Below are 112,780 nucleotides of genomic sequence, written 5' to 3' on the forward strand. Positions count from 1 at the left end.
GGCCTGGTGAACATGGTGCGCAGCCTGGGCACCGCGCTCGGCACCGCCCTGCCGGTGCTCGCCGTCCACCTCGCCGGAGCGGCGTCCGGCGGCCGGGCGGTCCTGCTGCTGCTCGCCGCGGTCGCGGTGCTGGCGGCCCGGCTGTCCGCCCGCTGAGGAACCGCCGGGCGGTGTCGGCGGTCCGGCTCTGTGCCCGCCGAAGCGCCGCCGGTACGGCACCGGTACGACAGCAGGGGCGCGCCGCCCGGGTGGTCCCGGACGGCGCCCCTGGTGCTCGGAGGGTCAGGGCGTCGGCTTCGCGCCGCGCTCCGTCAGCATGCTGCTGATCAGGTCGATCTCCGCCTGCTGCCCGTTGACCATGGTCTGCGCGAGCCGCTTCTCGACGTCGTTCTTCGCCGCGTCCACGTACGCCTGGGCCATGTCCATCCCGCCCCGGTGGTGGGCGAGCATCAGCTGCAGGTAGAACACCTCGGCGTCCCGGCCGCTGAGCGTGCGGAGCCGGTCCAGGTCGGCGTTGGTCGCCATCCCGGGCATCAGCGAACCGTCGTGCGCCTCGTACGTGTGTCCCATCCAGGCCATCGGCTTGGCCGCGCTGGCCTGGGTCAGGCCCCACTGATCGAGGAAGCCCATCAGCATGCCGCGCTGGTTCGCCTGCGTGTTGATGATGTCGAACGCCAGGGTGCGGACCGCCTGGTCCTGGGTGCGGTCGCGGACGATGAACGACATGTCGATCGCCTGCTGGTGGTGGGTGGCCATGTCGCGGGCGAACCCGGCCTCCGCCGAGTCGGTGCTCGGCGCGGACGAGGAACTCCCGGACGCCGGGGTGCCGCTGGAGACCAGCGCGGGCACCCCGAGGCCGAGCGCGACCACCGCCGCCAGCGCGGCCGGCCACCACAGCTTCCGGCGGCTGCGGCCGCCGGACCGGGCCTGCTCCGCCGTCGACTCCTGGTCGCCGGTCACATCGCGCCCGAGCTGCAGGAGGCGCCCGGCTCCTGGGTCTGCGGGCCCTGCACGTACTTCGTGAAGAACTTCTCGATCCGCGGGTCCTGCGCGGAGTCGACGATCAGCTGGGTGCCCCAGGCGCTCAGCGTGATGGTGCCCTGCTCGTCCGGGTACGGGCTCATCAGGCTGTACGGGGTGGCCTTGACCTTCTCGCTCAGCGCCTTGATGTCGTCCGCGCCGGCCTTGCTGTTGTAGGTGACCCAGACCGCGCCGTGCTCCAGCGAGTGCACCGCGTTCTCGTTCTTCACCGGCTGGTCGTACACGGTGCCCATGCAGGTCGCCCAGACCGGGTTGTGGTCGCCGCCGACCGGCGGGGTCTGGTCGTACTTGACCTCGGTCTGGACGTGGTTGCGGGACAGCTTGTCCCAGGTCTTGACGCCGTCGATCGGCGCCTTCGCGGCCGCGGCGTCCGCGTCCTTCTTGTGCTTGGCGTCCAGCGCCAGCCAGGAGCCGCCGCCGATCATGGCGAGCACCAGGGCGGCGGAGATGCCGATGGTGAGGAACTTGTTGCGGCGCTCACGGCGCTGCTCGACGGCGCGCAGCTCGGCGATCCGGGCCCGGCGGTCGGCCTGCTGGGCGGACTTGCTGCCCGGCTTGGGCTGCTTGCCGGTCGGCTGGGACGACTGCTTGGAGGCGGAACCCATGAATGATGTCCTTGTCCCCGCCGTGCGGCGCACGGCGGTCTGCGGTGAGGTTGGGGCAGCGGAGCCGCCGACCGCCCGGGAACCGGGGAACGGGTCGGCGGTGGGTTCCGCTCAGGACCGGTGAACCTGGAGTGCGTGCAGGTCGGGCGCATGGTGCGGCGCCGGTCGGACGTCGGCCGCCGGGACGGCGGGCGACGCGGGAGGGGCCACCAACTGCGGCAGGACGACCGCGCCGGGCTGAGGGGGCGCGTTCGGGAGCTGCGACTCCGGGCCGCAGAAGGAGTGGCTGGAACAGCCGTGACCGGGCAGCCGGTTCGGGCCGTCCGCAGTGCAGAGGATGAGCACGCCGGAGCTCTCCGGCGCCAGCGCGTGCTGGTGGCCGGCGGGAGTGCCGGCCCGGTCCGGGACGGCGATCGCGGCCGGGACGACGGTCGACACCGCCCGCACGGACGTGACGGCCCCGGCCGGCGGGGAGCCCGCGGATCGGGCGTTCGCCGTGCACGGCAGCAGCGCCAGCAGCGCGGCCAGCAGGACCGCCCACAGCATCGCCACCGGGCGGAGCACCGCGTACGCGGTCCCTCCTCCGGGACGAGTGCGAAGTCCTGGCGCGGTCATGCGCACATATTAATCAGCCGATCGGGTGAAGCGATGCCCCCCTTGGGCTCCGAATTTCCGTCCCGGAGCCATTGCCGTGGCTCATTCGAGCCCGTCAGTGGACCGCCGGTGGCCGGAACCTCCCCCGTGCGTCGGTGCGATGTTCCGATTCCCGGACAGCGCCGTTGTGCTTCGGAAGAATGACGTCACGTCCGGCATTCCCACGGATCGATCAGGAGCCGTCAGTTGAACGAGCAGGGCGCACCCGGGCCGACCCGATCCGACGACGCCTGGTGGCACACCGTCTACACGGGCCCCGCCGGCACCCTCCCCGACACTCCCGACGCCGTTGCCGACACCACCTCCGTGGACGACTGGTTCACCGCCGCCGCCGGCCTCTTCGACCCCCGGCACCGGCCCGCCGAGGACACCCCGCCCCCGACCGGCACCGACCCGGACACGGACACGGCGCACGCGGTACCGCCGCAGCGCAGCTGGGCCGAGGCCGCCTGGCCCGAACTCCGGCCCACCGAGGACGCGCCCGACGGGGGCGCGCGCGACGAGCAGCCGCATTCGGTCGAACCGCCGGTCGTCCAACCGCCGGTCGTAGAACCGCCGGTCGTAGAACCGCCCGTCCTGGCGAAGCCGCCGCGGGCGGAGGCGCCGCGGGCGGAGGCGGCGCCGGAGCCCGAGGTCCCGTCGGCGCCGCCGTCGGAGCGCGGTGCGCCGTGGCGGGAACCGGAGACGCCGACCGTGCCGCACGTCGGGGAGCGGCCGCCGACGTACGCCGCCGAGCCGACCGCGCTGCCGGTCAGCGACCCGGACGCCCTGGGCGCGATCGTGCCGGACACGGCCGTCGACGGCGCCCGGTTCGCGACGACCACCCTGCGGGCCGTGTCGATCCGCGGGGACTCCGCCCGCTACCGGGGCGAACCGCGACGCGACGCGCTGCTCACCGTCCGGTTCGGGGACGCCGAGGACGGGCTGGTGCTGACCGTCCTCGCGGGCCCCGCCCGACCGGCCGACGCCGGATGGGGCTCCGCCGCGGCGACGGACGCGGCCAGGCAACTGGCGGCAGCGATCGGGCGCAGCCGCGCCGAACTCGCCGCCGACCTGCGGGCCGGCGCCCGTGACCGGCTGCGGTACGGCCTCCAGCGGATCGCCCTCCAAGCGGCGGCCCGGCTGCGCGGCGAGACCGGGAGCGTAGAGGACGTTCCGCCGGCGGAGGCGCTGCCGCCCGAGGAGACCGCGTCGCTGCACTGCCTGCTGATGTCCACCGACCCGGCGGCCACCCACCGGGCCGCGTTCGGCACCGGCCCCGGCGGGCTCTACCTCCTGCGCTCGGGCCACTGGATCGACGCCTACGCGGCCCGTCTGCTCCACCACCCGGACGGCCAGCCGCCGTTGCCCCCGGCGGCCCGTCCCGCCCTCCGCCCCTTCCGGTTCCGCCTCGTCCCCGCCACCGCCGGCGACATCCTGCTCCTGTGCACCCCCGGCCTCGCCGACCCGATCGCCGAGGAACCCGCCGTCGCCCACTTCCTCTCCAGCCACTGGGCCCACCCCCACCCCCCGGGCACCGTCGACTTCCTCCGCCAGATCCAGGTCCGCGCCAAGGGCTACGCCGACGACCGCACCGCGGCGGCGGTCTGGACGGACTGACGCCCACGAGCCGAAGCGGCGTCCGGCCGAGGGGGCACGCCGCAGGCGCCGGCTACTTCGGCGGGGCGCCGAGGAGGGCGTGGGCCGCGGAGGTGGCCTGGGCGGTGGCCTGGTCGCGGGTGGTGGCGGGGAGGCCGATGGCGAGCGGGACGGCGAGGCCGTCGAGCAGGGCGCGGAGCTGGGTGGCGCGGTCGGCGGCGGGGGCGGTGGGGGTGAGGACGCCGGTGGTGCGGCCCTCGGTGATGAGCGCGGTGAGGTCGGTCTGCCAGGGGGTTTCGATGTCGAGTTGGCCCTGGCGGAGGTCCGCGGTCTCGGGGGAGCGGCTCCACACCTCGATCCACAGGATCCACCGGGGGTCACCGGGGCCCTCGGGGAGGTAGAGGTCGATGTAGCGGGCGAGCCGTTCGAGCACGGGCAGGTCGTGGCGGGCGAGTTCGCGGGTGCGGCGTTCGCCCAGCTGGGTCTCGCTCCAGCGGAGGGTCTCCAGCAGGAGCTGGTCCTTGCTGCCGAAGTAGTAGAGGAGGTGTCCGGCGCTCATGCCGAGCTGCTGGCCGAGGCCGGCCATGGTGAGGCGGGCGAGGCCGTGTTCGGCGATGGCGGCGCGGGCGGCCGCGTACACCTCTTCCCGCGGGCGGGCCGGGCGGCGGGTGCGTGGCGGGGCCATCCGCCCTCCTCGTTGCTGGCTGTCCGGGGTCCAGTCTCCCGTACGGGAAGGGCGGGAGGTGCGGGCGGGGTCACCAGCCGCCGTGTTCGAGCCCCTCGACGTGTTCCTGCCGGCCGTGGTCGAGGCCGGCCCGGTAGGCCTTGCGGAGGACGGCGGCGGCCTGTTCGCGGTCGAGCGCGGGAGCGAGGCGGAGCAGTTCGTCGGTGAGTTCGTCGAGCGAGGGGGAGGTCATGGGTCCATGACATCGCGTCGCGGCCGGGCCCGCCCCTCCGAGGACGCAGGGGCGGGCCGGACGGCAGGTCAGCCGAGGGTGGCGGCGTAGGAGGTCTCCGCGCCGAAGCCCCAGGCGGGGGTGGCGTCCCACGGGTTGTCGAGGACGTCGTCGGTGGCGTACGCGTACCCGGCGCCGCGGGTGAACGCGGTGCTGAGGGCGGTCTTCATGGCGGTGGCGTTCGGGACGGCGTGGATCAGGTGCCAGTAGGAGGTGCCGTTGGGGTCGAACCCGGCGCCGGGGTAGTAGCCGACGGTCAGGTTGAAGACGTTTCCACCGAGGTAGCTGTTGGTGTAGGCGTCGTAGGTGCCTTCGAAGGTGACGAAGGTGTCGGCGGTGCGCTTGCCAGGCTCCAGGAAGCAGTCCTGGACGGCGGTGCCGGGGTTGTCCACCACCAGCTCCTGCGCGGCCGGGTCGATGGAGTGGATGATCCCCTGGACCTGCTGGCGCAGGTCGAGGTAGAAGTCCCGCTCGACGTTGTTGACACCGCAGTTGCGGCTGCTGGTGTCGAAGAAGATGCCGTCGACGTGCAGCTTGCCGTCGGCGGTGACCAGGTAGTTGCGGACGTCCTTGAGGACGGCGGCCCGATCGCGCTTGGTGGCTTCGGTGTGCACGTAGCCGAGCACCTTGGTGTGCTCGCCGGTGGCGGTGGTGCGGGCGCGCAGCGCGTCGGCGCGGGCCTGCCAGCCGGCGTCGAACGGGTCCTCGCCGTTGTTCGGGTTGAGGACGACGACGGACGGCGCGGGCTGGGCGGCCTGGACGTCCAGCATCATCGGGTAGTTCGGGAAGGTGTAGGCCGGGACGCCGATCTCCAGACCGCGGGTGGCGGTGGTCGCGGTGGCCGGGGTGGTGCTGGCACCGGCCTGCGGTGCGGCGGTGGCGCCGACGGCGAGCAGAGAGCCGAGGAGCAGGGCGGTCAGCCCCTTCGCGCGGATGCGCATGCGTGGTTCCCCCAATGCTGGGCGGGCGTCCCCCTGACGCCGCACGGGCATGCTAACTGCCGACAGGCGCACCAAGGTCGAATACCGGAGATCGTTCTCAGGAGTTCACCGGGGACCGGACGACCGGTCGGTGACGGGGCGTCCGCCGGACGGATGGATCGACTGGGCCAATCGGGTGAATACCTGTCATTTCAGGTCGCGTCACCGCCACTTGTGATCATGATGCCCGATCAACTGCCCGGTATGCGTACTCCCCTTCGGGCCGGGCGGATCGGCTCCGTGCTGGCACTCCTGGCCGGATCGCTGTTCGGCAGCGGTGTCCTGGCCGCACCCGCGCACGCCGCGATCTCCTTCGTCAAGAACGTCGACAAGTTCACCGCCGCGCCGGGGGAGAACGTCACCTTCACCCTGCAGTACACCTGCTCGGTCACCGAATGCGTCAACGGGCGGATCACCGACACGCTGCCCGCGTCCGTGGAGTTCGTCGGCTGGACGCCCGACCCCACCACCGTGGACGTGGCCGGCTCCACCGTGCCCGCCGCCGGAACCATGGGCGGCACGCTCGACATCAGGCTGCTCAACCTCAGCCCGGGCACCACGGCCGCCGTCAGCGTGGTGGTGCGTTTCCCCAACTGGACGACCGCGGACGGCACTTCGGCGCTCAACTCGGCGCAGCTGACGGTCGACGGGGAGACCCCGCAGAACGGCTCCGCCTCCGTCACGGCGCACGTCGAGCCCGCCTACCAGGTCACCAAGGGCGTGCAGACCGCCAGCGCCGACGGACGGACCGTCACCTACCAGTTCAGCGCCTGCTCCACGTCCGGCCCCAACGTCGACCTGGACGCGAGCCGCCTGCTGGACACGCTGCCGCCCGGCGCGGTGGTCGACACCGCGCGCTCGCCCGGCTGGAGCCAGGTAGCGCCCGGGCCGAACACCTGGGGCTACGACATCGGCGAGTTCCGGGCCGCCAACGGCCAGGCCGGCTGCCGGATCCCCGGCGTGCTGGTGGTGAACTACCCGGACCCGACGTTCCCGTCCGGCACCACCTCCACCAACGACGTCGAACTGCTCGGCGACCCGCTCGGCGCCGCCCCCGAGCAGAGCCTGTCCACCGCCGAAGCCACCACCGGCGCCTTCCAGGAGCCCGCCACCGGCGTGCAGGTCAGCGCCGCCAAGTCCTGGGGCGAGCGGAGCGTCTCCGGCGACCTGAACAGTTTCAGCCTGTTCGCCACCAACACCTCGGCGCCCGCCACCGAGCTCACCATGACCGACCCGGGCGCCGGCACCACCGACAGCCTCTACAACTGGCTGTTCCCGCAGACCGTTCAGCTCGACGCGTGGAACCCGCCGGGCATCCGACTCACCTTCCAGTACCGGTTGAACGGCGACCCGACCTGGCTGACCTTCACCCCGGGCACCCCGTTCGACGGCTCCACCACCCGCCGCATCACCTTCGTCGAGGGCGCCGGCGACCCCGCCGCGGACGAGCTCGGCCTGCCCGCCGGCCGCTGGCTGGACGGGCTGCGCCTGACCTGGAACGGCCCGCTGCCCACCGGCTGGGCCCCGGGCAGCGGCGTCCAGGTCGTCACCCAGGTCGTCACCCCCGGCCACGACGGCCGCCCCGCACCCGAACTGCTCACCAACTGCGTCGACAACACCGCCACCGACGGCGCCACCACCGCCCGGGCCACCGGCTGCGCCGAGACCACCGTCGTCGCCGCCACCAACCTCGGCGCGGCCAAGAGCACCGTCGCGGGCGCCGTCACCAACGCCGGTGGCCGCGCCACCTTCGAGGTGATCCCGTACAACCGCAGCGGGCGCGCGCTGGACCGGCGGCTGGTGCTGTACGACGTGCTGCCCGCCGGGCTGGTCTACCTGGACGGCTCGCTGCGCACCGACCCCAGCTACCCGGACGCCAAGCTCCCCGAGTCCGTGCAGGTCACGCCCGGTGCGGACGGCCGGCAGATCATCAAGATGACCTGGCCGGCCGGTGCGCCCGACATGACGTACCTGAACGACGCGCTGGCCTACCGGGTGCTGTTCGACGTCCAGGTCGCCGACAGCGTCCGGGCCGGTGCCCTCACCAACCAGGTGTTCGTCACCGCCGACCACCCGACCGAGCCCGTCACCTGCTACTTCAGCGGCGTCAGCCACGGCGTCCCCGACACGCTCGACCTGAACGGCAACGGCGACCTGACCGAGACCATGTGCCACGCCACGTCGCAGGTCGAGGTGCAGGTGCCGAGCGTGCTGCGCTCCTACAAGGAGGTCCGGGGCGACCTGGACTCCGGGTACGGCCCGATGGGCGCCACCACGCCGGGCGGCGCGCTGTCCTACCGGATGACCGTCCGCAACGACTCGGCGGACCCGGTCACCGAGTTCGTCGCCTACGACAAGCTGCCCACCCCCGGCGACGGTTACGTGCTGACCCCGGACGCGGCCCGCGGCAGCGCCTGGGCGCCGTCGCTGAGCAGCCCCATCACCAGCTCCGACCCCAGCGTGACCGTCGAGTACACCACCGACAAGCACCCCTGCGTGCCCGCGCTGGTGCCGCCCGCCGCCGACCCGGGCTGCAACCCGAACGCGGTGTGGACGGCGACCTTCCCGGGCCCGGGCACCGCCACCTGGTTCCGGATCGAGCGCCCCGGCACCCTCGCCCCCGGCGACTCCTTCACCCTGGGCTGGCCGATGGTCGCCCCGTTCGACGCCCCCGAAGGGGCGTACGCCTGGAACTCGTTCGCCTACACCGCCATCGACGCGACGGGCCGTCAGCTGCTGCCCGCCGAACCCGCCAAGGTCGGCGTGGCCGTCGAGCAGACCCGCCCGTCCGACAACGCGCTCGGCGACTTCGTCTGGGACGACCTCAACCACGACGGCATCCAGCAGCCCGGCGAGCCCGGCGTCCCCGGCGTGCACGTGGACCTGCTGGACGGCAGCGGCCAGCCCGTCCGCGACCTGCACGGCAACCCGCTCACCACCGTCAGCGACAGCGGCGGCCACTACCTCTTCGACCACCTGCCGGACGGCGTCTACCAGATCCGCTTCGAGCTCTCCACGATCCCCGCGGGCGCCACCGTCACCCGCCGGTACGCCGGCACCGACCCGGCACTCGACTCCGACGCCGACCCCGCCACCGGCCTCACCCAGACCGTCGACCTGGCGGGCGGCCGGCGCTACCTCGACCTGGACCTCGGCCTGGTGCTGCCCCGCACCAGCCCGAGCCCCAGCCCGTCGCCCTCGACCTCGCCCTCGACCGGCCCGGAGCCGTCGCCGTCGGCCGGGAAGCCCAGCGAGGAGGCGAAGGGCGAGCACGGGATGCTGCCGCACACCGGCAGCGACCTGCCCGGCAGCCTGCTGGCCGCGGTCGCCGGACTGCTCACCGTCGGCGGTGCGGCGCTCTGCGCGGTGACCTGCCGCCGTCCCCGGCGCCGCCACTGACCGACCGTCGGACACCCGAACGGCCGCGGGCCGGAACCTCGTTGCGAGGTTCCGGCCCGCGGCCGTCGAGGCGTCAGGCCTTCGGCTGCTGCTGGGTGATGCAGTGGATGCCGCCGCCGTTGGCGAAGATCTCGCGGGCGTCGACCAGTTCGACGGTGCGGCCCGGGTAGGCCTTCTCCAGGACGGCCTTGGCCTGCTCGTCGCGCGGGTCGTCGAAGGCGCACAGCACGACGACGCCGTTGGCCACGTAGTGGTTGATGTAGGAGTAGTCGACGGGCTCGCCGTCCTCGTCGAACAGGACGGTGGGGGCCGGGAGTTCGATGACCTCCAGCTGCCGTCCCCGGGCGTCGGTGGCAGCGCGGAGGATCTCGGCGAGCTCCTGGCAGACCGCGTGGTCGGGGTGCGCCGGGTCGGGCTGGGAGTGCACGACGACGGTGCCGGGGCGGACGAACGAGGCGACGATGTCGATGTGGCCGCGGGTGCCGAACTCGTCGTAGTCGCGGGTCAGTCCGCGCGGCAGCCAGATCGCCTTGGTGGTGCCGAGGTGCGCGTGCAGCTCGGCCTCGACCTGCTCGCGGGTCCAGTCGGCGTTGCGGCCCTCGCCGAGCTGGACGGTGTCGGTGACCAGGACGGTGCCCTCGCCGTCGACGTGGATGCCGCCGCCCTCGTTGATCAGCCGGGAGGCGAACCGCCGGACGCCGGCCAGTTCGGTGACGTGCTCGGCGATGTGCCGGTCGTTGTCCCAGCGGGCCCACGACTGGGCGCCCCAGCCGTTGAACACCCAGTCGGCGGCGGCCAGTTCGCCCTTGTCGTCGATCAGGAAGGACGGGCCGATGTCGCGCATCCAGGCGTCGTCCAGCGGGCGCTCGACGATCTCCACCTCGGGCGAGAGGTAGGGCCGGGCCTGCTCGGTCTCGCCGGTGTTGACCACCAGGGTGAGCGGCTCGTGGCGGACGATCGTGTTGGCGACCTCGGCCCAGGCGCGGCGGGCCGCGTCCAGCTGCTCCGCGCCGTCGAAGGTCGGGTTCGCGGTCGGGAACGCCATCCAGGTGCGCTCGTGCGGGTGCCATTCGGCGGGCATCCGGAAGCCGAGCTCGGCGGGGGTGGGGGTGGTCATGGGGATCAAGTCCTAGCGGGGTGAGGGGAGTTCAGAGGAAGTAGAGGCGGCTGAGGGAGACCGAATCGGCGGGCGCGGAGCGCAGTGGCTCGCCGTCCAGCGAGACCAGGCCGGTCGCCGAGACGTCGACCTTCCCCAGGCGGCCGTTGCGCAGCATCGAGCTCGGGCCGATGCCCCGGGTGCCGCGCACTCCCACCCGCCGCCTGCGGGTGGGCAGTTGGTCGCCCGCCACGTCCAAGTAGGCGGAGTCCGCGGCGGCCTGGGCGACGAACGCCACCGAGATGTCTGCGGCGGTGGCCCCGTGCGCGCCGAACTGCGGCCCCAGCACCAGGGGTTCGCACCGGTCGGTGGAGGCGTTCGGGTCGCCGACCACGCCGTACGCGGGGAAGCCGGCCTTCAGCACCAGCTGCGGCTTGGCGCCGAAGTGGTCCGGCCGCCACAGCACGATGTCGGCCAGCTTGTCGACCTCGATCGAGCCGACCTCGTGGACAAGCCCGTGCGCGATGGCCGGGTTGATGGTCAGTTTGGCGATGTAGCGGAGCACTCGCTCGTTGTCGTCGCCGCCCTCGGCGGTGCCGTAGGAGCCGGCGCCGTCGAGCGGGCCGAGTTCGGCCTTCATCTTGCCGGCCATCGCGAAGGTGCGGCGCACCGTCTCGCCGGCCCGGCCCATGCCCTGGGCGTCGGAGGAGGTGATGCCGATGACCCCGAGGTCGTGCAGCACGTCCTCGGCGCCCATGGTGCCGGCCCGGATCCGGTCGCGGGCCATCGCGGCGTCGCCCGGCAGGTCGGGCTTGAGGTCGTGCGCGGAGACGATCATGTCGTAGTGCTCGCCCAGCGCGTCCCGGCCGAACGGCAGGGTCGGGTTGGTGGAGGAGCCGATCACGTTCGGCACGCCGGCCATCTTCAGCACGTTCGGCACGTGGCCGCCGCCGCAGCCCTCGATGTGGAAGGCGTGGATGGTGCGCCCCTCCAGCACCGCGAGGGTGTCCTCCACCGACAGGCACTCGTTCAACCCGTCGGTGTGCAGGGCCACTTGGACGTCGTACTCCTCGGCGACCCGCAGTGCGGTGTCCAGCGCCCGGGTGTGCGCGCCCATGTCCTCGTGCACCTTGAACCCGGACGCGCCGCCCTCGGCGAGCGCCTCCACCAGCGGTGCGGCGTCGGAGGACGAACCGCGGCCCAGGAAGCCGATGTTGACCGGCCAGGCGTCGAAGGCGTTGAACGCGTGCCGCAGCGCCCACGGCGAGTTGACGCCGACGCCCCACACTGGGCCGAACTCCTGGCCGATGATGGTGGTCACGCCGGAGGCCAGCGAGGCCTCCATGATCCGCGGCGACAGCAGGTGGACGTGGGTGTCGATGGCGCCCGCGGTGGCGATCAGGCCCTCGCCGGAGACGATCGTGGTGCCGGTGCCGACCACCACCTCGACGCCGTCCAGGGTGTCCGGGTTGCCGGCCCGGCCGATCGAGGCGATCCGGCCCGCCCGGATGCCGATCGAGGTCTTCCGGATGCCCTGGACCGCGTCGATCACCAGCACGTTGGAGATCACCACGTCGCAGGTCTCGCGGACCGCGGCGGGCTTCAGGTGCAGCCCGTCGCGGGCGGTCTTGCCGAACCCGGCGAGGAACTCGTCGCCGGGGGCCTGCGAGTCCGACTCGACCCGGACGATCAGCCCCGAGTCGCCGAGCCGGACCCGGTCGCCGGCGCGCGGGCCGTGCACCGAGATGTAGTCGTGCGGGGAGATGGCGCTCATGCGCAGGTGTCCTTCCTGGTGCGGCGGGGGTTGGCGGTCACTGGGCGGGCTCCGCGTCGTCGAACGTGTCGTCGAACTCGGTCAGGTAGCCGGTCGCGCGGGCCTTGGCCAGCGCCGCGTCCTTCGCGCCCGGCGCGTCCAGCGGCCCGTCCACCAGGCCGGCGAAGCCGATCGCCACCCGCTCGCCGCCGATCGGCACCAGGCCGACCTCGACGGTGGCGCCCGGGTCGAAGCGCACCGAGGAGCCGGCCGGCACGGCCAGGTGCATCCCGTACGCGGCGGCGCGGTCGAAGGCCAGGCGCGGGTTGGACTCGAAGAAGTGGAAGTGCGAGGTCACCGAGATCGGCACCGAGGCGGTGTTGTGCACCGGCAGCAGCAGCGACTCCTCCACCGGGTCGTAGCCCGCGCCGGAGCCCGGCAGCGCCGCGCCGGGCGCCCCGTCGCCCAGCGAACCCGCGCCGCGGAACGGGTCGCTGACCACGGCCAGCCGCGTCCCGTCCTCGAACACCGCCTCGACCTGGACCACTGTCACCACGTCCGGCACGCCCGGCAGCACGTCCTCGGCGCTCAGCACGGTGCGGCCGGCCTCGATCGCCTCGGCCAGGCGGCGGCCGTCGCGGGCCGCCTCGCAGACGGTGTCGGCGATCAGCGCCGTTGCCTCCGGCACGTTCAATCGCACGCCGCGCGCCCGTCGGGCGCGGGCCAACTCGGCCGCGGTGAAGATCAGCAGCCGGTCCCGTTCGGTGGGAGTCAGTCGCACGGTGCCTCGCTCGTCGGGGGTGGGCGGAGGGTGGTCGGTGAAGAGTTTAGAACGACGTTCAAACGCGTGGGCCCCATTGAACCCGCGGCCGCCCGTCATGTCCAGCGTCCGGCCGCAGGCCCGGGACGCCCGGCAGGCGCACGGAAGGGGTGCGGAAGGAGCGGGGAGAAGATGTGAGGGAGTGGTCGGCGGGGACGATCATCGGACCGGGCGGGGGTTTCGGCCACCGGGTCGCCGCCGTCGCTGCCTGCCTGGAGAAAGCTTTTGCCGGAGCCCCCGACCAGGGCGGGCGCCCCGGCTCACCCGCGTGCCCGCGCACGCCCTTGCGCACCGTTCACCACGGGCGTAGGGCCGGATCACTGTTGCAAACGCCGCCGAGTGGGCATGAGGATGACCAGAAGTGGCCGCCGAACCGGTGGGGGACCGGAGCGGCCGTCCGGAACGAGGGCGGGGGCTGACGAAGTTGATGGACGGTCAGGCAAGGTTCCCGCGGCAGCGCTCGGCCTCGCGCCGGGAGCAGCTCGACCAGGGGCCCGCACCCATGCAGTCGAAGCCGCAGCCACAGCCGCAGAGCGCGGCCCCGGCGCGCCAACCGGAGTGCGCCCTGCACCGCCGGCTGCACGCCTCCCTGGAAGCGGCGGACCTGCCCGCCGTCGGCACCGTCCGACGCCGCCTGCGGGCCGCGCTCGACCACTGGGGTGTGCCGGAACTTGCCGACACCGCCGAACTGCTGACGTCCGAACTGGTCACCAACGCGCTCGTGCACACCGGCAAGGGCGCCGAGTTCGACGCCCAGCTCACCGCCGAACAGCGCCTGCGGATCGAGGTGCACGACCGCACCAGCCGGCTCCCCGGCCGCCGCCACCCGGACGAGGACGCCACCTCCGGGCGCGGCCTGCTGCTGGTCGAGGCGCTCGCCGACGACTGGGGAGTGCAACTGCACGGGGACGGAAAAGTCACCTGGTTCGAGCTGTCCGCGCTCTGAGCGGGCCCGCCCGAACCGGTGGGGCGAATTCCGGACCGGCCACCCGAGCGGGCCGTTCGAGTGAATGTCCCGGGCGGGATCGTGTGCGATCAGTACCGTCCGGGTCACCGGCATTGCCGCCTTGCCGAACATACGAGAGGGTAGTGAGAATGTGTGCCAGCAGGCACACGCAACCATCGCGGTCCGGCCGGCCCAGCAGGGGACACGGATATCCAGCGGCCGCCAGGCAAGGCACCGGCAGGAGAAGCATGGCCACCGAGCCCGAGGCGCCTGGGCCCGCCCGCCGCACCCCGCCCGCCCAGGCCACCCAGGCCACCCGGAACAGCACCCCCGCGAAGCCGCTGCGCACCGCCGCCGGCCGCGCCGTGCCGTCCACCGCCCGCGGCCTGCCCACCCGCACCGGCGACTCCACCCCCGAGTGGCTCGAACCGGCGATGGCCGCCAACGGCATCGGCTCCTTCGACTGGGACATCCGCCGCGACACCCTGGTCGGCGACCGGCGCGCCTGCACCATCCTCGGCCTGGCCGGCCAGAGCTTCGACCGCACCTCCGGCTCCTTCCTCGCCCTGCTGCACCCCGAGGACGCCCCCGTGGTGCGCCGCCGGGTCGAACGCGCCGTCGCCGAACTCGGCCAGTGCGGCGCCTACTACCGCACCGTCTTCCCCAACGGCGAACTGCACGCCGTGCGCTTCCGCGGCCGCGTCCTCGCCGACGCCTTCGGCCGCCCCTCCCGGATGGTCGGCTTCGTCTGGGACGCCACCGTCGAACTCCACAAGCGCGAACGCGCCGACGAGCTCGCCGTGCTGCGCGAGGAACGCTCCCGGTTCATCAAGGAAGCCGCCCGCGCCCTCTCCGAAGCCGTCACCGTCCGCGACGTCGCCCGGGTCTTCACCGAACTCCCGCTGCCCGGCCTCGGCCCCGACGGCCTCGCCCTCGCCTCGCTCGAAGGCGGCCGGATCGCCCTGCTCGGCTCCAGCGGCTACCGCAGCACGCTCAGCGACCAGTTCGACCGGATCCCGCTCGCCCCCACCCACCCCGCCGCCGAGGCGGTCCGCCAGCGCGCACCGATCTTCGTCTCCAGCCGCGAGGAGTACCGCGAGCGCTACCCCGACGCCTGGGACTGGGCCGAGAACAGCGGACGCTCCTCCTGGGCGTTCCTCCCGCTGGTCGCCAGTGGCCGCCCCACCGGCGTCTGCGTGGTCTCCTTCGACGACGACCGCGAACTCGACGCCGACGAACGCACCCTGCTCTCCACCCTCGGCGGACTCGTCGCCCAGTCCCTCGCCCGGGCCCGCCTGCACGACGCCGAGCACGAACTCGCCGCCGGCCTGCAGCGCGTCATGCTGCCCCGCACCGTCCCCGCCGTGCCCGGAGTCACCACCGCCGTCCGCTACCTCGCCGCCGGCTCCGGCCTGCAGATCGGCGGCGACTGGTACGACGTCGTCCCGCTGCCCGGCGGCCACGTCGGCCTGGTCATCGGCGACGTCCAGGGCCACGACGTGCACGCCGCCGGCATCATGGGCCAACTCCGCATCGCGCTGCGCGCCTACGCCGCGGAGGGCCACCCGCCCGCCGCCGTGATGGCCCGCGCCTCCCGGTTCCTCGCCGACCTCGACACCGACCACTTCGCGACCTGCACCTACGCCGAGGTCAACGTCGACTACGGCGTGGTCTACGCCGTCCGGGCCGGCCACCTCGACCCGGTGGTCCGCCGCGCCGACGGCACCGCGCATCCCGTTCCGGTGGCGGGCGGACTGCCGCTCGGCGTCGCGCCCGACGAGGAGTACCGGGTGACGCGGTTCAGCCTCGACCCCGGCGAGACCGTGCTGCTGTTCACCGACGGCCTGGTCGAGGCCCGCGACATGGACCTCGACACCGGCTTCGGCCGCCTCTGCGAAACCGTCTCCGAACACCTCGCCGCGGTCGGCGAATCCCCCCGCGAACCACTGGAGGAACTCGCCGACCGGATCGCCTCGCAGGCCGCCGACACCAGCGAACGCGAGGACGACATCGCGCTCCTGCTGCTGCGCTGGGACGGGCCCGCGGGCGGGCGCGCCGCGCAGCAGCTGCGCCGCCGGATCGGACAGGCGGACCTGGCCCGGATCTCCGAGCTCCGGGCCGAGCTCCGGGACGCGCTGCGCCGTTGGGGAGTGCCCGAACTCATCGACACCGCCGAGCTGTTGTCCTCCGAACTCGTCACCAACGCGATCCGGCACACCGACCGGGACGCGATGTTCACGGCCCGGCTCTACCAGGAGAGCGGGCGGGCCCGCCTCCGCGTCGAGGTCGAGGACGAGAGCGACCTCTGGCCGACCCGCCGCACCCCGGGCGAACAGGCCTCCTCCGGCCGGGGGTTGATGCTCGTCGAGGGGCTCGCGGACGCCTGGGGCGTGGAACCCCGCGGCTCGGGCAAGCGGATGTGGTTCGAGCTCAGCAGCTAGTGTCCTGCGCCGGTAGTCCGTCGTTAGTTGTTGCATGACCTCTTCTGCGCGCATGCCTGCTCCTCGTCGGGGACCGAAGCTGGAGCCCCTGCTGCTGACCGATGAGGAGCGGGCGGCGCTGGAGAGGTGGAGCCGTCGGGCCAAGTCCGCGCAGGCACTCGCCCTCCGAGCAAGAATCGTGCTCGCGTGTTCAGGGCCGGACGTGCCGTCGATCGTCGGCGTCGCAAGGGAGTTGGGGATCGTTGCGGACACAGTCCGGAAGTGGCGGCGACGGTTCCTGGCAGATCGGTTGGACGGCCTGATCGACGAGCCCCGACCGGGCCGGCCGCCGACGATCTCGGTGGAGGAGGTCGAGGCCGTCGTCGTGGCGACACTGGAGGAGATCCCGAAGAACGCCACGCACTGGTCTCGCCGGTCGATGGCCGACCACAGCGGCCTGTCCAGGTCCACCGTCGGCCGGATCTGGCGGAAGTTCCAGCTCAAGCCGCATCTGGCCAGCACGTTCAAGCTGTCGACGGACCCGCTGTTCGTGGAGAAGGTCTACGACGTGGTGGGCCTGTACTTCAACCCGCCCGAGGGCGCGGTCGTGCTCTCGGTGGACGAGAAGTCCCAGATCCAGGCCCTGGACCGGTCCCAGCCCGTCCTGCCGATGATGCCCGGCATGCCCGAGCGCCGCACCCACGACTACGTGCGCAACGGCCTGACCACGCTCTTCGCTGCGTTCGACGTCGGCAACGGCAAGGTCATCAGCTCCCTGCACCGGCGCCACCGGGCCCAGGAGTTCAAGAAGTTCCTCGTCAAGATCGACCGCGAGGTCCCGCAGAGCCTGGACATCCACCTGATCTGTGACAACTACGGCACCCACAAGACCCCGGCGATCCGCGCCTGGCTGGAGCGACACCCGCGCTTCCACCTGCACTTCACCCCGACCGGCTCATCGTGGATCAACCAGGTCGAGCGGTGGTTCGGCTTCCTGAGCGACCAGCTGATCCGACGCGGAGCCCACAAGAACGTTCAGGCCCTCGAAGCCGACATCCGCACCTGGATCAAGAACTGGAACGAGGATCCCAGGCCCTTCACCTGGACCAAGTCCGCCGAAGAAATCCTGGAATCCCTCGCTCGTTTCTGCCAACGGATCTCAGGCGCAGGACACTAGCGCAGGTGGGCGCGAAACCAGGGGCTCCGGGGTGCGAATTCAGGGGCCCGGGGAACGGCGGGGTCGTGTCTGCGGAAGGTCAGCAGGGCGCTTTGCGTTCCGCCGTTTCGGGTCCCTGTTCCGAGGCCCGCCGCAGCCATGGCCAACCGCTGTCTCCGGCCGCCGGCAACAGGACCTCGCCGTTCCCCGAGCCCCTGAATATTCACCCGAACTGCTGCTCCAGGTCCTTGAGCTTCTGTTCGAGCGAAGCGAGTCGCGGCATGGTGGTGGTGTCCTCGTCCGGGGTGAGGTCGATGCTGCGGTGGGCCGGGGTGGCGGGGAGGCCGGCGGGGGCTATGGCGGGCTCCGTGGAGGTGGTGGGGGTGGGGGCGGGTTCGAGTTGGCGGGTGTGGCGGGTGCGCCAACTGCTGCCGGGCTGGCGGCCGATGGCGCGGATCTCGGCGCGTTCCCGGCGGGAGGCCATCCTGCGGCGCTCCCGGTTCTCCGCCGCGGTGCGCTTGTCGTCGCGGACCTCCTCGACGGCCTCGTCCAGGGTGCGGACGCCTTCGAGGAGCATCAGCGACCACGCGGCGTACGTCTCGCGCGGGGCGCGCAGCCAGCGGACCACGCGGATCTGCGGCAGCGGTCGCGGGACGAGTCCCTGCTCGCGCAGGGCGGCGACCCGGGTCTGCTTCAGGGCGCGGTCGAACAGGACCGCGGCCGAGAGCGACATGCCGGCGAAGAACTGCGGCGCACCGTCGTGGCCGAAGCCGCGGGGGGCGTGCACCCAGTTGAACCACGCCGAGGCCGCGGCGAACAGCCACACCAGCAGGCGGGAGCCGAGTGCCGCGTCGCCGTGGCTGGCCTCCCGGACGGCGAGGACGGAGCAGAACATCGCGGCGCCGTCGAGGCCGAACGGGACCAGGTACTCCCAGCCGCCGGAGAGGCCGAGGTTCTGGACGCCGAAGCCGACCAGTCCGTGGAAGGAGAGCGCGGCGGCGACCGCGGCGCAGCAGAACAGCAGGAGGTAGGAGGCGCCGCCGTAGAGGCTCTCGGTGCGGCGGCGGCGTTCCTCGGCGCGTTCCCAGGAATCCGAAGCGCCGTTGTTGGTGGCTGCGGCCGAGCGGCTGCGGGCGAAGGCCAGCAGGGCGACGGCGGCCACCAGGGCGGCCGTGCCGGCGACGACCCAGCCCAGCGGTATGTCCGACAGTCTCATGACCTGATCAAGCCTCGCTCTTCGCGTTTGATGGGGGGACCATCATGGCGGAGAAATGCGGCGAAACATGGCCGGATCGCGAGCAATACACTATTAGGGGGGAATTTCGGAATTACATCAACGGATTGTCGGATCTATTTGCTGCGGGGGCAGCTGAAGCACGGTTCGGCCGGCCGGACCGTGTAGAACAGGCAGCAGCTGACCCTGGTCCTGGTCCGGTGCCCGCCCTCCTCGCGGAAGCCCGGCGCGCCCACGAACGGGGCCGACGAGGCGTCGCCCGGCAGGAGTGCGGTCAGTTCGGCGACCGCCCGGGGCTCCTCGTCGAGCAGGGTGGAGAGGTACCAGAGGCCGTCCACCACGTCGTCGGTGACGAGTGCCCAGAGGGTGCGCGGGCCGCGTCGCACGCGGGGGCGGAAGGCGTCGAGCACCGGCGCGAGATGGTCGGCGAGCGCGGCGCGCAGTGCGGTGTCGAGCGCCGGGCGGTCCGGGGCGACCAGGGCGTCCGGGTGGGAGGCCGCCGGGTCGTCCGGCAGGCAGTGGAAGGCGAGCGGACGGGCGGTCAGTTCGCCGTTGGCGCGGTTGATGGAGATCTGCTCGACCGGGAGGACCGGGACCCGGCGCTCCAGGAACCACGGCAGGGTGAAGGCGAGGGCGACCGGCCAGGCGTAGCGGTGCAGGCTGAAGCCGGCGGTGACGTCCGGGCGGGTGGGGGCGCCGTAGAGCTTCAGGCCGAGGCGTTCGTCGAAGGCGATGGTCGCGTCGAGCGCGGCCGGATCGGTGGCGAGGGCTGCGGCGGTGGTCCAGTCGGGGTCGGTGCGCTGGGCGGCGGAATGGATCCGAAGATCCGGGAAGAGCTCGGTCAGCCGCCGCCAACTCCCTTGAAGGGGAAGGGAGTCGGTGGCGGCGGGCGGGGGGCACTGGCCGACCTGGTGCACGGTCACGCGGGCTCCCTGGGTGGTACCCCGGGAGCGGGGCCCGGGCACGGCGCGGTGGGCCTGTCCGGGCCACTGCTCGCCCCGGACAGGTAAGGCTCACCTTAGCTGATGCCGTGCCGCGGGTCGTGCACGGTGCCGCCGTCCGGTGCGGGCGATTGCGTCGGGAGCATCCCCAGCCGCCGGGCCAGCCAGACCGGGACCCCGCCGAGCGCCTGCACCAGCCGGGACGCCTCGGCGCGCAGCCGCTCCGCCTCGGCCGGCTCCGACACCTCCGCCAACGAGGCCAGCGCCGGCGCCACCCCCACCGTGAAGCCGAGCTGTTCGCGCAGTTTCAGCGCGGTTCCGAAACCCTGCCGGGCCCGCTCCTGGTCGCCCGCCGCCAGCGCCAGCCCCGCCAGGTGGCACCAGGTCGAGGAGCGCAGCAGGTCGTCACCGCGCTCCCGGGCGCCCTCGTGCGCCCGGGTGTACGCACTGTGCGCCGCCGCCGGGTCGTGCAGCAGGTTCTCCGCGACCAGTCCGCGCCGGAAGTCCAGCAGCGGCCGGCCCGGCGCCTTCGGCGGCAGCAGCGCCGAGGTGCGGCCCAACGCGGCCTGGGCCTCGTCCAGCCGGTCCCGGCGGCCCAGCACGCTGGCCACGTAGGCCAGGTAGCCGCGGGCGCAGGAGGCCGCCGCACGATGCTCGTTGCCCGCGACCGAGGCTTCCGCCAGGCGCAGGGCGTCCTCCGCGCGCTCCCAGTGGTCCGCGGTGAACAGGCACTGCTCGATCAGCAGTTCGGCCCGCTGCAACGCTGCCGTCGGATCCCGGCCGGCCTGTGGGCGGAGCAGGTCCGCGGCCTCCTGCCAGCAGCCCCGCGACCGTAGTCGCCAGACGACGTCCGCCATGCCCCCCGGGGCAGTCCCGTGCACCGACAACGCCACCTCCTTGTGCGCGCCATGCAGTGACCGGCGGACCCTCCCCAATCCCCATGGGCCCGCGTCGTGGCGGCAATTCAACACGCGTGGGAGCTTGTGCACCAGATCACGAGCGTGAGGAAATCCGGAATCAACGCTTCCGGGTGACGATGGATTGACGGCGTGTCAGGACGTCCAACCGGTCTCCATCAGGGCCTCGGCGGCGCCGTTCGAGGGCTGCGGGATGCCTGCCGCGTCCAGCGTGAACAGGGCGACCAGCAGCTGCTCGCCGCGCACGGTGGCCTGCCGGGAGAAACCGGAGACGGTGAACATCGCCGCCGCGACCTGCTCGCTGTGCAGCGTCTCCAGCCACAGGCACTCCACCGCCTTGACGTCGGCGGGTTCCGTCCAGGTGTCCACCCGGGCCACCAACTGCCCGCCCAGCAGTGTGGTCGAGTCGCGCTCCTGGCCGGGCGTCAACTCCAGGTCCTCGAAGCCCAGCCACTGCAGGTAGCGGGCCGCCGTCAGCACCGCGTCCTGCGGGGTGCGCACCGGCTGCGGGCGGAACGGCGGACGCAGCACCCGGGCCGGGCCCGAGCCCGTCGCCGGCGGGTCCGGCGGGGCGACCGGCGGCACCGCCGTGGTGTACGGGCGGGCCGCCTCGGCCGGGCGGGTCGCCCGTGGGCCCGCGCTCTGCAGCTTCGGCGCCCGGTCCACCGGCAGTCGGACCGTCGCCCCGCAGTCGCAGGTGAACTCCGGCTGCGGCCACTGGTCGCTGCGGCCGCAGTGCGGACATCGCATGCTCACCCAGGAGTCCTCCCAGGAGCGGAACCGCACCTGCACCGGAACCCCGCCGCGCAGCAGCGGCACCCGCAACTGCGCGCCGCACGGGCACGGCAGGCTCGGCGGCTCGTAGCGGTGCTCGCGTCGGCAGGCCGGGCAGCGCAGTTCGCTGGCCCCCGACGGCGAACCGGGGGAGAACCGGGCCGGGTCTGCGGCGTCCTCGGGCAGCGGCATGGCTGGTCACCGTCCGTTCCGGTCGGGCTGGCAACGATCCGTTCCATCCTCGCCGATCGGGATCCTGGCCGGTGCGGAATGAGGTAATCCTGCACCGCAGTTGAGGTGGCGGAAAGGTGCGGCACGAGCCGTGCGCCGGGCTGACGGGACGTCAGTCGATGCCCCAGCGGGCCAAGTCCGCCGGGGTGTCCAGGTCGTCGGGGACGGCCACGTGGGTGCAGTCCACCAACGTGACCGAGTGCCTGGCCAGCAGCGCGCGGGCGCCCGCGTCGCCGGTCGAGGTGGCCAGCAGCTCCGGGAAGTGCGCGGCGCCGATCAGGACCGGGTGCGCCCGGCGGCCGGCATAGGCGCACGCTGCCAGATCCGTGCGCCCGGCGTGCGCCGCCAGCAGTCGGCGCACCGCCTCCGCCGTCACGCCGGGGGTGTCCACCAGCAGCACCAGGACCGCGCTCGCCCCCGTCGGCAGGGCGGCCAGGCCCGCCCGCAGCGAAGAGGACAGCCCCGTGCGCCAGTCGGGGTTGTCGACCAGCAGGCAGTCGCCGGTGCCGGCGCGCTCCCGGACCTCCGCCGCGGCGGCCCCCAGTACCGCCACCACTCCGTCGCACCCGCCGTCGCGGGCCACCGCCAGCGTGTGTTCCAGCAGCGGGCGACCTCGGTACGGCAGCAGCGCCTTCGGGCGCCCGCCCAGTCGGGACCCGCCGCCCGCCGCCAGCACCAGGGCCGGCACCCGCAACTCCGTCATGCCGTCAGTCTGCCCGGGTCGGCGCGGTCCCGGGGGCGTCCCGGCGCGGCCGGCGGAACGGTTCGCACCGGTCGGAGTTTTGCCCGGATTGTGAGGTGCGTCATGCTGCGGCGTGGCCGCCTTGACCCGCCCTTGACCGGCTGGTCTTCTGGTGGGCCGTCAGAGTCGCCCACCCACAGAGGAATACCGTGCGATCCCGCCGTACCGCCGTAGTCGCCGCCCTGTTGCTCGGATCGCTCGCCCTCGCCGGGTGCAACGGAGCGGACAAGTCGTCGAGCGACAGCGCCAAGTCCAAGCCCCAGTCGGCCTCCAAGGGCACCAACCCGCTGCAGAACCCGGACGGCACCAAGCCCGGCCTGGCGCCCGTCACCGACGACGCGGACCGCAAGGCCGGCCGGGACCTGATCGCCAAGGTGAAGACCGCCGACCCCGGCCCGAAGACCGGCTACGACCGCGACCAGTTCGGCCCCGCCTGGACGGACAACGTGGACGGCATACCGATGGGCCACAACAGCTGCAGCACCCGTGACGACATGCTGGCCCGGGACGGCCAGAAGGTGGAGCACAAGGACGGCTCCCAGTGCGTCGTCACCGGAATGACCATCTGGGACCCGTACACCGGCAAGAACGTGGACTGGAGCAAGCAGCAGGCGTCGAAGATACAGATCGACCACGTGATGCCGCTGTCCTACGACTGGCAGCAGGGCGCCTCCCAGTGGGACAAGCTCAAGCGGGTGCAGATCGCCAACGACCCGCTGAACCTGATCCCGGCGGACGGCTCGCAGAACGCCTCCAAGGGCGACTCCGGCCCGGCGAGTTGGCTGCCCGCCAACACCGAGGTGCACTGCTCGTACGCGATCCGCTGGGCGCAGGTCTCGCTGAAGTACCAGCTGCCGGTGACGCCCGCCGACAAGAAGACCATGCTGTCGCTGTGCGGCGGCTGACGAAGCGTTGACCGGCTGACCGGCTGACCGGCTGACCGGCTGAACGACTGTTGACGGCGCGTCGGCCCGCGGCGCGTCGGTCCGCGACCGTGGAAGGACCCGCGACCGTGGAAGGACCCGAGGCCGTTCGAGCTCCTCTGGGGGAGGGGGAGTCGAACGGCCTCGGGCGTCGTGGGAGCGGGGTGGGTCAGCCCGCGCTCTTCGGTGCGGCCGTCAGGTCGTACATGGTGGTGCTGCCGACCGTCTTCGCGGTGTAGGTGGACTCCACCCAGGAGGCGATCTCCGAGGAGTAGTCGGAGCCGCCCATGCTGCGGCCCATGCCGCCACCGCCGATGAACCAGTGCACCTTGCCCTCCGCGACCAGCTGCTTGAAGCCGTCCAGCGAGAGCGAGGGATCGCTGCCGTTGAAGCCGCCCAGCGCCATCACCGGCTCGCCGGTGGCGAGTTGATAGCTGGCCTGGTTCTGCGAGCCGACCGCGGCGGCCACCCAGGTGTACTTGCCGGCGTCCTGCTTCAGCAGGTCCGCGACCTCGGACGGGACCTTCGCGCCCTCCAGCAGGCCGCCCATCCCGCCGCCGAAACCGCCGCGGCCGGTGCGGCCGTCCTCGGTGCCGGTGCCGGGGAAGCCCTGGGAGCCGGGGAGGTTCGGGAACGCGCCGTTCTGGCCGCCGTTCTGACTTCCGGTCTGGCCGCCCGGGAAGGCGCCGCCGGGGAAGCCGTTGCCGTTCTGGCTGTTCTGGCCGTTCTGGCCGCCGGGGATGCCGCCGCCCGGGAAGTTGCCGTTCCCGCCGCCGTTCGTTCCGTTCTGCCCGCCCGGGAAGTTCGGGAAGGTGCCGTGCGCCTTGCCGCGACCGCCGCCGGGGCCGAAGCCCTCGCCCTTGACGCGCGGTCCGGCGGTGACGATGGAGCCGGTGTGGCCGGTGGAGACGGTGTCGAGGGCGTACGCGGCCGGCCCGGCCAGGCCCGCCGCCAGTGCGGTGAGTCCGGCGGTGGCGGCGATCCGGCCGCCGATCGGTCCGGCGATCCGGCCCGCGGCGAGCAGTGCGACGGCGGCGAGCAGGCCGCCGATCAGCACGGCCCAGCGCAGCCACGGCACGAACTCGGCGCTGCGGCCCAGGAGTTGGTGCGACCACCAGGCGGTGACGGCGAGCGTCACGGCCAGCACGGCCGCGTATGGCAAGCGGTGGCGGGCCCGCCACAGGCCGTCCGTGCCCATGCCGACCAGTGCGGCGATCGCCGGGGCGAGGGCCACCGTGTAGTACTGGTGGAAGATCCCGGACATGAAGCTGAACGTGAGCCCGGTGCACAGCAGCCAGCCGCCCCAGACCAGGAAGGCGATCCGGGCCGAGTCGGTGCGGGCGTGGCGACGGGTCGCCCACAGGCCGAACACCAGCAGGATCAGCGCGGCGGGCATCAGCCAGGCGATCTGCCCACCGATGTCGCCGTCGAACAGGCGGGTCGGGCCGGTGGAGCCCCACATGCCGCCACCGGGCATGCCGCCCCCGCCGCCGCCCATCCGGTTTCCGCCGCCGACGCTGCCGGTCTCGTTGCCGGTGATCCGGCCGAAGCCGTTGTAGCCGAAGGTGAGGGAGAGGAAGGAGTTGTCCTGCGAGCCGCCGATGTACGGGCGGGCGGAGGCCGGCATCAGCTCGACGATCGCCACCCACCAGCCGCCCGCGACCACCATCGCCACCTTGCCGTACAGCAGTTGGAGCCATCGGCGGCCCCAGCCGGTGGGCGCGGTGAACAGGTACACCAGGGCGAACGCGGGCAGCACCAGGAACGCCTGCAGGGTCTTGGTGAGGAACGCCAGCCCGAGCATCACGCCGACGAACACCAGCCAGCGGGTGGACGCCGTCTCGGTGGCCCGGACGGTGCCGTACGCGGCCAGCGTCAGCAGCAGCACCAGCAGCGCGTCCGGGTTGTTGAAGCGGAACATCAGCGCTGCCACCGGGGTCAGCGCCAGCGCCGCGCCCGCGACCAGGCCGCCGAGCGCGGAGGACCGGCGGCGCACCGTGGCGTACACGGCGGCGACCGTGCCGACGCCCATCAGCACCTGCGGGGCCAGCACGCTGAACGAGTTCAGTCCGAGGATCCGGGCGGAGACCGCCATCGGCCACAGCGACAGCGGCGGCTTGTCGACGGTGATGAAGCTCGCCGCGTCCGAGGACCCGAAGAACAGCGCCTTCCAGCTGACGCTGCCGGCCTGCACGGCCGCCGAGTAGAAGGCGTTGGCCCAGCCGGAGGCGGTCAGGTTCCAGAAGTAGAGGACGGCGGTGGCCAGCAGCAGCCCCAGGAACGCCGGCCGGACCCACCTCGGGTCGTCCTCGCGTCCGCGCCAGGTGCGTCCGGGCAGGGTGCGCAGCCGGCCGGCCCAGGTGGCCGGGCCCTTGGGGCCGACGGGCGGCAGTGCGACGGGCGGGAACAGCGGCTCGGCGGGCCGCTCGCGCCCGGCGGGCCGTTCGTCCCCGGCGGGCGGCGGCGGCCAGACGGTCGGGCCGGACGCGGCGGCGTCGGCCGGGACCGTCGGTGGCGGGTGGTTCGCGGCGTCGGGCCACGGCTCGCTGGTCGGAGGAACGGAACTGGGCGTGGTCATGGGAGATACGCTGCGTGGCGCGGCTGAGAACTCCATGAGACCCGACTGTGAGCGGGCTCTATTCTCCGCGAGCCTTCGTCCGACGGTCCGTCAGGCCGGTCAGGCCGGTCCGGCTCAGCTCGCGGGGGCCGGCTGCGGCTGCGGGAGGCGACTGCCGAGCCAGGTGAGGGCCGGGGGGATCTCCCGGGTCCAGGTGTGGAAGTTGTGGCCGCCGGTGTCCAGGGTGATGGTGGACAGCCGGGTCGGGGCCTTGAACGCGGCGACCATCTGCTGCGTCGCCGGGTAGTTCTCCTCGTTGTTGCTGGTGGCGAGCAGCAGCGAGACCGGCGGTGCGGGCTTGTTCTGCAGCCGCCACAGCAGGTCGTTGTCCTGCTTGACCTCGGCGCTGCCGCCGAACAGGTCGCCGGTGGTCGGGTCGTTGTGGACCTCGTAGTAGCCGGACAGCGCGATCGCCGCCCGGTACGAATCGGGCTTGCGCACCGCGAACTTGACGGCGCAGTAGCCGCCGGTGGAGTCGCCGATCACCGCCCGCGCCTCGGGCCGGTCGTCGACCCGGTAGGAGGCGGACATCGCCTTCGGCAGGTCCTCGGTGAAGAAGGTCTCCGCCTGCGGGCCGTTCGGCACGTCCATGCACTCGGTGTCGCGGTTGGCGACCAGCGTCGGCCGCATCATCACCAGCACCGTCGGCGGCATCTCCTTGGCCTCGATCGCCTTCAGCGTGGACGCCGGGTACTGCAGCAGCGAGATCAGCTTCTCCGGCGTCCCCGGGTAGCCGGACAGCGCCAGCAGCATCGGGAACTTCGTCCCCGCGTAGGCCGGCTGGAAGTACTGCGGCGGCAGGTACACGTACGCCGGGGTGCCGGTCAGCCCGGAGCGCTCGCCGTGGATCTCCACCTTCTGGATCACGCCGGAACGGTCCTGCGCGGCGCCCTGCGAGGAGTACATCTTCTGCTCGCCGGTCACCGAGACGGCCTTGCCGCCCGGCTGGTGGTCGACCACCGTGCCCGGGCTGCCGTCCAGACCGAGCAGGTCGCTCCAGGTCGAGTAGAAGCCGAAGTACGAGTTGGCGACCAGCCCCATCGCGGCCAGCACCGCGATCTGCGTCCCGAAGAACGCCCCCAACCGCCCGAGCCACGCCCGCCAGCTCCGGCCACCCATCCGGGGCCACAGCCACATGGTGGCGGCGAAGGCGAGAACGGCCAGCAGGCTGGCGATGATCTGGATCGGGGCTCCGGTCAGGCTCGGCACCCGATGATCGTAAGGTACGGCTTCATCGAGCTCACAGCCGCCTCCCAGCACCTTCCCGGGTTTCCCAAGCCCCCCTCAAGGGCAGACCAACTGCTTCGCCTGTCGGAACTTCCGGGTAGGGTCCGGCGCTCGTGAGATCACCTGCGGAACTGCACCTGACCGACTGGGCATCGCTGGAGCACTCGTACGGGAGCGGCAGCGACGTCCCCGGCTGGGTCCGGGCGTTGTACGCCGAGGACGAGGCGGTGGTCGGCAAGGCGCTCGGGGAGCTGTTCGACCGGGCTCTGCATCAGGGGACGGTGTCCTCGGCGGGGGCCGCCGCCGTGCCGTACCTGGCGCATGCCGCGGTGCACGCCGTTCACCGGCGGGACGACGTGCTGGCGTTCATTGCGACCACCGGTGGGGCCGAGGAGGAGTACGAGGGCGAGGAGGAGGAGAGCGGGTTCGAGGACAAGGTGACGGGGCGGACCCTGGCGTCCCGGGAACTACCGGGCCTGCTGGGCCTGTTGCGCGGCGATCCCGACCCGGAGGTGCGCCGGCAGGTCGTGCGGGTGGCGCGGTGGGCGGCGGGGGAGAGCCGGTCGCTCGCGCTGGACGCGCTGGTGGCGTGTCACCGGGAGGACCCGTCGCCGGCGGTGCGGGCCGAGGCGTTGACGGTGCTGGGCTTCCTCGACGCCGACCCCGGTGGGCGGTTGCGGGCGGCGCTGGAGGACCCCGAGCCCGCCGTCCGGGCCACGGCCGCGCTCGGACTGCTGGAGCGCGCCGGAGCGCCGTACCCGGCGGAGCTGGTGGCGGTCCTGGTGGCGGACGGCGGCGTTCCGGACTTCCGGGTCGGGTGGGGCGAGTGGTTCCCCGGCGTCGGCAACACCGACGACCGGCTGCGGCGGCTGCTCGACGCCGACCCGGAGGCCACCCGGGCCGTCGCCGCCGCCTGGATCGCGGCCGGCGACCACGACGGACGCGGGGCCCGCCGGGCGCTGCGGCTGGCCGCCCGCTGGTACGGCTACCGGGACGAGGCCGTCGCGCTGCTGATCGCCGCGCTGCCGCACCAACGCGAGTGGTACTGGCGGATGAAGGTGCTGGACGGTCTCGCCGGCCTGGTCGCGCGCTGCCCCGAGCCCGGCCCGGTCGTCGAGGCGGTGCTGCCGCACACCGTCGACCCGGACTGGCGGATCTCCCGGCCCGCCCAGCTCGCCCTCGGCCTGGCCGGCGACATCCGCCTGCTCACCGCCGTCCCCGAGCCCGACGCCGCCGCGCTCGACGCACTCGCCGCCCGGACCGACGACCTCGCCCTGCGCCGCCGGGCCCTCGCGCCGCACCGGTCCCGGTACGGCGGCGCACTCCACAGCGGCGCGGACGAACTCCTCGACGCGCTCACCCCGGAGAGCGCCGCGCCGCTGCTGCCCGAACTGACCGCGCTGCTGCGCACCTGCCCGGACCCGAAACTCGTCCGCTTCCTCGGCGGGTCCGGCCTCGACGACCCCGAACTCCGCCGACTGCTGGGCGAGTTGGCCAATGGCGACGACCGCTGCCTGGCCCCCGCGGCCGCGGTCGCCGCCGCCCGGCTCGGCGCGGACCCCGAGCTCGCGCTGCGGCTGCTCGCCGAACGCGCCGACTGCCTGGCCGAGGCCGCCCTGCTCGGGCCGCTCGGGGCGCCCCTGCTGCCCCTGGTGGAGCGCCGGCTGACGGAAGGTCATGTCCGGCAGCGCGTGGAGGCCGCCGAGGCGCACTGGCGGATCACCGGCGATCCCGCCCGGGCCGTCCCCGGCCTGCTCGCCGCCCTGGACCGGACCGCGGCGGGCGCCCGCGCCCTCGCCGTGCTGCGCCGGATCGGCCGGCCGCTGCCGGGCGAACAACGGGCCCTGGTCGAGGGGTGGTTGGCCACGGACCGGAGCCGGCCGGTCGGCCGGGACCACTCCTGGAGCGTGCCGGAGGAGGACCGCCTGCGCGAGGAGGCCCGGCTGCTGCTCGCCGTGCGGGGCTGAACATGGTGACGGCCCGCCGCACCCATGGGGAAGATGCGGCGGGCCGTCCGTTCAGGATCCGACGAGGCGTCAGCCCAGGCTGTTGTAGATGGTGTTCAGCAGGGTGTTGGAGTCGTCGTCGTTCTCCAGGGCGAAGGCGAACATGCCGCCCAGGCCCTTGGACTTGGCGTAGGCCGCGCGGGCCTGGATGGCCTTCGGGTCGTCACCGGTCCAGAAGTTGGTGCCGTCGTAGACCCAGGTGGACTCGGTGATCGGGTCCCAGTGGGTGTTCTGGGCGGTCAGGGTGAGTTCGCGCCAGCTGGCGAGGCCGGCTTCCTGGCTGCCGGGCTTGGCGGGGGTGGCGCCGGTGGCCTTCTGGTAGAGGCCGTAGTTGTTTCCGGCCTGGACGCCGGTCCAGCCGCGGAAGTAGAACGGGATGCCGAGGATGATCTTGTTGGCGGGGAAGCCGCCGGTGATGCCGTACTCGGGCAGGCCGGTGGTGTAGGCCGCCAGCGTGGTGTCCACGTTGTACTTGGCGGTGCCGGGGGTGATCGGCGTGGTCGGGTCGGCGGGGCTGTCGTGCAGCGGGTCCTGGAGGTTGGTCGGACCGGTGGCGTCCCACGAGCCGTGCATGTCGTAGGTCATGACGTCGGCGTAGTCCAGGTACGAGCCGATCTTGTCGGTCTCGATGTACTGGATCTTGTCCTGGCCGGACGGCAGCGCCGCGGTGAGCAGGAACTTCTTGCCGACGCTCGCGCCGTAGCCGTCCAGCTGGCTGCGGAACTCGGCGAGCAGCGCGGTGAAGTTCTGCTTGTCGGCCGCGGAGTAGTGGTTGCCGGTGTGGCCGCCGGCCGAGCCCGGGTACTCCCAGTCGATGTCGATGCCGTCGAAGATGCCCGCGGCGCTGGCCGCGCCGCCGGAGGCGTCACCGGCGACACCGGTCGGCAGGTTGCCCTTGAGGAACATGTCGATGCAGGAGGAGACCAGCTTCTTGCGCGAGGCGTCGGTGGCCGCCGCGTCGGAGAAGTACTTGGAGTAGGTCCAGCCGCCCAGCGACAGGGTGACCCGGAGGTTGGGGTTCTTCGCCTTGAGCTGGCGCAGCTGGTTGAAGTTGCCCTTCAGCGGCTGCTGCCAGTCGTCGGCGGAGCCGTCGACCGAGATCGCGCCGGAGTAGTCCATCTGGTAGTCGGCGTACGCGTCGGCCGCGCCGTCGCCCGCGTTCGGGTTGTCCTCGTGGGTGGCGTCGGAGGCCTTGACGGCCTCGAAGCAGTTGAGGTTGGTCGGGTGGATGTTCTCGAACGCGTAGGAGATGACGTCCAGCTTGCCGGCCGCGCCCGAGGTGTCGACGTTCTTCGGGTAGTAGGCGGCGTCGTACACCGACCACTGGTCGAAGTACGCGGATTTGTACGGCTTGGCGGTGGCGGGCGCGGCGGCGGTGGAGGTGGTCACCGCGGCGGACTGCTGGGAGGCGTGGCCGGCCTTGTCGTACGCCTGGACGGTGAAGGTGTACGAGGTGTTCGGCAGCAGCGAGGAGATCGCGATGGAGGTGCCCATCGAGGTGCCGACCAGCTGGCCCTTCGACCAGACCTTGTAGCCGACGTAGTTGTCGGTGGAGTCGGTCGAGGCGTTCCACTTCAGCACCACCGCGTTGGCGGTGGTCTTCGTGACCGTCACTCCGCCCGGGACGGTGATCTTGCCGTCGCCGCCGGGGCCGTTGCCGGTGCCCGAGCTGGAGCTCGCGGACGGCGACGGCGAGGAGGAGGTGGAGGTGGACGGGCTGGGGGAGGCGCTCTGCGAGGGGCTGGCCGACGCCGAGGCGCTGGCGCTGGAGCTCGCGGAGGTCGAGGGGCTCGGCGAGCCGCCGGTGCCGGGGCCGGTCAGGGCGAGGTCGTCGGCCTGGTAGGCGCCGGCGCCGTACCAGCCGTGGGTGAAGACCGTCACCGAGGTGGTGGTCGCGCCGGTGGTGAAGCTGGTGCTCAGCTGGGTCCAGTTGGTCGCGGCGGGCGTCCAGGTGGAGGCGTTGACGCCGGTGCCGGTGGCGCCCAGGTACACGTAGTTGCCCTTGAGCCAGCCGGCCAGGGTGTACTTGGTGTTCGGCTGGACGGCGACTGTCTGCTGGCACTGGCCGGTGTCCGAGGCCGTGGCGTTGGCGTTCAGCGCGTAGGACCCGCCGTGCACGGGGGTGGTGACCACCGAGCCGTTGGTGCAGGTCCAGCCGCTGAGCGAGCCGGCCTCGAAGTCGCCGTTGGCGAGCAGGTTGACGGTGGCCGCCGAGGCGCTGCCGAGCGAGAGCGCGAGCGCGGTGGAGCCGACCGTCATGGCGGCGGCCACCACGAGGGCGCCGGCGCGTCGCCGGGAGGGGGCCCGGCGCGTCGACCCGGGTGCGGGCGTGGCCCGTTCAAGCATGGAGGAACCTCCGGAGTAGTGGGGTTGTCCGGTAGGTGCGGCGGCCCGACGGGCCCAGGTGGGAGCCTGTGCGCTTGGGGTGAGCGCGTCACCTAGATTGGACTGGACCAATCGCCCGGGTCAAGGATTTCGGCTCACGAACCGTCAGGAAGCTTTCCGATCATTCGGGTTGGGGGCGGTCGCGGCCGGGGAACGCGGGCGGGGGGCTTCCCGCCGTTGTGCGCCCTTGGCTCTCAGTTGCATATGACTTGCAATTGCGAGCGGATCGACGGAAGGATGATGCGGCTCACCACCGTCCGGAAGGAAGATCCCATGCCAGCGCCCAGCCGTCTGCGTGACCGGCTCACCCGCGAGGAGTGGATCCGGCTGGCCGGAATGGCCGCGTTCGTCCTCGCCCTGCACGTGGTCGGGTGGTTCACGCTGCTGGCGGTGATCGCCCCCAAGCACTACGACGTCGGCGGCCAGGTGTTCGGCGCGGGCATGGGCCTGACGGCGTACACGCTCGGCATGCGGCACGCCTTCGACGCCGACCACATCGCCGCCATCGACAACACCACCCGCAAGCTGATGGGCCAGGGCAAGCGCCCGCTCTCGGTCGGCTTCTGGTTCTCGCTCGGGCACTCCTCGATCGTCTTCGGCCTGTGCGCCCTGCTGGCGTTCGGCATCCGCTCGCTGGCCGGGCAGGTGGAGTCCGACGACTCCACGCTGCACACGGCGACCGGCCTGATCGGCGTCACCGTCTCCGGCACCTTCCTGGTGCTGATCGGCCTGATCAACCTGGGCGCGTTCAACGGCATCCTGAAGGTGTTCCGGCGGATGCGGCAGGGCGACTTCGACGAGGCCGAGCTGGAGCGCCAGCTCGACAAGCGCGGCTTCCTGAACCGGATCCTCGGCCGGGTCACCCGGGCCGTCACCAAGCCCTGGCACATGTACCCGGTGGGCCTGCTGTTCGGCCTCGGCTTCGACACCGCCACCGAGGTGTCGCTGCTGGTGCTGGCCGGCGGCGCGGCCGCGTTCTCGCTGCCCTGGTACGCGCTGCTGGTGCTGCCGATCCTGTTCGCGGCCGGCATGAGCCTGCTGGACACCATCGACGGCTCGTTCATGAACTTCGCCTACGAGTGGGCGTTCTCCAAGCCGGTCCGCAAGATCTACTACAACCTCACCGTCACCGGCCTGTCGGTGCTGGTGGCGCTGGTGATCGGCGTGATCGAGCTGGTCGGCCTGCTGGCCGAGAAGCTGGACATCACCTCCGGCCCGATCGGCTGGATCGGCTCGCTCGACCTCAACCTGGTCGGCTACGTGATCGTCGGCCTGTTCGTGGTCACCTGGGCCGGCGCGATGGCGTTCTGGAAGTTCGGCAAGGTCGAGCAGAAGTGGTCGGCGGGCCTGCGCGAGCAGTCCTGACCGACGCGGCGTCAGCCGGCAAGGGGCACCCGGCGGGTGCCCCTTTCGCACGTGCGGGGGCCGGAACCGTTCCGGGCCGGGCGCCCCTTTCGCACGCGCAGTGGCCGGAACGTTCCGGGCCGGGTGGCCCGGCGTACCCGCTCGGTGGCGAGAAGTTCACGTCAAGACCCTTGTCGGGTCAACTTCTACGCGCGTATCTTTCTGGCTGGATCTACGCGAGTTGCTGTTCGGGGCCCGCCCGGCAGGGCCGGAGAGGCCCCGGCAGTCAGCATCCTGACGAACCCTCAACGCCACCCGGCGCCCACGTGACGGCGACCGGGACATGGTCCTGCCACGAAGGAGCCCCGCCAAGGTGCCCAGCCCCACCCCCGCCCGCCGCTCCCGCCGCGCGCTGCTGCGCGTCACCGCGCCGGTCGCGGTCGCCGCCTCCCTGGTCCTCGTCCCGCTGCCGGGCGCGTTCGCCGCGCCGTCCACCGGCGCGGTGATCGCCGAGGTGTACGGCGGCGGCGGCAACTCCGGTGCGACGCTGAAGAACGACTTCATCGAGCTCGGCAACCCGACCGGCGCCGCCTTCGGCCTGGCCGGCTACAGCGTGCAGTACCTGCCCGGCAGCCCCGGCGCCTCCACCCAGTGGGGCGTCACCCCGCTGAACGGCTCGATCCCGGCCGGCGGCCGCTACCTGATCGCCGAGGCGCCCGGCGCCGGCGGCACCGTGGACCTCCCGGCCGCCGACGCCGGCGGCAGCCTGGCGCTGTCCGCCACCTCCGGAACCGTCGCGCTGGTCAACGGCACCGCCCCGCTGAGCTGCAAGACCGCCGCCGACTGCGCCGCGGACTCGCGGATCGTCGACCTGGTCGGCTTCGGCACCGCCGTGGTCCGCGAGGGCAGCGGCCCGGCCGCGGGCGCGTCCAACTCCGCCTCGGTCGCGCGCGGTTCCTCGCTCGCCGACACCGACGACAACGCCAAGGACCTCACCGCGGGCGACCCGACCCCGGTCAACTCCAAGGGCCAGACCACCGGCGGCGGCACCACCCCCGGCGGCGGCGGTGGCACGCCCGTCCCCGGCGACGTGCGCATCCACGACATCCAGGGCGCCACCCGGATATCGCCGCTGAACACCAAGACCGTCACCAACGTGCCCGGCATCGTCACCGGCGTGCGCGGCTACGGCACCAAGGGCTTCTGGATCCAGGACCCCAACGCGGACGACAACCCGGCCACCAGCGAGGCCGTGTTCGTCTTCACCGGCTCCGCCAACCCGACCGTCAAGGTCGGCGACTCGGTGCTGGTCACCGCCAAGGTGAGCGAGTACTACCCGAACAGCTCGGGCGGCTCGCAGTCGGTCACCGAGCTGACCGGCCCCAAGGTCACCGTGCTGTCCTCCGGCAACGCCGTCCCCGCGCCCGTGGTGCTGGACGCCGCCGCCATCCCGGCCGCGTACGCGCCGGACGCCGCCGGCGGTTCGATCGAGAACCTGCCGCTGGACCCGTCGAAGTACGCCCTCGACCTGTACGAGTCGCTGGAGGGCATGAACGTCGAGGTCCGCGACGTGCCCGTGGTGCAGGCCACGGACAAGTACCACGAGCTGTGGGTGGACGCCGCCCCGACCGACCCGCGGACCGACCGCGGCGGCGTGGTCTACCTCGGCTACGACAAGCCGAACAACGGCCGGATCATGATCCAGTCGCTGCCGCCGCTGACCGAGCAGCCGTTCCCGGTCGCCAACGTCGGCGACAAGCTGACCGGCTCCACCGCCGGCCCGCTCGACTACAACCAGTTCGGCGGCTACACCATCGCCGCGAACACCGTCGGCACCGTCCAGGACAACGGCCTGCAGCGCGAGGTCGCCGACCGGGCGCTGCCCAGCGAACTCTCCATCGCCACCTACAACGTGGAGAACCTCGCCCCCGGCGACGCCGACGCCAAGTACACCGAGCTCGCCCAGGCCGTGGTCACCAACCTGCGCTCGCCCGACATCGTCGCCCTGGAGGAGATCCAGGACAACAGCGGCGCCGTCGACGACGGCACCGTGGACGCCTCGGTCACCGTGCAGAAGTTCATCGACGCCGTCAAGGCCGCCGGCGGCCCCGCCTACGACTGGCGCTCCATCGACCCGGTGAACGACAAGGACGGCGGCCAGCCCGGCGGCAACATCCGCCAGGTGTTCCTGTTCAACCCCGACCGGGTCTCCTTCACCGACATCCCCGGCGGCGACTCCACCACCGCCGTCGACGTCACCGGCACCGGCAAGCGCACCTCGCTGACCGCCTCGCCCGGCCGCATCGACCCGAACAACGACGCCTGGAACAGCAGCCGCAAGCCGCTGGTCGGCCAGTTCAGCTTCCACAACAAGGCGGTCTTCGTGATCGCCAACCACTTCAACAGCAAGGGCGGCGACCAGGGCATCGACAGCCGCTTCCAGGCCCCGAACCGCAGCTCCGAGGTGCAGCGGCAGCAGCAGGCCGCCGTCGAGCAGGCCTTCGTCGCCAAGCTGGAGGCCGCCGACCCGGACGCCCGGGTCGTCTCGCTCGGCGACTTCAACGACTACCAGTTCTCGCCCGCGCTGCAGACCCTCACCAAGGGCGGCGTGCTCCGCGACCTGGTGAACGACCTGCCCGCGAGCGAGCGCTACTCGTACGTCTACCAGGGCAACTCGCAGGTGCTCGACCACATCCTGGTCAGCCCCGCGTTCAAGCGGCAGCACGTCCGCTACGACGTGGTGCACATCAACAGCGAGTTCGCCGTGCAGGCCTCCGACCACGACCCGCAGGTGGTCCGGGTGAAGCCCTGACGGCTCGCCGGGTCCTCGTCGGGAGCCCTCGTCCTGCCGCTTCTCGGGCGGGGCGGGGGCTCCCGCGTTGTTACCGGTGGGTTGACCTCGGGGCCGGGTGGCCGCAGGATCGGGGCTCACTGTCTTTGGGAAGGATCCCCGGATGGCCCTCGACGCCGACGTCATCGTGATCGGAGCCGGCCTGGCGGGCCTGGCCGCCACCGCCGAACTCGCCGACGCCGGGCGGCGCGTCATCCTGCTCGACCAGGAACCCGCCGGGTCGCTCGGCGGCCAGGCGCACTGGTCCTTCGGCGGGCTCTTCCTGGTCGACTCGCCCGAACAGCGCCGGATGCGGATCAAGGACTCCCGCGAACTCGCCTGGCAGGACTGGCTCGGCACCGCCGGCTTCGACCGCCCCGAGGACGCGTGGGCGCGCCGCTGGGCCGAGGCGTACGTCGACTTCGCGGCCGGCGAGAAGCGGGCCTGGCTGCACGGCCTCGGCGTGCGGCTGTTCCCGGTGGTCGGCTGGGCCGAACGCGGCGGGCTGCTGGCCAGCGGCCCCGGCAACTCCGTCCCGCGCTTCCATATCACCTGGGGCACCGGGCCCGGCCTGGTCGAACCGTTCGCCCGCCGGGTCCGCGACGCCGTCCGGGCCGGCCGGGTCACCCTCCGCTTCCGGCACCGCGTCACCGGCCTCTCCGCGAGCGGCGGTTCGCTCGACACCGTCACCGGGGAGATCCTCGCGCCGTCCGCCGTGCCGCGCGGCGAAGCCAGCTCCCGGGCCGTCGCCGGGCAGTTCGAACTGCGCGCCCAGGCCGTGATCGTCGCCTCCGGCGGCATCGGCGGCAACCACGACAAGGTCCGCGCCGCCTGGCCCGAACGGCTCGGCACCCCGCCCGCCCGGATGCTCTCCGGCGTTCCCGCGCACGTCGACGGCCTGATGCTGGACGTCGCCGCCGCGGCCGGCGCCGGCCTGATCAACGGCGACCGGATGTGGCACTACACCGAGGGCATCGAGAACTGGAACCCGATCTGGGCCCGGCACGGCATCCGCATCCTGCCCGGCCCGTCCTCGCTCTGGCTGGACGCCACCGGCGCCCGGCTGCCCGTCCCGCTGTTCCCCGGCTTCGACACCCTCGGCACCCTCGACCACATCATGCGCACCGGGTACCAGCACACCTGGTTCGTGCTCACCCAGAAGATCATCGAGAAGGAGTTCGCGCTCTCCGGCTCCGAACAGAACCCCGACCTGACGGGACGTTCGATCCGCCGGGTGCTCGGACGGGCCCTGCCCGGGGCGCCCGGGCCGGTCGAGGCCTTCAAACAGCACGGCGCGGACTTCGTGGTGGCCGCCACGCTGGAGGAACTCGTGCGGGGCATGAACGAGCGCCAGGACGGCGCCCCTCCCGTCGACGCCGTCGCGCTGCGGACGGAGATCGAGGCCCGCGACCGCGAGATCGCCAACCCCTTCGGCAAGGACCTCCAGGTCACCGCCATCCACGGGGCCCGCCGCTACCTCGGTGACAAGCTGATCCGCACCGCGACCCCGCACCGCCTGCTCGACCCGGCGGCCGGACCGCTGATCGCCGTCCGGCTGCACATCCTCACCCGAAAGTCGCTGGGCGGCCTCCACACCGACCTCGACTCGCGCGTCCTGCAGCCGGACGGCTCGGTGCTGGACGGCCTCTACGCGGCGGGCGAGGCGGCCGGCTTCGGCGGCGGCGGCATCCACGGCTACCGCTCCCTCGAAGGCACCTTCCTCGGCGGCTGCCTCTTCACCGGCCGCACCGCCGGCCGGGCCGCGGCCGCCGCCACCGCCTGATCCCCCGCTACCGCCCGGTCGCGCCGTCGATCTGCTCCCGCAGGATGTCGGCGTGACCGGCGTGCCGGGCCGTCTCGCCGGTCATGTGGGCCAGCACCCACCGCACCGAGCGCAGCTCGTCGTTGACCGGCACCGCCACCGGACGGGACAGGTCGGCGGACGCGCCGATCACCGCGTCGCTCGCCGCGACGGCCTCCGCGTAGGCGGCCAGCACCTGCTCGGCACCCACCCCGGCCGGGACGTCCATGGTGAAGTCGACCTCCGCGTACGTCAGGTCGCCCGCCACGTGGTGCCCGAACCAGTACCGCTCGGACGCGGTGAGGTGCTGCACCAGACCCAGCAGGTTGGTCCCCGTCCCGACCAGGACCCGGCGCAGCTGCTCCTCCGTCAGCCCCTCGGTCTTCTTCACCACGCACTCCCGGGCGAACCTCAGGAAGGCCAGCGAGGTGTCGAGTTCGCTGCTGTCGTTGAACGGTACGGGGCGGCGCTGGGTCTCGGTCGCAGTCATCCCGCGAACCTATCCGTCCCGCCGCGCGGGTCGCACCGGGATTTCCGGGCGGTCGGCGTGCGGTGCCGCGTGGGCGGCTCTGCGGGCGCGGAGAATGGGGGCGTGAGCGAAGGAGTCGTGGTGGCGGAGTTGGACGGGCGGCCGGTGGCGGCCGGGGAGTTGCGGGCGCTGGCGCTGACGAACTACGGGCACTTCACCACGATGCTGGTGGAGGACGGCCGGGTGCGAGGGCTGGAGTTGCACCTGGCGCGGTTGGAGCGGGACTGCGCGGTGGTGTTCGGGGTGCGGCCGGACCGGGGGCGGGTGCGCGAGTTGGTGCGGCGGCAGGTGCCGGCGCGCGGGGCGGTGGTGGTGCGGGTGACGTTGTTCGACCCGGGGATGGACCTGGGGAGCGTCGGGGGGCCGGCCGATCCGCGGGTGCTGGTGACGGCGCGTCCGGCGGGGAGCGGGGCGCCGGGGGCGGTGCGGGTGCGGACGGCGGGGTACCGGCGGGACCTGCCGGAGGTGAAGAGCGTGGCGCTGTTCGGGGTGCTGCGGCAGCGGCGGCTCGCCCAGCAGGCGGGGTTCGACGACGCGCTGTTCGTGGACGCGGAGGGCGGGTTGACGGAGGGCACGACGTGGAACGTCGGGTTCCTGCGCGACGGCGAGGTGGTGTGGCCGCAGGGGGAGTACCTGACGGGCACCGCGATGACGCTGCTGCGCGGGGCGTGCGGTGGGGGGTTCGCCAGGGTGGGGAGGGAACTCGCGGGCGTGGACGCGGTGTTCGCCACCAATGCGACGACCGGCGTGCGGGCGGTCGCGGCGGTGGACGGCCGGGAGTTCGACGTCCGGGAGGCCGAGGCGGCGGGGCTGGCGAGGCTGCGGGCGGCGTACCTGGAGGTGCCGGGCGACCCGCTGTGAGCAGCGACGATGCGCCATGATCGGGCCGGTGCGCGCCTCGCGTCGGCAGCTTTACCAACACATGGTCTGATCATGTGCTCGGCCAGACCGACACGATGACGGTCGTTCACCGAGCATCAGGGTGACGGCCATCGGCCGCTGGCAGTCTCCCGCGCATGGATATCCCGAACATGGGCGTGCCCGCCCGGCTGGCCGCCCGCATGAACATGGCGGAGCAGCACGAGTACCTCCGCAGCAAGCTCTCCCGCCGCACCCTGCTGCGCTCCAGCGCGGTGACGGTCGGCGCGCTGGCCGTCGGCGGGGCGCTGGGCTCCGGCACGGCGTTCGCCGACCCGGCCGTGAAGCAGAGCGGCACGACGGACGCGGTGTCCGGTTCGCTGGTGGCCCCGGTCGGCCGTCACCTGCAGTTCGGCGCCGACGCCGACACCCAGATGCGGGTGTCCTGGCAGGTGCCGGCACCGGTGAAGAAGCCGTTCCTGCGCTTCGGCCGGCACCCGTGGGAGCTCAGCCACAAGATCGAGGCCGAGGTCCGGGCGCTGCACACCCCCGCGCTGGTCGACGGCGCCACCCCGGTCGACCAGTACTACCTGCACGTGGAGCTGAACCACCTTCAGCCCGGCACCACCTACTACTACGGCGTCGGCCACGAGGGCTTCGACCCGGCCTCGCAGCAGGCGATCTCCACCCTGCAGACCTTCACCACCGCGCCGTCCCGCCACGGCCGGCGGGGCCGTCCGTTCGAGCCGTTCACCTTCACCGCATTCGGCGACCAGGGCGTCTCCTCGCACGCGGCCGGCAACGACCACGTCATCCTGGCCCAGCAGCCGGTGTTCCACCTGCACGCCGGCGACATCTGCTACGCCGACCCGATGGGCCAGGGCAAGGACAGCGACCGCGTCGCGTTCAACGCGCTGACCTGGGACGCGTTCCTGGCGCAGACCGAGACGGTGGCGGCGAAGGTCCCGTGGATGGTCGCCTACGGCAACCACGACATGGAGGCCTGGTACTCGCACAACGGGTACGGCGGCGACGACGCCCGCTTCACCCTGCCGACCAACGGCCCGGACCCGCGTACGGCGCCCGGCGTGTACTCCTTCACCTACGGCAACGTCGGCGTCGTCTCGCTGGACGCCAACGACGTGTCCTACGAGATCCCGGCCAACCTGGGCATCACCGCAGGCCGGCAGACCGAGTGGCTGGAGCGCAAGCTGCGCGAGCTGCGCGCGGACGAGGCGATCGACTTCGTGGTGGTGTTCTTCCACCACTGCGCCTTCTCCACCACCCACCAGCACGCCTCCGACGGCGGCGTCCGGGACGCCTGGGTGCCGCTGTTCGAGAAGTACCGGGTGGACCTGGTCATCAACGGCCACAACCACGTGTACGAGCGCACCGACGCGATCCTCGGCAACAAGGTCAACAAGGCGGTGCCGAGCGGCGCGAGCATCGACCCGTCCAAGGACGGCGTGGTGTACGTGACCGCCGGTGCGGCCGGCCGCAGCCTGTACTCGTTCGACGCCCCCGACACCTACGAGGGCCACGAGAACCACCAGGACGAGGTGGTCACGTACCACTTCGACAAGGGCAGCGTGAAGGTCGCGGAGACCGTGCAGTGGTCGCGGGTCCGCTACACCGGCTACTCGTTCATCAAGGTGGACGTCACCCCGGCGCACCGCGGCGCGACCAGCAGCATGGAGGTCACCGCGCTGGCCGAGGACGGCACCCGGATCGACCACTACTCGATCACCCGCCGGGCGGGCCGCAGCGAGCACGGCCACTGAGGGCCGGCGAGGTCCCCGGACCCGGTGCTGTCGGGCCCGGGGACCTCGCCGTCTAGGGTGGTGCGGTGAGTACCGTCCGCTCGATCACGTTGTTCGCGCTGGCCGCGCTGCTGGAGATCGGCGGCTGCTGGCTGGTCTGGCAGTCCGTCCGCGAGTCCCGCCCGTGGTGGCTGGCCGGCCTCGGCGTGCTCGCGCTCGGACTGTACGGCTTCACCGCCGCCCTCCAGCCGGACGCCAACTTCGGCCGGGTGCTGGCCGCGTACGGCGGCGTCTTCGTGGCGGGCTCCCTGCTGTGGGGCGTCGTCGTGGACGGCTTCCGCCCCACCCGCTGGGACGTGCTGGGCGCGCTGATCTGCCTGGCCGGCGTCGGCGTGATCATGTACGGCCCGCGGCGCTGACCGACCGTCAGCCCGCCACCCAGCGCCAGCCGTTCTTGTCCTCGCACCGGATGGTCCGCCCCGAGGCGTCCGTGCCCGCCACCCCGTGGTCCGAGGCCCGGCAGAACTGGCCCGCCTTGTAGCAGTTCCCCGCGTTCGACAGCGGGTGGCAGCCCGCCTGCTCCGGCGCGTGGGTGGGGTCGGCCGGCGGCTTGGCGGTGGTGGCCTTCGGCGCCGGCTCCGGCGCCTTGGTGGTCGGCGCCGGCACCGGAGCCTGCGTGGTCGGCTCGACGGTCGGCGTGGGAGTGGGGCTCGGCGACGGCGTCGGGGACGGGCTGGGGCTCGGGCTGGGCGGCGGAGTGGGGGAGTCGCTGGGGGACGGCGCGCTGCTGCTGACGGCAGCGGGCGAGCCGGTCGTGGCCGGCGCGGCGTCGGTGGGATCGCAGGCGGTGGCGAACAGCGCGGCGGCCAGCAGTGCACCGGCCGCGGAGGCCCGGCGCAGGCGGAGGGAGAAGGACAAGACGGCTCATCTCGCAGGGTCGGCGTGGACGGGACGCCATCCTTCCGAGTGTGTGCGAGCCGTGGAGTTCGAGTGACCGGTTCGTTACCGATCGGTGATCGAGGTGCGTCGCAGCGCGCCCTCGACGCCCGTCCGGGCGCGCCGAGCGGGATCCGTGCGCAGCGCCGCGATCGGCTCAAGGTCGGTCGGCCCGGCCGGAGTTGACGGTGGGTGAAGGTGCGGACGCACGGCGGAGCCACCGGCGTCCGCGCCGCCGACCTGCTCCGCGGCCGGACGGGTGTCCGCTACTGGCGGTAGGTGGCGAGGAAGCGGCCGATGCGGTTGATGGCCGTCTCCAGGTCGTCGGCCCGGGGGAGGGTGACGAAGCGGAAGTGGTCGGGGCGGGGCCAGTTGAAGCCGGTGCCCTGGACGATGTGGATCTTCTCGCGGAGCAGCAGGTCGAGGACGAAGCGCTCGTCGTCGACGATCCGGTGGACGGCGGGGTCGAGCCTGGCGAAGGCGTACAGCGCGCCGCGCGGCTTGACGCAGGAGACGCCGGGGATCTCGTTCAGCGCGCGCCAGGTGACGTCGCGCTGCTCGGTGAGGCGGCCGTTCGGCAGGACGAGGTCGTCGATGGACTGCCGGCCGCCGAGCGCGGCCTGGACGGCGTACTGGGCGGGCACGTTGGGGCACAGGCGCATGCCGGCCAGCATGGTGAGGCCCTCCAGGTAGTCCCTGGCGTGCTGCTTGGGGCCGGAGACCACCAGCCAGCCGCTGCGGAACCCGGCCACCCGGTAGGACTTGGAGAGGCCGTTGAAGGTGAGGGTGAGGACGTCGTCGGCGAGGGCGGCCAGGCAGTGGTGCTCGACGCCGTCGTAGAGGATCTTGTCGTAGATCTCGTCGGCGAAGACCATCAGGTTGTGGCGGCGCGCCAGGTCCAGCAGGCCTTCGAGGAGCTCCTTCGGGTAGACCGCGCCGGTCGGGTTGTTCGGGTTGATCACCACGATCGCCTTGGTGCGGTCGGTGATCTTCGCGGCGATGTCGTCCAGGTCGGGGAACCAGTCGGACTCCTCGTCGCACAGGTAGTGCACCGCCTTGCCGCCGGCGAAGGTCACCACCGCCGTCCACAGCGGGTAGTCCGGCATCGGGACGAGCACCTCGTCGCCGTTGTCGACCAGCGCCTGCACGCTCATCTGGATCAGCTCGGAGACGCCGTTGCCGAGGTAGACGTCGTCCACGGTGACGCTCGGGACGCCGCGCTGCTGGTAGTACTGCACCACGGCGCGGCGGGCCGGCAGGATGCCGCGGGAGTCGCTGTAGCCGTGCGCGTTGGTGAGGTTGCGGATGATGTCCTGGACGATCTCCTCGGGGGCCTCGAAGCCGAACGGCGCCGGGTTGCCGGTGTTCAGGCGCAGGACGCTGTGGCCGGCCTCCTCCAGGGCGTTGGCGGTGTCGACGACCGGGCCGCGGATCTCGTAGCAGACGTCCTTCAGCTTGCTGGACTGGCGAAACTCCATCAGCGGCCTCCCGACCCGTCACCGAGCCCCTGCGGCCGGCTTGCTTCGTTCTACCAAGTGAGGACTTGGAAAGTCCAACCTCTTGGCTATGCTGACGGCATGCCACGCCGAAGCTACGACCAGTACTGCGCCGTCGCCCGCGCCCTGGACGCGGTCGGAGAACGCTGGAGTCTCCTGATCGTCCGTGAACTCCTCGGTGGACCGCGCCGCTACACCGACCTGCACGCCGACCTGCCGGGCGTCTCCACCGACATCCTGGCCACCCGCCTCAAGCAACTGGAGGCCGAGGGGCTGGTCGAGCGCCGACGGCTGGAGCGCCCCGCCAACGCCACCGTCTACCAGCTCACCGACCGCGGCGCCGAGCTGCGCCCCGTCATCGAGGCGCTCGCCCACTGGGGCGCCCCGGAACTCGGCGAACCCCGCCCCACCGACGCCTTCCGCGGCCACTGGTACGCCGTCAACTGACTTGTGAAGGCGACTATTTGGGTACGATGAGAAGGTCCGGGCGCAACCGGTCGTCCGGGGACGAACGGGGGTCCACCATGCCACGGCTGATCGAAATCGCCGTCTCCGCCGCCCGCGCGGTCGCCCGCCCCTTCCGCAGTCGGCGCCCCGCCCACGACCACGCCGAGGCCCACCGCGCCGAGGTCGCCCGGGACGCCGCGGCGGCCCGCCACCATCGGTCCGCCAACCACAGCTGGACGGGCGGCGGGCCGGCCCAGTAGCGACGGTACGACAGGCGGGGCGGGCCGATCCGGAGCGCGCGGCGGGCCGTCGGAGCCGTGTGCTTGGCTGGCCGCCATGGACGACTCCTCACGCATGTGGATCACCGCCGTACCGCCGTTCGGCCCGGACGACGTCGGGGTGCTGCTGTCGGTGGACACCGACTCGGCCGACCCCGGGGAGCGGATCGCCGGTCAGCTGCTGAACCGCGGCCACGAAGGCGAGGAGGGCGTGTTCTACCTGCTGCCCTTCGACCTGTCCGCCCGCTACGCCCGAACCGGCGACCGGCTGGCCGTCACGCTGGTCGCGCCGCGGGCGGTGCTCGGCGAGGAACTGGCCGAACAGGCCGAGCTGTTGGACGCGTTCGCCGACGCCCCGACCGAGGGCGAGGACGAGTGGGTGACGCTGCTGCGGCGCGAACTGGTCACCGACTTCGTGCCGGCCGAGCAGGACGGCGAGAAGCAGGCGGTGCTGCTGATCGACCACGTCGGGCCGGTGGATGCGTTGGCCGGGCTGTTCGACCGCTTCGAGGCGGGGGAATCAGGGATGGCGGTGCTCAACGCCCAGTAGCGGGACGGGGCGCGGGAACGGGGGAGACTCGTGCAGGAGACCGATCGGTCGCGCGCGCTGGCCGGGTTCACGGCCGCAGCCGTCGGGACGGGCATCGGGCTGGTCCTGATCCTGCTGTTCTGGGCCGGCTCTGCGCTGTTCGGCGACGGCGGGCTCCCGTCGTCGATCGTGGGCCTGACGATCCTTCCGGTGGGCGGTCCGATGAGCTCGATCCGGGAGCGCCGGCCGGTGAACCGGCGGCCCGCCCTGCTGGTCGCACTGCTCCTGCTCCTGCTGGTCACCGTGGTCCTGGCCGCCCTCGGCGACGCCTACGCAGAGGACGACGGGGCGGGCCTCGGTTGGCCGGCGTTCGGCCACCTCCCCGGCGTGCTGCTGGCCGGCGCGGTCTTCGGCGCGCTGTGCGGCGGAGCGGCCGACGAACCGGGCCGGCACTGGCTGCGGTTCACCGGCCGCAGCCGCCGCCTCCACCTCGTTGTGTACGACGGCCTGGCGGTCCTGTCCGAACTCGCCGTCGCGGCGATGGTCGCGAGCGGCTGACGCGCGGGGCTCGGTCCAGGTCCGGGACACGCCCGATTCAGGCGCTATGGCAGAGTCTCCAACCTTTTGCCCGGTATGGTCGGCGGGCGTCCGCACGTCCCCCTGGAGCATCCGCCATGCCGCAGCCCCAACCGGTCCTCGCCAATCTGACCGGGGCCGCCGTGTTCCTGGTGCTCACCGTCGAGGAGGGCGGCGAACAGGCCGTCCGCGACCTGCTGCCCGACCTCGGCGGGCTGGCCCGCTCGGTGAGCACCCGCGCCCCGCACGACGGGCTGTCGCTGGTGGTCGGCATCGGCTCGGACGCCTGGGACCGACTGTTCGCCGGGCCCCGCCCCGCCGGCCTGCACCCGTTCGAGGAACTGGCCGGCCCCCGGCACCTCGCCCCCGCCACTCCCGGCGACCTGCTGCTGCACGTCCGCGCCGAACGCATGGACCTGTGCTTCGAGTTGGCCACCAGGGTCACCGGCCGGCTGGGCGCCGCGGTGAGCGTCGTCGACGAGACGCACGGCTTCCGGTACTTCGACTGCCGTGACCTGATCGGCTTCGTCGACGGCACCGAGAACCCGGTCGGCCGGGACGCCGCCGACGCCGTGCTGATCGGCGACGAGGACCCGGCGTTCGCCGGCGGCTCCTACGTCGTCGTGCAGAAGTACCTGCACGACATGGACGGTTGGAACGCGCTCAGCACCGAACGCCAGGAACTGATCATCGGGCGCACCAAGCTCGACAACATCGAACTGGACGACGCCGTCAAGCCCGCCGACTCGCACGTCGCGCTGAACACCGTCACCGGGCCGGACGGCGAAGGGCTCGACATCCGGCGGCTGAACATGCCGTTCGGCTCGTTCACCGAGGGCGGCGAGTGCGGCACCTACTTCATCGGCTACGCCCGCGACCCGTGGGTGACCGAGGAGATGCTCCGCAACATGTTCCTCGGCCGCGGACCGGCCGCCCACGACCGGCTGCTGGACTTCTCCACCCCCGTCACCGGGACCCTCTTCCACGTCCCGAGCGCCGACTTCCTGAGCGACCCGCCGCCCGCGCCCGGCACCGCGGCCGCCCGCGCGCAGGCCGACGCCCCGTCGGCACCCCAGCCACCGGCCCCGTCCGCGAACCCGGCGGTCCGGGACGGCAGTCTCCGCATCGGCAGCCTGAAGAGGAGTCCCTCACCGTGAACAACCTGCACCGCGAGCTGGCGCCCGTCTCCGCCGCCGCCTGGGCCGAAATCGAGGAGGAGGCCCGGCGCACCTTCACCCTGCACCTGGCCGGCCGCCGGGTGGTCGACCTGCTCGGCCCCGACGGGCCGGAACTCGCCGCGGTCGGCACCGGCCACCTCGCCGACATCGCCGCCCCCACCAACGGCGTCCAGGCCCGCGCCCGGGAGTGCCAACCACTGGTCGAACTGCGCGTCCCGTTCACCGTCACCCGGGCCGCCGTCGACGACGTCGAACGCGGCTCCAAGGACTCCGACTGGGACCCGGTCAAGGACGCCGCCCGCACCATCGCCCTCGCCGAGGACCGCGCCCTCTTCGACGGCTACGCCGCCGCCGGCATCACCGGCATCCGCGACGGCTCCAGCAACCACCCCGTCGCCCTGCCCGCCGACGTCCGCGACTATCCCAACGCCGTCAGCCGCGCCCTCACCGCGCTGCGCCTGGCCGGCGTCGGCGGCCCCTACTCCCTGCTGCTCGGCGCCGACACCTACACCGCCGTCAACGAGACCTCCGACCACGGCTACCCCGTCCACAACCACCTCGCCCGCCTCCTCGACGGCGAGATCATCTGGGCCCCCGCCGTCGAGGGCGCCATCCTGCTCTCCGCCCGCGGCGGCGACTTCGAACTCCACCTCGGCGAGGACCTGTCGATCGGATACCTCTCCCACGACGACACCACTGTCCACCTCTACCTCCAGGAGTCCCTCACCTTCCAGCTCCACACCCCCGAGGCCTCGGTGTCGCTCACCTCCGACTGACCAACTTGGGTGATCAGAAAGGGAGTTGACGCCGGGAGGGTTGGAATCAGGCCAATGGTGAAGGGAGGCTTCCGGGTCTCCGGCGGGGGGCGCACCATATGAGGCACGCAGGGACGTCCGGTGCTGAGGGGAGCACGCCGTGTCCGATTCTTCCGAGCCGCGATGCCCGTTTCTCGACCCGACCGCGGGGGCGATCCATGCGGAGGCCGCCGGGTTGCGGGTGCAGGGGCCGGCGGTGCTGGTCGAGTTGCCCGGGCAGGTCCGGGCCTGGTCGGTGACCAGGCATGCGGTGATCCAGGCGCTGACCACCGATCCGCGGGTGTCGCGGGACTTCCGGCGGCACTGGCCGGGAGTCGACGAGGTGCCGGACGGGTGGGTGCTGGGGTCGGTGGCGTTCCAGGACAGCCTGGTGAACCGGTACGGGGACGAGCACCGCAGGGCCCGGGGGCGGATCGCGCCGTCGTTCCTGCCGCGGCGGGTGAAGCCGATGCGGCCCCAGGTGCAGGCGACGGCCGACCGGCTGGTGGCGGCGCTCGGAGCGCTCGCGCCGGGTGAACGCGCGGACCTGCGGGGGGCGTTGGCGCGGCCGCTGACGATGACGTTGATCTGCGACCTGTTCGGCGTGCCCGAGGAGATGCGCGAGAGGCTGGGCCACCTGATCGACCGGGCGCTGGACTCCTCGCTGACCGAGGCCGCCGCGCTCGCCGTGCAGAACGAACTCTACGAACGTCTCGGCGAGTTGGCGAAGTACAAGCGGGCCCGCCCGGGCGCCGACCTGACCACCGACCTGCTGCTCTCCGACCGGCCGGGCGAACAGCCGCTGGCGGAGCACGAACTGGTCGGTACGCTGTTCACGATGATCGCCGCCGGCTTCGAGACGGCCGTCAACCTGATCGCCAGCGCGGCGCTGCTGGTGCTCACCCACCCCGAGCAGCTGGCCGGGCTGCGGGCGGGGCGGATCGACTGGACGGACGTCATCGAGGAGACGCTGCGGGTCGAGGGCCCCATCATGTACGTCCCGCTGCGGTACGCCCTGGAGGACATCGACCTCGGCGAGGGCGTGGTGATCGCGAAGGGCGACCCGATCATGGTCGGTTTCGCCGCCGCGGGCCGGGACCCGCAGGAGCACCCGGACCGGCCGGACGAGTTCGACCCGACCCGGGCGGACAAGGGCCACCTGGCGTTCGGCCACGGCCCGCACTTCTGCGTCGGCGCGCCGCTGGCCCGACTGGAGGCCGAGGTGGCGCTGAGCACCCTGTTCGAGCGGCTGCCCGAGCTGGCCCTGGCAGAGCCGGGGCGGCGGCCCGCCCGCCTCCCGTCGCTGATCGTCAACGGCCCGGAGCGCGTGGAGGTGGTGCCCCGGCCGCGCACCGGCGGCGACCGAACCCGCGAGTAGGGTTGGGGCCGCAGGGACGACCCCAGGAGGCGGTGTGCGGCAGTACCGGGCGATGGTGGCGGTGGGCGACTCGTTCACCGAGGGGATGTGCGACGACGTCCTGCCCGACGGGCAGTTCCGCGGCTGGGCGGACCGGGTCGCGGGCGCGCTGGCCGCGGAGCAGGACGGGTTCCGGTACGCGAATCTCGCGGTGCGGGGCAAGCTGATCGGCCAGATCCGGGACGAGCAGGTGGACCGGGCGGCGGCGACCGACGCCGACCTGGTGACGCTCGCGGGCGGCCTGAACGACGTGCTGCGGCCGGGCTGTGACGTGGCCGAGGTGGAGCGGCGGCTCGGCGAGTGCGCGGCGGCACTGGTCGCGGACGGCCGCACCGTGGTGCTGTTCACCTCGACCGACCCGACCCGGCGGATGGCCGGCAGCGCGCGGCTGCTGCCGGCGATCCTGCGGATGAAGGCGTTCGTGGAGCGGACGGTGCGGGAGAACCCGGGCCGGGTGGTGCTGGTCGACCTGTTCTCCGCGCCGGCCTTCGACGACCGCCGGCTGTGGGCGGAGGACCGGCTGCACCTGTCGGCGGAGGGCCACCGCCGGGTCGCGCTGGCGGTGCTGGAGGCGCTCGGCCGCCCGTCCGAGGAGGACTGGCGCGCGCCGCTGGCCGAGCCCGACACCCGCACCCGGGGCGAGAAGCTGCGCGCGGACGCCCGCTGGCTGCGCACCCACGTCGGCCCGTGGATCGGGCGGCGGCTGCGCGGCCGCTCCTCCGGCGACGGGCGCCCCGCCAAGCGCCCCGAGCTGCTGCCGTACCGGGTGTGACGGAACGTCAGGCGAGCCGGACGGTGAGGCCGACGGTGCCGTGCTTGCCGCGGCGCAGCCGGCTGCCGAGCAGGGTGACCCACCAGAGCAGCCCGTACTTGCGGGCGAGCAGCCGCCGGTAGTGCTCGGTGGTGGCGGCGTCGGCGACCGCGGCGGTGGCCGGCACCGCCTCGCCGGTCGGGTTGCCGCGCACGTCGCACGGCCCGACCAGGACGTCCGGGCGCCGGCGGATCCGCTTGACCTTCCACGAGTCGGCCACGGTCCACACGCCGAGGCTGTCGCCGTCGCGGACCATCCACACCGGCGTCGGCACGCCGCTGCCGTCCTTGCGGTAACTGGTGATGAGCAGGTACTTCCCGGCGGCGAGCCGGTCCAGCGGGGTGTCGGCCATGGCCGCGAGTGTACGGCGGCCGACGGTCCGTCAGACAGTGCCGACCGGGTCGGTGTCCGTCCGGGGCCCGGTGGGCGCGGGCGCGGTGCGCCGACGGCGGGCCCGGGACGGGACGGTGGCCCGCCACAGCCGTCCCGCCGACCACAGGCCCGCGGCCAGCAGCAGCAGGTTGCGGGCCACGATCACCGCGGTGGGCCGCCAGCCGCCGGCCACCGCCGCGTCGAAGAACAGCGGGAAGTCGACGGAGGTCAGCGCGACCACCGGGATCAGCAGCAGCGCCACCGGCCGCTGGCAGGTGCCCCGGACGGACAGGCAGACCGCGGCCAGCCCGATCAGCCAGATCAGGTACTGCGGGGAGATCACCCGGCTGGTCAGGGTGAACAGCAGCACCGCGCTGAGCGCCGCGTCGTACGGGGTGGCGGCCGTCCAGCGGCGGGCGCGCAGCCGCCACAGCAGCAGCCAGCCGAACGCGGCGACCGTCAGCAGCAGCGACAGCTGGGACGCCCGGTGGACGTACGGGCCGAGGAACTCCATCGAGCCGTAGTGCTGCTCGACCCGGCCGGGCCAGCCGAACATCCGGGCCAGCTGGAAGGCCGTGCCGCCCAGCGACTCGATCTCGACGCCGCGGTGGCGCTGCGCGTGCAGGAAGTCCAAGGCGTGGTCGAAGAGCGCGGCCAGCACCAGCAGCAGGGCGAGCGCGGCCGCCGCCATCGCCGTCCAGGCCTGCCGGGTGGTGCGGCCGCGCGGGGTGCCGAGCACGATCAGCGCCGGCCACACCTTGACCATCGCGCCGACCCCGGCCAGCGCCCCGCCCAACCGGGGCCGGGCGGGCAGCAACAGCAGCGAGACCATCGCCAGCCCGGTGACCGCCAGGTCGTAGCGCCCGTACGGCAGGCCGAGCAGCAGCGGCAGCGCCAGCGCCCACAGCCACGCGCCGGAGGTGGAACGGCCGGGCCGGCCCAGCGAGACCCGCAGCAGCACGAACTGGACCAGCGCGTCGGTGAGCAGCATCAGCAGCCAGAACGCCTGGAGGTACGTCAGGAACGGCAGCGCGGCGGGTGCGAGCATCGGCAGCGCCGCGCCCGGCGGGTACTGCCAGGTGACGTCGTCCACCGGGAAGGAGCCGGTGCGCAGCACCTCGGACCAGCCGCGGTACAGCTCGCCGACCTCGGAGGTGGACTCGGTCTTCGCGGAGCGGACCAGGCCGACCATCAGCAGCCGGCTGGCGATCCAGTACACAGCCAGCACGAGGACCTCGCGGGGCCAGGTCGCGGGGCGGCTCCAGCGGATCGGCCGGGTGGGGACCTGCGCCACCGTTGTCCTCCTGTGCGGTCGTGCTGCGGGGTCGATCCGGGGCCGAGCCTCTGGACAGGCCCTTGTGCGATCTCACTCATATCAGACAAATCGGGCGACGCCGGACCGGCCTCCGCGCGTGTCCGTGCACGTCCCCGGAACGCGCCACACCCCGCCGTGCCGCCCGGTCCGCCGAACAACGTCGGCCGGACCTGCCAGAATGCACGGGCGAGAAGCGAAACCACCAGAAAGGGTGACCGGCATCGTGACCATGCCCGTCGAACGCAAGATCGCCGAGGAACTTGGCGTCCGCGAGAACCAGGTGCAGGCTGCCGTCGGCCTGCTCGACGGCGGAGCGACCGTCCCCTTCATCGCGCGCTACCGCAAGGAAGCCACCGGTGCCCTCGACGACACCCAGCTGCGCACCCTGGAGGAGCGGCTGCGCTACCTGCGCGAACTCGAGGAGCGCCGGACCGCCGTCCTGGAGTCCATCGACTCCCAGGGCAAGCTCGACGACACGCTGCGCGCGCAGATCCTCGCCGCCGACTCCAAGGCCCGACTGGAGGACATCTACCTCCCGTACAAGCCCAAGCGGCGCACCAAGGCGCAGATCGCCCGCGAGGCCGGCCTCGAACCGCTGGCCGACACGCTGCTCGCCGACCCCGCGCAGGACCCGGCCGCGCTCGCCGCCGGCTACGCGAACGAGCAGGTCGCCGACGCCGCCGCCGCGCTGGAGGGCGCCCGCGCCATCCTGGTCGAACGCTTCGGCGAGGACGCCGACCTGGTCGGCTCGCTGCGCGAACGGATGTGGACCCGCGGCCGGCTGGTCGCCAGGGTCCGCGACGGCAAGGAGCAGGACGGCGCCAAGTTCGCCGACTACTTCGACTTCGCCGAGCCGTACACCAAGCTGCCCTCGCACCGGATCCTGGCGATGCTGCGCGGCGAGAAGGAAGAGGCCCTCGACCTCGAACTCTCCCCGTACGACGGCGCCGAGGAGGCCGACCTGCCCGGCGCGAGCGACTACGAGCAGCGGATCTCCGCCCGGTTCGGCATCGCCGACCGCGGCCGCCCCGCCGACAAGTGGCTCACCGACACCGTCCGCTGGGCCTGGCGCACCCGCATCCTGGTCCGGCTCGGCATCGACCTGCGCACCCGGCTGCGCGCCGAGGCCGAGGACGAGGCGGTCCGCGTCTTCGCCGCCAACCTGCGCGACCTGCTGCTCGCCGCCCCCGCCGGCACCCGCGCCACCATGGGCCTCGACCCGGGCTTCCGCACCGGCGTCAAGGTCGCCGTGGTCGACGCCACCGGCAAGGTCGTCGCCCACGAGACCATCTACCCGCACCAGCCCGCCAACAAGTGGGACGCGGCGCTGGCCGTGCTCGCCCGGCTCGCCGCCGAGCACAAGGTGGACCTGGTCGCGATCGGCAACGGCACCGCCTCCCGGGAGACCGACCGGCTCGCCGTCGACCTGATCAAGCGTCACCCCGAGCTCGGGCTCACCAAGGTGATGGTCAGCGAGGCCGGCGCGTCCGTGTACTCCGCCTCCGCGTTCGCCGCCCAGGAACTGCCCGGCCTCGACGTCTCCATCCGCGGCGCGGTCTCCATCGCCCGCCGCCTGCAGGACCCGCTGGCCGAACTCGTCAAGATCGACCCCAAGTCGATCGGCGTCGGCCAGTACCAGCACGACCTCAGCGAACTCAAGCTCTCCCGCTCGCTGGACGCCGTGGTCGAGGACTGCGTCAACGCCGTCGGCGTCGACGTCAACACCGCCTCCGCGCCGCTGCTCACCCGGGTCTCCGGCATCACCGGCACGCTCGCCGACAACATCGTCGCCCACCGCGACGCGAACGGGCCGTTCCGGACCCGGCGCGCGCTCAAGGACGTCTCCCGGCTCGGCCCCAAGGCGTTCGAACAGTGCGCGGGCTTCCTCCGCATCCCCGACGGCGACGACCCGCTGGACGCGTCCGCGGTGCACCCCGAGGCCTACCCCGTGGTCCGCCGCATCCTCGCCACCACCGGCGGCGGGCTCGGCGCCCTGATCGGCAACGGCGCAGTGCTGCGCTCGCTGCGCCCCGGCGACTTCGCGGACGACACCTTCGGCGTGCCCACCGTCACCGACATCCTCGGCGAACTCGACAAGCCCGGCCGCGACCCGCGGCCCGCGTTCCAGACCGCCACCTTCAAGGACGGCGTGGAGAAGATCTCCGACCTGGAGATCGGCATGGTCCTGGAGGGCGTCGTCACCAACGTCGCCGCGTTCGGCGCCTTCGTCGACATCGGCGTCCACCAGGACGGCCTGGTGCACGTCTCCGCGCTCTCCAAGAACTTCGTCAAGGACCCGCGCGAGGTGGTCAAGCCCGGCGACATCGTCCGCGCCAAGGTCACCGCCGTCGACGTCCAGCGCAAGCGCATCGGCCTCACCCTGCGCCTCGACGACGAGACCCGACCCGCCGCCGGCCCCCGCGAGCAGTCCGCCCGCCGCGACTCCCGTCCGCCGCGCCAGGACCGCCGCCAGAACGACCGCACCCCGCCCCCGCCCGCCAACTCCGCCATGGCCGACGCCCTCCGCCGCGCCGGCCTGGGCAAGTAACGAGCCCCCGCCCGACGGCCGGTCCCACGGGGCCGGCCGTCGCCGTCAGCCGGCGGCGCGGGCTTCGGTGGCGAGGGCGATGAGTTCGGGCCACCAGGGGTCTCGGTGGTGGGCGAGGAGGTGTTGGGCCTCTTCGGGGGTGGTGAGGCGGACTTCGAGGACCTGTTCGCCGTCGGCGGGGTTGGTGGGGGCGGAGTCGACGAGGACTTCGGCCCAGCCCCAGAGCCAGGCCTTGACGGGGTGGGGCTGCCAAGGGCGGTAGGGGACGGGGCCGTCGGAGACGGCGAGGTGGTGGCCGATCCAGGTCGGGGGGCCGGTGAGGCGGGCGCCCGCCTCTTCGCGGAGTTCGCGGGCCAGGCAGGAGTCGATGCTCTCGGCGGCCTCGCGGGTGCCGCCGGGGAGGAACCAGTGGCCGCGTACGTCGCGGCAGAGGACCACGCGGTCCTCGGAGAAACCCACCAGGTGGATGTTGGTGACCAGTTCGTCCGGCGGCAGTTCCGTGGTGAACTGCGCGTCGATGCCGCCCCACTCCCAGCGCTGCGGTGCGTGGAGGGCCGGGAACCTGGCTGCGATCGCGGCTCTGTCGTCTGTTCTGCGCGTCGTGTCCGTCATCGATCGATCGTAGTCCTGGGCGGGCGGAACCGGACCCGGGGGTCAACGAATCCGACGGAACGTCACCCTCCGGTGGGCGTACGTCAATTCACCGCACCGGAAGGTCATCCGACGGTGGCCTCCCGGTCGTTCCGACGGCTCGGCGAGCAGCGCGGTGCGCTCCGGGGAATGGATCCATGGCGGCGGGCAGTCGGGCGGCGTCGAGCGGGTGCATGCGGATCGCTCTCGTCGGACCCGCGGACCGGGCTCGACCGCTGTCCGCGGAGCCGGAACCGCCTGCGGACGAGCGGGCGCCGGAACGGGGATCCCCGTTCCGGCGCCCGCTCGTCGACGGTCCGTCAGGCGCGGACCAGGTTCTTGCCGGCGTCGCGGGCGGCGTCCAGCGCCTGGGTGTGGTACTCGGCGGCCAGGTCGCGCAGGCTCTCCATCGCCGGGTTGACGGCGGCCAGGGTCAGCTCGCGTCGGACCACGGTCAGGTCGGCGCCCCAGACGTCGCGCAGGATGCGCTCCAGGTACGGGGTGGAGTGGTCCCAGCCCTCGCGCGGGGTGCCGGGGGCGAAGCCGCCGCCGAGCGAGGTGACCAGCAGGACCGGCTTGTCCTTGAGCAGCTGCGCGGACGGGCCGGCGCCGGCGATCACCACGTCGACCCAGGTCTTGAAGTGCTGCGAGACGCCCCAGTTGTACAGCGGCACGGCGATGATCGCGGCGTCCGCGGCGCGCAGTTCCTCGGCGAGCTCGGCGCCGAGCGCGGCGGCGGTGCGCTGCTCGTCGGTGCGCTGGTCCTCGGGGGTGAAGCCCGCCAGCGTGGCGTGGGTCCAGACGTCGCCGGGCAGCGGGTCGGCGCCCACGTGGCGGCGGGTGACGGTGCCCTCGGGGTGGGCGGCCTCCCACTCGGCGTGGGCGGTGTCGGCGAGCTCGGAGCTGGTCGAGTTGGGGCCCATGATGCTGGCGTCCAGGCGGAACAGGTGCATGACAGATCTCCTCGGATCTCGGCCTGCCGGGGAAGCAGCGGGCGCGGCGGGGCAGGGTGGGGAAGGCGGCCGGGCGGGCCTCCGTTGAAGCGGACTTTACCCCGCTTCGATGAAGCGGACTTTACCCCGTTTCGCTCGGAAGGTAAATTGGCAGCCATGGACGTCCCCTTCGGCAAGCCCCCGGTCGAGCGAGCGGACGCGGCCCGCAACCGGGAGGCCCTGCTGTGCACGGCCCGCGCGATGATCGCCGAGCTCGGCACCGAGAAAGTCACCATGGACGGGCTCGCCGAACGCGCCGGCCTGGGCAAAGGCACCGTCTTCCGCCGCTTCGGCACCCGGGCCGGCATCTTCCGCGCGCTGCTGGACGCCGAGGAACAGTGCTTCCAGGCCGCGGTGCTGTCCGGCGCGCCCCCGCTCGGCCCCGGCGCCGACCCGGTCGACCGGCTGATCGCCTACGGCCGCGAACGGACGCACTTCCTGCTGGCGCGGCAGGACATCGCGCGCGCCGCGGTCGAACGCAAGGGTCCCGTCCCGGCCGGCGGGCCGGTGTTCACCCAGCCGCACATCGGGATGCTGCTCAAGCAGGCCCGGCTCGGCCTGCCCGACCCGGAGACGCTCGCCTTCCAGCTCACCAGCGCCCTCGAAGGCCCCCCGCTGGTCTTCCTGGCGATGGACCGGTCGACCGCCGAGCAGCGCGCCGAACGCTGCCAGGGCGACCTCGGGGCGCTGCTCGCCGACGGCTGGCAGACCCTGATCGAACGGCTCGCCGGACGCTGAGCGGGGCGCCGGACGCTGAGCGGGGCGCCGGACACTGAGCGGCTCGCCGGGCGGGGCGTGAGGCGTTGGCGGCGGGCATGCAGAACGGGGACGGCCGCCGTCCGTCCCCGTCAGTTCTGCCGCGTGTGGGTCAGGAGCCCGTCACCCAGATCATCTTGCGACCGGTCTCTGCCGGGGCGGTCGGCGCCGCCGAATCGATCCGGTCCAGCGTGTAGCCGAGCTTGCGCGGCACGGCGGCGCTCGCGGCGTTCGACTCGTCGCAGTGGATCTCCGCCCGGGTGATGCCCGGCAGGGCGAGCGCGGCCCCGGTGAGCGCGCGGGCGGCGGCGGTGGCCAGGCCGCGGCCGACGTGCTCGCGGTGCACCCAGTAGCCGATCTCCAGCGCGCCCGGGCCGATCCGGCCGTGCAGGCCGAAACCGCCGATCACCACGTCCGGTTCGGCGTCCAGGCCGAGCAGGTACATGAAGTCGGTGCCCTCGTCCCAGACCTGCTCGCCGCGGACCGAGAGCTGCTCGCTCTCCGGCAGCGTCGGCGCGTCGGCGGCCCACGGCATGTACGGGCGCAGGTGGTCGAGGTTGGCGAGCACCGCGGTGTTCAGCGCGGCGGCGTCCGCCAGCCGGCGGCGGCGCAGGTGCGCGCCGCCGCCGATCGGCAGCAGCTCGGGCGGTCGGCCCGGGGTCAGCGGTCGCACCGTGTTGTCAGGTGCGTCGGTGGAGTGGCTCATGATCCGGAAGTATGGGCCATGTCCGACCGCGCTGACCAGGAGATATTCCGTACCCTCACGGCTCGTTCACGGCCCGGACCGGGGCGGGGTCGCGCGCGCCCGGAGCGCCGCGCGGACCCGCGCGCTGTCCGCCGGTCCGTCAGAGCCGCACCAGCACCTCGTCCAGCGGCTTGCGCTCCAGGTCCGGCACCCGGGCGTCGTCCGCCGGGTAGCCGACCGGGATCACGTACGCGGCGCGCTCCTCCTGCGGGCGCTCGCAGACCTCGTTCAGGAAGCGCATCGGGCTCGGCGTGTGCGTCAGCGTGGCCAGGCCCGCCTGGTGCAGCGAGGCCAGCAGCAGGCCGACGGCGATGCCCACGCTCTCCTTGGTGTAGTAGGGGCGCGGCGAGTTGGGGCCCTTGTGCACCTCGAACACCACGATCACCGCGGGCGCGTCCTCCAGGAACGGCTTGCGCCAGTCGGTGCCGATCGGGGCCAGTGCCGCCAGCCACTCCTCGGACGCCCGGTGCGCGTAGAACTCCCGCTCCTCCGCCTCGGCGGCCTCCCGCAGCCGCCGCTTGCGCTCCGGATCGGTCACCACCACGAACCGCCACGGCTGCACGTGCGCGCCGCTGGGCGCGGTCGACGCCGTGCGGATCGCCCACTCCAGCACGCCCTCGGGCAGCGGACGGGTCGAGTAGTCGCGGACGGTGCGGCGCTGTGCCATCACCTCGTGGAAGTCCCGGCAGCGGTCCGCAGCCTCGTCGGCGGGCACGCTCATCGGACGCAGCGGCACCGTCGGGAAGGACGGCGCTTCGGTGCTGGATGCACTGTCAACCATGGGCGACAGCACAGCACATGGCGAGCGCCGAGTGGAAGATCCGACCTTGCCAGGACTTGCCAGGACTTGCCGGCCGGGCCCGGCGACGCGGGCGCCGGGGTTCGGCGGCCCGGCCGCAAGGTCTCGGCGACCCGGTCGTCGGGCCCCGGCGAACCGTGCCGCCGGCGTCCGGCGAGTCGGCGGCCGGCGAATCGATGGCCGGCGGCCCCGCCCGTCAGGCTTCGGTGACCCGGCCGTCCGCGACCACCAGCCGACGGTTCACCTTCACCGTGTCCAGCATCCGCCGGTCGTGGGTGACCAGCAGCAGGGTGCCGGTGTAGGAGGCCAGCGCCGACTCCAACTGCTCGATCGCGGGCAGGTCCAGGTGGTTCGTCGGCTCGTCCAGCACCAGCAGGTTCACCCCGCGGGCCTGCAGCAGCGCCAGCGCCGCCCGGGTCCGCTCGCCCGGCGACAGCGTCGCGGCGGGGCGCAGCACGTGCACCGCCTTCAGGCCGAACTTGGCCAGCAGGGTGCGCACGTCCTCCGGGTTCAGGTCCGGCACGGCGGCGGAGAACGCCTCCAGCAGCGGACGCTCGGCGTCGTCGCCGAACAGGTGGCCGCGGGCCTGCTCGACCTCGCCGATCTGCACGCCCGAGCCGAGCACCGCACTGCCCGAGTCCAGCTCCAGCCGGCCCAGCAGCGCCGCCAGCAGCGTCGACTTGCCCGCGCCGTTGGCGCCGGTGATCGCCACCCGGTCCGCCCAGTCGATCTGCAGGTCCACCGGGCCGAACGCGAACTCGCCGCGCTTGACGGCGGCCTGACGGAGCGTCGCCACCACCGAGCCGGAGCGCGGCGCGGGGGCGATCTCCATCCGCAGCTCCCACTCCTTGCGGGGCTCCTCCACCACGTCCAGTCGCTCGATCATCCGCTGTGTCTGCCGGGCCTTCGCGGCCTGCTTCTCGGTGGACTCGGCGCGCTGCGCGCGGGCCTTCTTGTCGTTGTCGCCGCCCTTGCGCCGGGCGTTGCGCACACCGTGCTCCAGCCAGTTGCGCTGCATCTGGGCGCGCGCCTCCAGGCCGGCCTTGGTGTCCGCGTAGTCCTCGTACTGCTCGCGGGCGTGCCGGCGGCCGATCGCCCGCTCCTCCAGGTACGACTCGTAGCCGCCGCCGTACAGGTTCACCTGGTGCTGGTGCAGGTCCAGTTCGAGCACCCTGGTCACGGTGCGGGCCAGGAACTCGCGGTCGTGGCTGATCAGCACGGTGCCCGCGCGCAGGCCCTTGACGAACGCCTCCAGGCGCTCCAGGCCGTCCAGGTCCAGGTCGTTGGTGGGCTCGTCCAGCAGGAACACGTCGTACCGGGACAGCAGCAGCGAGGCCAGGCCCGCGCGGGCCGCCTGGCCGCCGGACAGCGCCGTCATCGGCAGGTCCAGCGACACCTTCAGGCCCAGCTGGTCGGCGACCTCCTCGGCCCGCTCCTCCAGGTCCGCGCCGCCCAGGTCCAGCCAGCGGTCCAGGCTCACCGCGTACGCATCGTCCGCGCCCGGCCGGCCCTCCACCAGGCCCTCGGTCGCCTCGTCCAGCGCCGCCTGCGCCGCCGCGACGCCCGTCCGGCGGGCCAGGAAGTCGCGCACCGACTCGCCCTCCCGCCGCTCCGGCTCCTGCGGCAGGTGCCCGACGTTCGCGGTCGGCGGGCTCAGCTTCAGACTGCCGCCCTCCGGCGCGTCCAGCCCGGCCAGCAGCCGCAGCAACGTGGACTTGCCCGCGCCGTTCACCCCGACCAGCCCGATCACGTCCCCGGGGGCGACGACCAGGTCCAGCCCGGCGAACAGCGTGCGCTCACCGTGACCGGCGGCGAGATCCTTGACGACGAGAGTGGCACTCATGATGAGTCGATTTTAGACGCCGCCCGAAGCACCCCCGTCCGGGCCGGCCTGCACCCCCGTCGGCCGGGGCTGCGCCCGGCCCTCGGTGTCGGAATACGACTCGTAGCTGTGGGCGGTGCCGCGGTTCCACTCCTCGCCGGTGAGCCGCCGGTACGCCTGGTCAGGGACGTACAGCAGCGGCTCCGCCCGGACGTACTCCGCGGCGTACGGCGCGAACCGGCCCGAGTCGGCCGGCACGGCCAGGTACTCGGCCCGGCCGGCGGCGACCCCGGCGGCGCGGGTGTGGAGGAACCCGTCACCGGACGGCTCCTCGCCCGGCTCGCGGTGGTCCAGCCGGTACGGCATCGTCGACAGCTGCCCGGCGAAGCCCGTCACCAGCGCGACCGGGCCGGCGGCCGGCCGGTTCTCCAGCGCGGCCGCCGGCCGCTCCGCGACCGGGTCGGCGCCGGGCGGGCGGCACTCCTCGATCAGCTGCCGGGACTCGCCCTCGCCCACGCCCGTCAGCGTGGCGGGAGCCGCTGACAGCGTCTGGCCGAAGAGACGGGACTTAATTCCGTTGCACCCGGCGGCAGGGGTTCCGTACGCTCGGAGGCGTCACATTCCCGCATGTCTGGAGAAGGCCGTTGCTTGTCTGAGGTCATGAGACACCGCGCCACGCCACACCCGTGTTGTTTCCGGGTTTCTCGGCGTGCGGGCGCGAGTGCGACCTCGGCTGGGCAGCGATCCATGGCTCCCGTGCGGGTTTCTGCTTTCCCGTGACGGCCCTTCTCGCAGCCGCGTCCCCGGTGTCTCCCCGTGTTGTCCCCTTTTCCACGGCAACTGACGGAGGCCCTCCATGGCGCAACCCACCACCTCGATCCTCTGCACCGACCTCGGCTTCGAATGGCCCGACGGCCGCCCCGTGCTGAGCGGTTTCCACCTCGCGGTCGGCCCCGGCCGGACGGGGCTGGTCGGCCTGAACGGCGCCGGCAAGTCCACGCTGCTGCGGCTGATCGCGGGCGAGCTCACCCCGGCCTCCGGCACCGTCCGGATCGCCGGTGAACTCGCCTACCTGCCACAGGACCTGACGGTCGCTTCGGACCAGCGGGTGGACGAGACGCTCGGCATCCGCGCCAAGCGCGAAGCCCTGCACGCCATCGAGTCCGGAGACGTCGACGAACGGCACTTCGCCGCCATCGGCGACGACTGGGACGTCGAGGAGCGCGCCCGCGCCACCCTCGACCGCCTCGGCCTGGCGGGGCTGCACCTGGACCGCACCACCGGCGAACTCTCCGGCGGCCAGGCCGTCCTGCTGCACCTCGCCGCGCTGCTGCTGCGCCGCCCCGACGTGCTGCTGCTCGACGAGCCCACCAACAACCTGGACGCCCAGGCGCGGGCGCGGCTGTACGACGCGGTGGCCGCCTTCCCGGGCGTGCTGCTGCTGGTCAGCCACGACCGGGAGCTGCTGGAGCGGGTCGACCAGATCGCCGACCTGCGGGACGGCGAAGTCACCTGGTACGGCGGCAACTTCAGCGCCTACCGGGCGGCCCTGGCGGCCGAGCAGGAGAGCGCCGAACGCCTGGTCCGCAACGCCGAGGCCGATGTGAAGCGGCAGAAGCGGGATCTGGTCGAGGCCACCCAGCGGCTCGCCAAGTCCGCGGCCTACGGCAAGGCCCGCTCGGTGCGGCGCAACGACCCCAAGGCCCTCGCCGACAAGCTCCAGGGCAAGGGCGAGGAGACGGCGGGCCGCCTGCGCGGCATGCACACCGAACGCCTCAACGAGGCCAAGGAGCGCCTCGCCGTCGCCGAGGAGGCGGTGCGGGACGACGCGGAGATCCGCATCGACCTGCCCCGCACCGCCGTCCCCGCCGGGCGCAGCGTGCTGCAGCTCGAACGCGTCCGGCTGGCCTACGGCGGAGTGGTCGACCTGGAGCTGCGCGGGCCCGAGCGGGTCGCCCTGATCGGCCGCAACGGCTCAGGCAAGACCACGCTGCTGCGCACCGTCGCGGGGGAGCTCGCGCCCGCCGAGGGCATGATCACCACGCCGGTGCCGATGCGGTACCTGCCGCAGCGCCTCGACGTGCTGGACGACGGAGCCACCGTCTTCCGGAACGTCAAGGCGTACGCCCCCGCCGCCACGGACAACGACGTCCGGGCCCGGCTCGCCCGGTTCCTGTTCCGCGGCGCCCGGGCCGACCAGCAGGCCGGCACGCTCTCCGGCGGCGAGCGCTTCCGGGCGACGCTGGCGGCCCTGCTGCTGGCCGACCCGCCGCCGCAGCTGCTGCTGCTCGACGAGCCGACCAACAACCTGGATCTGGCCAGCGTCCGCCAGCTCACCCAGGCCCTGGCGGGTTACCGGGGCACGCTGGTCGTCGCCAGCCACGACTACCCGTTCCTGCGGGAGATCGGCATCACCCGCTGGCTGGAGTGGGACGGGGGTGAGCTCCACGCGGTGGACCCGCGCTGAGCCCGGCCCGCCGGGTGGCGGCCGCTCAGACCTTGGTGACCGTCACGTCGTCGCACCAGCCGTAGCCGCTGCCGCTGCGCGCATAGCAGTAGATGCGCGCGGTGGTGGCGGTCGGGCCGGTGGTGAAGACGGCCGAGCCCTGGCTCCAGGCGGTCGTGGTGAACGCCGCCCGGTTGCTGGAGCCGGCGGTGTCGTACTCCTTGGCGCCCAGCGACAGTTCGGTGCCGGCCGCCGACACCTTGCCCCAACCGGTCAGCCGGTAGCTGGTGCCCGGCTGCACGGAGACGATCTGTTCGGCGGCGGCCTGCGCCGGGCCGACCCGCACGGCGGCGGTGCCGCTGTGCGCGTTGGCGGTGTCCAACTGCACGCCGCCGTAGTACGTCCACGGGGCGAGCGTCCCGGCCTCGAAGCCGCCGTTGCGGACGGGGTCGGGCGCGCTGCAGGTCGCGTCGTCGAAGGCACTCGCCTGCTGGAAGCCGATGTCGGGGCGGCACACCTGCGGCACCGGGGCGCCGAAGTAGTCCCGCCCGCCATTGGCGGGGACGACGGCGCCCGCGCCCCGGGCCGGGGAGGCGGCGCCCAGCCGGTAGTCGGCCGGGTCGGCGCCGCCCGGGTTCGCAAGCTGCGGGTCGGCCGTCACCTTCCGGGCGTCGGTCGGCTCGTTGGCCGGGTGGGCGCCCCAGAAGGCGTTGGCGTCCCAGCTGAAGTCGCCGGGCTTGTAGGCGCTGGTGCCGAAGCCGGTGTAGCCGCCGCTGCCCAGGTTGTGGAAGAGGTTGCCGCTGAGCGCGGTGGTCGAGGTGCCCGAGCCCTGCTGGATGATCGGGGTGGTCGAACCGGCCGGCAGGTACACGGTGTTGTTGTACATCCGGGCGTTCTTCTCACCGACGGCGAACAGCCAGCGGCTCTGGTCGGCCCGGCTCAGGTTGTTGCGCACCACCGTGCCGGTCGAGGACGAGCCCGCCCCGCAGGCGCCGCAGAACAGCATGAAGCCGCCCTGGTTGTCGTGGCTGTAGTTGTACTGGAACAGCGCCCCGTTGTTGCCGTAGTCCGAGTCGAAGGCCATGCCGTCGTTGTTGTCGGACAGCCGGCGCACGTGGTGCACCTCGTTGTACTGGATCGTCGTGGAGTCGGAGTTGATGGTCCAGATCCCGGCGTTCGAGCCCATCGGGCGCATCGCCAGGTCGAAGGCGGTGTTGTGCTCGACCAGCGCGTGGTCGGCGGCCCGCACCACGATGCCGTCGCCGCCGGTGTCCTGGACGGTGTTGCCGCGGAACACCAGGCGGGTGCTGGCCCGCCAGTTGTTGGTGGTGCCGCAGCCGTCGCCGGTGCCGTAGCTCGGCCGGCACATCCAGGTCGAGCGGTTGGTCAGCCCCTCCCGGTCGACGTGCGCGATCTGCGAGTTCTGCACCGTGACGTCGTCGAAGTTGGTCGGGGTGGTGGTGCCGGAGACCCGGAACTGGATGCCGTTGGACCACTTGGTGGCGTCGCCGTTGACGTCGTGCACGTACACGTCGTCCACCAGGTAGTGGGTGCCGACGCCGCTCGGCAGGTCGGCGATCTCCACCAGCAGGCCGTTGCGCTCCCGCTTGGCAGCGGCGGTGTCCCGGAAGGTGATCTCCAAGTCGCGGATCTCCCACTGCTCCACGTTGTAGAGGCGGACGGCCGCGTTCTGGCTGCTCGCCGGGTCGCCGGCCACCACCGGGCGGGCGGTGCCGGTACCGTAGCCCGCCAGAGTGATCGGCGCGCCGGCCGTTCCGGAGCCCTGCGGCTGCAGGGTGCCGGTGCAGGTCGCGCCGCGCTTGAGCAGCAACTGGTCGCCGGGCTGGAAGAGGTGCGCGTTGGCGGAGGCGAGGCTGTTCCACGGACTGGCCTGGCTGCCCGAGCCGTCGGCGGCGGCCGAACAGTCCAGGTACCAGGCGCTGCCGGCGGCGGCGCTCGCCGCGCCCGCCGGCAGCGCCGGGGTCAGGAGGGTGGCGGCGGCCAGGGCCAGAGGCAGGGCACGCCGAAGGGAACGGTGCAGGAGCATCGTTGGGACTCCCGAGAATGGAGGGTGGGATGGGGCGCCCGGTTCCGCACCGTAGGTTGACCATCTGATCGAGTCAATAACTTCAGACCTTTCGATCGAATGGCGATCGAATGATAAAAATTGATCGGCAGAGGTGGCGCTGGTCCACCGCACCTGCCGCCGCGGCCCGACCGGGCCCGCGGAGCTCACCAGGAGAGGACGCCATGACCGTCACGGCAGACGAACGCCGGGCACGGATCCTGCAGGTCGTGCGCGACCTCGGCACCGTCCGGGTGGTCGACCTGGCCACCCGCCTCGGCATCCCCGCGGTCACCGTCCGCCGGGACGTCGCCGCCCTCGCCGACGCCGGCGAACTCGCCCGCTCGCACGGCTCCGTCTCGCTCCCCGACAGCGGCCCGAACGCCCGCCCCGGCCGCCACGACCGGGTCATCGGCATGCTGGTCCCCACCGTCGGCTCCTACTTCGACGAAGTGATCGCCGGCGCCCGCGCCGCCGCCGCCACCGCCGGCGCCCGACTGGTCCTCGGCATCGCCGCGTACGAGGCCCGCGACGACCGCGCCCAGGTCGAGCGCCTGCTCGAATCCGGCGTCGACGGCCTGCTGCTCACCCCCAACTGGCAGCCCGGTGACCCGACACACCACCCCGACCACCACCACTGGCTCGCCGAACTCCCCGTCCCCGCCGTCCTGGTGGAACGCAAGGCCGACCCCGGCAGCGCCGCCGCCGAACTCGACGCCGTCGGCTCCGACCACCGCCACGGCGTGCTGCTCGCGCTGCGCCACCTCGCCGCCCTCGGCCACGACACCGTGCTGCTCGCCGCCCGCGCCGACACCTGGACGGCCCACCAGGTCCGCACCGGCTACGCCGAGGCCGTCCACCTGCTCGGCCTGCGCACCCGCCCCGTCATCGACATGCACCGCCCCGGCACCCCCGCCGGCGTCCCCGACCCCGAATGGGTCGCCCAGCAGATCGCCGAAGCCACCGCCGACGGCGTCCGCGCCGTCCTCGTCCACAACGACCAGGACGCCATCCAACTCCCGCCGCTGCTGCGCACCCGCGGCCTGCGCGTCCCCGAGGACGTCGCACTGATCTCCTACGACGACGTCTTCGCCGCCCTCGCCGCACCCCCGCTCACCGCCGTCGCCCCGCCCAAGAAGTCCGTCGGCGCCGCGGCCCTCGAACTCCTGCTCCGCCGCCTCGACGGCGGCTCCGGCCTCCCCGCCTATCACGTCGAACTGCTCCCCACCCTGAAGGTCCGCACCTCCTGCGGGGGCGACGGCGGGGCTTGACCCGGTAGGCCGAAGAGGGGGAGGCAGGGCGCGAGGCCGTCGATCGTGACGGGGGTGGTGCGGCAGGCCTCCCAGTCGGCGCGGGTCAGCCGGAACCGGTGGGACGTCATCCGGCGGCCGCGCACCACCACCTGCTCGACGCCGTCCGGCCGGTAGCCGTGCTTGCGGGAGACGGCGGCCGAGGCGGCGTTGTCCGCGAACGCATCCGAGACCGCCTCGTCGGCGCCCAGCCCCGCGAAGGCCAGGTGCAGGACGGCCGCGCGCATCTCCGTGCCGATGCCCCGCCCTTGGTGCGGCGCGCCCAGCCAGGACCCGGTGCCCACCTGCCGCAGCACGCCGAAGTCCCGCGCGGCGACGGTCTGCAGGCCCACCACCCGCCCGTCCGCGAACACGGCGAGGTTGAGCGCCCAGTCGTCCGGCGACCACGAGCCGAGCCGCCGCCAGTGGTGCTGCACCACCGAACGGGCCCGCTCGGCGGGCGGCAGATCCGTCCACGGCACCAGGAAGGGCATCCGGTCCGCGGCGTGGACGCCGCCCGCCGCCAGGTCCGCCAGCGCGGCCAATTCCTCGTCCCCGGGCAGCCGAAGCTCCAGCCGGGGCGTCCTCAGTCGCAGGCCCAGCACGGGCCAGTGATCGATCAGCATGCGGCATTGTGCTGCGTCCCGGCGGCCGCGGGCACCCGGTTTTCGGGCCGGCGGGCGGGGCGGAGCGCGGAGCGGCGGGCGGGCCGGAGTGCGGCGCCGAGTGTGGGTACGACCTGCTTGGGTGCCGGTATGACCGTTAACACGTTGCTGCGGCGCTGCCCTCCGTCGCCGAACTCCAGGGCCACTGCCGGACCTTGGCAGTGCTGGACGCGATCCTGCGCCCCGCCTGGGAGGACCGGTACTTCGGCTACGACAGCCGGTGGGACGCGGCGGCCGGCCGGCACCTGGCCTCGATGCGGTACGGCAGCGGCGACGAGTACGCGATCGTGTTCGAACCCGCCGGCGCGTACGTGCGCGGGTTCGCCCACGAGGCGGAGATGAGCCCGTACGGCCACGACGACCAGGTGTGGCCCGGCGTACTGGACGACGTGCCCGCCGCGTTCGCCGCGCAGGTCGCCGAGCCGGTGTTCAGCGACGAGAACGGCACCCCGGTGGTGACGGCCTGCCTGTGGCGCGAGACCGCCGACCCGGCCTGGCGGCACGGCGCGATCGACTTCCCCGCCGGACCCGACCCCGACGGTGCGGACGCCCTGTTCGCGCTGCTGACGGACCGCCGGCCGGAGGCGTACCACGCGCACGCCGAGGAGTACCTGGAGGCCGAGATCGACCTGGCGGCCGTCCGCGCGATCTTCGCCGGCGAGCCGCTGACGGAGGACCTGGTGGCCGCCCTCAACCCCGAACTCACCCTGGCCGACCTCGCCGGGGACCTGGCCGAGATCGGCCATCCGGCCGGGACGGCGTCGCAGTAGGGAAGACCGTTCGCGGCCCGCTCACCACCGCCGAAGAGCTCCACGCCCACCTGGTGCAGCAGACCGACCCGGTGCTGCGCCGGATCGGGAGGTGCGAGGGTGAGGCTCCCTCCGGCGGGTGCCGGGCGAGCCGGGCCGGTTCTGGCTGAGCTGCTGACGGGCGAACAGTTCCAGGTGGCCGCACTGCGGGCAGCGGAAGGCGTCGATCTGGAAGTGGGGTCGGCCGAAGCGCCTGGCCCCGCCCAACAGGCCACGCTCCAGCGGGCCCGCGATCCAGCGGGCATCGCCCCGGCTGCCCTCACCGCGGTCCTCGACGAAGCCCTGGTCGAGACCGGGACTCCCGCCGTGGGTGCACTTCAATTCCTCGGTCACGGTGGGAGCCTAGGCCGGGACCTCGGCGCTGCGGCAGGCGGGCGGGACATCGGTCGGAGAGGGAGCGGAGGCCGGGCGGCGGCGGTGGGCCCGCTGGCGGCAGGTGGGTCCGCAGTAGCGCACCGGGCGGCCGGTGGGGCGGGGCGTGAGTACGGCCCCGCACTCCTCGCAGGCGGTGGCGAGCGTCCGGCGGCCGCCGAGCGTGTCACGAAAAGGTAGTTGTTCCGTGACGGAAGTGGAGGGCCGCAGCCCGTCCAGGGCGAGCCGGACGAGCTGGAGGCCGGCCTGAGGGTCGCGGCGTGCGGTGAGCATCGAGGTGCACCCCACGGCGAACGAGGCGACGTCCTCGGGGCCGAGGTCGGGGCGGACTCCGCCGGCCCGCTGCGCCGCGTGGAGCAGGGCCGTCAGGACTTGGCGGAACCGCTGCACGGCCGCCGTCAGCACCGGGCGCGGCCAACTCGGGTCGGCGGTCACCAGGTCGCAGACCGGTCCGCGCCGCCGGGACGTCTCGACCACCTCCAGGAGGAACCCGAAGAACGCCTCGGTGGGCGCGAATCGGGCCGTCCGCCGCTCGCCGGATGCGATCAGGTCGTTCAGGTGCTGGGCGTGCACCGCTTCGAGGAGGGCCTGCTTGCTGGGGAAATGCCGGTACACGGTGCCGGCGCCGACACCAGCCCGGCGCGCGATGTCGCCCAGCGGGACGTCGAGTCCGTGCTCGGCGAACGCCTCCCCGGCGGCGGCCAGCACCTTCGCCCGATTGCGGCGGGCATCGGTCCGGTCGCCGCCGTCGACCACTGTCGTCATGTCACGAAACCCCTTGTCCCCCGGGAGCCGACCGGGTTGAAGTATCCCAGATCCCCGAGTCGACGACCGGTTCCCGACCGGGCCCGGGGAAGAAGGAGGACGACATGACCAACGGACCCACCTGGGGCGTCATCGCCGTGACCGGCGCCACCGGCAAGCAGGGCGGCGCGACCGCACGCCGCCTGCTGGCCGCCGGCCACCCGGTCCGCGCACTGGTGCGGGACACCGCCGCGCCCGCCGCCGTGGCCCTCGCGGACGCCGGAGCCGAACTGGTCCGCGCCGACTTCGACCACCCGGCGAGCCTCGAACCGGCACTGGTCGGCGCCACCGCCCTGTTCGCCGTGCCGCCCGTGGCCTACGGCCCGCAAGGCCTCGACGACGAACTGGAGTTCAGCCGCGGCCGCGACCTGACCGACGCGGCAGCCGCCGTCGGAATCCGCCAGGTGGTGTTCACCGGCGTCGCCCCGACCACCGGCGCGGCGTTCGCGGCGCCCGGGAAGCGGCGCATCGAGGAGTACCTGCACCGGCGGATCCCGCTCGTCACCGTGCTGAGCCCGGTGCGTTTCATGACCAACTACCTCGGGTCGAACGGCCTCGGCCTCGACGGCATCGTCGACGGCGTGCACCGGCACCTGTTCAGCCCGAACGACCCCGTCCAGATCATCGCGCTGGAGGACATCGCCGAGTTCGCGGCCCTCGCCTTCGAACAGCCCGACCGCTTCGCCGGACGCACCCTGGAACTGGCCGGCGACGCCCTGACCCCGGTCGAGGCCGCCGCCGCGATCAGCGCCGCCACCGGAATCGCCGTCCGCTACCGACAGCTCACCCACGACGAGGCCGCCGCGCTCCACCCGAGCTTCGCCGAAGTCCGCCGCCAGTGGGCCGCCGGCCACCGCTGGCACGCCGACATCGACGCCCTGCGCGTCCTCCACCCCGGCCTGCGCACCTTCTCGGCCTGGCTCGACGAGACCGGCACCGCCGCCCTGCGCGCCCAACTGCTGGGCGGCCGGAGCTGAGAACGCCATGTCCGATATCCGCCAGCGGGGGCGCGCCGCACTCCTCGATGATCCGGCCCGTGACCACGCACTCGCAGGGAATCCGGATCAGGCACCGCGGCGCAGCTCCGCAGGTGCACCCCACCGCATACGTCGCGCCGACCGCCGCACTCGTCGGCGACGTGCGAATCGGCCCCCGTGCCCGGGTGATGTTCGGCGCGGTGCTCGACGCGGAGGGCTCGTACATCGAGATCGGGGAGGCGACGGTGGTGTCCGAGAACGCCGTCCTGCGGGCCTCCGCCGTCGCCGCCGACCAGCCCGTCCGGCTCGCCGACCACGTGTTCGTCGGCCCGCACGCCACCCTGCTGGGCTGCACCGTGCAGCGCTGCTGCTACCTGGCCACCTCCGCCAGTGTGCTGCAGGAGGCCCGGGTCGGCGCCGGTTCGGTGGTGGCCGTCGCCGCGCTCGTCCATGCCCGCACCGTGCTCCCCGACGAGTACTTCGTCCCCCCGCAGATGCTCGCCATCGGCGACCCGGTCCAACTCCTGGCCCCCGGCGACCCGTCCGTGCCGGAGGCCATCGGCCGCCTCGGATTCGCGAACACCGCCTTCGGCATCGACGCCTCCTGGACCGACCGCCTGGCCCGCCACGAACGCATCGCCGAAGTACGCGCAACCGAGTACGCCGCCCACCTGGACGACCACCCCGCCACCGACTGACACCCCCTCATCCGACGACCGGACCCCGAGCCACGAACCCGTGCAACTGGACGGCCGCACCGTCGACCGCGTTGGGCCCCGGCGGACCGTCGAGGTCGATTCCGCACAGCGCGTGCAGTGCGGCCACGCCCAGGGCCAGGGCGTGGAAGGGCAGCGCGTTCGGGTCCTCGGCCCGGTCGGGCCAGGGAATGGTGTCGGCGTTGCAATCGGCTGCCCAGTACGGGGTTTCGAAGGGGAGCCGTTCGCCGAGGTCCTCGATGAACCCGTCGTCGGGGCACAGACTCAGCGAGCGAACGAGGCGTCCGTCCTCCCAGACGGCGAAGGCGGACCAGCCGACGACGCTGTGCATGCCGTGCAGGATGAGTCGTCGGCCGGCGCTCGCGGCCACCAGCGGCGCGGGGAGTTCGGACGGCCGTTCGGAGATCAGTCGCCGATCGCACACGATGTCGACGCCGGGGAAACTCGCCGCGAACGCATCCCCGAAGGGCGGATACAACCCGTCCCAGAGACGGACGGGGGCCGTCGGTTCGATCGTTCGCCCGGGAGTGAGGCGCTTCATCATGGCGACGGTCCGACCTGGGTCGGACACGTCGGCCTGCCGCAGGAGAGCGGGCACCTCTCCGTCGGTGTACACCAGCAGACTGGTCCTGTACCCCATGGCGCCCTCCACCTGTCGCGGTGCGCAGCAGGCTAGTTGGAGGATCCGACAGGCGAGCAAGGTCGAGCAGGGGTCTGCCCGTGAGCAGCGCGAATCGAACGCTGAGCGGTGTCAGCGGTTCAGAAGGGCCGTCAGATAGGCGTGGCCGGCGGCCAGTCGGGGGGTGAGGGGGGCTGCGGTGGGGTGCCAGGGGGCCTCGTACTCCCAGGAGATCCAGGTGGGGGTGGGGAGTTGGCCGAGGCAGGTGGGGAGGGGGAGGGTGCCGGTGCCGAGGGGGAGGGGGGTGAGGTCGGTGGGGGAGGCGACGTCCTTGACCTGGGTGTAGGCGAGGCGGGGGGCGAGGTGGTGGTAGGTCTCGGCCGGGGTCTCGCCGGAGAGCCAGGTGTGCAGGACGTCCCAGAGGGCGCCGACGGACGGGTGCGGGGTGGCGGCGAGGAGGGCGGCGAGGGCGGCTCCGGAGCGGTGGGAGTCGTGGGTCTCGACCAGGACGGTGACGCCCAGATCGGCGGCGGTGTCGGCGAGTTGGAGGAGCCGGCGGGCGGCGGTGCGGGTGCCCTCGAGGACGTCGGAGCCGCCGCGGGGGAAGACCCGGACGTACGGGGCGCCCAGGTCGGCGGCCAGGTGGAGGTGGGCGCGCAGGTCGGCGAGGACGGGCGCGTCCGGGCCGGGCTCGGCGATGCCGATGTACGAGGCGACGGTGAGGGGGGTGATGGCGGCGGCGGTGAACCGGCGGGCAGCGGCGCGGCGTTCGGCGGAGGTCAGGCCGGTGTGGACGGGCTCGCTCGGGGCGGCGCGGAGTTCGAGCCCTTGGTAGCCGTGCTCGGCGGCGAGGGCGAGGACGGCGTCCAGGGGGTGGCCGGGGAGGCCGAGAGTGGAGAAGGCGAGAGGCACGTCAGGTCCTTGCTGTAGTTGCCCGCCCGCCACCCGTGGCCCGGCTGCGGAGGAACAGGAGAGCGGGCGGGAGGTGACGAGGATTCAGGCGGCCGGGGGAAACGCGCAGGTGGTGGTGGTCCCGTCCGGCCAGGTGACGGTGAGGGACTCGTCGGCGACGGCGAGGTCCAGGGCGGTGAGCGGGGCAAGCGGGCCGGCGGCAGCCGTGAGGCGGGCGGCGCTCGCGAAGACCGCGGTGGTGGAGTCGACCGTGCCGTGCAGGTGCGGAACCGTGGCGGTGGCGCCGAACGCCGTGCCGTCGGGGGCGGGGGTGGTGCTGGCCGCGGTCCAGCCGTGGAGGGCGCGGAGTTCGGTGCGGAGGTGGTCGTCGCCCGTGATGGCGGCGTGGACTCCGTTGGTGGAGACGGCGGGTGCGGCGCCGGTGACCGCCCAGCCGCCCTCGCGGACGGTCGCGCCGGGGGCCGCGCCGCGCACGACGTGGACCCGGACTTCGTCGGGGCCGTGGGCGAGGGTGAGTGAGGTGACGGTGACACCGGGCAGTTCGGCTCCCTGGTGGCGGGGCCGGTGCGAGGACGCGGCCCAGCCGCAGGCGTCGAGGAGGCCCGCGCCGAGGGGGGTGATGGGCCCGCGTTCGGTGGGTTCGCCGTCGAGGAGCAGGGCGAAGTGGTTGTCGCCGGCGGCGGTGCTGGGGCCGGTGCGGGTGGAGTGGGCGAGGCGGGAGTAGAGCGGGTTGTCGGGGACGGGGGCGTCCGCGGGCTGGTCGTCGCTGCCGTGGTTGTGCAGGCGGACCAGGCCGTCGGCGGCGGTGGACTGGATCAGCCAGCCGGGGGCGGGCAGCGGGGTGACGGCGTCGGCGGTCTCGGCGGGGGAGGGGGTCTCGGGGGCGGTCCACACGGGGTGGTCGGGCGGCAGGAGGAGGCCGAGGAAGCCGCCGGAGGCCCAGTAGGGGGAGGCGGGGCCGGAGTAGGGCTGGACGATCGGCGGGTAGGGGCCGTGCCAGCCGAGGGTGAGCAGTCCGTGTTCGTCGAGGGCGCCGCGGTCGAGGAAGTAGCGCAGCGCGCCGGAGGCGAGTCGGCGGGTGGCGCCGGGATCGAGCGGGGTGGTGCCGAGCAGGGCGCCGGCCCACAGCGGGGCGGCGGCGGCGAACCGGTAGCTGAGCGAGCGTCCCTGGTGGACGGGCGCGCCGTTGTGGTCGAACAGCCGGGAGTAGTCGGCGAGGTAGGCGTGCAGCCGGCTCCCGTAGCGGGCGGTGAGGGCCGGGTCGGCGGCGAGGTGGGCGTGCAGGGCGGGGTAGAGGTGCAGCGCCCAGCCGTTGTAGTGGTCGATGGCGCGGGGGCGGCCGTCGGTGTACCAGCCGTCGCCGAGGTACCAGCGGTCGATGCGTTCCAGGCCGCGGTCGACGGCGGCGTTCGCGGCGTCGGTGTCGATGCCGACCTCGGCGAGGAAGCCGCCGACGGTGAACGGGAAGAGCCACCAGTTGTTGTCCACCGGCCGGCGGTGGAGGGCCTGGGCGAGCCAGGCGCCGGCGCGTTCCTGGACGGCGGGGTCGAGGCGGTCCCAGAGCCAGCGGCGGGTCAGGCGCAGGCCGATGGCGACGGAGGCGGCCTCCACCATGGGCTGGCCGCAGTCGGTGATGACGCCCCAGGAGGTGAGGTCGCCGTCGGAGAGGTCGCGTTCGGCGGTGGGGGTGCGGGTGCCGGCGGCGAGGCCCTCGGCGTAGCGTTCCAGCAGGCCGGTCGGGTCGTCGCCGTCGGCGCCGGCCACCCGGATCGCGGCGAGCAGGAAGGTGCGGGCGTAGCCCTCCAGGCCGTCCGAGCGGGGGCCGGACCAGCTGGGACGGGCGCCGGGGAGGTTGATCAGGGCGTTGGCGGGCCCGGCGTAGGGGCGGAGGGCGGCCAGCAGGTGGTCGGCGGCAGCTTCCCAGTGGGCCCGGGTCCAGCCGGTGTGCGGGCTGAGCACGCGGTCTTCCGGCGGAAGGGGGAGCGGGTGCGGCATGGCGGCGGCCTCGGTTCCTGTGGGCGCGGGGTGGGCGCGGGGGCTGTCCGGCCGACCCTAGGAAGAGGCGATCGTGCCGTCAAGGATCACTGATCGAATGATCTCCTTGATCTGATTGTGACCTCCCGAGAAACGCCGAAAACTCAAGGTGAACGGCGCTCAACAGGTCAAACGCGATTGATCAACGCAGATCATTTGATCCCGATCCCTTGACGTCTGATCGGAGGCCGTCCCAAGATAGCGGTCAACCCGTCCCGACCTGCTCAAATCGGGTGATCGGGTACCTACCCGGCGTTTCCAGGACCCCCACAGGAGCCGTGCCATGTCCTCTCCCGCTCTCCATCGCCGCAGAGCCCTTCGTCTCGCCGCCGCCGCCACCGCCACCGTTCTGGGCGTGACCCTGCTCGCCGCGTGCGGCAGCGACGGCGACAAGTCGGCGTCGGGCTCCGACGCGGGCAGCGACGGCAAGCCGGTCGCGCTCACCTTCTGGGGCTGGGCCAAGGGCACCAAGGACGTGGTGCAGGCGTTCAACGCCTCCCACCCGAACATCCAGATCACCTTCGAGGAGATCCCGTCCGGCAACGCCGGCGGCTACGCCAAGATCTCCAACGCGGTGAAGGCCGGCAACGCCCCCGACGTGTTCAACGTCGAGTACCCGCAGCTGCCGGACTTCGTCAGCCAGGGCGCGGTGCAGGACATCAGCAAGCTGGTCTCCGCCGACCTGAAGGGCAAGTACCTGCCCCAGTCGATGGAGCTGACCACGCTGGGCGGCTCCACCTGGGCGCTGCCGCTGGACGCCTCCCCGCAGGCCCTGTACTACCGCAAGGACCTGTTCGAGAAGGCCGGGGTGGCCGTCCCGAAGACCTGGGACGAGTTCAAGGACGCCGCGGCGAAGCTGAAGGCCGCCGACGCCAACACCCGGATCGCCACCTTCTTCCCGGACGACCCGAGCACCTTCGAGGCGATGGCCTGGCAGGCCGGCGCCAAGTGGTTCGGCACCAGCGGCGACAGCTGGAAGGTCGACATGGGCGGCGCCGAGACCAAGAAGGTCGCCGACTACTGGCAGGGCCTGATCGCCGACGACCTGGTCCGCGTGCAGCCCTCGTTCAGCCAGCAGTGGACCGCCTCGCTGCAGAAGGGCGAGACCGCCGCGTACCTGGGCGCCGCGTGGGGCGGCGGCGTGCTGAAGTCCACCCTCGGCACCGACCCGGCCGCCAACGGCAAGTGGGCGGTCGCCCCGATGCCGAGCTGGGACGGCCAGCCGGCGTCCGGCATGCTCGGCGGCACCACCTTCGCGGTCTCCAAGGACAGCAAGAAGGCCAAGGCCGCGGTCGAGTTCGCCACCTGGGCGACCACCACCCCCGAGGGCATCCAGGCCCGCATCGCCTCCGGCGCCTCCTCCGCCTACCCGGCCGACCCGGAGCTGATCCCGGTCGCCAAGGCCGCGTTCAAGACCGACTTCTACGGCGGCCAGGACATCTACGCGATCTACCAGGACGCCGCCAAGTCCATCAAGCCGAACTGGTCCTGGGGCCCGTCGATGGGCGCCACCAACACCTCGATGAAGGACGCCTTCGGCAAGCTCGGCCAGGGCACCACCGTGCCGTCCGCCGTCGACACCGCCCAGCAGGCCACCCTCGCCGAGCTGAAGAACCGCGGTCTGAAGGTGGCCGGCTGATGTCCGGCACCACGTCCGTCCCGGGCGGCGGCACCCCCGCCGCCGCCCGGGGCGGTTCCGCCGGAACGCGGGCCCCGCGCAGGCGCCGGGCCCCGTTCGGCGCCCCGGTCGTGCTGCTCGCCCCGTTCCTGGTGCTGTTCACCGCGTGCACGCTGATCCCGATCGGCTACGCGATCTACCTCAGCCTGTTCAGCGAGCGCCGTTCCGGCCTCGGCTTCGGCGGCGCCACCACCCAGGTGTTCACCGGCCTCGGCAACTACACCCGGGCGCTCGGCGACGCCGCGTTCCGCGACGGCTTCTGGAACACCGCCCAGTACTGCCTGCTGTACATCCCGCTGATGCTCGGCCTGTCGCTGGCCGTCGCGCTGCTGCTGGACTCCGCGCTGGCCCGCGCCAAGCGGTTCTTCCAGCTCGCGCTGTTCCTGCCGCACGCCGTGCCCGGCATCATCGCCGCCCTGGTGTGGACCTACCTGTACACCCCCGGCATCAGCCCCGTGATCGACGCGCTCAACTCGGCCGGCGCCCAGGTCGACGTGTTCGGCCACCCGCTGCCCGCGATCGTCAACATCGCGGTCTGGGAGTGGACCGGCTACAACATGGTGATCTTCTACGCTGCGCTGCAGGCCATCCCGCGCGAGGTGCTGGAAGCCGCCGTGGTCGACGGCGCCGGGCCGCTGCGCACCGCGTTCAGCGTGAAGATCCCGCTGATCCGCGCCTCCGTGGTGATGGTCGGACTGTTCACCGTGATCGGCTCGCTCCAGCTGTTCACCGAGCCGGTGATCCTGCACGACGTCGCCCCCGGCGTGGTCTCCACCTGGACCCCCAACATGTACGCCTACTCCGCCGCGTTCGAACGGGGCGACTACGGCCTGGCCGCCGCGTCCTCGGTGATCCTCGCCCTGGTCGCCGCCGCGCTGTCCTTCGTGGTCACCCGCTTCACCCGCGGCCGCGACGAGAAGCGGGCCGGGAAGCGGACCCCGAAGCCGACCGAGCACCGGACGGAGACCGCCCGATGAGCAGCACCCTCACCCCCGTCCGCCCCGCCGCGGACACCGCCGCGCCGCCGCGCCGCCGCCCCTGGACGCTGTCGAAGACCGCCGTCAACGGGGCGCTGGTGCTGGCCACCCTGTACACCCTGCTGCCGCTCGGCTGGCTGCTCACCGCCTCCGCGAAGAACACCGCCGACCTGATCGGCGGCCGCTCGCTCGGCGCGGGCAACTTCCACCTCGGCCAGAACCTGCACGAACTGGCCACCACCGGCGACGGCATCTACTTCCGCTGGTACCTCAACTCCCTGCTGTACGCCGGGATCGGGGCCCTGCTGTGCGCGCTGATCTGCGTCGGCGCCGGCTACGCGTTCCACGTCTACGGTTTCCCCGGCAAGGAGAAGCTGTTCGGCGTGGTGCTGCTCGGCGTGCTGGTTCCCACCACCGCGCTCGCCCTGCCGATGTACCTGCTGGCCTCCCAGCTGCACCTCGTGAACACCTACTGGGCGGTGCTGCTGCCCTCGCTGGTCAACCCGTTCGGGGTGTACCTGGCCCGGGTGTTCTGCGCCGGCTACCTGCCCGGCGAGACGCTGGAGGCCGCCCGGATGGACGGCGCGAGCGAACTGCGGATCTTCTGGTCGATCGGCCTGAAGATGGTCATGCCCGGCTTCGTCACCATCTTCCTGTTCCAGTTCACCGCCATCTGGAACAACTTCTTCCTGCCGCTGGTGATGCTCTCCGACAACCGGCTCTTCCCGGTCAGCCTCGGTCTGTACACCTGGAACGCCCAGACCCACGCCTTCCCCGAGTACTACCCGCTGGTGGTCACCGGCTCGCTGCTCGCCATTCTGCCGCTGGTCATCGCCTTCGTGCTGCTCCAGCGCCACTGGAAGGCCGGAATGACCGCCGGCAGCGTCAAGTAACCACCTCCGTTTCCACTGCGCCTTCTGGGGAGCCCCGCCATGCCCAACTCCGCGCCCGTCGAGGCATCGCCCTCCGCCGCCACTGTCCGGACCCGCCCGCGCGCCCTGCTCGCCATGCACCGCGACCTCGCCGCCCGGCTGATCTCCGCCGACACCATGGCCCGGATGGTCGAACTCGCCGACCTCGACCCGGAGTTGGTCATCGACGACTTCTCCTCCCCGGAGGGTGCGGCCGCACTCGCCTCCGCCGAGGTGATCATCAGCAGCTGGGGCTGCCCCCCGCTCACGGACACCGTGCTGGCCGCCGCGCCCGAGCTCCGCGCCGTCCTGCACGCGGCCGGCTCGGTCAAGCACCACATCACCGACGCCTGCTGGGACCGCGGCCTCGGCATCACCTCCGCCGCGTACGCGAACGCCCTGCCGGTCGCCGAATTCACCGTCGCCGCCGTGCTGTTCAGCAACAAGCCGGTGCTCCGGCTGGCCGCCGACTACCGCGCCCGGCGGGCCCCGCACGACTGGCAGGCCGGGTACGCGGAGGTCGGCAACTACCGGCGCACCGTCGGCATCGTCGGCGCCTCCCGGATCGGACGCCGGGTCCTGGAGCTGCTCGCCCCGTACGACTTCGAACTCCTGCTCCACGACCCCTACGTGACGGCCGATCAGGCCGCCTCGATGGGCGCGGAGTTGGTCTCGATGGACGAACTGTGCACCCGCTCCGACGTGTTGAGCGTGCACGCGCCCGAACTCCCGGAGACCAGGCACCTGGTGGACGCCCGCCGGATCGCCCTGCTGCCCGACGGCGCGACCCTGATCAACACCTCCCGCGGCTCCCTGATCGACCAGGACGCCCTCACCGCCGAGCTGGTCACCGGCCGCATCCACGCCGTGCTCGACGTCACCGTCCCCGAGACGCTCCCCGCCGACTCCCCGCTCTACGACCTGCCCAACGTCCTCCTCACCCCCCACATCGCGGGCTCCCTGGGCGGCGAACTCCACCGGATGGCCGCCGCCGCGGCCGACGAACTCGCCCGCTACACCGAGGGGTTGCCGTTCGCGCACCCGGTCACCCGCGAGGAGATCGCCCGCACCGCGTAGCCGTGCCGAGCGAGGCCCCGCCGCCCCGGAAAAGGGCCGGTGGGGCCTTCTGCGTGGTACGCGAACTTTGGCTCTTTATCGTGCAGCCCGCACCGGCCGCCCTCCCCGATACTGCTGGTCATGAACGGACGAGCAGCTTCCCGGTTCCTCGCCTCCCTCGCCGCCTGCGCGGCCGGCGCCGCCCTGCTGGTGGGCGTCCAGGCCGGCCCAGCGGCCGCGGAAGTCTTCTGCGGCTCCCACTCGGTGGACGGCGCCATCTGGACCGAGTACACCCAGACGCCCGGCGTGCGGCAGGCCCTCGGCTGCCCCACCAGCGACGAACTCGGCCTGCCCGACGGAGTGGGCCGCCGTCAGGTCTTCGACAACGGCTCGATCTACTGGAGCCCCGGCACCGGGGCGCACGCCGTGTGGGGGCTCGTCGGCCAGGAATGGGCCCAACACGGCTGGGAGGGCGGCTACATGGGCTACCCGCTCACCGACGAGCTGCGCAACCCCGACGGGATCGGCGTCCGCCAGCAGTTCCAGAACGCCACGGTCTACTGGTCGCCCAACACCGGGGCGCACGCGGTGCACGGCAACATCGGCTGGTGGTGGGGCCAGTACGGCTACGAGACGGGGACGTACGGCTACCCCACCAGCGACGAGTACAACGCCGGACACGTCGGCGGCAACGTCGACGACAACAACGGCGTCCGCCAGGACTTCCAGTCCGGCAAGTACCTGCTGTGGAGTGGCGGCCAGGCCGACGCTTTCGAGGCCTGCCAGAGCGCGTGCATCGGCTACGGCGGGACCACCGACACCAAGTGGGTGGTCAGGACCGAGGTCTACGTCAACTGGTCCGACAGCCGCCTGACGTCCGTCCACGTCACCCCGACGGCCGCCGCGTTCAAGACCGTCCTGGGAACCGACGACGCCGCCAGCGACCTGAACGAGGACTGGCGGCAGGTGTGGTCCAACACGCGGATGTTCCCCGGCGCCACCCAGGCCGAACAGAACTCGACCTTCCAACAGCTGATGTGCCACGCGGAGTTCTCCTACCCCAACACCAGCGGCGGCCACTTCGGCGGCCCGACCTGGGACCTGGAGACGTGGCGCCCCGTGCTCACCGGGAACAGCGACACGATCCTCAGGAAGATGCTGTCGTCCAAGTGCAACTGGGACACCGACTCGTAGCCCGCGCCCGGCGGCTGTCCGAGGCGTGGGACGATCCGTCTCGCACAGCCGCGGCAGGGCAGGATCGGGGCTGCCCTGTTGTCGTCGTGGTGGAGTGGCTCCCGTGAGTGTCGTCGAGATCCCCGGTTCGAAGTCGGTCACCGCGCGTGCGCTGTTCCTGGCAGCGGCGGCGGAGGGCGTCACCACGCTGGTGCGGCCGCTGGTCTCGGACGACACGGAGGGGTTCGCCGAGGGGCTGCTCGCGCTGGGGTACGAGGTGGCGCGGGAGGCGGGCGAGTGGCGGATCGGGGGGCGGCCGCAGGGGCCGAGGACGGACGGGGCACGGGTGTTCTGCCGGGACGGGGCGACGACGGCGCGGTTCCTGCCGGCGCTGGCCGCGGCGGGCCGGGGGACGTTCCACTTCGACGCGTCGGCGCAGATGCGGCGGCGGCCGCTCGGGCCGTTGACCACGGCGCTGCGGGAGCTGGGCGTCGAGGTGGAGTGCCACGGGGAGGAGGGCCACCACCCGTTGAGCGTGCGGACGGGCGGCGTGGCGGGCGGCGAGGTGACGCTGGACGCCGGCCTGTCCTCGCAGTACCTGACGGCGTTGCTGCTGCTCGGCCCGCTGACCCGGAGCGGGCTGCGGATCCGGGTCACCGACCTGGTCTCCGCCCCGTACGTGGAGATCACGCTCGCGATGATGCGCAGCTTCGGCGTCGAGGTCGAGCGCGAGGGCGACCTCTTCAGCGTGCCGCCCGGCGGTTACACGGCGACGCGGTACGCGATCGAGCCGGACGCGTCCACGGCGTCGTACTTCTTCGCGGCGGCCGCGGTGACGGGGCGTGAGGTGACCGTCGACGGGCTCGGACGCGGCGCCCTCCAGGGCGACCTGCGGTTCGTCGAGGTGCTGGAGCGGCTGGGCGCGAAGGTGGAGATCGGGGCGGACGCGACCACCGTCAAGGGCGGGGAGCTCACCGGCGGGACCGTCAACATGCGGGACATCTCCGACACCATGCCGACCCTCGCCGCGATCGCGCCGTTCGCGTCGGGGCCGGTGCGGATCGAGGACGTGTACAACACCCGGGTCAAGGAGTGCGACCGGCTGGACGCCTGCGCCGAGAACCTGCGGCGGCTGGGCGTCGACGTGGCGACGGGGCGGGACTGGATCGAGATCCGGCCCGGGGCGCCGAAGGCGGCGGAGATCGCCACCCGCGGCGACCACCGGATCGTCATGTCGTTCGCCGTCACGGGACTGCGCACGCCCGGGATCGCGTTCGACGACCCCGGGTGCGTGCGCAAGACCTTCCCTGGCTTCCACGAGGCGTTCGCCGCCTGGGCCGGGTAGCCGACAGGTCAGTCCTTCACGGCGCCGCCGAGTCCGGACACCATGTGCCGCTGGACCAGGACGAAGAAGATCAGCACCGGGACGGTCATCAGGGTGGAGGCGGCCATGATGCCGCCCCAGTCGTTCTCGTCCGGCTTGAAGAACACCATCAGGGCCGCCGGCAGCGTCTGGTGGTCGGTGTCCAGGATCAGTGTCTTGGCGAACACGAAGTCGTTCCAGGCGGTGATGAACGAGAACACGCTGGTCGCCGCCAGGCCGGGCGCGACCAGCGGGAAGAGGATGCGCCACAGGATGGTGAAGCGGCTGGCGCCGTCGATCCGGGCGGCCTCCTCCAGCGACTCGGGGACGGCGGCGACGAAGCCGCGCAGCATCCAGACCGCGAACGGCAGCGAGAACGCCAGGTTGACCAGCATCAGCGCGCCCAGCGAGGACAGGCCGAAGCCGGGGGCGACCGTGCCGATGTCGCGGATCAGGAAGAACAGCGGGATGGTGAGAGCCTCGACGGGCACCATCTGGGCGACCAGGAACATGATCAGAATGGTCGTCCGGAACCGGAACTTGAACCGGGACAGCGCCACCGCCGCCAGGAAGGCGATCGCGGCGGAGACCACCACCACGACCACGGCGACCGCCAGGCTGTTCAGGAAGTACCGGCCGAAGCCCGAGACCCCCAGCGCGTTGCGGAAGTTGTCGAGCGTCGGGGCGAACGTCCACGGGCGCGGGTGGGCGGAGGTGATCTCACCCTTCGGCTTCAGCGCCGAGAGCACCATCCAGTACAGCGGGAAGACGGTCAGCAGGGCGAGCACGATCGCCACCGCGTTCGCGCCCTGCCTCAGAACGCGACTGTCGCGCTTCACAGTTCCTCCCCGGAGCGGCGCAGGCTGCGGATGTACACGGCGGTGACGGCCAGCAGGATCAGCGTCATCAGGACGCCGATGGCCGCGCCGAGGCTGTAGTTCTCCGCGACGAAGGCCTTCTGGTAGGCGTACACGTTGAGGACGAGGTTCTGGCCGGCGATGCCGCCGCCCCCGGTCATCACGTAGATCTGGGTGAAGACCTTGAAGTCCCAGATGATCGACTGGATCACCACGATCACCAGCAGCGGCCGCAGCATCGGCAGCATGATCCGGCGGAAGATCGTGGCGGTGCCGGCGCCGTCCAGGCGGGCGGCCTCCAGGATCGAGTCCGGGATGGCCTGGATGCCCGCGTAGAGGGTGATCATCACGAACGGGAAGCTGTGCCAGACCACGACCACGGCGACCATCGCGAACGCCGACCACTTGTCGTACATCCAGTTGTGGCCCTGGGTGCCGAGGATCTCGTTGACCAGGCCGGAGTTGGTGTCCAGCAGGAACATCCACACCGTGGAGCCGGTCATCGCGGGCGCGGCCCACGCGCCGAGCGCGCCGAACATCAGCAGCAGCCGCGGCCACTTGCCGACCCGGGTCAGCAGCACCGCGCAGACCGCGCCGACCACCAGGGTGGCGACGACGCAGAACGCGGCGAACGCCAGGGTCTGGCCGAGCACCGACCAGAACTGCGAATCGCCCAGCACGTCGGTGTAGTTCGACAGTCCGACGAACTCGGTCGGAACCCCGCCGGAGGCCTGCGGCTGCCCGAACTTGAGCACCGACAGCAGGCCCAGCTGGTACAGCGGATAGCCGAACAGCGGGATCAGCACCAGCGCGGCCGGCAGCAGCAGCCACAGCGGGACGGGGATCCGGGCGAGCGGCCCGGATCGGCGGCGACCCTTCGCGGGGGCGCCGCCCGCCGGGCGGACCGGGGAGTCCCCGTGGTCCGCCCGGGCGGTGACGGTCGTGGCAGGCATCGACAACTTCCGCTTCTCGTCTACAGGTTGACGGCTACTTGCCGCTGAACGAGGTGTTCATCGCGGCCGCCGCCTCCTTGGTCGCGGCAGCCACGTCGGCCTTGCCGGTGATCACCTTCTGCAGCATCGTCGGCACCACGTTCTGGGCGTCGATCTTCGCCCAGGCGGCGTCCTTCGGGACGAACTTGGTGCCCGCCTCGATGGTGTCGGTGAACGGCTTCAGCCACGGCTGCTTCTGCACCACCTCGGCCCGCGCCGAAGTCAGCGTGGGCAGGTTGCCCATCGCGTCGAAGAGCGCCAACTGGTTCTTCTTGGAGGCCAGTTCCTTGATGAAGTCGACGGCCAGGCTGCGGTGCTGAGTGGACTTCATGACGCCCAGGTCGTTGCCGCCGGAGAAGGCCGGCGCGATCTTCCCGGCCTCGGCGCCGGGCAGCGGGACGATCGCGTACTTGCCCTTGGCGGCGCCCGCCTCCACCGCGCTGCGCGAGGAGTTCGGCAGGATCGCCATGCCGGCCTTGCCGGCGGCGAACGACTCCACCGTCTTGCCGCCGGTCAGGTCGGCGCACTGCTGCGCCGGACAGATCCCGTCCGTGAACAGGTCGGTGTACGCCTTCACGCCCGCCTGCGACTTCTCCGAGTCGAGCGCCGAGGTGTACGCCGAACCGTTCGCCGTCGCCAGGTCGCCGCCGTTCGCCCAGACGAACGGCAGCGCGCCGAAGGTGTACTTGCCGCCGACTGCGATGCCCAGCATGTCGCCGTGCGCCGAACGGACCTTCTCCGCCGCCGACTTCAGCTCCGCGTAGCTGGTCGGCGCGGCCAGGCCCAGCTCGGTGAACACGTCGGTGCGGTAGTACAGCGCGCGCACGCCCAGCCACCACGGCAGGCCGTACGTCTTGCCGTCCACCACCGCGGTGTCCTTCAGGTCCTGCGGCAGGTCCTTGCCCTCCTCCCAGTTCGCCAGGTCGGAGGTGATGTCGGCGAGGCCGCCCGACGCGGTGTAGCCGAACAGGTCGGTGTTGCCGAACTCCACCACGTCCGGCGCGGAGGACGGATCGTTGAACGCGCCCTTCATCTTCTCCGCGCGCGGACCGGCGTCCGTCGGAATGTACGACACCTGCACGTCCACGCCCGCGTGCTTCGCCTTGAAGTCGGCGACGGCCTGCGCCACCACCTGCTCCTTCGGCGCCCGGTTCGCCTCGTCGTACAGCCACACCTTCACGGTGCCGGTCTGCTTGTCCTCCGACGAGGCGGTCTTGGCGGTGCCCGGCGCGCAGGCCGTCGCCACGGTGCCCGCCAGCACGGCAAGGGCGGCACCACGGGCCAGCTTCTTCATGCTCAACGTCATCTCCTCGCCGAAAAGCGGGATGTACCTGCACGATCCGGAGAAAACTCGGACATGCGGTGGGGGATCGGTGTGAGCGGGACATTAGAAAGCCGCCGGGCGCGCCGACAAGAGCAGAGCGCGAAAGTTCTGCACTGCAAAACGATGTGCTGCGGAACTGGCACCACGCCCCGACGCGCCGTAGCGTCACACCCCATGACCAGCACCGCCGCCGACAGCCGGCCTGCCGACCGACCGGAACGCAACCAGTCCGCGTCGCTGCGCCGCGCCCTGGCGGTGCTCGAACACGTCCGCGACCATGCCGCGGCCGGGACGGACCTCAGCCTCACCGCGCTCGCCGAAGGCCTCGGCATGTCGAAATCCACCGTGCTGCGGCTCGCCGCGCCCCTGGTCGACGCCCAGCTGCTGGCCCGCGACCGCGACACCGGCCACTTCCGGCTCGGCCCCGGCGCCCTCCAGCTCGGCCAGGCCTACCTGGCCACCCTCGACCTGCGCACCGCCGCCTCCGAGGAGGCCCACCACCTGATGCGCGAGGTCGGCGGCACCGTCCACCTGTGCGTCCCCGACGCGCCGTACGTGGTCTACGTCGACAAGGTCGAGAACGAGACCGCCGTCCGGATGGCCTCCCGGATCGGCAGCCGCGCCCCCATGTACTGCACCGCCGTCGGCAAGGCCATGCTCGCCTGGATGCCCGAGGACGCCTTCGCCACCGTGGTCTCCCACGGCCTCCCCGCGATCACCCCCCGCACGCTGACCTCGGCCGCCGCCCTGCGCACCGAACTCACCCGCATCCGCACCCGCGGCTACGCCGTCGACGACCGCGAGAACGAACCCGAGGTCCGCTGCATCGCCGCCCCCGTCTTCGACCACAACAACACCGTCATCGGCGCGATCTCCACCTCCGCCCTCACCTCCCGCATCACCGCCGCCCGCGCCCGCGAACTCGGCCCGGTGGTCGCCGCCACCGCCGCCCGCGTCTCCCGAACAATGGGCTCCACCCGCTGACGGCTACACCGGGATCAGCCGGACCCGGCCCCCGCAGAGCTCGGTGAGATCGTCGATGTCCGACGTCAGCACCACCACGGGTCGCTGCTGGCGCAGGGCGAGTTCGGCCACGACGGCGTCGACCGGGGCCCGCCGTCAGGCCTCCGCGGGGGCTGCGGGCTCGCGGCGGAGTTTGGTGCCGAGGCGGTCGAGGGCGACGACCAGGGCGGCGAGGACGACGAACTCCAGGGTGAGCTGGACCATTTGGAGGCCGACCCAGGCGTAGCCCTTCTCGGTGGGGTCGAGGAAGAAGTAGGGGTAGCGGAGGGGGAAGTCCGGGAAGGCGGCGGCGCGGGCCTCGGTGAGGAAGGCGTAGCCGAGGGGGTAGGAGAGCCAGAGCGGGAGGTCGCGCCAGCGGGAGGCGTTGCGGGGGGAGAGCAGCAGCCAGTCGGCGAGCACCATCAGGGGGGTGGTGTAGTGCAGGAAGAAGCTCGACCAGTGCTGGAGGCGGTCGGGGCCGGAGACCAGGCCGGGCAGCGGGTTCTCGCCGTGGTTGAGCAGCACGTGCGCGACGATGCCGGTGATGGTGATGTACAGGACGACGGCGCCGCGCAGCCGGGGCGCGGGGGCGTCCGCCGTGTCGCGCTTGACCATCCAGTAGACCGCGCCGAGGAAGTAGCCGAGCACCAGCACGTTGCTCTGGAGCGTGAAGTACACCAGTGAGCTGTTGCTGAGGTAGATCCCCAGGAACGCGGACAGGGCGATGGCGCTGCGCCACCACAGGGCGGGGCGGGTCCAGACGGTCATGCGGTCACCGGTGTTCGTCTCGCTGGTGCCCCCCGTGGGCACGACTGATCGCCGCACTCTACCTGCCGGTTCGACGGTCCGAAAAGATCACTGGCCGGTGGACGGGCCCGCCCTGTACGGGAGTTCGGCGCCGGTCAGAGCGGGAGGTGCGCCGGGTTGTGGGTGTGGCTCTCGATGCCGGTCTCGGCCCGGCCGGCCAGCTGGTGGGCGAGGTCGTGGCACGCACGGGCCGCCGCCAGCTCCTCGCCGATGACGCTGTCGCCGTCGTCGACGGGATTTCGGCGGGCCATGCCTTTGCCTTCGGCGCCGGGGGCGCTGAAGCCGCTGAGCGAGGCGGTGCAGGTGGTGCGGGACTCGTCCTCTTCGAAGTTCAGGTCGACGACCCAGTGGTTCTGCATGACGTGTCACCTTCCCGTGCACCGGCGACGGGCGGCCGGTGCGCCTTCCTCCCAGCGTCCGCCCGCTCCCGCCGGGGAGCAAGGGGCGGCGTCCGGGGCCGGTCAGGCGAAGTGCAGCTCGGGGTCGGTGACCTGCCCGGCGCCGAGCGTCCGGGCGTCGTCGCGGTAGCTGGTCGAGGTCTGCCACGGCCCCCGGTCGCCCTGCCGGGGCAGGTCGTCGACGGCGCGCCGGATGTAGCCGGCCGCGAAGTCCAGGAACGGCCGGGTGGGCATCGCCGGGTCCGCGACCTCGGGCCGGCAGATCCGGTACCCCTGCCGGTCCATGTGGGCCAGCAGGCGGCAGAAGTGCTCGCACAGCAGGCCGATCTTCAGCGTCCAGGAGGAGTTGGTGTAGCCGATCGCGTACGCGAAGTTGGGGACGCCGGAGAGCATCATGCCCTTGAACGCGACGGTCCCGGCGAGCCGCACCGGCTCGCCGTCCACGCTCATCGGGATCCCGCCGAACGCCTGCACGTTCAGCCCGGTCGCGGTGACCACGAGGTCCGCCGTCAGCTCCCGTCCGGACTCCAGCAGCACCCCGTGCTCGGTGAAGGTGCGGATCCGGTCGGTGACCACCGTCGCCCGGCCGCTGCGGATCGCCTTGAACAGGTCGCCGCCCGGGACGGCGCACAGCCGCTGGTCCCACGGGTCGTACGGCGGGCTGAAGTGCTCGTCCACCGGGTAGCCCTCGGGCAGTTGGCGGGTGTTCACCCAGCGGATGATCTTCCGGGCGGCCTTCGGGTGCCGTTGGCAGAACGACCAGACCGCGTACTGCTGGGCGATGTTCTTGCGCCGGGTCAGCGCGTAGCCGCGCTCGTCGCCGAGCAGGCGGCGCAGCAGGTTGGCGAGGTGGTCGCGGCGCGGCACCGGCATGACGTACGTGGGCGTGCGCTGGAGCATCGTCACCTGCCGGGCCCGCCGGGCCATCGCGGGCACCAGGGTGACGGCGGTCGCGCCGCTGCCGATCACCAGGACGCGCTTGCCGGTGTGGTCGAGGTCCTCCGGCCAGTGCTGCGGGTGGACGACGGTGCCGGTGAACCGTTCCAGCCCCGCGAACTCCGGGGTGAAGCCCTGGTCGTAGCGGTAGTAGCCCATCGCGCAGAACAGCCAGTCGCAGGTCAGCGTCACCTGCTCGCCGGTGTCGACGCGTTCCACCCGGACGCTCCAGCGGGCGTCCGCCGTCGACCAGGACGCCTCCAGCACCCGGTGCTGGTAGCGGATCCGGTCCTGCAAACCGTTCTCCCGGACGGTTTCGCGCAGGTAGGAGAGGATCTGCGGGGCGTCGGCTATCGACTCCTTCTCCCGCCACGGCTTGAACGCGTAGCCGAAGGTGTGCAGGTCCGAGTCGGACCGGATGCCCGGGTAGCGGAACAGGTCCCAGGTGCCGCCGAGCTCCGCCCGGGCCTCCAGGACCGCGAACGACCTGCCGGGCGACTCGGCCGTCAGGTAGCGGGCCGCGCCGATGCCGGAGATCCCGGCGCCGACGATCAGCACGTCCAGGTGCTCGACGGGCGCGGCGGCCCTCTCGTGGGGCGCGGCAGCGGCGGCGGTGGACACGGGCGACTCCTGAGGGTGACGGGCCGGACCCCGCCATCGTCCTCAAAGCGCACGGCAGTTGCCCAGGTTCAACCTGCACCGTACTGCGCCTTTCCCGGTGCACTGTGCACCACTACCGTGACGGGCATGCCGCCGCTGCCCCCGCCCCGGATCCGGAGACTGATCCGCCAGGGCGCCGAGATCGCCCTCAACCCGCAGCCCGAGTGGCTGGCCGAACTCGACGCCGCGACCCTCGCCGGCGAGACCCGGCGGCCGATCGCCGCCGACCCCGTCCTCTCGGCCGGCCTGCGCCGCGTCAACCGGGCCAACCTGCTGCGCTGGGCCGCCGCCAACGTCACCGCCCCCGGCGCGCCCGTCCCCCCGGCCCCCGAGGGCGAGGAACAGCGGCTCATCGCCCGCGACATCGTCCGCCGCGGGCTGGACGAACCCGCCCTCGACTCCTACCGCGCCGGCGAGAGCGTCGCCGTCCGCCTGTGGACCCGGATCGCCTGCTCCCTCACCACCGACCCCGAGGAACTGCGCGACCTGCTGGAAGTGTCACTGCGCTCCATCTCCGCGTTCGTGGACGCTTGCGTCGGCGAGATGTCCGCGCTGCTGCGGGCCGAACGCGCCGCCCTCACCGGCTCCAATCACGCCGAGCGACTGCACGCCGTCACCCTGCTGCTGGACGGCGCCCCGATCGCCCGGGCCCGCGCCGAGGCCCGGCTCGGCTACCCCCTCGCCGGCCCCCACACCGCGGCCGTGCTGTGGGTCGACGACCTGGACGCGGACTTCGCCCAACTCGACCGCGCCGCCGACCTGCTGGCCGCGGCGGCAGGCCGCCCGCCGGTCCTCGACGTCACCGCGAGCGCGGCCACCCGCTGGCTCTGGACCGCCGCCCGCCCCGACCCGTCCGTCCTCCGCGCCGGCCTGGACCGGCTCCCCGCCGTCCGGATCGCCCTCGGCCCCGCCGCCACCGGCGTCAACGGCTTCCGCCGCAGCCACCTCGACGCCCTCACCACCCAACGCATGCTGGCCCGCCTCGCCTCCGTCCAACGCCTCGCCTCCCACGACGAGATCGAACTCGTCTCCCTCCTCACCCAGGACCTCGAAGGCGCCGACCGCTTCGTCCGCCGCGTCCTCGGCGCCCTCGACGGCCCCCCGGCCGAAGCCGTCCGCGCCTACCTCGCCGAACAGTGCAACGCGACCCGTGCCGCGACCCGCCTCTTCACCCACCGCAACACCCTCCTGCGCCGCCTCGCCCACGCCGACACGTTGCTGCCGCGGCCCCTTCACGAGAACCCGCTCGAAGTGGCTGCGGCCCTGGAGATCCGCAAATGGCAGGCCAGGGGCGCCGGGAGCCGCGCGGAGGGGAACGCACCCCACCGCAGGATCGCGACGCAGGGCGACGACCTGCCCGTGATCGCGACCTCGCGGACGTGATGTGCGCTCGTCGCACCCGGGGCGGGCTCTTGTTACCGGCGAGTCGCATCCCTATCATCGCCACTGTGACAGCTTCACTGTCAAACCTGGGAGGCGGCCGCCGATGACCCCCGCAACACCCCCCGCCCCGGCTGTCGGGCCGCTTGCGGGTGTCCGTGTCCTGGAGCTGGCGGGCATCGGGCCCGGGCCGTTCGCCGCGATGCTGCTCGCCGATCTGGGGGCGGATGTGGTGCGGGTGGACCGTCCGGGCGGGCAGGTGCTCGGGCCGGCTCCGGAGCAGGACCTGACCAACCGCAACAAGCGCTCCGTCGTGGTGGACCTGAAGGCGGCGGACGGCCCCGGCCTGGTGCTGGAGCTGGCGGCGCGCGCCGATCTGCTGATCGAGGGCTACCGGCCGGGCGTCGCGGAGCGGCTGGGCGTCGGCCCGGAACAGTGCCTGGCGCGGAATCCGGCGCTGGTGTACGGCCGGATGACCGGCTGGGGCCAGGACGGCCCGCTCGCCGATCGGGCGGGGCACGACATCACGTACCTGGCGACCTCCGGCGTCCTCGGTCTGATCGGCGACGCGGACGGGCCCCCGGCGATCCCCGCCAACCTGCTGGGCGACTACGCGGGCGGCTCGCTGTACCTGGTGATCGGCCTGCTGGCCGGCCTGCACCACGCCCGGGCCACCGGCACCGGGCAGGTCGTCGACGCCGCGATCGTGGACGGCGCGGCCCACCTGTCCACCATGCTGTGGGGCCTGCTCGGCGCCGGCCTGTGGCAGGACCGGCGGGGCGTCAACCTGCTGGACGGCGGCGCCCCCTGGTACGGCACGTTCGCCACCGCCGACGGCAGGTGGATGGCCGTCGGCCCGCTGGAACCGCAGTTCTACGCCGAGTTCGCCCGCCTGCTGGAGCTCGGCGAGGACGCCCCGGCCCAGTACGACCTGCCCCGCTGGCCCGAGCTGCGCGAGCGCATCGAGCGGCGTTTCGCCACCCGCACCCAGGCCGACTGGACGGCGCTCTTCGAGGGCCACGACGCCTGCGTGGCACCCGTCCTGACGCTCCGTCAAGCACAGGAGCATCCCCACCTGGCGGCCCGCGGCAGCTACACCGAGCAGCACGGCACCGTGCAGCCCGGCGTCGCCCCGAGGTTCTCCGCGACGCCGGCCGCGCTGCGCACCGCGCCCGCCCGGCCCGGCGCGCACACCGCCGAGGTCGCCCGCGACTGGGCAGTCCCCGCACTCGACCCGAACGCCTCCTGAAGGAGAGACCCGTGCAGCGCGAGCTCTACACCGAGGAACACGAGGACTTCCGGGAGAGTGTCCGGGCCTTCCTCGCCAAGGAGGTCATCCCGCACCACGCCCGCTGGGAGCAGCAGGGCATCGTCGACCGTGACGCCTGGCTGGCCGCCGGGCGGGCGGGGCTGCTCGGCCTCGCCGTGGACGAGCAGTACGGCGGCGGGGGCAGCCCGGACTTCCGGTTCGCGGCGGTGCTGGCCGAGGAGTTCACCCGGGTCGGCGCCAGCGGCCTGGCGGTCGGGCTGCACAACGACATCATCGGCCCGTACCTGACGGGGCTGGCCACCGAGGAGCAGAAGCGGCGCTGGCTGCCCGGGTTCTGCTCCGGCGAGCTGATCAGCGCGATCGCGATGACCGAGCCGGACACCGGTTCCGACCTCCAGGCGATCCGCACCACGGCCGTCGACGCCGGCGACCACTACGTGCTGAACGGCTCGAAGACCTTCATCTCCAACGGCATCCTGGCGGACCTGGTCGTGGTGGTGGCGAAGACCACCGAGGAGGGCGGCGCGCACGGGCTGAGCCTGCTGGTGGTGGAGCGCGGCATGCCGGGCTTCGAACGCGGCCGCAACCTCGACAAGATCGGCCAGAAGGCGCAGGACACCGCCGAGCTGTTCTTCCAGGACGTGCGGGTGCCGAAGGCGAACCTGCTCGGCGAGGAGAACCAGGGCTTCCTGTACCTGATGCGCAACCTCGCGCAGGAGCGGCTGGCGATCGCGGTCGCGGCGATCGCCGGCGCGGAGTTCGTGCTGGAGGAGACCACGGCGTACGTCAAGCAGCGCACCGCGTTCGGGCGTCCGCTGGCCAAGCTCCAGCACGTGCGTTTCGAGATCGCCGAGCTGGCCACCGAGTGCGCCGTCACCCGGGCGTTCGTGGACCGCTGCGTGCTGGAGCACAACAGGTACAACCTGACGCCGGTGGACGCCTCGATGGCCAAGTGGTGGGCCACCGAACTGCAGAAGCGCACCGCCGACCGCTGCCTGCAACTGCACGGCGGCTCCGGCTACATGAGCGACAGCGCGGTCGCCCGGGCGTTCACCGACGGGCGCGTCCAGACCATCTACGGCGGCACCACCGAGATCATGAAAGAGATCGTCGGCCGCTCCCTGCTCGGCTGAACCCCGGCCGACCCACCCGTCTGAAAGGCAGTCACACCGTGACCACCGAAGCGTACGTCTACGACGCGATCCGCACCCCGCGCGGACGCGGCAAGCAGACCGGCTCCCTGCACGGCACCAAGCCGATCGACCTGGTGGTCGGCCTGATCCACGAACTCCGCCGGCGCTTCCCGACCCTGGACCCGGCCGCGATCGACGACATCGTGCTCGGCGTGGTCAGCCCGATCGGCGACCAGGGCTCCGACATCGCCCGGGTCGCGGCGATCGCCGCGGGCCTGCCCGACACGGTGGCCGGCGTGCAGGAGAACCGCTTCTGCGCGTCCGGCCTGGAGGCCGTCAACCTGGCCGCGGCGAAGGTCCGTTCGGGCTGGGAGGACCTGATCCTGGCCGGCGGCGTGGAGTCGATGTCCCGGGTGCGGATGGGCTCGGACGGCGGCGCCTGGTTCGCCGACCCGATGACGGCGTACGAGACGGGCTTCATCCCGCAGGGCATCGGCGCCGACCTGATCGCCACCATCGAGGGCCTGTCCCGCACCGACGTGGACGCGTTCGCCGCCGAGTCGCAGGCCCGCGCCGCGAAGGCGCAGGCCGACGGCCTGTTCGACCGTTCGGTGGTGCCGGTGCGCGACCGCAACGGCCTGGTGGTGCTCGGCCGTGACGAGTTCATCCGTCCCGGCACCACCGTGGAGACGCTGGCCGGCCTGAAGCCGTCCTTCGCGGACATCGGCGACCTCGGCGGGTTCGACGCCGTCGCGCTGCAGAAGTACCACTGGGTGGAGTCCATCGACCACGTCCACCACGCCGGCAACTCCTCCGGCATCGTGGACGGCGCGGCGCTGGTCGCGATCGGCTCGAAGGAGATCGGCGAGCGCTACGGCCTCACCCCGCGGGCCCGGATCGTCTCCGCCGCGGTCTCCGGCTCCGAGCCGACCATCATGCTCACCGGCCCCGCCCCCGCCACCCGCAAGGCCCTCGCCAAGGCCGGCCTGACCGCCGCAGACATCGACCTGGTGGAGATCAACGAGGCGTTCGCCGCCGTCGCGCTCCGCTTCATGCGCGAACTCGGCTTCCGGTCCGACCAGGTGAACGTCAACGGCGGCGCGATCGCGCTCGGCCACCCGCTCGGCGCGACCGGCGCGATGCTGATCGGCACCCTGATCGACGAGCTGGAGCGCCGCGACCTGCGCTACGGCCTCGCCACCCTGTGCGTGGGCGGCGGCATGGGCATCGCCACCGTCATCGAGCGCATCTGACCACCCGTCCACTCACGTACTCCCCCAAGGATTTCAACGAAATGACCGACGTGAGCCCCATCCGCTGGGAGCAGGACCAGGACGGCGTGGTCACCCTCGTCCTCGACGACCCCGCGCAGTCCGCCAACACCATGAACGCCGCGTTCACCGACGCGCTCGACGCCACCGTCGAACGCCTCGCCGCCACCGAGGAGTTGACGGGCGTCATCGTCACCTCCGCGAAGAAGACCTTCTTCGCCGGCGGCGACCTCAAGCTGCTGTCCTCGGTCGGGCCGGACGACGCCGAGCAGGTGTTCGCCAACTCGATGCGGATCAAGCGCGCGCTGCGCAGGCTGGAGACCCTCGGCAAGCCGGTGGTCGCCGCGATCAACGGCGCCGCGCTCGGCGGCGGCCTGGAGATCGCCCTGGCCTGCCACCACCGGATCGCGCTGGACGCCCCCGGCAGCAAGATCGGCCTGCCCGAGGTCACCCTGGGCCTGCTGCCCGGCGGCGGCGGAGTGGTCCGCACCGTGCGGATGCTCGGCATCACCGACGCCCTGCTCAAGGTGCTGCTGCAGGGCCGCCAGTACCGTCCCGCGCAGGCCCTGCAGAACGGCCTGGTGCACGAACTCGCCTCCACCGCCGAGGAGATGCTCGCGCAGGCCCGCGCGTTCATCGCCGCCAACCCGGTCAGCGCGCAGCCCTGGGACGCCAAGGGCTACAAGATCCCCGGCGGCACCCCCAGCACCCCCGCGCTGGCCGCCAACCTGCCCGCCTTCCCGGCCAACCTGCGCAAGCAGCTGAACGGCGCGCCCTACCCGGCGCCGCGCAACATCCTGGCGGCCGCCGTGGAGAGCTCCCAGGTCGACGTGGACACCGCGTTCGTCATCGAGGCCCGGTACTTCACCGAGCTGGCCTGCGGCGCCACCTCCAAGAACATGATCCAGGCCTTCTTCTTCGACATGCAGGCCGTCAACTCCGGTGCCTCCCGCCCGGATTCGGTCCCGGCCCGGACGGCGTCGAAGGTCGCGGTGCTGGGCGCCGGCATGATGGGCGCGGGCATCGCGTACTCGTGCGCGCAGGCCGGGCTGACGGTGCTGCTGAAGGACGTGACGCAGGAGGCCGCCGAGCGCGGAAAGGCGTACTCGGCGGGCCTGTTGGACAAGCAGGTGCAGCGCGGGCGGCTGTCCGCCGAGGAGCGCGACGAGTTCCTCGCCCGGATCACCCCCACCGCGGACCCGGCCGACCTGGCCGGCTGCGACACCGTCATCGAGGCGGTCTTCGAGAACCCCGAGCTCAAGCACAAGGTGTTCCAGGAGATCCAGCACGTGGTCGCCCCCGACGCGCTGCTCTGCTCCAACACCTCCACCCTCCCGATCGGCCTGCTGGCCGAGGGCGTCGAGCGGCCCGCCGACTTCATCGGCCTGCACTTCTTCTCGCCGGTCGACAAGATGCCGCTGGTCGAGATCATCCGCGGCCCGCAGACCGGCGACCAGGCGCTCGCGCACGCCTTCGACCTGGTCCGGCAGATCCGCAAGACCCCGATCGTGGTCAACGACTCCCGCGGCTTCTTCACCTCCCGCGTCATCGGCCAGTTCCTCAACGAGGGCGTCGCGATGATCGGCGAGGGCCTCGACCCGTCCTCCGTCGAGCAGGCCGCCGCGCAGGCCGGCTACCCCGCGAAGGTGCTGTCGCTGCTGGACGAGCTCACCCTCACCCTGCCGCGCAAGATCCGCAACGAGTCGCGCCGCGCCGTCGAGGAGGCCGGCGGCACCTGGGTCGAGCACCCCGGCGAGATCGTCATGGACCGGATGCTCGACGAGTTCCAGCGCCCCGGCCGCAGCGGCGGCGCCGGCTTCTACGAGTACGCCGACGGCCGCCGCACCCGGCTGTGGCCCGGCCTGCGCGAGTACTTCGCGCGGCCCGGCGCGGAGATCCCGTTCGAGGACATGAAGGAGCGGCTGCTCTTCTCCGAGGCCCTCGACTCGGTCCGCTGCCTGGACGAGAACGTGCTGACCTCGGTCGCGGACGCCAACGTCGGCTCCATCCTCGGCATCGGCTTCCCCGCCTGGACCGGCGGCGTCCTGCAGTACGTCAACGGCTACCCGGGCGGGCCGGCCGGCTTCGTCGCCCGCGCCCGGGAACTCGCCGCCGCGTACGGCGAGCGCTTCACCCCGCCGGCGTCGCTGGTCGCCCTCGCCGAGAGCGGCGGCCGCTACCGCGACTGACCGCCGTCCTCCTGCCGGCCCGCCCGCTCCGCCGGGCGGGCCAGCTCCTCCGCGAGCGAGCGCTGGAACGCCGTCACCAGCGCCTGCACCACCATCGGCTGGATCCGGTCGGTCAGCTCCCGCATCCGCTCCAGTTCCTCGGGACCCGGACCGCTCTCCCGGTACGGCCGCCACACGGTGTCCCGGAACAGCCGGTGCAGATCGTGCGCCGTCGCCCGGCTGTGCAGCCGCACCACCGCCCGCGCCGCCACCAGCGTCTCCAACGGGATCGGCACGTCCAGCACCCGCACGCCCAGTGGCAGCAGCCCCGGATCCACCTTGAACACGTCCGGGTCCGCGGTGCGGTGCAGCGCCCCCATCGCGGCGAGGCTGTCGAGATCCGCGTCCGACAGCGCCCGCCCGGTCCGCCGCTCCAGCTGCGCCCGACTCGCCTCCTCGGCCGACTCCGGCGTCCACGACGCCACCAGCGCCCGGTGGATCGCCAGGTCCAACTCGCCGATGTCGGACGGCAGCTGCGCGAGGTAGCGGTCGATCGCGGCCAGTGTCAGCCCCTGCCGCTGCAACTCCTCGATCAGCTCCAGCCGCCCCAGGTGCTCGGCCCCGTACAGCCCCACCCGTCGCGGTCCCAGCTCCGGCGGCGGCAACAGCCCCTTCGCCCCGTAGAACCGCAGGGTCCTGACCGTCACCCCGGCCCGGGCAGCCAGCTCGTCCACCGTGAACCGCAGCTCCCCGCCGCCCATCGCACCCCAGCCCTCGCACCAGCACCACTGTGACACCAGCAGTGTGACACCGGTCTCGCCCGGCGGTCCATGGCCCCGCCGGGCGTCCGGGCCGGTGCCCCGATCAGGCCCGGGGGAGGAGTTCCGCGTGGTGGCGGCGGGTGACCTCCGGGTGGGCGCGGGCGAAGCCCTTCAGCTCGTTGAAGCCGAAGTCGGCGTGCAGCGGGTTGGCCGGGTCCTGGGTGGCTCCCGGGGCGTGGTGGGCGTGCGGGAAGTCGAGCGGGGCGATGTGGGCGTCGAGCCGGGGGTTGTAGAAGAACGGCACGGAGAAGCGTTCGCGGGCGCCCGTCGGGGAGAGGACCCGGTGGCTGGTGGCCTTGAGGTAGCCGTCGGTGGCGACCTCCAGCAGCTCGCCGAGGTTGACGACGAAGGCGCCCTCCATCGGGGGGACGTCCAGGAAGGTGTGGTCGGGGCGCTCGACCTGAAGGCCGCCGACGGTGTCCTGCAGGAGCAGGGTGATGAAGCCGTAGTCCTTGTGGGTGCCGACGCCCTGTGCGGCGCCGTCGGGGGCGGTACCCGGGTAGCGGACCAGCTTCAGGTGCAGGTGGGGGTGCGGGGTGAAGGCGTCGTCGTAGAAGTCCGGACGGGCGCCGATCGAGGCGAGGAGTTCGTGCAGCAGCTGGCGGGCGACGTCGTCGAGGCGGGCGATCCAGTGCAGGGCCGCGGTGCGCAGCTCCGGGAGTGCGGCGGGCCACTGGTTGGGCCCCTCCAGCCACCAGTAGGCGGGCTCGCCCGGCGCGGGCACGTGCGCCGGCAGCTCGGGGCCTATGTCGAGCTGGTCGCGCCAGTCGCGGCTGCCGCCGGTGCGCTCGTCGCCGGTGCGGGTGTAGCCCCGGAAATGCGGGGAGTTGAGGTTGCTGACGGACAGTCGGTCGGCCTCCGGGAGCGCGAAGAACGCGCGCATCGCGGAGGTCAGGTCGGCGGTCTCGGCGGCGGTCACGCCGTGGCCGACCAGTTGGAAGAAACCGACTCCGGTGGCGGCCTCCCGCAGCTCCCGGCGGAGCCGGTCCCGCTCGGCGGGGGCGCCGTCGGCGAGCGAGAGATCGATCACGGGGAGGGCGGTGGGGTGCTGCATCGTCATGGGTGCGCGTCCACGGGGAAAGGCCCGGCGGGTACGGCGGATCACGCCGGGAGTGCCGGGGTGGCGGGGCCCGCGCGGTCGAGTGGGACCGCGACGGGCGGGGATGTGGATGGGGCGATCAGCCGGAGCGTCGACAGGACATGCTCGTGACGCGGAGCAGGTCCACGTGGCGACGGCTGACAAGAAGAAGCACCCAGCCAGGCTACAACCCCCGCCCGGAAGGTATCGAGGAAAAGACGGAATTCGGTCAACCGATCGTTCGGTCGACCGACGGAACCCTGCCCACTTGTTCCCCCAGCAGCCGGTCGATCCGTCGATGCCCTTCCGGAGCGGGTCGGCGTGCCCGTTGTGGCGGGCGTACTCGGCGACGTCGCCGTCCAGATGCTCGAAGTCCTGGTTCGGGTCGTCGTCGGAGCAGGACATGAGCGGCCTGGACCCGTCGCCGGCGAACCGGATCTCCAGCCACCACTGCTCGCTCGATCCCGGTCAGGTGCCGCGGCAGCCCGTGCAGGCTCAGCGGGCTCCGACAGCGGCGGCCCGTCAGTGGTGGCGGGGCTCGCCCCGGTAGGTGCCGAACGACCAGCGGTTGCCCTCGGGGTCGCGCACCGAGAAGTCCCGCGAACCGTAGTCGGTGTCGTGCAGCTCGGCGGTCACCACCGCGCCCGCGCCCACCGCCCGCCGGTACAGCCCGTCCGGGTCGTCCGTCACCGCGTACGCGCCGAAGGTGCCGGGCCGCAACGGCCACGGATCGTCCTCGCCGTCCGCGGGCTCCTTCGCCGAGCCGAGCATGATCCCGCCCCCGGGCGGCCACGCCAGCTCGGCATGCGCCACCTGGTCCCCGTCCGCGTACACGGACGTCGCCTCGAACCCGAACGCCTCCACCAGGAACGCGATCAGCGCCCGGGCGTCACGCGCCCGCAACGTCGGCCACACCTGCGGCGGCGGGGGAACAGCGGCCCCGGGCATCTCCGACCTCCTCGGCTCACCGGCTGCGACGACGGGCCCACCCTAGGTCGGCCCCCGGGTCAACGGGCGCTGCCGCGCCGGAGAGGTGACGGCGCGTCAGGCGGTCGGCGGATCGCGGGTGAGCCGTCGAAGGCCGGGGCGTCAGTGGGAGACGGCCAGCTGGACGGCGTGGTGCCTGGGGGTGTCGATCTCGTCCAGCAGGGCCACGGCCAGGTCGGCGTGGGAGATGCGGCCGGTGCCGGTGACGGTGCCGATCGCGGTGGCGTAGCGGCCGGTGGCAGGGGCGTCCGGGGCGAGGTCCATGGGCGGGACGACCATCAGCCAGTCGAGGGGGCCGGACTCGACGGCGAGGAGGTCGAACTCGGCGACGTGGCCCCGGGAGAACGTCCGGTACTGCTCGGGGAACCGGGGGTCGTCCATGACGCGGACCCCCGGGGCGGTCTCCAGGGTGGTGGCGATGCCCAGGACGAGCAGCCGGCCGACGCCGGCCCGCCTCAGACCCGACGCCAGGGCGCGGGCGGCGGCGGTGAAGTAGCTCTCGGACGGGACGTCCAGCCGCACCGAGGCGTTGATCGCCGCGTCGTGGCCGGCGGCCGTCCGGGCGACGGCCTCCGCGTCCGTCGCGTCGCCGCGCACCGGCGTCACACCCGAAATCCCCTCCAGGTCAGGGTACTTGGCCGGGTCGCGGACGACCGCCGTCACGGTGTGGCCGCGTCGGACGGCCTCCGCGACCGCCGCCCGGCCGACCCGTCCGCCCGCGCCGAAAATCACGATCCTGCTCATGGCTTCTCCTCGTCGCCTGCCGCGTTCCGTGTCGTCGCCGACGGTAGGACGGGCACCCCCGGTTACTGCAACGGAACCGGCTCCGAGGTGCGGCTATGGTCGTACCCATGGCCGTCCCCGACGAAGCAGGCGTGTTCGACCTCCGGGAGTGCGCGCACCGCTCGCCGATCCGGGTCGGCGACAAGTGGTCCGGCGCGGTGCTGCGCTGCCTGGAGGGCGGGCCGCACCGCTTCACCGAGCTCAAGGCCCGGCTGCGCGGCGTCAACCCGAAGGTGCTCACCGAGACGCTGCGGGCGATGGAGCGCGACCGCTGGCTGACCCGCACCGACCACGGCGGCAACCCGCCGCACGTCGACTACGCGCTGACGGACGTGGGCCGCTCGCTGATCGGCGTGCTGGACACCGCCTGCACCTGGGCCCGCGAGCACCACGGGGAGTGATCGGAGCGTCCGCCATCGCGCCGAACCAGTGCTCGACCTGCCCGGGCGGCGGCCGTTACGCGCCGACGTACTCCGCGAGGTGGCGGCCGGTGAGGGTGGTGCGGTCGGTGATCAGGGCGGCGGGGGTGCCCTGGAAGACGAGCCGGCCGCCGTCGTGGCCGGCGCCGGGGCCGAGGTCGATGATCCAGTCGGCGTGGGCCATGACGGCCTGGTGGTGTTCGACCACGATGACGGACTTGCCGGAGTCGACCAACCGGTCGAGCAGGCCGAGGAGTTGTTCGACGTCGGCGAGGTGCAGGCCGGCGGTGGGTTCGTCCAGGACGTAGACGCCGCCCTTCTCGGCCATCTGCGCGGCGAGCTTCAGGCGCTGGCGTTCGCCGCCGGAGAGCGTGGTGAGGGGCTGGCCGAGGGTCAGGTAGCCGAGCCCGACGTCGGAGAGGCGGGTCAGGACGGTGTGGGCGGCGGGGGTGCGGGCCTCGCCGGTGGCGAAGAAGGACTCGGCCTCGTCCACGGACATGGCGAGCACTTCGGCGATGTTCCGGCCGCCCAGGCGGTACTCCAGCACGGCGGCCTGGAAGCGCTTTCCCTCGCACTCCTCGCAGACCGTCGCCACCCCGGCCATCATCGCCAGGTCGGTGTACACCACCCCGGCGCCGTTGCAGGTCGGGCACGCGCCTTCGGAGTTGGCGCTGAACAGGGCGGGCTTGACCCCGTTCGCCTTGGCGAAGGCCTTGCGGATCGGCTCCAGCAGCCCGGAGTAGGTGGCCGGGTTGGAGCGCCGCGAGCCGCGGATCGGGCTCTGGTCGATCGCCACCACGCCCTCCGGCGCGCCGCCCTTCAGCGCCGCGCCGCTGACCAGCGAGCCGTGCACCAGCGAGCTCTTTCCGGAGCCCGCCACGCCGGTGACCACCGTCAGGACGCCCAGCGGCACGTCCACGTCGACCTCGCGCAGGTTGTGCGCGCTCGCCCCGCGGATCTCCAACACGCCGGTGGGGGTGCGGACTTCGGGCTTGAGCGAGGCCCGGTCGTCGAAGTGCCGGCCGGTGATGGTGCCGCTGGCGCGCAGTCCGTCCACGTTGCCCTCGAAGCAGACCGTGCCGCCCGCCGAACCCGCGCCGGGGCCGAGGTCCACCACGTGGTCGGCGATCGCGATGGTCTCCGGCTTGTGTTCCACCACCAGCACCGTGTTGCCCTTGTCGCGCAGCCGCAGCAGCAGGTCGTTCATCCGCCGGATGTCGTGCGGGTGCAGGCCGGTGGTCGGCTCGTCGAAGACGTACGTGACGTCGGTCAGCGAGGACCCCAGGTGCCGGATCATCTTGACGCGCTGCGCCTCGCCGCCCGAGAGCGTGCCGGCCGGGCGGTCCAGCGACAGGTAGCCGAGGCCGATCTCGGTGAACGAGTCCAGCACCTGCCGCAGCGAGGACAGCAGCGGGCCCACCGACGGTTCGTCCAACTCCCTCACCCAGTCCGCGAGATCGCTGATCTGCAGGGCGCACGCGTCGGCGATCGAGAGTCCCTTGATCTTCGAGGAGCGGGCGGCGGCGCTCAGCCGGGTGCCCTCGCAGTCCGGGCAGGGGGTGAAGGTGACGGCCCGGTCGACGAAGCTCCGGATGTGCGGCTGGAGCGCGGCCCGGTCCTTGGACAGCATCGACTTCTGGAGTCGCAGCACCAGGCCCTCGTAGGTCATGTTGATGCCGGCGATCTTCATCCTGGTCGGCTCCAGGTACAGGAAGTCGTGCAGCTCCTTCTCGGTGTACCGGCGGATCGGCTGGTCCGGGTCGACCAGGCCGGACTCGGTGTACAGCCGGTAGTTCCAGCCGCCGGGCTTGTACCCGGGAATGGTCAGCGCGCCCTCGTTCAGCGACTTGGCGTCGTCGTACAGCTGCCCGAGGTCGATGTCCGAGACGCTGCCGCGCCCCTCGCAGCGCGGACACATGCCGCCGGTCCGCGAGTACGTCCGCTTCTCGGCCTTCGAGCCCTCGCCGCGCTCCACCGTGATCGCCCCGGAGCCGTGCACCGTCGGCACGTTGAAGGAGAACGCCGGCGGCGGGCCGATGAACGGGTCGCCGAGCCGGCTGAACAGGATGCGCAGCATCGCGTTGGCGTCCGTCGCGGTGCCGACGGTGGAGCGCGGGTCGGCGCCCATCCGTTGCTGGTCCACGATGATCGCCGTGGTCAGGCCGTCCAGCACGTCCACCTCGGGGCGGGACAGCGTCGGCATGAACCCCTGGACGAAGGCGCTGTAGGTCTCGTTGATCAGCCGCTGGGACTCCGCCGCGACGGTGCCGAACACCAGCGAACTCTTGCCCGAACCGGACACCCCGGTGAACACCGTCAGCCGGCGCTTGGGCAGTTCGACGCTGACGTCCTTCAGGTTGTTCACCCGCGCCCCGTGCACCCGGATCAGATCGTGACTGTCCGCCAGGTGCTGCCGGTCCGTCGTCCCGGGTGTCCGCTCGGCGCCGCTCATCGGTCCTCGTCCCTCCGTCCGGCGGCGCCCGTGGCGACACCGCCGCCCCTGATCCAACCACCCCGTCGGGCCGGAGACCGGCAGGGCGCCGGAACCGGCAGGTTCAGCCGCGTCCGGCAGGTTCAGCCGCGTCCGGCGGCCGACGGATCCCAAGGGCCGGGCGCCGCGGCGGAGTCGGTCGTGATCTCGGCGGACACCCCGCGGACGTCCAGCCGTTCGCGCAGCCAGGCGACCTCGGGGAGCGTTCCGGACAGCCCCGGGTCGGCCAACTGCACTGCCATGTCCAGGGCTTGGGGGAGCGTCAGGTCCCAGGCCTCGCGCAGGGTCTTCAGCACCGCGACCCGTCCCGCCGCCGGATCGGTCAGCCGCAGCCGCGCCGTCCCGTGCCGGGCGATCAGCGGGTCGCGCACCCAGTGCGGCGTCCCGTCGGCGCCGAACCCCAGGCACATCGACGCCCCGCAGGCGCGGCAGGAGAACTCCGAGTCCCAGCTGATCGTGCCGTCCCGCAGCCGCTGCCCGGCGTCCTGCCTCGCCTCGGCCCCGCACACGCAGGTCACCGCGAACGCCACACCCCACTCGGCCACTTCGGTCCCTCTCGATCGACAGTCCTATTCTTTCGGCAGCGAACAGGATGCAGACGAAGGGGCGGGGCATGGATCTCACCGGACGCACCATGGTCATCACCGGAGCGGGCCGCGGCACCGGCCGGGCGCTCGCGATCCGGGCCGGGCGGCTGGGCGCGCGGGTGCTGGTGTCGGCGCGCGGGCCGGAAGCGGCCCGGCGGACGGCCGCGGAGATCGCCGCCGACAGCGGGGCCGAGGCGGAGGGCCTGGCCTGCGACATCTCCGACCCCGCCGCGGTACGGGAGTTCGCCGCCGAGGTCGCGGCCCGCACCGACCGGGTCGACGTGCTGGTCAACAACGGCGCCCGCTACCTGCACGGTGCCGACCTGCTGGGCGGGGACGACGAGGCGATCGTCGACACCATCGCCTCCGGGGCCACCGGCACCGTGCTGATCACCCGTCACCTGCTGCCGCTGCTGCGCGCCTCGGCCGCCGCCGACGTGGTCAACCTGGTCTCCTCGGTCGGCGAACTGCGCAACCACCGCTCCGCCTCGCACCCCGCCTACTACGCGGCGAAGGCCGCCCAGTCCGGCTTCTCCGACGTGCTCTCCGCCCGCCTGCGCCCCGAGGGCATCCGGGTGATCGCCCTCTACCCGCCGGACTTCGACGACGCCGACCCGCTCGGCCCCGACTGGGACACCGCCTCCCGCACCGCCGACGACGTGCTCACCGCCCAGTCCGTCACCGACTGCGTGCTGTTCGCGATCGGCCAGCCCCGGGACTGCTTCATCCGCAGCTTCTACTTCGAGCAGCGGTAGGCGTTTTCGGGCGTTCTCAGGGGTCGACGTACTCGACGACCTGCATCATGCCGAGCTCCTCGTGGTGGAGCTGGTGGCAGTGGGCGAGGGCGATGCCGGTGAAGTCCTGGTACCTGACCAGGAAGGTGACGGAGTCCCCGGGGGTGCCGCCGGCCAGGCCGACGGTGTCGTGCCAGACCGGCGGGTCCAGCGGCTCGCCGTTCCGGTGGGTGACCAGGAACTGGTTGGTGTGCAGGTGGAACGGGTGGCCGTGCGACGGCACGGTCTCGTCCGTGCGGACGGTCCACCGTTCGACATCGCCCAGGCGCAGGGTGTGGTTGACGTACTCGGGGTCGAAACGGCCGTAGGCGGTGTCCCGGGTGAGGTCGCCGTCGGGGTCGGCCGGGGGCGTGGCGTTGCTGCCCAGCATGCGGTAGGCGTTGGGGAACGGCCCGCCGAAGACCTCCGGGTCGACGTGCAGGACCACCTCGCGGTCGGGGCCGGTGATCTCGCCCTCGTCGAGGAACGGCCGGCCGGGCGGCAGCGCGGCCGGCAGCTGCATCGGCGGATCGACGGACTCCTCCGTCACCACGACCGTCATCAGCGGGTCGTCCACCCCGTCGGCCCGCAGCTCGTACCGGCCGGGCTCGTCGCCCCGGACCAGGACGTCGGCGCGGTTGCCCATGGCGAGGACCACCGCGGCCCGGGCGACCGGCTCGGCGAAGCCGATGCCGTCCTGGGCGATCTGGTGCATGGTCAAGTAGCTGTCGTCCGCCGACAGTTGGAGGCGTAGGGCGGTGAAGGCGGTGGCGGCGACCAGCCGCCAGCGCTGGACCTCGCCCCGGCGCAGCCTGATGGCGGGGTTGACCGCGCCGTTGACGGTGAAGACGGACGGGACGCCGGTCACCCAGTTGCCCGAGGTGAAGGCGGGGACTTCGCCGTCCCGGAGCTTGAGCTCGTTGATGCAGACGACGACGTCGTCGGCCGCCTCGATTTCCGGCACCTCGTCGATGTCGCCCTCGACGACGATCACCCCGGCCATTCCTCCGACGATCTGCTCGGCGGTGGAGCCGTGCAGGTGCGGGTGGTACCAGTAGGTGCCCGCCGGGTGGTCGGCCGGGACGCAGATGGTCGTCGTGTACTGCGGCTCCGGGGCGTCGAGAGCCGCGTCCTCCTCGGTGAGCGGCGCGAACTCGCGCAGGACGTTGTCGGCGTCCCCGGACGGGGAGACGTGCATGCCGTGGGTGTGCAGGTTGAAGCTGTTCGCGTGGTGCGGCGTGTTGTGGTCGCCGTGGTGGAACGGCGGGTTGGGCGGCAGGCCGTTGACGTGCGTCAGCCGCAGGGTGTCCCCGGCGCGCAACCGGAGGGTCGGCCCCGGGATCGCCCCGTTGTAGGTGCGCGTGGTGATCGGGCCGTAGCCCGGGATGTCGACGTCCGTGAAGCGGACGTCGAGCGTCTGCTCGACCGTTCGCGTCGCCGGGCCGGACGCCGACCGCGAGGCCGTCACGGCCGGCTGCGGGAAGCGCGCCGGCGCCGCTGTCGCCGCCGCGCGCTGCGCGGTCAGGATTCCCTCGGACGCCACGGCGAGGCCGGCGATGCTCTTGAGGACCAGACGGCGGCTGATCGCACCACTCTCTTCCATAAGCGGACAATCTAGGTCAAATCGCCCGGCGAACCTTCAGTGACGCACCGCCTGTGTCAGAGTTTCCGATCGTCTGATAATCGTACGGGCGTTCGAGCTCGGCTACGCTGGACGGCATGACGTACCAGCTGCAGGGTTCGCTGTTCGACACCGGCGACCCGGAGGCGGAACCCGCGCTCGGCCCCTTGGACGGCATCGACCGGACGGAACTCGGACGCGGGGCGTGGATCGACGTGCTGCCCGGCTGGCTGAGCGGCGCCGACACGCTGTTCGAACGCCTGGTGGACCGGGTGTCGTGGCAGGCCGAGCGGCGCGAGATGTACGAGCGGGTGGTGGACGTGCCCCGGCTGTTGGCGTTCTACCACGAGGGCGACGCCCTGCCCGACCCCGTCCTGACCGGGGCCCGGGACGTGCTCGGCGCCCACTATCGGACGGAGCTCGGCGAGCCGTTCGTCACCGCCGGGCTCTGCTTCTACCGCGACGGCCGCGACAGCGTCGCCTGGCACGGCGACCGGATCGGCCGCGGTGACCGCGAGGACACCATGGTCGCCATCCTCTCGGTCGGCCAGGCCCGCCCGCTGCTGCTCCGCCCCCTGGGCGGCGGCGGCCCGACGGTGCGCCGCTCGCTCGGGCACGGCGACCTGCTGGTGATGGGCGGCTCCTGTCAGCGCACCTGGGAGCACGCCATCCCGAAGAGCGCCGGCGCGGTCGGCCCGCGGATCAGCATCCAGTTCCGCCCGCGCGACGTCCGCTGAGCCGTCGGGCGTCCGCTGAGTCGTTGGGCGTTTGCCGGACCCGTTGGCGGAATGGTCACCGAGGATCACCGGGCGGACGTTTCTGCAGCTCAGTCAGATTCTCGGACTTGAATATTTGCGAACGAGTGTTCGATGCTGGAGTCGTGCACATGTTCGAACGAGACTCGATCGACCCGTCCGGGACGGGCGCTTTCGCCCCATTTACCCATATTTGGGCGGGCGGCGGCGTTCGAACGCTCGAACGCGATCGAACGGTCGTTGTTCCGCTGCGGCCCGGCACCGCCCCCGCCCCCGAGGTTGTCCCGCCGGTCGTCGCCGAACCCGAACTGCTGCCCGTCCTGCCCGCCCTCGCCCCCCTGCTCCCCGGCGGCGGACTGCGCCCCGGCACCGCCGTCTCCGTCACCGGCGACACCGGACTGCTGCTCGCCCTCGGCGCCGGCGCCTTCACCGAGAAGACCGGGGACACCGCCTGGGCCGCCGCCGTCGGACTCCCCGAACTCGGCCTGTCCGCCGCCGCCGGCTACGGCTACGACCTGCGCCGCCTGCTGCTCGCCGACCACCCCGGACCGCACTGGCCCGACGTGGTCGCCGCCCTCGCCGGCGCCGTCGGCCTGATCCTGCTGCGTCCCACCGGCCCCGTCGCCCCCGCCCTCGCCGCCCGCCTCACCGCCGTCCTGCGCCGCACCCGCTGCGCCCTCCTGGTCGCCGGCCCCTGGCCCGGCGCCACCCAACGCCTCAGCATCCGCACCGGCCGCTGGTTCGGCCTCGGCGACGGCCACGGCCAACTCGCCGGCCGCCAGGTCGAAGCCGTCGCCGAAGGCCGCGGCACCGCGACCCGCCCCCGCACCGCCCACCTCTGGCTCCCCGACGCCACAGGCACCGCCCGCCCCCTCGCCCCGGCGGCCGGGCCCACCCTCACCCGCCCGGCCCTGGAGGCGGTCTGAGATGCGACCTCTTTCGGCTCCGCCGCCTTTGGTGACGCCTCGTCAAATACCTGGCCATGAGTGTTGGGCGGGTCGCCGACAGCGGATCCGCCGTTGCGGCCTTCCGGCAGGTGGCTGCGTCCGGTCGTGGAGGTGTTTCTGATCCTCCGCCGACCCTGTCCTTCCGTTCCGTCGATTCCCCCCGAGTGACCAGCAATGAAGCACCCCAATCCGATTCGTAAGCCGGTGTCGTCCGTGAGCCGTGGTGGTGGCGGGCCGTTGTGGGGTACCGCGCGGGCGGGGGAAGGGGTGGTGGGGTGGGGGCCGGCGGGGCAGCGGGTGCTGGTGGTGTGGTGTCCGGACTGGCCGTTGGTGGCGGTCGGGCCGGTGGGTGGGGGCGCGGTGGCGGTGGTGGAGGGCGGCCGGGTGCTGGCGTCCTCGGATGCGGCGCGTGCCGCGGGGGTGCGTCGCGGGCAGCCGTTGCGGTTGGCGCAGCGGTTCTGCCCGGAGTTGCGGCTGCGTGACCGTGACGAGGAGGCGGAGGCGCGCAGGTTCGAGCCGGTGGTCGCGGCGGTCGAGGCGTTCACTCCGCGGGTGGAGGTGCTCCGGCCGGGTCTGTGCGCGATTCCGGTGAAGGGCCCGGCCCGGTACTTCGGCGGTGAGGAGGCGCTGGTGGCGGGGATCCGGGACGCGGTCGCCGCCGTCCTGGCGCAGACCCGGCCGGTCGCCGCGCCGGAGGAGCCCGCCGACGAGCTGACCGACGAGGCCGAACCCGCCTGGGTGGACGAGGTGTTCACCGGGCCGGAGGCCTCGCGTCCGCCGCTCACCGTGATCGACGGCGGCTCCGCCGAGCCCGCCCCGGCCCAGGATCCGGCCCCGCTCGCCCTGGTGGCCCCCGCCGGTCCGGAACCGAAGCCGGAACCGAAGCCGAAGCCTGAACCGAAGCGGGAGTCGAAGCCCGAGCCGGAACCACAGCCGCAGCCCGCGCCCCCGCGCGGTCTTCTCGGGGTCGCCGACGGCCTGTTCGCCGCCGTGCTGGCGGCCCGCGCGGAGCTGTTGGTGCCGGCCGGGCGGACGCCGGAGTTCCTCGCGCCGTACCCGGTGTCGACGCTGGGGGAGCCGGAGTTGGCGGAGTTGCTGCACCGGCTGGGCATGGAGACGGTGGGGGCGTTCGCGGAGTTGGCCGCGGACGTGGTGGCGAACCGGTTCGGCCCGACCGGGAGCGCCGCGCACCGGCAGGCCCGCGGGCTGGACCCGCGTCCGCTGGCCCCCAAGGACCAGGGGCTCGACCTCGCGGTGGAGCAACTCTTCGATCCGCCGGAGGAGTTGGCGGAGCCGCTGGTGTTCGTCGGCCGCACCCTCGCGGAGCGGCTGCACGCCCGGCTGGCCGAGGTCGGACTGGCCTGCCAGCGGGTGGCGGTGGAGGTGTCCTGCGCGGGCGGCCGCACCGTCTCCCGGCTGTGGCAGCACGAGGGGAGGCTGACGGCGGCCGCCCTCGCCGAGCGGATCCGCTGGCAGTTGAACGCCTGGCAGTCCACCGGCACGTTCACCGACGCGGACGGCGCGTTCACCGCGCTGCGCCTCGTCCCGGACGGCCTGTTCCCGGACCGGGGGCGGCAGTTGGCGCTGTGGGGCGAGGCGGTCGCGGAGGACCGGGTGGAGCGGGCGGTGGCCCGGGTGCAGTCGCTGCTGGGCTACGCGGGGCTGCGGCGCGGCGCCCCCGAGGGCGGCCGGGCCCCCGGCGAGCAGCAGGCGCGCCTGCCTTGGGACGAGGCCGAGCTCCGTGGGGAAAAAACGGCGGACGGCCCCTGGCCGGGCCGGCTCACCGACCCGTCGCCGTCCGTGGTGCCGCCGGACCCGGTGCCGGTGCTGGTGCTGGACCGCGACGGGCAGCCCGTCGCGGTGGACGGCCGCGCCGAGGTGTCCGCCCCGCCGGACCGGGTCGAACTGCACGGCCGCACCCTCGAAGTGCTCGGCTGGACCGGCCCGTGGCCGGCCGTCGAACGCTGGTGGGACCCGGGCACCGCCCGCCGCCGGGCCAGGTTCCAGGTCGCGGTGGAGGGCGGCCGCGCCCTGCTGCTCACCGTGGAGGGCGGCCGCTGGTACGTCGAAGGAGCCTATGACTAGCGCAAGTCGACAGCGAAGCAAGCGCGTTGCCCGGGGGGAGCAGCCGGAACCACCACCCCGAGACCGGAGCACCACCCGCGATGGGATTCACCAGCCACCCCTCGCTCCCCTGGACGGAGCTGCAGCGCCGAATGACCGGCGCGGGCGCCGCCGTCCCGCCCGCCCCCGAGGAGCCCGAACGCCCCAGGCCCGCGCCGCCGAAGGACGCCGTCCCGTGGGCCGAACTGCACGTCCACTCGGCGTTCAGCTTCCTCGACGGCGCCAGCGACCCGGAGCAACTGCTCGACGAGGCAGCCGCGTTGGGCATCGAGACGGTGGCGATCACCGACCACGACGGGTTCTACGGAGCGGTCCGGCTGGCCGAGGCCGCCAGGGGCACCGGCATCCGCACCGTGTTCGGCGCCGAACTCACCCTCGGCCCGGACGACCACCTGCTGGTGCTGGCCCGCGACCCGGAGGGCTACCGGCGGCTGTCCGCCGCGATCAGCGCCGCCCAGCTGCGCGGCGGCGCCAAGAACAACCCGCGCTACGCGTTCGACGAACTCGCCGACGCCCACCACGGCCACTGGGCGGTGCTCTCCGGCTGCCGCCGCGGCCGGGTCCGGCACGCCCTGGAGACCGCCGGCGAGGACGCCGCCGAACAGCAACTCCGCACCCTCACCGAGGCGTTCGGGCCGCAGAACGTGTACGTCGAGCTGACCGACCACCGGCTGCCCGGCGACGACCTGCGCAACGACCGGCTCGCCGCGCTGGCTGCCCGCACCGCGCTTCCGCTGGTCGCCACCAACAACGTCCACCACGCCGCGCCCGCGCAGGGCCGGCTCGCCCAGACCCTGGCCGCGCTGCACGAACGCCGCACCCTGGAACAGGCCGCCCCGTACACCATGGCCGCCGGCACCGCGCACCTGCGCTCCGGCCGTGAGATGGCGAACCGGCTGCGCAGGTTCCCCGGCGTCCAGCAGGCCACCGTCGACCTCGCCCGGGCCTGCGCCTTCGACTTCGCCACCCTCGACCCGCAACTGCCCGGCTACCCCGTCCCCGACGGCCACACCGAGAGCAGCTACCTGCGCGCCCTGGTCGCCAAGGCCGGACCGCGGCGCTTCGGCCCCGACAACGACCGGGCCCGCCGCCAACTCGCCCGTGAGCTCGACGTGATCGAGACCCGCGACCTCGCCGGGTACTTCCTGATCGTCCACGACATCGTCGACTTCTGCCGCCGCGAGAACATCTGGTGCCAGGGCCGCGGCTCCGCCGCCAACTCCGCGGTCTGCTACGCCCTCGGCATCACCGCCGTCGACCCCGTCGCCTACGGCCTGCTGTTCGAACGCTTCCTCAGCGTGGCCCGCGACGGGCCGCCCGACATCGACCTCGACATCGAGAACCGCCGCCGCGAGGAGGTCATCCAGTACGTGTACGGGCGCTACGGCCGCGCCCACGCCGCCCAGGTCGCCAACGTCATCACCTACCGGCCCCGGCTCGCACTGCGCGACGCCGCCCGGGCGCTCGGCTACCCCGCCGAGCAGGTGGACGCCTTCACCCGGCAGGTCGAGTTCCACGGCACCGTCCAGGACGACGCCGTCATCCCCGCCGACGTCCTCGACCTCGGCAGCCAACTCCACGGCCTGCCGCGCCACTTGGGAATCCACTCGGGCGGCATGGTGCTCACCCGGGAGCCTGTCGGGGAGATCTGCCCCACCGAATGGGCCCGGATGCCCGGCCGCTCCGTCCTGCAGTGGGACAAGGACTCCACCGCCGGCGCCGGACTGGTCAAGATCGACCTGCTCGGCCTCGGCATGCTCGCCGCCCTGCACGACGCCTGCGACCTGATCGAACAGCACTACGGCGAGCGGCTCGACCTCGCGAGCATCCCCCAACACGACCCCAAGGTCTACGAGATGCTCTGCCGGGCCGACACCGTCGGCGTCTTCCAGGTCGAGTCGCGCGCCCAGATGGCCACCCTGCCCCGGCTCAAGCCGAAGCACTTCTACGACCTGGTGGTCGAGGTCGCGCTGATCCGCCCCGGCCCGATCCAGGGCGGCTCCGTCCACCCCTACCTGCGCCGCCGCGACGGCGTCGAACCCGCCGAGATCCCGCACCCCAGCATGGAGCGCGCCCTCGCCAAGACCCTCGGCGTCCCGCTGTTCCAGGAACAGATGATGCAACTCGCCATCGACTGCGCCGGGTTCAGCCCCGACGAGGCCGACCGGCTGCGCCAGGCGATGGGCGCCAAACGCTCCCTGGAACGGGTCGCCGTGCTGCGCACCCGCCTGCTGGAGGGCATGGCCGAACGCGGCATCCCCGCGGAGACCGCCGAGGACGTCTACACCAAGATCGAGGCGTTCTCCAGCTACGGCTTCCCCGAGTCGCACGCGATCAGCTTCGCCTACCTGGTGTGGGCCAGCGCCTGGCTCAAGTACCACCACCCGGCGGCGTTCACCTGCGCGCTGCTCGCCAACCAGCCGATGGGCTTCTACTCCCCGCTCAGCCTGATCACCGACGTCCGCCGGCACGGCGTACGGGTGCGCGCCGTGGACGTCGCGGTCAGCGACCCGGGGCCGACGCTGGAACCCGGGCGGCACCCGTCCTACCCGCACCCCCTCACCGCCGGGACACCGCAGGCCGCGATCCGGCTGGGCCTCACCTCGGTGCGCGGCCTCGGCCGGGCCCAGGCCGAGACCATCGCCGCCGGGCGCCCCTACGCCGACCTGGAGGACTTCGCCCGCCGCACCGCGCTGCCCCGGCCCCTGATGGAGGCCCTCGCCACCGCCGGCGCGTTCTCCTGCTTCGGACTGAGCCGCCGTCAGGCCCTCTGGTCGGCCGGCCTGTACGCCGCCACCGACTCCGACTCGCTGCCCGGCACCCTCCCCGGCGCCGACGCCCCGCCGCTGCCCGCGATGACCCCGATCGAGGAGACCATAGCCGACCTGTGGGCCACCGGCAGCTCCGCCACCAGCCACCCCGTCCAGCACCTGCGCGAGGCCCTGCACCGGTCCGGCGCCGTCACCGCCGCGCAGCTCCGGCACGTCCCGCCCGGCACCCCCGTCGTGGTCGGCGCCCTGGTCACCCACCGCCAACGCCCGCCCACCGCGGGCGGCGTCCTCTTCCTCAGCCTGGAGGACGAGACCGGCCTGATCAACGTCATCTGCAACCGCCCCGTCTGGGAGGCCCACCGCCGCACCGTCCTGGAACGCGCCGGCCTGCTCGTCCACGGCACCGTCGAACGCACCCACGGCGCGACGAACTTGATCGCCACCCGGATCGCGCCGCTGCGGCTGGGGATCTGACGCCAACGAAATTCTCGTCGCGCGGCCCGCGGCGGACGGTACGGTGTGGCCTCGACCAAGGGGGAGCATGTCCGGACGCCTCGCCGCGGCCCTCGCCGTGGCCGCCTTCGCCGCCGTCGGCTGCACCGCCACCGGCCACCCGGGCCCGGCGACCGGGCCGACCGCGCACGCCGCCCCGGCCGACACCGCCGGCCCGGGGCCCGCCTGCAGCGCGGCGCCCAGCCCCACCGTGAGCATGGAGGGCGGCTGGGCGGGCAGCTGGCGGGGCCCGCTCCCGGCGGAGATCCGCTGCCTGCCGCACGTGGCCGACGGCACCCTCGCCCACATGGCGGGCGAGATGGTCGTCGATGGCAAGGAGTGGAACGCCGTCGAGGTCCGCGTCGCGGACGGCACCACTCCCGACCAGGCCCGGGCCCTGTGCCACCGCCTCACCGACCTCGGGTACGGCCTCGGCGGGTCGCACGACATCACCCTGCTCACCGTCAGCGGGGCGGGCCACTACGTGTCGGAGCCCGGCGGCGACCCCGCCTGCTTCGACGGGGACCGGTCGACCCTCCGACCGGCCCTGCCGTAGCGGCTTCCACCCCCCTCGCGGGCGGCCCCGCGGGCGCGTGCGGAAAGCGTTTGCCAAGGTCGGTGCGGTGATGCCCGAACCAGGAGGAGATCATGTCCAGACGGCTCGTCACCGTCCTTGCCGCAGCCGCAGCCGCAGCCGCAGCCGCGTTCGCGGTTGTCGGCTGCACCACCACCGCCACCGCGCCGCAGGCCGCCGCGCCCACCTCCGCCGGGCCCGGACCCGCCTGCAGCGCGGCGCCCAGCCCCACCGAGAGCTGGCTGGGCGGCTGGGTGGCCCCGTTGCCGGACGAGATCCGCTGCCTGCCGCACATCGACCACGGTGCCTACTCCCACACCCCGCCCGCGGCGGACGTCCAGGAGGGCGGCCAGAACGCCGTCACGGTCACCGTCACGCCCGACACCACCCCCGACCAAACCCTGGCCCTGTGCCTGCGCATCACCGAACTCGGCTACGGCCTCGACGGCCCGCACCAGGTCGCCTTCCTCAGCGTCGGGAACGGCGAGGAGACCGGCCACTACACGTCGATGCCCGGGCAGGCTCCCTGCCTCAAGATCCGCTGACCGGCCCCGCGGTCAGGCGCGGCGCAGGGGCCCGCGCCCCTCGCCGGGCGGCCCCGCGAACACCTGGGCGTACGGCAGCCAGGCGCGGGCGGTGTCGCCTTCGACGGTCAGGGCGAGGTCGTCGAGGTGGCGGCGCTGGGTGATCAGCAGGCAGAAGTCCAGCGCCGGGCCGGACACCCGGTCGGCGGCGTCCTCCTCGCCCCACGTCCACAACTGTCCTGTGGGGGAGCGGAGTTCGAAGCGGAAGGGGGAGGTCGGTGCGGGCCGGCCGTGGACGGCGAACGCGAAGCCGACGGTGCGGACGCCCAGGTGGACGACGTGCCGCAGACGGTCGGTCGGGACGCGGTCCACGCCGAGCGCGTCCGCGACGTCCTGCCCGTGCGCCCAGGTCTCCATCAGCCGGGCCGTCAGCATCGACCGTGCCTTCATCGGCGGCCCGAACCACGGCATCCGCACCTCGGCCGGCACCTCCGCCAGCACCCGCGCCACCTCCGACCGCCCCGCCCGCCAGCGCTTCAGCAGCGCGGCCGGCTCCTCACCGACCCCTTCCGCCGCACCCAGCTCCACCGGCCCGAACCCGTCCGCGAAATCCCGCTCCACCGTGGCCGCGAACCCCTCCGGGTCCTGCGCGGACGACAGCGCGCACCGGTCCGTCCAGGCCAGGTGCGACACCTGATGGGCCACCGTCCACCCCACCGCCGGCGTCTCCATCGCCCATCCGGCCTCGTCCAAGTCCTTGACCAGGAAGTCCAGTTCCTCCCCCTCGGCCACCAGGTCCGCCACCAGCCCGTCCACCCGCCACCCCTCTCGCCGTCGATGCCCCCACCCTTACCCCACCACCCCCGGGCCGCACCAGTGATCCCTCGCACAGCACGGCCTGCCGCCCGGCCCCGCCTCGCGCGGCCACTCGACGGATTCGCTTCCGCCGTTCGAGCGGACCGACGGAACCACCGCGGTCGCGACCCGCCCCGCGCAGCGGCTCTC

The 112,780-nt window shown here is 72.9% G+C and carries 97 protein-coding genes and 2 pseudogenes (1 of these 99 running past the window's edge); 49 read left to right on the top strand and 50 right to left on the bottom strand.

Features of this window, described 5'->3' with window-relative positions:
• Positions 1–156 carry the 3' portion of an MFS transporter gene (locus ACI1MP_RS28110; protein WP_404869739.1) on the top strand. The gene continues 1,293 nt to the left of window position 1, outside the view, so only the last 156 of its 1,449 coding nucleotides appear in the window; its start codon lies off the left edge, out of view; it ends in the stop codon at positions 154–156.
• A 126-nt stretch (positions 157–282) separates the two neighbouring features.
• On the opposite strand, the gene ACI1MP_RS28115 is transcribed toward ACI1MP_RS28110, so the two are convergent.
• From ACI1MP_RS28115 to ACI1MP_RS28125, 3 genes are all read right to left on the bottom strand, one after another.
• The gene (locus tag ACI1MP_RS28115) at positions 283–960 is read right to left on the bottom strand and encodes a DUF305 domain-containing protein (protein WP_369880205.1); all 678 of its coding nucleotides are present in this window, start codon (positions 958–960) and stop codon (positions 283–285) included.
• Positions 957–1,646 carry a DUF3105 domain-containing protein gene (locus ACI1MP_RS28120; RefSeq protein WP_380343271.1) on the bottom strand — a complete coding sequence of 230 codons (690 nt, stop codon included), beginning with the start codon at positions 1,644–1,646 and terminating at the stop codon, positions 957–959. Before ACI1MP_RS28120 ends, ACI1MP_RS28115 begins: the two co-directional genes overlap by 4 nt.
• Positions 1,647–1,757: 111 nt before the next feature.
• Positions 1,758–2,261, bottom strand: a complete 504-nt coding sequence (locus ACI1MP_RS28125) for a hypothetical protein (RefSeq protein ID WP_152645135.1) — start codon at positions 2,259–2,261, stop codon at positions 1,758–1,760.
• A gap of 225 nt (positions 2,262–2,486) precedes the next feature.
• On the opposite strand from ACI1MP_RS28125, the gene ACI1MP_RS28130 reads away from it, so the two are divergent.
• On the top strand, positions 2,487–3,899 hold the full coding sequence (locus ACI1MP_RS28130; RefSeq protein ID WP_404869740.1) for a hypothetical protein: 1,413 nt from the start codon (positions 2,487–2,489) through the stop codon (positions 3,897–3,899).
• A gap of 52 nt (positions 3,900–3,951) precedes the next feature.
• Here the strand turns inward: ACI1MP_RS28130 and ACI1MP_RS28135 are convergent, their stop codons facing one another.
• The 3 genes from ACI1MP_RS28135 to ACI1MP_RS28145 form a co-directional block, all read right to left on the bottom strand.
• The gene (locus ACI1MP_RS28135; RefSeq protein WP_404869741.1) at positions 3,952–4,563 is read right to left on the bottom strand and encodes a TetR/AcrR family transcriptional regulator; all 612 of its coding nucleotides are present in this window, start codon (positions 4,561–4,563) and stop codon (positions 3,952–3,954) included.
• A gap of 70 nt (positions 4,564–4,633) precedes the next feature.
• Positions 4,634–4,795 carry a hypothetical protein gene (locus tag ACI1MP_RS28140; protein ID WP_157815606.1) on the bottom strand — a complete coding sequence of 54 codons (162 nt, stop codon included), beginning with the start codon at positions 4,793–4,795 and terminating at the stop codon, positions 4,634–4,636.
• Between the two features lie 68 nt (positions 4,796–4,863).
• Positions 4,864–5,775, bottom strand: coding sequence for a spherulation-specific family 4 protein (locus tag ACI1MP_RS28145; protein WP_404869742.1), 912 nt, complete (start codon positions 5,773–5,775; stop codon positions 4,864–4,866).
• Positions 5,776–6,018: 243 nt separating this feature from the next.
• On the opposite strand from ACI1MP_RS28145, the gene ACI1MP_RS28150 reads away from it, so the two are divergent.
• Positions 6,019–9,213, top strand: coding sequence for an SdrD B-like domain-containing protein (locus ACI1MP_RS28150; protein WP_404869743.1), 3,195 nt, complete (start codon positions 6,019–6,021; stop codon positions 9,211–9,213).
• Between the two features lie 73 nt (positions 9,214–9,286).
• On the opposite strand, the gene ACI1MP_RS28155 is transcribed toward ACI1MP_RS28150, so the two are convergent.
• Genes ACI1MP_RS28155 through ACI1MP_RS28165 form a run of 3 tightly spaced genes read right to left on the bottom strand, consistent with a single transcriptional unit; the run spans position 9,287 to position 12,843 of the window.
• Positions 9,287–10,330: an agmatine/peptidylarginine deiminase gene (locus ACI1MP_RS28155; RefSeq protein ID WP_189271273.1), complete on the bottom strand. Its 1,044-nt coding sequence runs from the start codon at positions 10,328–10,330 to the stop codon at positions 9,287–9,289.
• A 31-nt stretch (positions 10,331–10,361) separates the two neighbouring features.
• A complete protein-coding gene (locus ACI1MP_RS28160; protein ID WP_100586905.1) occupies positions 10,362–12,083 on the bottom strand; it encodes an urease subunit alpha in 1,722 nt (573 codons plus the stop codon).
• Between the two features lie 37 nt (positions 12,084–12,120).
• Positions 12,121–12,843 (bottom strand): urease subunit gamma, encoded by a 723-nt coding sequence (locus tag ACI1MP_RS28165; protein ID WP_363473429.1) that lies wholly within the window; start codon positions 12,841–12,843, stop codon positions 12,121–12,123.
• 541 nt (positions 12,844–13,384) lie between these two features.
• Between ACI1MP_RS28165 and ACI1MP_RS28170 the strand changes: the two genes are divergently transcribed.
• The 3 genes from ACI1MP_RS28170 to ACI1MP_RS28180 all read left to right on the top strand — a co-directional run bounded on the left by ACI1MP_RS28170 (position 13,385) and on the right by ACI1MP_RS28180 (position 17,425).
• Positions 13,385–13,828 carry an ATP-binding protein gene (locus ACI1MP_RS28170; protein ID WP_380336937.1) on the top strand — a complete coding sequence of 148 codons (444 nt, stop codon included), beginning with the start codon at positions 13,385–13,387 and terminating at the stop codon, positions 13,826–13,828.
• 248 nt (positions 13,829–14,076) lie between these two features.
• Positions 14,077–16,269 carry a SpoIIE family protein phosphatase gene (locus ACI1MP_RS28175; RefSeq protein WP_198520517.1) on the top strand — a complete coding sequence of 731 codons (2,193 nt, stop codon included), beginning with the start codon at positions 14,077–14,079 and terminating at the stop codon, positions 16,267–16,269.
• Between the two features lie 52 nt (positions 16,270–16,321).
• Entirely contained in the window at positions 16,322–17,425 is a 1,104-nt protein-coding gene (locus ACI1MP_RS28180; protein WP_404869744.1) for an IS630 family transposase, read from the top strand.
• A gap of 202 nt (positions 17,426–17,627) precedes the next feature.
• On the opposite strand, the gene ACI1MP_RS28185 is transcribed toward ACI1MP_RS28180, so the two are convergent.
• The 5 genes from ACI1MP_RS28185 to ACI1MP_RS28205 all read right to left on the bottom strand — a co-directional run bounded on the left by ACI1MP_RS28185 (position 17,628) and on the right by ACI1MP_RS28205 (position 22,204).
• Complete coding sequence (locus ACI1MP_RS28185; protein ID WP_363473423.1) at positions 17,628–18,620, bottom strand: DUF2637 domain-containing protein; 993 nt, start codon at positions 18,618–18,620, stop codon at positions 17,628–17,630.
• 134 nt (positions 18,621–18,754) lie between these two features.
• Positions 18,755–19,561: an iron-sulfur protein gene (locus ACI1MP_RS28190; RefSeq protein WP_404869745.1), complete on the bottom strand. Its 807-nt coding sequence runs from the start codon at positions 19,559–19,561 to the stop codon at positions 18,755–18,757.
• A 95-nt stretch (positions 19,562–19,656) separates the two neighbouring features.
• Positions 19,657–20,436 (bottom strand): hypothetical protein, encoded by a 780-nt coding sequence (locus tag ACI1MP_RS28195; RefSeq protein WP_404869746.1) that lies wholly within the window; start codon positions 20,434–20,436, stop codon positions 19,657–19,659.
• Positions 20,437–20,631: 195 nt separating this feature from the next.
• Complete coding sequence (locus tag ACI1MP_RS28200) at positions 20,632–21,462, bottom strand: hypothetical protein (protein ID WP_404869747.1); 831 nt, start codon at positions 21,460–21,462, stop codon at positions 20,632–20,634.
• 151 nt (positions 21,463–21,613) lie between these two features.
• Positions 21,614–22,204 carry an NTP transferase domain-containing protein gene (locus ACI1MP_RS28205; protein ID WP_404869748.1) on the bottom strand — a complete coding sequence of 197 codons (591 nt, stop codon included), beginning with the start codon at positions 22,202–22,204 and terminating at the stop codon, positions 21,614–21,616.
• A 188-nt stretch (positions 22,205–22,392) separates the two neighbouring features.
• Here ACI1MP_RS28205 and ACI1MP_RS28210 point away from each other — a divergent pair, with 188 nt between their 5' ends.
• On the top strand, positions 22,393–23,148 hold the full coding sequence (locus tag ACI1MP_RS28210) for an HNH endonuclease family protein (protein ID WP_387997094.1): 756 nt from the start codon (positions 22,393–22,395) through the stop codon (positions 23,146–23,148).
• A 187-nt stretch (positions 23,149–23,335) separates the two neighbouring features.
• On the opposite strand, the gene ACI1MP_RS28215 is transcribed toward ACI1MP_RS28210, so the two are convergent.
• Entirely contained in the window at positions 23,336–25,744 is a 2,409-nt protein-coding gene (locus tag ACI1MP_RS28215; protein WP_404869749.1) for a glycosyltransferase family 39 protein, read from the bottom strand.
• A 114-nt stretch (positions 25,745–25,858) separates the two neighbouring features.
• On the bottom strand, positions 25,859–26,992 hold the full coding sequence (locus ACI1MP_RS28220) for an esterase family protein (protein ID WP_198520516.1): 1,134 nt from the start codon (positions 26,990–26,992) through the stop codon (positions 25,859–25,861).
• Positions 26,993–27,123: 131 nt separating this feature from the next.
• Here ACI1MP_RS28220 and ACI1MP_RS28225 point away from each other — a divergent pair, with 131 nt between their 5' ends.
• On the top strand, positions 27,124–28,977 hold the full coding sequence (locus ACI1MP_RS28225; protein WP_404869750.1) for a HEAT repeat domain-containing protein: 1,854 nt from the start codon (positions 27,124–27,126) through the stop codon (positions 28,975–28,977).
• Between the two features lie 69 nt (positions 28,978–29,046).
• On the opposite strand, the gene ACI1MP_RS28230 is transcribed toward ACI1MP_RS28225, so the two are convergent.
• Positions 29,047–31,362: a glycosyl hydrolase family 18 protein gene (locus ACI1MP_RS28230; protein ID WP_380336917.1), complete on the bottom strand. Its 2,316-nt coding sequence runs from the start codon at positions 31,360–31,362 to the stop codon at positions 29,047–29,049.
• A 312-nt stretch (positions 31,363–31,674) separates the two neighbouring features.
• Between ACI1MP_RS28230 and ACI1MP_RS28235 the strand changes: the two genes are divergently transcribed.
• The 3 genes from ACI1MP_RS28235 (at position 31,675) to ACI1MP_RS28245 (ending at position 37,358) form a co-directional block, all read left to right on the top strand.
• Positions 31,675–32,766: a HoxN/HupN/NixA family nickel/cobalt transporter gene (locus ACI1MP_RS28235; protein ID WP_404869751.1), complete on the top strand. Its 1,092-nt coding sequence runs from the start codon at positions 31,675–31,677 to the stop codon at positions 32,764–32,766.
• Positions 32,767–33,118: 352 nt separating this feature from the next.
• Positions 33,119–35,557: an endonuclease/exonuclease/phosphatase family protein gene (locus ACI1MP_RS28240; protein ID WP_404869752.1), complete on the top strand. Its 2,439-nt coding sequence runs from the start codon at positions 33,119–33,121 to the stop codon at positions 35,555–35,557.
• A gap of 142 nt (positions 35,558–35,699) precedes the next feature.
• Complete coding sequence (locus ACI1MP_RS28245; RefSeq protein ID WP_404869753.1) at positions 35,700–37,358, top strand: FAD-binding dehydrogenase; 1,659 nt, start codon at positions 35,700–35,702, stop codon at positions 37,356–37,358.
• 7 nt (positions 37,359–37,365) lie between these two features.
• Here the strand turns inward: ACI1MP_RS28245 and ACI1MP_RS28250 are convergent, their stop codons facing one another.
• A complete protein-coding gene (locus ACI1MP_RS28250; RefSeq protein ID WP_404869754.1) occupies positions 37,366–37,866 on the bottom strand; it encodes a DinB family protein in 501 nt (166 codons plus the stop codon).
• A 120-nt stretch (positions 37,867–37,986) separates the two neighbouring features.
• Between ACI1MP_RS28250 and ACI1MP_RS28255 the strand changes: the two genes are divergently transcribed.
• From ACI1MP_RS28255 to ACI1MP_RS28265, 3 genes are all read left to right on the top strand, one after another.
• Entirely contained in the window at positions 37,987–38,766 is a 780-nt protein-coding gene (locus ACI1MP_RS28255; protein WP_404870841.1) for an aminotransferase class IV, read from the top strand.
• A gap of 155 nt (positions 38,767–38,921) precedes the next feature.
• Positions 38,922–40,544: a metallophosphoesterase family protein gene (locus tag ACI1MP_RS28260; RefSeq protein WP_043913253.1), complete on the top strand. Its 1,623-nt coding sequence runs from the start codon at positions 38,922–38,924 to the stop codon at positions 40,542–40,544.
• A 65-nt stretch (positions 40,545–40,609) separates the two neighbouring features.
• Positions 40,610–40,942, top strand: a complete 333-nt coding sequence (locus ACI1MP_RS28265) for a YnfA family protein (RefSeq protein ID WP_380336901.1) — start codon at positions 40,610–40,612, stop codon at positions 40,940–40,942.
• 7 nt (positions 40,943–40,949) lie between these two features.
• Here ACI1MP_RS28265 and ACI1MP_RS28270 read toward each other — a convergent pair whose 3' ends face one another.
• Together ACI1MP_RS28270 and ACI1MP_RS28275 are read right to left on the bottom strand one after the other, a co-directional pair.
• Positions 40,950–41,441: a hypothetical protein gene (locus ACI1MP_RS28270; protein ID WP_380336898.1), complete on the bottom strand. Its 492-nt coding sequence runs from the start codon at positions 41,439–41,441 to the stop codon at positions 40,950–40,952.
• A 284-nt stretch (positions 41,442–41,725) separates the two neighbouring features.
• Positions 41,726–42,937, bottom strand: coding sequence for a pyridoxal phosphate-dependent aminotransferase (locus ACI1MP_RS28275; protein WP_380336896.1), 1,212 nt, complete (start codon positions 42,935–42,937; stop codon positions 41,726–41,728).
• A gap of 99 nt (positions 42,938–43,036) precedes the next feature.
• Here ACI1MP_RS28275 and ACI1MP_RS28280 point away from each other — a divergent pair.
• From ACI1MP_RS28280 to ACI1MP_RS28315, 8 genes and pseudogenes are all read left to right on the top strand, one after another.
• Positions 43,037–43,396: pseudogene (locus ACI1MP_RS28280) on the top strand (winged helix-turn-helix transcriptional regulator); the annotation flags it as partial.
• 83 nt (positions 43,397–43,479) lie between these two features.
• A complete protein-coding gene (locus tag ACI1MP_RS28285) occupies positions 43,480–43,662 on the top strand; it encodes a hypothetical protein (protein ID WP_380336894.1) in 183 nt (60 codons plus the stop codon).
• Positions 43,663–43,738: 76 nt separating this feature from the next.
• On the top strand, positions 43,739–44,230 hold the full coding sequence (locus ACI1MP_RS28290) for a hypothetical protein (protein ID WP_404869755.1): 492 nt from the start codon (positions 43,739–43,741) through the stop codon (positions 44,228–44,230).
• Positions 44,231–44,260: 30 nt separating this feature from the next.
• A complete protein-coding gene (locus tag ACI1MP_RS28295) occupies positions 44,261–44,767 on the top strand; it encodes a hypothetical protein (RefSeq protein WP_404869756.1) in 507 nt (168 codons plus the stop codon).
• Between the two features lie 116 nt (positions 44,768–44,883).
• A complete protein-coding gene (locus tag ACI1MP_RS28300; protein ID WP_404869757.1) occupies positions 44,884–45,942 on the top strand; it encodes a Dyp-type peroxidase in 1,059 nt (352 codons plus the stop codon).
• The gene (locus ACI1MP_RS28305) at positions 45,939–46,739 is read left to right on the top strand and encodes a family 1 encapsulin nanocompartment shell protein (RefSeq protein ID WP_380336883.1); all 801 of its coding nucleotides are present in this window, start codon (positions 45,939–45,941) and stop codon (positions 46,737–46,739) included. The genes ACI1MP_RS28300 and ACI1MP_RS28305 overlap by 4 nt, the downstream gene beginning before the upstream one ends.
• A 139-nt stretch (positions 46,740–46,878) precedes the next feature.
• Positions 46,879–48,135 (top strand): cytochrome P450, encoded by a 1,257-nt coding sequence (locus ACI1MP_RS28310; RefSeq protein ID WP_404869758.1) that lies wholly within the window; start codon positions 46,879–46,881, stop codon positions 48,133–48,135.
• 34 nt (positions 48,136–48,169) lie between these two features.
• Positions 48,170–48,946 carry an SGNH/GDSL hydrolase family protein gene (locus ACI1MP_RS28315; RefSeq protein ID WP_232734022.1) on the top strand — a complete coding sequence of 259 codons (777 nt, stop codon included), beginning with the start codon at positions 48,170–48,172 and terminating at the stop codon, positions 48,944–48,946.
• A 7-nt stretch (positions 48,947–48,953) separates the two neighbouring features.
• Here ACI1MP_RS28315 and ACI1MP_RS28320 read toward each other — a convergent pair whose 3' ends face one another.
• Together ACI1MP_RS28320 and ACI1MP_RS28325 are read right to left on the bottom strand one after the other, a co-directional pair.
• The gene (locus ACI1MP_RS28320) at positions 48,954–49,337 is read right to left on the bottom strand and encodes a PPOX class F420-dependent oxidoreductase (RefSeq protein ID WP_043913224.1); all 384 of its coding nucleotides are present in this window, start codon (positions 49,335–49,337) and stop codon (positions 48,954–48,956) included.
• A 30-nt stretch (positions 49,338–49,367) separates the two neighbouring features.
• Positions 49,368–50,651, bottom strand: a complete 1,284-nt coding sequence (locus ACI1MP_RS28325) for a glycosyltransferase 87 family protein (protein WP_380336877.1) — start codon at positions 50,649–50,651, stop codon at positions 49,368–49,370.
• A gap of 250 nt (positions 50,652–50,901) precedes the next feature.
• Here ACI1MP_RS28325 and ACI1MP_RS28330 point away from each other — a divergent pair, with 250 nt between their 5' ends.
• Positions 50,902–53,220, top strand: a complete 2,319-nt coding sequence (locus tag ACI1MP_RS28330) for a Tex family protein (protein WP_404870842.1) — start codon at positions 50,902–50,904, stop codon at positions 53,218–53,220.
• Between the two features lie 45 nt (positions 53,221–53,265).
• Here the strand turns inward: ACI1MP_RS28330 and ACI1MP_RS28335 are convergent, their stop codons facing one another.
• Together ACI1MP_RS28335 and ACI1MP_RS28340 are read right to left on the bottom strand one after the other, a co-directional pair.
• Positions 53,266–53,832, bottom strand: coding sequence for an NUDIX domain-containing protein (locus tag ACI1MP_RS28335; RefSeq protein ID WP_404869759.1), 567 nt, complete (start codon positions 53,830–53,832; stop codon positions 53,266–53,268).
• A 338-nt stretch (positions 53,833–54,170) separates the two neighbouring features.
• Positions 54,171–54,803 (bottom strand): FMN-dependent NADH-azoreductase, encoded by a 633-nt coding sequence (locus ACI1MP_RS28340; protein ID WP_100586878.1) that lies wholly within the window; start codon positions 54,801–54,803, stop codon positions 54,171–54,173.
• Positions 54,804–54,959: 156 nt separating this feature from the next.
• Between ACI1MP_RS28340 and ACI1MP_RS28345 the strand changes: the two genes are divergently transcribed.
• Complete coding sequence (locus tag ACI1MP_RS28345) at positions 54,960–55,580, top strand: TetR/AcrR family transcriptional regulator (protein WP_100586877.1); 621 nt, start codon at positions 54,960–54,962, stop codon at positions 55,578–55,580.
• A 130-nt stretch (positions 55,581–55,710) separates the two neighbouring features.
• Here ACI1MP_RS28345 and ACI1MP_RS28350 read toward each other — a convergent pair whose 3' ends face one another.
• The 4 genes from ACI1MP_RS28350 to ACI1MP_RS28365 all read right to left on the bottom strand — a co-directional run bounded on the left by ACI1MP_RS28350 (position 55,711) and on the right by ACI1MP_RS28365 (position 59,480).
• Entirely contained in the window at positions 55,711–56,304 is a 594-nt protein-coding gene (locus ACI1MP_RS28350; protein ID WP_404869760.1) for a GNAT family N-acetyltransferase, read from the bottom strand.
• Between the two features lie 139 nt (positions 56,305–56,443).
• Positions 56,444–57,124, bottom strand: coding sequence for a nitroreductase family protein (locus ACI1MP_RS28355; RefSeq protein ID WP_380336864.1), 681 nt, complete (start codon positions 57,122–57,124; stop codon positions 56,444–56,446).
• A 214-nt stretch (positions 57,125–57,338) separates the two neighbouring features.
• On the bottom strand, positions 57,339–58,985 hold the full coding sequence (locus tag ACI1MP_RS28360) for an ABC-F family ATP-binding cassette domain-containing protein (RefSeq protein WP_404869761.1): 1,647 nt from the start codon (positions 58,983–58,985) through the stop codon (positions 57,339–57,341).
• Between the two features lie 12 nt (positions 58,986–58,997).
• Positions 58,998–59,480 carry a hypothetical protein gene (locus ACI1MP_RS28365; protein WP_404869762.1) on the bottom strand — a complete coding sequence of 161 codons (483 nt, stop codon included), beginning with the start codon at positions 59,478–59,480 and terminating at the stop codon, positions 58,998–59,000.
• A 340-nt stretch (positions 59,481–59,820) separates the two neighbouring features.
• Between ACI1MP_RS28365 and ACI1MP_RS28370 the strand changes: the two genes are divergently transcribed.
• Positions 59,821–61,431 (top strand): ABC-F family ATP-binding cassette domain-containing protein, encoded by a 1,611-nt coding sequence (locus ACI1MP_RS28370; RefSeq protein ID WP_380336857.1) that lies wholly within the window; start codon positions 59,821–59,823, stop codon positions 61,429–61,431.
• A gap of 25 nt (positions 61,432–61,456) precedes the next feature.
• Here ACI1MP_RS28370 and ACI1MP_RS28375 read toward each other — a convergent pair whose 3' ends face one another.
• Complete coding sequence (locus ACI1MP_RS28375) at positions 61,457–63,457, bottom strand: carbohydrate binding domain-containing protein (protein ID WP_404869763.1); 2,001 nt, start codon at positions 63,455–63,457, stop codon at positions 61,457–61,459.
• 203 nt (positions 63,458–63,660) lie between these two features.
• Here ACI1MP_RS28375 and ACI1MP_RS28380 point away from each other — a divergent pair, with 203 nt between their 5' ends.
• The gene (locus ACI1MP_RS28380; RefSeq protein ID WP_043913207.1) at positions 63,661–64,746 is read left to right on the top strand and encodes a substrate-binding domain-containing protein; all 1,086 of its coding nucleotides are present in this window, start codon (positions 63,661–63,663) and stop codon (positions 64,744–64,746) included.
• Here ACI1MP_RS28380 and ACI1MP_RS28385 read toward each other — a convergent pair.
• Positions 64,683–65,390 carry a GNAT family N-acetyltransferase gene (locus ACI1MP_RS28385; protein ID WP_404869764.1) on the bottom strand — a complete coding sequence of 236 codons (708 nt, stop codon included), beginning with the start codon at positions 65,388–65,390 and terminating at the stop codon, positions 64,683–64,685. The two genes, ACI1MP_RS28380 and ACI1MP_RS28385, sit on opposite strands and share 64 nt — an antisense overlap.
• Positions 65,391–65,590: 200 nt before the next feature.
• On the opposite strand from ACI1MP_RS28385, the gene ACI1MP_RS28390 reads away from it, so the two are divergent.
• Positions 65,591–66,199: a hypothetical protein gene (locus ACI1MP_RS28390; RefSeq protein ID WP_380336963.1), complete on the top strand. Its 609-nt coding sequence runs from the start codon at positions 65,591–65,593 to the stop codon at positions 66,197–66,199.
• 159 nt (positions 66,200–66,358) lie between these two features.
• Here the strand turns inward: ACI1MP_RS28390 and ACI1MP_RS28395 are convergent.
• Together ACI1MP_RS28395 and ACI1MP_RS28400 are read right to left on the bottom strand one after the other, a co-directional pair.
• Positions 66,359–66,559, bottom strand: a pseudogene (locus ACI1MP_RS28395) (hypothetical protein); the annotation flags it as partial.
• A gap of 21 nt (positions 66,560–66,580) precedes the next feature.
• Positions 66,581–67,375, bottom strand: coding sequence for a TetR/AcrR family transcriptional regulator (locus ACI1MP_RS28400; RefSeq protein ID WP_404869765.1), 795 nt, complete (start codon positions 67,373–67,375; stop codon positions 66,581–66,583).
• Positions 67,376–67,479: 104 nt separating this feature from the next.
• On the opposite strand from ACI1MP_RS28400, the gene ACI1MP_RS28405 reads away from it, so the two are divergent.
• Both ACI1MP_RS28405 and ACI1MP_RS28410 read left to right on the top strand, forming a co-directional pair.
• A complete protein-coding gene (locus ACI1MP_RS28405) occupies positions 67,480–68,391 on the top strand; it encodes an NmrA family NAD(P)-binding protein (RefSeq protein ID WP_404869766.1) in 912 nt (303 codons plus the stop codon).
• A 59-nt stretch (positions 68,392–68,450) separates the two neighbouring features.
• Positions 68,451–69,089 (top strand): gamma carbonic anhydrase family protein, encoded by a 639-nt coding sequence (locus ACI1MP_RS28410; protein WP_380336847.1) that lies wholly within the window; start codon positions 68,451–68,453, stop codon positions 69,087–69,089.
• Positions 69,090–69,096: 7 nt separating this feature from the next.
• Here ACI1MP_RS28410 and ACI1MP_RS28415 read toward each other — a convergent pair whose 3' ends face one another.
• The 3 genes from ACI1MP_RS28415 to ACI1MP_RS28425 form a co-directional block, all read right to left on the bottom strand.
• Positions 69,097–69,747 (bottom strand): DUF6928 family protein, encoded by a 651-nt coding sequence (locus tag ACI1MP_RS28415; RefSeq protein WP_404869767.1) that lies wholly within the window; start codon positions 69,745–69,747, stop codon positions 69,097–69,099.
• 111 nt (positions 69,748–69,858) lie between these two features.
• Complete coding sequence (locus tag ACI1MP_RS28420; RefSeq protein WP_404869768.1) at positions 69,859–70,638, bottom strand: sugar phosphate isomerase/epimerase family protein; 780 nt, start codon at positions 70,636–70,638, stop codon at positions 69,859–69,861.
• An 84-nt stretch (positions 70,639–70,722) separates the two neighbouring features.
• Positions 70,723–72,633 carry a DUF2264 domain-containing protein gene (locus ACI1MP_RS28425; protein WP_404869769.1) on the bottom strand — a complete coding sequence of 637 codons (1,911 nt, stop codon included), beginning with the start codon at positions 72,631–72,633 and terminating at the stop codon, positions 70,723–70,725.
• Between the two features lie 322 nt (positions 72,634–72,955).
• Between ACI1MP_RS28425 and ACI1MP_RS28430 the strand changes: the two genes are divergently transcribed.
• From ACI1MP_RS28430 to aroA, 6 genes are all read left to right on the top strand, one after another.
• A complete protein-coding gene (locus ACI1MP_RS28430; protein ID WP_387997171.1) occupies positions 72,956–74,311 on the top strand; it encodes an ABC transporter substrate-binding protein in 1,356 nt (451 codons plus the stop codon).
• Entirely contained in the window at positions 74,311–75,327 is a 1,017-nt protein-coding gene (locus tag ACI1MP_RS28435) for a carbohydrate ABC transporter permease (protein ID WP_404869770.1), read from the top strand. The genes ACI1MP_RS28430 and ACI1MP_RS28435 overlap by 1 nt, the downstream gene beginning before the upstream one ends.
• Positions 75,324–76,220, top strand: a complete 897-nt coding sequence (locus ACI1MP_RS28440; RefSeq protein ID WP_380336835.1) for a carbohydrate ABC transporter permease — start codon at positions 75,324–75,326, stop codon at positions 76,218–76,220. Before ACI1MP_RS28435 ends, ACI1MP_RS28440 begins: the two co-directional genes overlap by 4 nt.
• A gap of 39 nt (positions 76,221–76,259) precedes the next feature.
• The gene (locus ACI1MP_RS28445) at positions 76,260–77,315 is read left to right on the top strand and encodes a hydroxyacid dehydrogenase (RefSeq protein ID WP_380336834.1); all 1,056 of its coding nucleotides are present in this window, start codon (positions 76,260–76,262) and stop codon (positions 77,313–77,315) included.
• A gap of 120 nt (positions 77,316–77,435) precedes the next feature.
• On the top strand, positions 77,436–78,488 hold the full coding sequence (locus ACI1MP_RS28450; protein WP_380336831.1) for a DUF2599 domain-containing protein: 1,053 nt from the start codon (positions 77,436–77,438) through the stop codon (positions 78,486–78,488).
• A gap of 103 nt (positions 78,489–78,591) precedes the next feature.
• Positions 78,592–79,812, top strand: a complete 1,221-nt coding sequence (gene aroA, locus ACI1MP_RS28455) for a 3-phosphoshikimate 1-carboxyvinyltransferase (protein WP_380336829.1) — start codon at positions 78,592–78,594, stop codon at positions 79,810–79,812.
• A gap of 8 nt (positions 79,813–79,820) precedes the next feature.
• On the opposite strand, the gene ACI1MP_RS28460 is transcribed toward aroA, so the two are convergent.
• From ACI1MP_RS28460 to ACI1MP_RS28470, 3 genes are read right to left on the bottom strand one after another with little or no spacing between them, the layout of a single operon-like run.
• Positions 79,821–80,669, bottom strand: a complete 849-nt coding sequence (locus tag ACI1MP_RS28460) for a carbohydrate ABC transporter permease (RefSeq protein WP_404869771.1) — start codon at positions 80,667–80,669, stop codon at positions 79,821–79,823.
• Positions 80,666–81,640: a carbohydrate ABC transporter permease gene (locus ACI1MP_RS28465; protein WP_100586851.1), complete on the bottom strand. Its 975-nt coding sequence runs from the start codon at positions 81,638–81,640 to the stop codon at positions 80,666–80,668. The genes ACI1MP_RS28460 and ACI1MP_RS28465 overlap by 4 nt, the downstream gene beginning before the upstream one ends.
• A gap of 34 nt (positions 81,641–81,674) precedes the next feature.
• Positions 81,675–82,973, bottom strand: coding sequence for an extracellular solute-binding protein (locus ACI1MP_RS28470; RefSeq protein WP_043913185.1), 1,299 nt, complete (start codon positions 82,971–82,973; stop codon positions 81,675–81,677).
• Positions 82,974–83,177: 204 nt separating this feature from the next.
• On the opposite strand from ACI1MP_RS28470, the gene ACI1MP_RS28475 reads away from it, so the two are divergent.
• A complete protein-coding gene (locus tag ACI1MP_RS28475) occupies positions 83,178–83,987 on the top strand; it encodes an IclR family transcriptional regulator (RefSeq protein WP_043913183.1) in 810 nt (269 codons plus the stop codon).
• 135 nt (positions 83,988–84,122) lie between these two features.
• On the opposite strand, the gene ACI1MP_RS28480 is transcribed toward ACI1MP_RS28475, so the two are convergent.
• From ACI1MP_RS28480 to ACI1MP_RS28490, 3 genes are all read right to left on the bottom strand, one after another.
• Positions 84,123–84,773 (bottom strand): Pr6Pr family membrane protein, encoded by a 651-nt coding sequence (locus tag ACI1MP_RS28480; protein ID WP_380336825.1) that lies wholly within the window; start codon positions 84,771–84,773, stop codon positions 84,123–84,125.
• Positions 84,774–84,907: 134 nt separating this feature from the next.
• A complete protein-coding gene (locus ACI1MP_RS28485) occupies positions 84,908–85,171 on the bottom strand; it encodes a DUF1876 domain-containing protein (RefSeq protein ID WP_100586848.1) in 264 nt (87 codons plus the stop codon).
• 102 nt (positions 85,172–85,273) lie between these two features.
• Positions 85,274–86,767 (bottom strand): flavin-containing monooxygenase, encoded by a 1,494-nt coding sequence (locus ACI1MP_RS28490; RefSeq protein ID WP_380336822.1) that lies wholly within the window; start codon positions 86,765–86,767, stop codon positions 85,274–85,276.
• Between the two features lie 126 nt (positions 86,768–86,893).
• On the opposite strand from ACI1MP_RS28490, the gene ACI1MP_RS28495 reads away from it, so the two are divergent.
• The 5 genes from ACI1MP_RS28495 to ACI1MP_RS28515 all read left to right on the top strand — a co-directional run bounded on the left by ACI1MP_RS28495 (position 86,894) and on the right by ACI1MP_RS28515 (position 94,049).
• The gene (locus ACI1MP_RS28495) at positions 86,894–88,189 is read left to right on the top strand and encodes a PucR family transcriptional regulator (protein WP_404869772.1); all 1,296 of its coding nucleotides are present in this window, start codon (positions 86,894–86,896) and stop codon (positions 88,187–88,189) included.
• A gap of 103 nt (positions 88,190–88,292) precedes the next feature.
• Positions 88,293–89,435 carry a CaiB/BaiF CoA transferase family protein gene (locus tag ACI1MP_RS28500; RefSeq protein ID WP_380336818.1) on the top strand — a complete coding sequence of 381 codons (1,143 nt, stop codon included), beginning with the start codon at positions 88,293–88,295 and terminating at the stop codon, positions 89,433–89,435.
• 11 nt (positions 89,436–89,446) lie between these two features.
• Positions 89,447–90,589, top strand: coding sequence for an acyl-CoA dehydrogenase family protein (locus tag ACI1MP_RS28505; protein WP_363473318.1), 1,143 nt, complete (start codon positions 89,447–89,449; stop codon positions 90,587–90,589).
• Positions 90,590–90,627: 38 nt separating this feature from the next.
• Positions 90,628–91,842, top strand: coding sequence for an acetyl-CoA C-acetyltransferase (locus ACI1MP_RS28510; RefSeq protein WP_043913164.1), 1,215 nt, complete (start codon positions 90,628–90,630; stop codon positions 91,840–91,842).
• 41 nt (positions 91,843–91,883) lie between these two features.
• Positions 91,884–94,049: a 3-hydroxyacyl-CoA dehydrogenase NAD-binding domain-containing protein gene (locus tag ACI1MP_RS28515; protein ID WP_404869773.1), complete on the top strand. Its 2,166-nt coding sequence runs from the start codon at positions 91,884–91,886 to the stop codon at positions 94,047–94,049.
• On the opposite strand, the gene ACI1MP_RS28520 is transcribed toward ACI1MP_RS28515, so the two are convergent.
• From ACI1MP_RS28520 to ACI1MP_RS28540, 5 genes are all read right to left on the bottom strand, one after another.
• Positions 94,037–94,789 carry a MerR family transcriptional regulator gene (locus ACI1MP_RS28520; RefSeq protein WP_404870843.1) on the bottom strand — a complete coding sequence of 251 codons (753 nt, stop codon included), beginning with the start codon at positions 94,787–94,789 and terminating at the stop codon, positions 94,037–94,039. The genes ACI1MP_RS28515 and ACI1MP_RS28520 overlap by 13 nt on opposite strands.
• Before the next feature lie 103 nt (positions 94,790–94,892).
• Entirely contained in the window at positions 94,893–95,909 is a 1,017-nt protein-coding gene (locus ACI1MP_RS28525) for an isopenicillin N synthase family dioxygenase (RefSeq protein ID WP_404869774.1), read from the bottom strand.
• A gap of 118 nt (positions 95,910–96,027) precedes the next feature.
• Positions 96,028–96,102, bottom strand: coding sequence for a putative leader peptide (locus tag ACI1MP_RS28530; RefSeq protein ID WP_354644872.1), 75 nt, complete (start codon positions 96,100–96,102; stop codon positions 96,028–96,030).
• Positions 96,103–96,449: 347 nt separating this feature from the next.
• The gene (locus tag ACI1MP_RS28535; RefSeq protein WP_404869775.1) at positions 96,450–96,875 is read right to left on the bottom strand and encodes a VOC family protein; all 426 of its coding nucleotides are present in this window, start codon (positions 96,873–96,875) and stop codon (positions 96,450–96,452) included.
• Positions 96,876–97,016: 141 nt separating this feature from the next.
• The gene (locus ACI1MP_RS28540) at positions 97,017–97,658 is read right to left on the bottom strand and encodes an NAD(P)-dependent oxidoreductase (protein ID WP_404869776.1); all 642 of its coding nucleotides are present in this window, start codon (positions 97,656–97,658) and stop codon (positions 97,017–97,019) included.
• Positions 97,659–97,765: 107 nt separating this feature from the next.
• Between ACI1MP_RS28540 and ACI1MP_RS28545 the strand changes: the two genes are divergently transcribed.
• Entirely contained in the window at positions 97,766–98,098 is a 333-nt protein-coding gene (locus ACI1MP_RS28545; protein WP_100586839.1) for a helix-turn-helix domain-containing protein, read from the top strand.
• A gap of 55 nt (positions 98,099–98,153) precedes the next feature.
• Here ACI1MP_RS28545 and ACI1MP_RS28550 read toward each other — a convergent pair whose 3' ends face one another.
• Both ACI1MP_RS28550 and ACI1MP_RS28555 read right to left on the bottom strand, forming a co-directional pair.
• A complete protein-coding gene (locus ACI1MP_RS28550) occupies positions 98,154–100,568 on the bottom strand; it encodes an ATP-binding cassette domain-containing protein (RefSeq protein WP_404869777.1) in 2,415 nt (804 codons plus the stop codon).
• A 122-nt stretch (positions 100,569–100,690) separates the two neighbouring features.
• Positions 100,691–101,152 (bottom strand): hypothetical protein, encoded by a 462-nt coding sequence (locus ACI1MP_RS28555; RefSeq protein WP_404869778.1) that lies wholly within the window; start codon positions 101,150–101,152, stop codon positions 100,691–100,693.
• Between the two features lie 68 nt (positions 101,153–101,220).
• On the opposite strand from ACI1MP_RS28555, the gene ACI1MP_RS28560 reads away from it, so the two are divergent.
• Entirely contained in the window at positions 101,221–101,949 is a 729-nt protein-coding gene (locus ACI1MP_RS28560) for an SDR family oxidoreductase (protein ID WP_100586836.1), read from the top strand.
• Positions 101,950–101,965: 16 nt separating this feature from the next.
• On the opposite strand, the gene ACI1MP_RS28565 is transcribed toward ACI1MP_RS28560, so the two are convergent.
• On the bottom strand, positions 101,966–103,570 hold the full coding sequence (locus ACI1MP_RS28565) for a multicopper oxidase family protein (protein ID WP_380336795.1): 1,605 nt from the start codon (positions 103,568–103,570) through the stop codon (positions 101,966–101,968).
• A gap of 116 nt (positions 103,571–103,686) precedes the next feature.
• Between ACI1MP_RS28565 and ACI1MP_RS28570 the strand changes: the two genes are divergently transcribed.
• The 6 genes from ACI1MP_RS28570 (at position 103,687) to ACI1MP_RS28595 (ending at position 111,796) form a co-directional block, all read left to right on the top strand.
• Complete coding sequence (locus ACI1MP_RS28570; protein ID WP_404869779.1) at positions 103,687–104,325, top strand: alpha-ketoglutarate-dependent dioxygenase AlkB; 639 nt, start codon at positions 103,687–103,689, stop codon at positions 104,323–104,325.
• 149 nt (positions 104,326–104,474) lie between these two features.
• Entirely contained in the window at positions 104,475–105,269 is a 795-nt protein-coding gene (locus tag ACI1MP_RS28575; protein ID WP_404869780.1) for a hypothetical protein, read from the top strand.
• A gap of 291 nt (positions 105,270–105,560) precedes the next feature.
• On the top strand, positions 105,561–107,375 hold the full coding sequence (locus tag ACI1MP_RS28580) for a hypothetical protein (RefSeq protein WP_404869781.1): 1,815 nt from the start codon (positions 105,561–105,563) through the stop codon (positions 107,373–107,375).
• 80 nt (positions 107,376–107,455) lie between these two features.
• Positions 107,456–110,659, top strand: coding sequence for an error-prone DNA polymerase (locus ACI1MP_RS28585; RefSeq protein ID WP_404869782.1), 3,204 nt, complete (start codon positions 107,456–107,458; stop codon positions 110,657–110,659).
• A 67-nt stretch (positions 110,660–110,726) separates the two neighbouring features.
• Complete coding sequence (locus tag ACI1MP_RS28590; RefSeq protein WP_404869783.1) at positions 110,727–111,233, top strand: hypothetical protein; 507 nt, start codon at positions 110,727–110,729, stop codon at positions 111,231–111,233.
• Between the two features lie 92 nt (positions 111,234–111,325).
• On the top strand, positions 111,326–111,796 hold the full coding sequence (locus tag ACI1MP_RS28595) for a hypothetical protein (protein ID WP_380336777.1): 471 nt from the start codon (positions 111,326–111,328) through the stop codon (positions 111,794–111,796).
• 12 nt (positions 111,797–111,808) lie between these two features.
• On the opposite strand, the gene ACI1MP_RS28600 is transcribed toward ACI1MP_RS28595, so the two are convergent.
• A complete protein-coding gene (locus ACI1MP_RS28600) occupies positions 111,809–112,591 on the bottom strand; it encodes a TIGR03084 family metal-binding protein (RefSeq protein ID WP_380336774.1) in 783 nt (260 codons plus the stop codon).
• Positions 112,592–112,780 lie beyond the last annotated feature (189 nt).

The sequence above is a fragment of the Kitasatospora griseola genome, assembly GCF_044999035.1.
Lineage (GTDB): Bacteria > Actinomycetota > Actinomycetes > Streptomycetales > Streptomycetaceae > Kitasatospora > Kitasatospora griseola.

What these genes read in the sequence shown, in the direction of transcription:
- ACI1MP_RS28340 (WP_100586878.1), bottom strand. Translation starts at nt 54,803, where the DNA reads ATGCACCTGTTCCGCCTGGACGCCAGCATCATGGGCCCCAACTCGACC.
- ACI1MP_RS28590 (WP_404869783.1), top strand. Translation starts at nt 110,727, where the DNA reads ATGTCCGGACGCCTCGCCGCGGCCCTCGCCGTGGCCGCCTTCGCCGCC.
- ACI1MP_RS28155 (WP_189271273.1), bottom strand. Translation starts at nt 10,330, where the DNA reads ATGACCACCCCCACCCCCGCCGAGCTCGGCTTCCGGATGCCCGCCGAA.
- ACI1MP_RS28250 (WP_404869754.1), bottom strand. Translation starts at nt 37,866, where the DNA reads ATGACTGCGACCGAGACCCAGCGCCGCCCCGTACCGTTCAACGACAGC.
- ACI1MP_RS28400 (WP_404869765.1), bottom strand. Translation starts at nt 67,375, where the DNA reads ATGACGACAGTGGTCGACGGCGGCGACCGGACCGATGCCCGCCGCAAT.
- ACI1MP_RS28140 (WP_157815606.1), bottom strand. Translation starts at nt 4,795, where the DNA reads ATGACCTCCCCCTCGCTCGACGAACTCACCGACGAACTGCTCCGCCTC.
- ACI1MP_RS28595 (WP_380336777.1), top strand. Translation starts at nt 111,326, where the DNA reads ATGTCCAGACGGCTCGTCACCGTCCTTGCCGCAGCCGCAGCCGCAGCC.
- ACI1MP_RS28575 (WP_404869780.1), top strand. Translation starts at nt 104,475, where the DNA reads ATGTTCGAACGAGACTCGATCGACCCGTCCGGGACGGGCGCTTTCGCC.
- ACI1MP_RS28180 (WP_404869744.1), top strand. Translation starts at nt 16,322, where the DNA reads ATGCCTGCTCCTCGTCGGGGACCGAAGCTGGAGCCCCTGCTGCTGACC.
- ACI1MP_RS28235 (WP_404869751.1), top strand. Translation starts at nt 31,675, where the DNA reads ATGCCAGCGCCCAGCCGTCTGCGTGACCGGCTCACCCGCGAGGAGTGG.
- ACI1MP_RS28245 (WP_404869753.1), top strand. Translation starts at nt 35,700, where the DNA reads ATGGCCCTCGACGCCGACGTCATCGTGATCGGAGCCGGCCTGGCGGGC.
- ACI1MP_RS28330 (WP_404870842.1), top strand. Translation starts at nt 50,902, where the DNA reads ATGCCCGTCGAACGCAAGATCGCCGAGGAACTTGGCGTCCGCGAGAAC.
- ACI1MP_RS28480 (WP_380336825.1), bottom strand. Translation starts at nt 84,773, where the DNA reads ATGACCGTCTGGACCCGCCCCGCCCTGTGGTGGCGCAGCGCCATCGCC.
- ACI1MP_RS28135 (WP_404869741.1), bottom strand. Translation starts at nt 4,563, where the DNA reads ATGGCCCCGCCACGCACCCGCCGCCCGGCCCGCCCGCGGGAAGAGGTG.
- ACI1MP_RS28355 (WP_380336864.1), bottom strand. Translation starts at nt 57,124, where the DNA reads ATGGTTGACAGTGCATCCAGCACCGAAGCGCCGTCCTTCCCGACGGTG.
- ACI1MP_RS28585 (WP_404869782.1), top strand. Translation starts at nt 107,456, where the DNA reads ATGGGATTCACCAGCCACCCCTCGCTCCCCTGGACGGAGCTGCAGCGC.
- ACI1MP_RS28285 (WP_380336894.1), top strand. Translation starts at nt 43,480, where the DNA reads ATGCCACGGCTGATCGAAATCGCCGTCTCCGCCGCCCGCGCGGTCGCC.
- ACI1MP_RS28405 (WP_404869766.1), top strand. Translation starts at nt 67,480, where the DNA reads ATGACCAACGGACCCACCTGGGGCGTCATCGCCGTGACCGGCGCCACC.
- ACI1MP_RS28430 (WP_387997171.1), top strand. Translation starts at nt 72,956, where the DNA reads ATGTCCTCTCCCGCTCTCCATCGCCGCAGAGCCCTTCGTCTCGCCGCC.
- ACI1MP_RS28195 (WP_404869746.1), bottom strand. Translation starts at nt 20,436, where the DNA reads ATGGCGGACGTCGTCTGGCGACTACGGTCGCGGGGCTGCTGGCAGGAG.
- ACI1MP_RS28440 (WP_380336835.1), top strand. Translation starts at nt 75,324, where the DNA reads ATGAGCAGCACCCTCACCCCCGTCCGCCCCGCCGCGGACACCGCCGCG.
- ACI1MP_RS28120 (WP_380343271.1), bottom strand. Translation starts at nt 1,646, where the DNA reads ATGGGTTCCGCCTCCAAGCAGTCGTCCCAGCCGACCGGCAAGCAGCCC.
- ACI1MP_RS28205 (WP_404869748.1), bottom strand. Translation starts at nt 22,204, where the DNA reads ATGACGGAGTTGCGGGTGCCGGCCCTGGTGCTGGCGGCGGGCGGCGGG.
- ACI1MP_RS28335 (WP_404869759.1), bottom strand. Translation starts at nt 53,832, where the DNA reads ATGACGGACACGACGCGCAGAACAGACGACAGAGCCGCGATCGCAGCC.
- ACI1MP_RS28200 (WP_404869747.1), bottom strand. Translation starts at nt 21,462, where the DNA reads ATGCCGCTGCCCGAGGACGCCGCAGACCCGGCCCGGTTCTCCCCCGGT.
- ACI1MP_RS28150 (WP_404869743.1), top strand. Translation starts at nt 6,019, where the DNA reads ATGCGTACTCCCCTTCGGGCCGGGCGGATCGGCTCCGTGCTGGCACTC.
- ACI1MP_RS28465 (WP_100586851.1), bottom strand. Translation starts at nt 81,640, where the DNA reads ATGCCTGCCACGACCGTCACCGCCCGGGCGGACCACGGGGACTCCCCG.
- ACI1MP_RS28215 (WP_404869749.1), bottom strand. Translation starts at nt 25,744, where the DNA reads ATGACCACGCCCAGTTCCGTTCCTCCGACCAGCGAGCCGTGGCCCGAC.
- ACI1MP_RS28445 (WP_380336834.1), top strand. Translation starts at nt 76,260, where the DNA reads ATGCCCAACTCCGCGCCCGTCGAGGCATCGCCCTCCGCCGCCACTGTC.
- ACI1MP_RS28300 (WP_404869757.1), top strand. Translation starts at nt 44,884, where the DNA reads ATGCCGCAGCCCCAACCGGTCCTCGCCAATCTGACCGGGGCCGCCGTG.
- ACI1MP_RS28345 (WP_100586877.1), top strand. Translation starts at nt 54,960, where the DNA reads ATGGACGTCCCCTTCGGCAAGCCCCCGGTCGAGCGAGCGGACGCGGCC.
- ACI1MP_RS28375 (WP_404869763.1), bottom strand. Translation starts at nt 63,457, where the DNA reads ATGCTCCTGCACCGTTCCCTTCGGCGTGCCCTGCCTCTGGCCCTGGCC.
- ACI1MP_RS28185 (WP_363473423.1), bottom strand. Translation starts at nt 18,620, where the DNA reads ATGAGACTGTCGGACATACCGCTGGGCTGGGTCGTCGCCGGCACGGCC.
- ACI1MP_RS28540 (WP_404869776.1), bottom strand. Translation starts at nt 97,658, where the DNA reads ATGAGCAGGATCGTGATTTTCGGCGCGGGCGGACGGGTCGGCCGGGCG.
- ACI1MP_RS28450 (WP_380336831.1), top strand. Translation starts at nt 77,436, where the DNA reads ATGAACGGACGAGCAGCTTCCCGGTTCCTCGCCTCCCTCGCCGCCTGC.
- ACI1MP_RS28260 (WP_043913253.1), top strand. Translation starts at nt 38,922, where the DNA reads ATGGATATCCCGAACATGGGCGTGCCCGCCCGGCTGGCCGCCCGCATG.
- ACI1MP_RS28175 (WP_198520517.1), top strand. Translation starts at nt 14,077, where the DNA reads ATGGCCACCGAGCCCGAGGCGCCTGGGCCCGCCCGCCGCACCCCGCCC.
- ACI1MP_RS28525 (WP_404869774.1), bottom strand. Translation starts at nt 95,909, where the DNA reads ATGACGATGCAGCACCCCACCGCCCTCCCCGTGATCGATCTCTCGCTC.
- ACI1MP_RS28520 (WP_404870843.1), bottom strand. Translation starts at nt 94,789, where the DNA reads ATGGGCGGCGGGGAGCTGCGGTTCACGGTGGACGAGCTGGCTGCCCGG.
- ACI1MP_RS28125 (WP_152645135.1), bottom strand. Translation starts at nt 2,261, where the DNA reads ATGACCGCGCCAGGACTTCGCACTCGTCCCGGAGGAGGGACCGCGTAC.
- ACI1MP_RS28360 (WP_404869761.1), bottom strand. Translation starts at nt 58,985, where the DNA reads ATGAGTGCCACTCTCGTCGTCAAGGATCTCGCCGCCGGTCACGGTGAG.
- ACI1MP_RS28545 (WP_100586839.1), top strand. Translation starts at nt 97,766, where the DNA reads ATGGCCGTCCCCGACGAAGCAGGCGTGTTCGACCTCCGGGAGTGCGCG.
- ACI1MP_RS28560 (WP_100586836.1), top strand. Translation starts at nt 101,221, where the DNA reads ATGGATCTCACCGGACGCACCATGGTCATCACCGGAGCGGGCCGCGGC.
- ACI1MP_RS28435 (WP_404869770.1), top strand. Translation starts at nt 74,311, where the DNA reads ATGTCCGGCACCACGTCCGTCCCGGGCGGCGGCACCCCCGCCGCCGCC.
- ACI1MP_RS28160 (WP_100586905.1), bottom strand. Translation starts at nt 12,083, where the DNA reads ATGAGCGCCATCTCCCCGCACGACTACATCTCGGTGCACGGCCCGCGC.
- ACI1MP_RS28370 (WP_380336857.1), top strand. Translation starts at nt 59,821, where the DNA reads ATGGCGCAACCCACCACCTCGATCCTCTGCACCGACCTCGGCTTCGAA.
- ACI1MP_RS28470 (WP_043913185.1), bottom strand. Translation starts at nt 82,973, where the DNA reads ATGAAGAAGCTGGCCCGTGGTGCCGCCCTTGCCGTGCTGGCGGGCACC.
- ACI1MP_RS28230 (WP_380336917.1), bottom strand. Translation starts at nt 31,362, where the DNA reads ATGCTTGAACGGGCCACGCCCGCACCCGGGTCGACGCGCCGGGCCCCC.
- ACI1MP_RS28570 (WP_404869779.1), top strand. Translation starts at nt 103,687, where the DNA reads ATGACGTACCAGCTGCAGGGTTCGCTGTTCGACACCGGCGACCCGGAG.
- ACI1MP_RS28550 (WP_404869777.1), bottom strand. Translation starts at nt 100,568, where the DNA reads ATGAGCGGCGCCGAGCGGACACCCGGGACGACGGACCGGCAGCACCTG.
- ACI1MP_RS28275 (WP_380336896.1), bottom strand. Translation starts at nt 42,937, where the DNA reads ATGGAGTTTCGCCAGTCCAGCAAGCTGAAGGACGTCTGCTACGAGATC.
- ACI1MP_RS28145 (WP_404869742.1), bottom strand. Translation starts at nt 5,775, where the DNA reads ATGCGCATCCGCGCGAAGGGGCTGACCGCCCTGCTCCTCGGCTCTCTG.
- ACI1MP_RS28170 (WP_380336937.1), top strand. Translation starts at nt 13,385, where the DNA reads ATGCAGTCGAAGCCGCAGCCACAGCCGCAGAGCGCGGCCCCGGCGCGC.
- ACI1MP_RS28475 (WP_043913183.1), top strand. Translation starts at nt 83,178, where the DNA reads ATGACCAGCACCGCCGCCGACAGCCGGCCTGCCGACCGACCGGAACGC.
- ACI1MP_RS28350 (WP_404869760.1), bottom strand. Translation starts at nt 56,304, where the DNA reads ATGAGCCACTCCACCGACGCACCTGACAACACGGTGCGACCGCTGACC.
- ACI1MP_RS28495 (WP_404869772.1), top strand. Translation starts at nt 86,894, where the DNA reads ATGCCGCCGCTGCCCCCGCCCCGGATCCGGAGACTGATCCGCCAGGGC.
- ACI1MP_RS28425 (WP_404869769.1), bottom strand. Translation starts at nt 72,633, where the DNA reads ATGCCGCACCCGCTCCCCCTTCCGCCGGAAGACCGCGTGCTCAGCCCG.
- ACI1MP_RS28385 (WP_404869764.1), bottom strand. Translation starts at nt 65,390, where the DNA reads ATGCTGATCGATCACTGGCCCGTGCTGGGCCTGCGACTGAGGACGCCC.
- ACI1MP_RS28535 (WP_404869775.1), bottom strand. Translation starts at nt 96,875, where the DNA reads ATGCCCGGGGCCGCTGTTCCCCCGCCGCCGCAGGTGTGGCCGACGTTG.
- ACI1MP_RS28380 (WP_043913207.1), top strand. Translation starts at nt 63,661, where the DNA reads ATGACCGTCACGGCAGACGAACGCCGGGCACGGATCCTGCAGGTCGTG.
- ACI1MP_RS28565 (WP_380336795.1), bottom strand. Translation starts at nt 103,570, where the DNA reads ATGGAAGAGAGTGGTGCGATCAGCCGCCGTCTGGTCCTCAAGAGCATC.
- ACI1MP_RS28500 (WP_380336818.1), top strand. Translation starts at nt 88,293, where the DNA reads ATGACCCCCGCAACACCCCCCGCCCCGGCTGTCGGGCCGCTTGCGGGT.
- ACI1MP_RS28320 (WP_043913224.1), bottom strand. Translation starts at nt 49,337, where the DNA reads ATGGCCGACACCCCGCTGGACCGGCTCGCCGCCGGGAAGTACCTGCTC.
- ACI1MP_RS28415 (WP_404869767.1), bottom strand. Translation starts at nt 69,747, where the DNA reads ATGGGGTACAGGACCAGTCTGCTGGTGTACACCGACGGAGAGGTGCCC.
- ACI1MP_RS28515 (WP_404869773.1), top strand. Translation starts at nt 91,884, where the DNA reads ATGACCGACGTGAGCCCCATCCGCTGGGAGCAGGACCAGGACGGCGTG.
- ACI1MP_RS28485 (WP_100586848.1), bottom strand. Translation starts at nt 85,171, where the DNA reads ATGCAGAACCACTGGGTCGTCGACCTGAACTTCGAAGAGGACGAGTCC.
- ACI1MP_RS28290 (WP_404869755.1), top strand. Translation starts at nt 43,739, where the DNA reads ATGGACGACTCCTCACGCATGTGGATCACCGCCGTACCGCCGTTCGGC.